The sequence below is a fragment of the Candidatus Saccharibacteria bacterium genome, assembly GCA_016700015.1.
In the GTDB taxonomy this organism is placed as follows: domain Bacteria; phylum Patescibacteriota; class Saccharimonadia; order Saccharimonadales; family Saccharimonadaceae; genus Saccharimonas.
Window position 1 is genome coordinate 173,015 of the sequence record CP064995.1, and the last position, 113,691, is coordinate 286,705.

A 113,691-nucleotide genomic window follows, 5' to 3' on the forward strand; every position below is an offset into this window, starting at 1 on the left:
CACTCTCCGTGACGACGTAAAGTGGCATGATGGTGCAGCTTTGACGGCTAAGGACATTGTATTTACAATCAACCTTATAAAAAATCCGGCAACTCGCTCGCCGCTGCGGATCAATTGGCTTGACGTGTCTGTTACCGCGCCTACGAATACCACGGTCCAGTTTACGCTTCCCGCTACCTATGCGGCTTTTCCTCATGCGTTAACATTCCCAATATTACCCGAGCACATCTTGCGGGGCGTTGCCCCGGGTGCGCTACGAGAAAGCCCCTATAGTCGTTCACCAGTGGGGAGCGGTCCATTTAGTTTTCGGCTATTACAAGCTGCCGATGCGGTCAGTAAGCACAAAGTTGTCCACCTTGTGGCGAATGATCGATATTATGCTGGCATACCGAAACTTGATCGATTTGAACTCCATGCTTACCCCACGGAAGATGCACTGCTGAGTGCGCTTAAGGCTGGAGAGCTAAGTGGCGCAAGCGGTGTTTCTGTTACGTCTCTTTCGCAGGTAGATACTGCACGCTATACAATGACTGCGCAAGCACTCTATAGCGGTGTATACATACTCTTTAATGTGAACAATCCCATACTAAAAGATAGTAAGGTACGCAAAGCTTTACAGATTGGGACTGATACCATTTCATTGCGCAAGGTTATAGGTGGAGGTGTTCTCCCGCTTGACACGCCAGTTATTGAAAGTCAACTAACCGAAGGTGATTTCCCGAAACTGTCGTCGATTGACACGACGAAGGCGAAAGCTCTACTAGATGAAGCCGGCTGGGTTGTCAGTGGAAGCAACCGCGCAAAAGACGGTAAAATACTCGAATTCACTATTACCACTACGAAAAATCCCGAATACGAAAAATCGATTGATGTATTGACAAGGCAGTGGCAGACCTTGGGGGTAAAGGTAAATAAAAAGATTGTTGACGTATCGACAGTTACTTCGACATTTGTTCAGGATGTATTAAAAGCGCGAAACTTTGACATGCTTCTTTATGAACTAGCGATTGGCGGCGACCCAGATGTCTATGCTTATTGGCATTCATCACAGGTGGGGCAGAGTGGCTATAACTTCTCTGGCTATGCGAGCAAGGCGGCAGATGCAAGTTTGGCAAGTGCCCGTTCTCGGCTCGAGCCAGAACTGCGCAGCGCCAAGTATAAACAGTTCGCCCGTCAATGGCAAGAAGATGCCCCTGCGCTAGGACTATATCAGCCTGTCTTAGAATATATTGCTAATCTGAATGTGAAAGCTGTCAACAAAGGCACCATACTCACTACAGAGTCTGACCGTTATGCCAATGTCCAGTACTGGACTGTCAATGAAAAGAATTTATACAAAACGCCATAATGAGATTTGTGTCTGGCTAGGGAATTCCTGAATTAGGTATACAATTGGCAATTTGACCAACCGAAAGTTCTTACCAGGGCCTTAATCCAACCTAAAAGGATGAGCCGAAACTCATCTTTATAGCGTGGTGCACTGGAGAAGACTTGGCGAAGCGCCGCTTGGTGAGAAAGAGCAAGCTCTTTTTCGCCAAGCCAGCGGAGGAGCGAAGCGATACATCCACAATTTTGCCGAAGGCAAAACACGCTGGAAGTTCGTGCCAAAGCCTTAATAAACCTAAAAAGATGAGCCGAAACTCATCTTTATAGCGTGGTGCACTTTTACACGCAAGTCCGAACCTATTTTGAGCAAAATGGCTGACAAATGCAAGCCCCGTCGCCTAGCACAGCAAAGCTGTGCTGCGCCCCGCTCAGAAAACCCTTTGCATATTTTTTTGAGATTTCCCCCGCCGAGATTTTTTTGGAAAAGGAAAAGGGTGTTTCTGGTCGGGTCGCGTCTGCCTTTGGCAGACAGGCGGCGTGGCTCGGTCGGCATAGCCGACACACTTCGCCAGTGAAGCGTAAAAGCAGATGAACAGTTGTATAATGGAGGTATGATAGATTTTATCGGAGTGAAAATTGCCCTAATAAACAACGGCAAACTACTAATGATACAGCGCGATGACAAACCTGGTTTACGCTATGCTGGCTTGTGGGATTTTCCCGGTGGCGCAAGAGAAGAAAACGAAACCCCAGCGGAATGTGTAATTCGCGAGGTTGATGAAGAACTGGGAATTACGCTTAAACCAGAACAAATAATCTGGGAAAGGGTTTTTCCAGCTATGCACGACGAGAGATTAAACGCATATTTTATGGTTGCAGAAATATCGGACAACGATGTTGATAACATAGTTTTCGGCGATGAGGGACAGGGCTGGAAAATGTTTGCTATTGATGAATTCCTTAACTCAAACGAAGTAGTTGAACCACTAAAAGATAGGCTCAAGCCATATCTTGACACTAAAGTTCAGGTATAAGTTCTTTTAATCTCTCTCTTAATTGGTCGGGGCTTGTAAAAGTTATACCGTGCATACCGACAGATGTGGCGGCTTGGGCGTTTTCGGGGTCATCATCAATAAATATAGTTTGATCGGCTTTCGCCCCAAGAGTTTCAAGGGCATACTCATAAATGTCTTTGTGGGGTTTGCGCAGGCCTATCTCGTGCGACAACAAGACGATACCAAAATCATCATACAAGCCTGCTTCTCGTAGTGCTTTTGCGTGTGGCTCAATGGTGTTAGACAACACTGCCGTCTTAATGCCGAGTTCGCCCAAGTCTTTGACAATAGTCCGAACCTCTGCGAACGGCACGAGCTGTTCTATAAATGCGCGCCCTAACAAGTTTTCATCTACTCCGACTTGCCTTAATCCGTGTTTCTCGCTGACTTGTTGCCAAAACTCTGTTTCGTCAATTTTACCTGAACCAAGTAAAGGAATTTGCTCTGCCCAAATTTGAGCAAGTGTTTCCTTGCTCAAACCAAGCTCATTAGCTAAATCCTCCGTAACTGCTGAGTTACTCTCGTGCAGAACGCCGCCCGCGTCGAAAATAACGGTTTCTATCTTACTCATAGATGTAATTATAACATATTATAACCCCTGTCGCATAGCGACAGAGACCCGACCAGAAACACCCTTTTCCTTTTCCAAAAAAATCTCGGCGGGGGAAATCTCAAAAAAATATGCAAAGGGTTTTCTGAGCGGGGCGCAGCACAGCTTTGCTGTGCTAGGCGACGGGGCTTGCATTTGTCAGCCATTTTGCTCAAAATAGGTTCGGACTTGCGTGTAAAAGTGCACCAAAAAGCGATTTTTCGGGAAATTGTCGCCTACCAGGGCGATTTTTTCTTTGGTCGCGCGCAGCGCGAACCAAATGTTTTCTTGGGGGGAAATGGGAAGATGCCACGCCTGCGGCGTGGTTTTTTGTTTTTTAGGTTGGCATAGCCGACACGCTCCGCGTTGTGCTACCATAGAAAGTGGAAAACAATTCAAGGCATATGCTGTTTTGTGCTTAAACGGCTACTTCGCAACTATTTGGCGTATGCTGAATTGTTTTCCAAGCGGAGTAGCCTTTTAAGTTGGGAGGGTATATGCAACTACAACAAATAGCGCAACGATTGGTGTATTTCATCTATGTGCGTAAGTCTACGGATACAGAGGACAAACAAATCTTATCTATCGCGGCGCAGATAGTGGAACTCAAGGAGTTTGCTAAGCGCATGGGCTTGTATATCGCTGATGTCATCATAGAAAAGCAAACGGCGAAAACGCCAGGTCGCCCCAAACTCAACAAAATGCTGGAGCGCATAGAAAACGGTGAGGCAAACGGTATTTTGGCATGGTTGCCCGACAGATTGTCGCGCAACTCAATAGATAGCGGACGGATTATTTACATGCTGGACGTAAACGTCCTGCAAGACCTAAAGTTTCCGCATTTTTGGTTTGAAAACACACCACAAGGCAAATATATGCTGGCTAACGAGTTCAACAGCTCTAAACAGTACGTGGACAATTTGTCAGTAAACACAAAACGAGGTTTGCGGCAAAAAGTTCGTGATGGTCATTATCCAAGTATCGTACCATTCGGCTATTACAACGATGTGCGGACAAAGACGGTGGCTAGAAACAAAAAAACCGCGCCGCTGGTGCGCCGATGTTTTGAACTGTACGCTAAAGGCGACAAGACATGCGGAGACATCGCGGATTTTTTGTTTGCTAACGGTGTGGCGACCAAAGGTCGCCGCAAAACCAAAAATGACCCGAAGTCGGCGGGCGGTAAACGCTGGCACGAAACAAAAGTCAAACATATGCTCTCGAATATCTTTTATTATGGGCATTTTCGCTACGCTGGCGAAGTATACGAGGGTAAGCATACCCTGATAGTGGACAAAGCATTGTTTGACCGCGTACAGGCTGTGCTATTGCGCCGCTCGCGGGCGCAAAAACGCGCCACCAGTCCGCAACCGCTGACAATGCTTTTTCGCTGTGCGAACTGCGATTGTTTTGTTACTGGCTCGCACAAGATAAAGCGACAGAAAAACGGCAATGTCCATGAGTACACCTATTACCGATGTACGCACAAAAGCAAAAAAGTCACGTGCCGCGAGCCGGAACTGCGCGAATACGCGCTGGCAAGCCAACTCGTACCAATTGCGCGGTCATTTGCTATGCCGAAAGATATGGGCGCGTTTATGCTCGCCAAACTGGACCAGGACGCACAAGTCGTCCAAGCCGACAGCGCTAGATTAATTGCTACGCACCGCGCCCGACTGGACGAACTGGCCGGCAAGAGTCAGCGACTTTTTGACGTCTATATGGACGGCGATATTGAGCAGGATGAATACCGCGAAAGACGCGCCGAAATTATGTCTGAGAAAAAGTCGCTAGAAAGCAAAGTGGAACAAATCGCCGCTCGCGCTGACTTTTGGATTGAACCTATGCGCGAGTGGGTCAAAACAGCAATTTCACTCTGTAAAGTTGACGAAAACACCCCACACCAAGCCTTGCGCGAGAGTTTACGCAGAATCGACGGATTGAACCTGCTCTTAAAAAACAAAAAAGTCGTTGCCAGCAACGACCAATTTCCCATTTCCCCCCAAGAAAACATTTGGTTCGCGCTGCGCGCGACCAAAGAAAAAATCGCCCTGGTAGGCGACAATTTCCCGAAAAATCGCTTTTTGGTGCACTGGAGAAGACTTGAACTTCCACGATCGCAATGATCACCAGCCCCTCAAGCTGACGCGTCTACCAATTTCGCCACCAGTGCATATGAATTATGAGAACGTACCATCGGAGTTTTATGTCGTCCTTGGACATATTGTCTTAGCGGCGGAATCGGTAGACGGGCGTCTACTACTATTTGCGTTTCACGCAGTCGCCACCAGTGTATATGAATTGTATGAACGTACCATCGGAGTTTTGTGTACTTGCAAGATTATAGTCGATAACACACTTTTTGTAAATAACAGATGAGCTAGCATGATATAATAAGGAGCACGGCGCGTTGGCGGAGCAGTTACGCGGAGGTCTGCAAAACCTTTTAGATGGGTGCAACTCCCATACGTGCCTCCAAAATAATCTCAAACTTTGGGATTATTTTGTTTTATGAATGTCAATATTTGGGTACCCAAATGCCATTGAAATGGTAAACGCAACCACATACAATAGATACATGCCAAAACGTAGGTCATGGGATGATAAAAAATAGTAAAAGCAGTGATGAAAATAAAAGTATTCGAGGGGTACTTATTGACTTGTCGTTAGTCCCGGCTGACGGTAACTATGCCCAAGTAAACAAGAGGATATCAGAACTTGGCCTGTCGACATCGCATTTTACGGGCCAGGGCTGGAGCGCTGGTTTGCGTCTTGGGGCAAGAACATTAGACCATTTGCATGAACTTCTCGTTGAGAATAGTGACTATCAAAGCTTTAAGCTCAAGAGACTATTATTTCGGGAAGAGCTAAAAAACCAAAATGCGAGATTTGTGGCTGGGAAGAGCGGTCAATTGATGGTAGAATTCCTGTAGAGCTAGACCATATAAACGGCATCCATTCTGATAATCGACTAGAGAATCTTCGGATTTTGTGCCCAAACTGTCACAGCTTGCAACCAACCCATAGGGGGCGCAATAAAAAGCGACGATATGCGCAGATGTTGGAATAGGTAGACAAGCGACACTTAAAATGTCGTGCCCAAAAGGCGTGCGGGTTCGATCCCCGCTCTGCGCACCAACTAAAAAACGAGGCCTAGCCCTCGTTTTTTAGTTGGTAGTGGCAAGCTAGGAGGTAGGTTATAATAAACGGAGATGGTAAAGAAAAAACTGACAAAGAAAGCAACTAACCGAGCGTACATAGCTGCGCATTTAGCGCGCGCGTCAAAATATGTAAAAAAACGTCGTCAAAAAGTACGCATGTTCATGAATCGTCGACCACACCGAAGTTTTCGCTTAACTCGGCGTCGCGATTATCAGCGTGTGCTCGTACTCCCCGGATACACGGCATTCACATTGTATGTCTATCGTATCCTCCACGTCTATAGGCGCACATTCATCTATCTCATCCTACTCTATGCTGCCGCACTTGTGCTGCTAGGAGGGGTGACGGGTCAAGATACATATGACACTATTGGCGGTCTGCTTAAGGAGTCTTCTGAGGATTTATTCAGCGGAGGGCTCGGTAAGGTGAAAGAGGCGGGCCTACTGCTTGTATCAAGTTTTATCGCAAACCCAGATGTCTTGTCTACTGATCAACAAATCTACCTCGGGCTTATGCTGTTGCTTGTGTGGCTCTCGACCGTATGGCTACTTCGTGAGTTCTTGATTGGGCGCCGACCAAGGCTTCGCGACGGACTCTATAATTCTGCAGCTCCCCTTGTTTCAACTGTTCTTGTTGGCGGAGTTATTGTGGTTCAGTTACTACCGATTGGTCTCATCGCATTGGCCTATGGTGCTCTCACGTCGGCAGGGGTACTAAGCGAAGGCTTTGGATCAATGCTTTTTTGGATTTTAGCGACGAGCGTCGGGGTCTTGACGCTTTACTGGGTAACTAGCTCCCTTCTTGCATTAGTTATTACAACTCTTCCCGGTATGTATCCTCTACGCGCATTGAAGATCGCTGGCGATCTTGTAGTCGGTCGCAGGTTGCGTATTCTGTATCGCATGCTCTGGGGGCTACTAGTAATAGTTGCACTTTGGTGTATTGTGCTTATTCCACTCATCCTGATTGATATGCTTTTAAAACACGCGTGGTCACAACTTGAGAGTCTACCGCTTGTGCCACTCGGTGCTGCCGTCGTGGGCGCAACCAGCACGGTATGGTACGCTAGTTACGTTTACTTACTTTATAGGGGGATTGTCGATGACGATACCAAGCCAGCCTGAAAGCCGACTGAAGGAACTAAAAAATCTGCTCAATCAATATAGCTATGAGTATAATGTGCTTGATGCTCCTAGTGTTTCGGACGCTGTCTATGACGCGCTTTTTCAAGAACTCAAACAACTCGAAAGTAAACATCCCGCGCTTATAACTATTGATAGTCCGACGCAGCGTGTTGGCGGTAAGCTGCTTGAAGGCTTTCAAAAGGTTGCTCATTCACGTCGCATGCTTAGTTTGAACGACGTATTCGACCGTGACGAAGTGGTAGCATGGGTGAATCGCATGGAGAAATTGACACCCGGTTCGGCTCATGAATTTTTTGCCGATATCAAAATGGATGGCCTTGCCTGTGCGCTAATTTACCAGGACGGCATTTTGCAACAGGCCCTGACGAGAGGCGATAGCTTTGTTGGTGAAGATGTAACGGCAAATATACGTACGATTCGTAATGTGCCATTGAGACTTCGCACTACAGCTGGGTTTGAGCTCTTTCTTAAGGGGAGAACTGAAATACGCGGTGAAGTGGTCATGTATAAAAAAGATTTTGTGCAGCTGAATCGTGAAATGGAGCTTCAAGGTAAACCGGCTTATGCAAATCCACGCAATCTAGCTGCTGGCACCATCCGTCAGCTCGACCCTTCGCTTGTTGCAAGTCGCAAGCTAGCCTTTCGTGGTTACGATGTTTATCGCGATCAGCCCGCTGAAATTCCCACCAATCGGTATGCCTATGAGGTAATGACAGCGCTCGGTATCACGCGCAACTCACAGGCAACCGTATTTACGTCGCTCGATGGTGTCATGCATTTTGTCGATGATTGGGCCGAGCGACGGAACGACCTGCCGTATAATACCGACGGACTGGTGATTAAAGTCAATGATCGAAGTCAATATGAAGCGCTCGGTATTGTTGGTAAACAGCCAAGGGCTGCGGTTGCGTATAAATATGCAGCCGAACAGGCCACAACAATAGTGAAAGATATCGTCATATCGATTGGTCGGACTGGAGCGGCGACACCAGTCGCGGTATTCGACCCTGTACAAGTGGCTGGTACCACGGTGCAGCACGCAAGTCTTCACAATGCTGACGAAATTGCCAGGCTCGATGTTAGGCGTGGCGACACGGTGGTTATATTTAAAGCCGGCGATATTATTCCGCAGGTTGAGCGAGTCATCAGTGAACTTCGCCCTGCTGACACACATAAAATTGACTATAAAGCAGAGCTAGCACGGCAATACCCTGAGCTTGTATTTGAACGCCCAAGCGGCGAAGTTGTGTACCGGGTAAAAGGATTGACTGGTCCGATTATACTAAAACGCGCACTCGAGCATTTTGCCAGCAAAAGTGCACTCGACATCGACACGCTCGGTGAGAAAAATGTCGCGGCACTTGTTGACGCCGGTTTGGTAGCGGACTTAGCGGATATATACACACTCACTAAAACACAACTGCTTTCTCTTGAGCGGTTTGCCGATATTTCCGCAACTAAGCTGATCGATGCCATCACGACCAAAACCAATCCGCCGCTCGAACGATTTATCTATGGTCTTGGTATCAGGCATGTCGGCGTGCAAACGGCGAATGATCTTGCCGGCCGTTTTCAACATCTCGACGCGCTTAGCAGTGCGACGATAGATGAACTTGAAACAGTGGCTGGAGTAGGGAAGGTGGTCGCCGAAAGCATAGCTGCCTGGTTTGCCGATGAAGACAATATGCGTATGCTTCACAAGTTTGTTGAAGTAGGAGTCGCACCTCATTACACGCAAAAATCTGGCCAACTCGTCGGCAAAAATTTTGTGATTACCGGTACTTTACAGTCAATGAGCCGTGATGAAGCAGCTGATCGAATACGTGAGCATGGCGGTACATTTCAGACTGCGGTAGCGAAAGACACAAATTACCTTGTCGCTGGTGGTAAAGTCGGTTCAAGTAAACTTGCCAAGGCCAAGCAGTACGGTGTGCAAGTCATTGATGAAGCTGGACTTTTAGGAATGCTACGGTGACAAAGCTACCGGTATTCATAACGGGAAATCAATCAAAAGCCGACTATTTGTCGCGTCAGCTTAATGTTGAACTGAAGCATCAAAGGCTTGATCTTGACGAGCTGCAGTCGACTGATCTGCACACAATTGTGGCGCATAAATTGCTGCAAGCTTACGATGTTATGAATTGTCCAGTGCTAGTAGAAGATGTAAGCTTGGTATTCAATGCACTAGGTAGTTTGCCTGGCCCCTACATAAAGTGGTTTGTCGAATACGCTGGCGACGAAGTGTGCTGTCGAATGCTCGATGGGTTTTCGGATCGATCAGCTACAATACGCTGCACATTCGGGTATTATGATGGCGAGCGTATGGAATTTTTCGATAGTGAACTGCGCGGCACGATCAGCGATGCGCCTCGAGGGAATAATGGATTTGGTTTCGATCGCTTTTTCATCAACGAAGGACGTACTATTACTCGTGCCGAAATGTCCCAAGAAGAAAACGAACACACCTATGCAACACAAATGAAGCCGTTTGCGAAAGTAAGAGAGTTCATCCAAACGCTTCACTAGACCTGGGGTGCACGCGAAGCCCACACCGCCTCAAAGCCGAGTTGTATGAGTCTTGCATGCGAGCCATGTAAATGTTTCATGTCTAGCTCATCAAAGCGTAACCACTCGGCGGAACCTGGCACCGCGTCATCTCCCGCAACTGCCGGTGAAAATTCTGGATGACGGAAGAGAAAAGCAGTAGTATGTGGCCAGGCGTTGGCTGTCTCTCGGTCGTCCCTCACAAACTCGTCGTAGAGTATTTCCCATCTATCCCTCGCTATGTTAACCGACGTCTCTTCCAGCGCTTCTCGCACAGCAGCACTATGCTTGTTTTCATAGACACCGTCAACAAGGTCGACAAACCCGCCGGGAAGCGCACGTTTTCCATTACTCTTACGTATAATAGTCAGTACTCGGTCGTCCGCCACGCGTCCATTCTTGCCGTATTCTGTCGCAATAATAACGGGATCTACTGTGTAATTGGGCCCCCACCGATAGAATTCGCCTTTACCAAATCGTGCCCCACGCTCGCCGAGCAGAGTGAGAAATTCTGGATGTAGGGGCCTGCCTTCCGTGTCAACAATCAGGCCCCCAAGCTTAAATCTCGCCGTTTCCTCGGCAGTGGGTATGGCGATTCCTGCCGTGTCGGGAAAATACAAGCCTGCAGGAGTAAGTTCTAATTGCACTGTCATAATATTTCTTATACCATAATATATAATATTTTACAATATTCCTAACAGGGGGCGGATACATCTTCAGTTTGAGCGGGTTGCTGCAATCTCTCTTGACGTAGTCTTTGGTAGCGCGCCACGTCGCTCAGGTTACCCATATGTTTTCCTTCGTCATCACTTAGCTTAACAGTGCCGTATCCATTTACGGCTACTGCTTTACTAACGATATTAAGACTCGGAGTGTATGACATATTATTGGTAGTGCCGCCGCCAATTCCGAACGCTACGCCAATCTCGCCTTCAAAATGATGCTTTAGCTCGACAGCGCGCTTGCCGGTAAGGCTATTGGTAAACATGAGCGATTTTGTCTTTGGATCAATACCTAGCCGTAGTAGCTGTCGGATCACTTTCGCCCCGATTATTTCTTCCACACCCGAATCAATACGAAAACTTTCGACTCGCTCAAACAGGTCGCGAGTCATGTCGTGCAGTGTGACGTCACTGGTGAATGTATCGATGAGTGCTACGGGCATCGAGGGAAATCGGTCGAGCCATTCCTGGATCACCCTCGTTTGACCATCAAGTGGGTTGCCGCCGCGCTGTTCTTCGAGGGCGGCGAACACCATACTGAGCTCATGGGCATTCGTACCTATGGCAGGCACGTTATATTTTGCTGCAAGCCACGGATTTGAAGTGCCGATGAACTGCTCGGGGCACTCACTAACAAAACGCTCTACCATATGGTCTTGCCAGTGACTCGATGCGCGACGCCTCGTGCCAAATTCGGCAAATTTTATATCGTGTGTTTTCATGAGACCAATAAATTCATCGCCACGCCGATTGCCTTCACGACACCATTCGGTGAGGGTAGTATAGTTTTTGTCGAGCAGTCGGGGATAGTATAGCTCAGGGATAGCTTGGAGCATCGGGATTTCCCACTGCGACACATCGTTCCAGGGCCCGGTTGTTTCTGCGGTGAGATCGTCGGTATCTGAATCAATACTGACGCGTATCTCGGGTAGGCGAAACGCGGCTAAATAGCCAAGGTATTCTGTCGAGTAGTTTTTGCCTTGTTGTTTCTCAAGCATTGCAAGTTCTTCAGGTGTATAGCGAAGTTTGCGTAATTCGTCGTAGTATTCTTGTAGTTCCCGCACCGAAACAAGATTTGCAATTCGCATGCCTTTTCGAGCCTTACGATTTGTCATACGAAATGTTACCTCGGCATCTGGCTCCTGCTCATGGATAAACTGTCCCATAGGAAATTTGTATTGGTCTTGGAGATTGAGTAAGTTTTCCATTACTAGCGCTCCAGTCGTCCACGGTCAATGACAATGCTGCCATCAACAATTTCTTGACTTGTAATCGGGTGAGCACCTGCGGCTAGCATTTCGGCAAGCGCACGCGCTCCATCTTCAGGGTGAATATTCACGGCCTTCATTGCATCGGTGACTACGTAAACATCAACTATTTCTTGTGACGTGTTGTTAAGTGCATCGACGACGGTCGCTCTATCGCAGTAGTCAGTCGCTAGTCCTTGTATGAGCACGGCAATTCGATCGCCTTTCTCGGCGGCCTGGCGTGCCAAGATACCAATGGCGCGTCCGACAGTGCGTTCGCTTCTATGGAGGTGTGATAAGGCATGAAACAATGCGCCCGTTTGGAGTTCGGCCCCCCAGCCCGAATAGCCATCATCCTCTAGGTACATGCCTTTCTGGGCGATCGTATCATCTGCAACTACATCGAGGTTGTCGTGTAGTGCTGCACCAGCTTTGTGCTGCACACAGTGAACGGGCCATTTTTCAAAGTGTTTTTTATTATCGGGCCTATGCCAATCTTGAGTAAAAATAACTTGTCCACTATTCTCACGTACGAATTTGTTGGTGCTATTCGCAGGATTTACAATATCTTCACCTCCGTTGACAGATAGGGCGCCAGAGGGCAGAGCAAAATCATTCTGTATATCAACATTTATGGCGATAACTTCGCTATATGTCCTAGGTAATTTATTCACTGCGTTCATAGTAACTCCTTTGATAATGTTGTTATCACACTATCTGTATATAGCATATAGTATAGTAAGTGTAAAAGCAACACTATTTATATAAAATTTGTAATTAATTTATAATCTATCTTTTAGTGAATTATTTGACCCTGTTTTATCATTTTCTTGGCAGCAGTAAGCGATTTTGCTAACCGTTCTGAATGTGACCCCCGAACAACAAGGCAGGGAACACGAAGCTTTGCAATATACGTCGTAAACCATCGGTGCATTTCATGCCGAATATGCTCACCGTCACGGATACCGTCTTGCACGAACGGTATTTCATCCCCAGTGATAATATAGAGGTCGGCTTTATCACGGGCGGCTATTTGCCGCATTATGCTCGTTGTTTTACCTAGGTACCGTCGCTGCCATAGTTGGGTCGCAACCGCGTTGGTGTCACACACAATCACACCCTTGCTGCGAGCGGCGATCTCTCTTTCGTAAGCTTGCTGGAGTCGTCCGATCCGATAGAAATCATCATTTTGCCAATCGGCTCCGCAAGTGAGAATTGATTCAGTGTAGTAGCGACCAATTTCGGGCACCCAGGGTACGTGTAGCGCTTCTGCAAGATCGCGCGCGAGCGTGGTAGTGCCGGTTGATTCGGCGCCGACAACAACAATACGAAGGCAAAGCCCAGCCCGGACTTCATCACTAAGATACTGCCAGGATTCTAGCAGATTGGCGCGTACCTTTGTTCCAGAAATTGGTACGGTCTCTCGAGCTTTGTCGACAACAACACTTCGAGCACCCATGTAATGCGCCCATGGCCCACCATAGTCCTCAGAGCTGTAGACGACATCTGGCTTGTAGCCTAAAAACTGCATCGTATGTGCTGCCCAAGCGACCGAATCATCATCGTTGTTGATATCGGGGATAATCATAACATGGGCAGATGGATGATGGGCCTGTAGCCATGCGCGACGCAACTCGGCTGCAATGTTATACGCCGGGTTGTCGACAACAAGTACGTCGACGTCATTACAATCCTTGAGCGCGGTATTGATTAAGAAATTATGGCCGAGGTGTGGTGGATAGAATTTGCCGATCACAAGTCCACGCATGGCTAAGTGCTCCTTTCTCTAATAAGACTAATTGCTTCGCTGAGTCTTTCGTTTCGCGCCGCTGATTCGACGACAGCGTAGGGAAGTTGGTATCGCTCACACAGATCAATCCAGTAGTCGTCGTGGCTTTCTCGTGTGTCACCGCCATAGCGCAAAGGGTCTGGTTCAAACGGTATGTTGCTTTTTGTGATGAGGTATAGGTTTGACTTGAGGCTTGCCGCATCTTGTTCCAGGAGCTTGGGGCAGTCGCGAATTACTGGTCTCACGTGTGGCAGCTGCCAATAGCCTACAGTAGCGTAAAGGTCGGTATCCTGTATAACGATGCTTTGTAGTGAACGTCGAGCTTCATGCTGAAGTGCGCGCTGCCCCCACCAGATCGCCTTCATTGACTTAGGGGTCACTTGTCCATCTGTCGTTTCTAGGTAACTTCGCGCAAACTCTGGGACCCAGTTGGCGCTTAACTGCTGTGCAAGTTCTCGTGACAGGCAGGTTTTGCCAGTTGATTCGGCGCCAATGATTGTGACAATAAATGGTATCATGCTATGCCTCCTTGAGTGCTTTGGTGGTGGGAGCATCTAGCGCGTCGCTCATCTGCTTGCTCCGATGCCATACCACATAGCCATAGACGGTGTTGGCGAGAAAAAGTACGTATTGAAGCGCCACAAGTGGCAAGCCGGTGGTGGCATAGGTATAGATAGCGAATACATTGACGACTGCCCAGACAATCCAGTTTTCGAGCTTCTTATTGTCGAGGAGGAACTGAGCGAGAATTGTCGCAGCTAGCACCATTGCGTCTGTCCACGCCATCGCACCGCCAAGTCGCTGACTGATGAGCGCGGCGCCAGTATACCCAAGAAGTGAGACTAATAAATATACTGGGATCCACCGTAATTGTACATGGCTAACACGGCGGGTATCTATGTCCTTACGCCAGCGAATCCAACCGTAAATAAGGGTTGGTGTGAGATACGCGTTGAGGATGGCGCTGGACAGCAATCCGCTCTGGAGAAAGAGAACAGCGTAGGCGGCCGTACTGACTGCTCCGATGGGATAGTTCGCTCGCCGCTCCTTCACGCATAAGTAGGTGCTTGCATACGACGTAAAGACGGCGAATACCTCAAGCCAGTTAAGATTGGTAATCCATTGTGCCGCGATTGCCACGCAATAGGAGAGCGTGGTGAGCACTACTCCGACTAATAGGCTTTCCGCAAGATCGCGCTTTGCACTAATGCGTGTGATGGTAAGTAGCTGCTTCATAATATGCCCTTTCTGTACTTATTGTACGTAATACACTAACTATTCTCAGTCTAACGTAGAGTTATTGTTTTGTCAACACTATTTACAAATATGGTGAAATACGTTATGATGTTGGCATAGATAGGAGTAATCACTGCCATGACAATGCCTAGGCGTCTTGTTCAGGTCCGGCACGGACAATCAGAGGCAAATGTAGTCCAAAAGGAGTTGCTGCCCGACCTTGATCCAGTGGTTGCCGCAGAGATTATGAATCGTCCTGACTGGGAGCAACGTCTATCACCACTTGGGATCGAGCAGGCAAAAATTGCGGGTGATTGGATTCGGCACCATATTGGTTCACTCGCAAGTTTTGACGTTATATATGTCTCGCCATTTATGCGCACGTTTGAGACGGCATGTTATGCGGCGGGAGACGAAGAGGTGCAATTTACCCCAGAAGATCGGATTATTGAGCGTGACTGGGGCCTCTATGGTAAGTTATCGAAGGCTGATCAAAAACGCTTTTACCCAGAGACCTATCGTAACAAGAAGGAGAACCCACTCTATGCTCGGCTGGATGGCGGGGAGAGTCAAATGGATTCTTACTTACAGATTCGTGATATCAATGGCACTATGCACCGAGAATACCCGAGCGGAAGAGTACTCATGTTCGGTCACGGTGACAAGCTTGCAATGTATCGCTATGTTCTCGAGCGCATGCTTCCTGAAGAGTGGGTTAAGATGGTGCAGGATTCCTTCTTTGATATTCGAAACTGTACGGTAATTGACTGGACGCGTGATAACCCGGGGGACCCTGGTGACGTACGTGAAAAGATTAACTGGATGCGCATTGTCCATCCCACGGTACCCGGACTTTCGCCATTTGGTGGTGAATGGGTTGAGCTTACTGGCAAGCGTACCTATTCGGTACGCGAAGGGCTGGCTCGCGTAGCAACATCGTCGACACTCCTGCCTGATGGCTTGCTTGATCGATTGAGACAGATTGAGGCGCGCAAGATTGCAGATGATGCGGAGAACTTTAGGAGAGAGGGTCGTATATGAATTCGTGGCGCGCAATAGGTGAGCAGCTATTGCCTGCGATTGCCTATGGTGATGCGGCGGGACTACCGGTCGAGACACGTAGCGCCAAATACATCACTGATCATTATGGTCATATTGATCGTCTTTTACCAAGCAAAGAAAACCCATTTTATCAAGGTGAATTTCAGCCAGGTACCTGGAGTGACGACACACAACTAAGTCTGGTGGTCGCGCGTAGTCTTAGCCGTGTTGGGGCGTTTGATATACGAGATATTGCCAATCTTCATGTTCAGGCCTATGGTGAGACCGAACAGGTCATCCGTAAAGGCCAGGTGGTAAAGCGTGGCTGGGGCGGCTCAACAACCCGGAGTGTTGAGCGGTATATGAGCGGTATTGCGGCAGAGCAGTGTGGCGAAGTCCAGGGCAAGGGAAACGGTGTCATTATGAAGCTAGCCCCACTCGTCTATTGGCATGAAGTACGTGGTGTTGATCGCGTAGAAGCTTACCGTGACTGTGATCAACTAACGGCATTTACCCATAATCATGTCACCGCGAAAGTTGCTTCGAGAGTTCACCACGACGTACTGAGCTACTTGATGCACATGCCGTATGAACAAGACGATTTTGTGCGCTTTGTGCTTGAAAGCGCAAAGTATCATGAATACCTACTGGGTGATCGCTCGAATGACATCTCAAGCGAGCTTGCTTACCTCAATGAGCATTTCTATTTCGATACCGATAGTATTCTTCGTAATACTGATGGAAGAGGTTTTGTTGTGTCGCAGACTCTTGCAATGGCATATGGTGCATTTTTAGCCCACGATGGCGAATTCGTGACGAGTGTCTACGAAGCGGTCAACCTGGGGGGCGACACCGACAGTACTGCTTCAATCGTGGCAGCGATGACAGTTATGAAAAACCGAGGAGTGTTTGAAAAACCGCACGATTACGAGACCACTCTCAACCATGATATGCTTTGTGAAGTATCATGTGCGCTTAGCTGTTAATCAAAACTACGAGAGAGAACTTCGAGTGATTCATTATTGAAGGCGTAGAGTTTCGCTGGTCGATGTGCGCCCTCTCGCCACATATCAGGTGTTTCATGGATCAGGCCAAGGCTTAGGAATTTTTTACGAAAATTTCGTTTATCAAGTACGCGTCCTATAACCGCTTCGTACGCAGTTTGCAGCTGACTCAGAGTAAATTTTTTGTCGAGCAAGCCTGACACGGCATTAGTATAGGTAAGTTTCGCGCTCAGTCGTGCGCGCGCGTATCGAATAATCTCTGCAGGATCATAGGCGAGGCTAGGAAGTTTGTCGACCGGGTAAAATGTCGATATTTGCTCGGCGGATTTTGGAATAATATTGCGACCACACCCCATGTAGGTTACTGATACCGCATGACCGCGCGGATCACGGGCGACCGTGTCGAAGGTGTACAGCTGTTCGATGTAGGCAAGGTCATTATCGAGGTCCACACCAGTCTTGCGTTTCACAACCACAGAGAGAGCCTCAATCGTTGTACTACCCGCAGCGTTGTAACCCCCTGGGAGTGCCCATTCTCCACGGAATGGATCATCACTTCGCTGAGTGAGCAACACTACAAGTTCATCACCAAGTAGTTGAAAAACTACCACATCAACAGTCAATGTCGGGGGAATATAGGGCGTGCTGTACTTCATACACTAAGTCTACAATAGAATATGCAGCTTGAAAAGGTGTGTTTACTAAAACGCTACTGGATTCTCTCGTTTGTGCGCGGTCGCATCGTATTTACGTTCGATCACTGTTGCTATTGTGTCTACCATCTCTTTCCCCTCAAGGTAATCGTCAATACTGCTGTAGGTTAGTCCGAGTTCAGTCTCATCGGGCTGTGAAGGAGTGCCATCGAGCAGGTCGGCGGTTGGCGCTTTTGAAGTAAACACTTCTGGTACCCCTAGATATCTTAACAATTGTCGCCCTTGGCGCTTGTTAAGCGTTGAAATTGGAGCTACGTCTGCTGCACCATCACCGAATTTTGTAAAAAAGCCTACCAAAGCTTCGGCTGCGTGATCAGTACCAAGCACCAACATATTGTGCATGCCAGCAAGGGCGTATTGGGCTACCATACGTGATCTAGCCTTGGCATTGCCTTTGTGAAAATCAGTCAGATTCTCCATAGTTGCGCTATCGTATGTTGTAGCGAATGCGTCTACCATTGGCTTTATATTAAAATCGATTACTCGATCAGGTTTAATGACGTTTATTGCCAATTCAGCGTCAAGCCGGTCACTCTGGTCGCCATATGGCAATAGCATTGCGCAAAATTGTGCTGTATAGCCTTCGGCTCTGCTGAGAACTGCGGCTCGTTGTGCGAGAAGTCCCACGAGAAGAGAGTCTTGTCCGCCAGATACACCGAGTACAAACCCTGCTTTACTATTTTCGCGTAGATAATCCGCAAGCTGACGAGTTCGCCGTTCGATTTCTTCTTTTGGTTCGATCGACGGTTTTACCCCTAAAGTTGTTATGATTTCATGCTGACGCTCACACATGACGCATCCTTTCTGTTAGTGTACTATACACACTAACTATAATAAAGTACTGCAACAGAGTCAACAGAAAAGAGTTAAATTTTTAAAACGGTATTCTATGAGTAGCTGGTATACTGTGTGTATGCGACATATAAACAAAAACACACTCTATTGCTTTTCGCCACCAGTGATGTTGGCGACATTTGCCATCGAAATTAGTCTTGCTGCCTATGTTACATGGCGCTATAAATTGACGAGTATTACAAAGCTTGCTGTTTCGATCCTGTTCTTTCTCGCTGTCTTTCAGCTTGCTGAATACAATGTGTGTGAAGGAAGTTTTGGCGTCGATAGTTTGTCGTGGTCAAGACTCGGTTATATAGCGATCACGATGCTACCGCCACTGGGCTTTCATTTGGCAACCCGGCTAGCGGGTAGGCGTGATACGGTAGCAGTAGCAATCGGCTATACAATGGCTGGAATGTTTGCTGCTTTTTTTATGTTTGCTGGTAATGGGTTGACGGCAAGTGCTTGCCTCGGCAATTACGTCATATTCAAAACCGCACCTGGCACATCGACGCTCTACGGTCTTTACTACTACGGCTGGTTAATTGTAGGCACCGTCTATTGCTGGATGATGGCCAAACGACAGGCCAAACCTAACCAAGCGGCCGCACTGCGCGCTTTGATGGTGGGCTATTTGGCTTTCATTACTCCTACTACATTTGTTAATATCGTCAATCCAGAAACAGTAGCCGGCATACCCTCTATTATGTGTGGATTTGCCGTCTTGCTTGCGATTATTTTAGCCGGTGAGGTGATTCCAAAGTACTATAAAATGCCCGGCATTCTTCAATTTTCGGGTGTAGCAAGAGGAAGAGCAAATGCGAAAACTGCCAAATAGTACTCGTAAAATACTCATTGGATTTTCCGGATGGGCCGTTCTGCTTGTGGGTGTCATTATGATTCCTTACCCTGGTCCCGGTTGGGTAGTAGTGTTTATTGGATTATCTATTCTCGCGACTGAATTTGAATGGGCAAGCGATGCTCATAACTATGTTCATACAAAATATGATGCTTGGCAGAAGTGGCTTGTTTCGCAGCCATTTTTTATTAAAGCTTTATTTTGGTGTCTGACAGCACTGACGGTTGTTGTGACCGTGTGGCTTCTCAACGGCTACGGTTTGCTTGCCAGTTGGGCCGGACTTAATCTGCCGTGGCTTAACTCACCGCTTGTAAGGTAGGTCGTAGTTTTATGGCAAAACGCAAAATGTCAACTAAGCAGGTTTTGACAGCGCTCTGGAGTGTTGCTCGTACGACCTATAAGGCGTCACCCATTGCGGTAGCACTTAAACTTGTGGGCGCAGTGATTGAGGCAATTCTGCCGATTACGATAGCTTATTTTGCTGCTGCAACAACAACAGCGCTTGTGGCGGCGTATTCAGGAGATGCTGCGGCCGGCCGAACAGCACTTACCTACGTATTTATAACAGCCATGCTTGGGCTTATATCGACAGCCTGGGGCAGTATTTCACGCTATATTGGAGAGCTGGCCAAGTATAAGATTGACGCCGAAATTACCGACAGCCTATACTGTCATTTTGTTGAGCTAGAGTACTGGTATTATGACGACAAAGAAACGGCAGATCTGTTCGATAAAGCGCAAAATTTTGCCTTTTATTTTTCGCGATTTTTCGACGATATCGCGAGTATGCTGAGTGGCATTTTGCGTGCAGTCGTAGCCATCATCGCTGTATCATCCGTTGCTTGGTGGATGTCGCCTCTCCTTGTCGCAGCTGTTATACCAAGCATGTATTTCCAGTTTAGGCTTTCGAGAATGCAGAGCGCACACTGGAAAGAAAACGTTGTCACGCGTCGGACGATGAGTCAGATTAAATGGAGTGTCTTCCAGTCGCGCAATATTGCCGAGCTACGCATCTATGGACTGGTAAAATATATGCTAAACTGGCACGCCGATTTGCGCGCTCAAGACGAAAAAACGCGTATTGATTTTGAGCGAAGCTATATTGGTAAGCGTCTTTTGGCGCAACTGCTGGAAGCTTTTGTAGAAGTAGGAGCACTGATATACGTGGTACTAGAGATTATTGCGCGTCGCCAGGCGGTAGGACAGTTTTTGTATGCTCAGCAAATGGTCTCGCAGACGCTATCAGGCACCCGCGAGGTGATTAGTCGCTTTAGCGGAATGGATGAGGATCTGGCGACGCTTTTTGACTATGAAGCATTCATGAAACTTACAAAAAACACTGGCGCTGGCACTATATTGAAGTCTGTTCCTGGCCGGATACGGCTCGAACACGTCTCATTCACGTATCCGCAGTCAAAAGCCCGCGTACTAAACGATATTAGCTTTGCTATCGAGACCAATCAGCATATAGCCATTGTCGGCGAAAATGGCGCTGGAAAAAGTACTCTCATTAAACTTATTCTTGGCATATACCGTCCGACTAGGGGCAAGATATTTCTTGACGGTAAGAATCTAGCGGGGGTACAGTTGTCTTCTTGGCATGCCATGTTGGGTGTGTTGAAGCAAGATTATCTGAGCTTTTGGTTTACGACCGCACGCAACAATGTGGCTTTTGGGGACGTTTCTCGTCCGTACGATGAAGATCGATTCCAGCAGGCACTTGTTCGCGCTGAGGCAAAGAGTTTCGTTGACAGACTTCCGCAAGGTTCTGACACCTTTGTTGATAAGTGGGCTGAAGACGATGACGGTAACCCGGGCACTGATTTATCTGGGGGACAATGGCAACGCCTTGTACTGGCCCGCAACTTTTATCGAAATAGCCCAATTATTATTCTCGATGAACCGACCAGTGCAATTGATGCGCTCGCTGAGGCGCGTATATTCGACCATTTGTTTGCCGATAAAAACCGCACGGTAATTACGATTAGCCATCGATTGACAACTGTCCAGAAAGCAGACGTGATCTATATGATGAAGGCGGGGAGAATTGTTGAATCAGGGACACATACCGAGCTTGTGAAGTTGCGTGGTGAATACTACACCATGTTCAAAGCACAACTACACGAATAAACCCCGCCACAAAGACGAGGTTTATTACAGGTACGGGGAAGTGATTACCAGCTACGCTGACGGAATGAACCGCCGTTGCCACCACCGAAGTCGCCACGTGGACGATCTTCTTTAGGGCGAGCTACGCTGACTGCAATGGTGCGGCCATCGAGCTCTTTGCCGTTTAACTGGTCAATAGCTTTTTGGTTGTCATCTTCGTTTTCGAACTCGACAAAACCAAAACCTTTGCTGCGACCGCTATCACGATCAGTGATAACACGCGCGCTAGCAACAGGACCAACGGTTGCAAAAAATGCTTGCAAGCTGTCGTCAGTGGTTGCGTAGGCAAGGCTGCCTACAAATAGATTTGCTTTTGACATACTATTCTTTCTTATTACTTTACCGTCAGATCGACCAAAGTTCCGTTTGTCCTGAAAGAATAGTAGATACTAATTTTCATTTCTCGTGTGTACTTGTTTCTGAACATGTATAGTTAAGCACATTTATCCAGATAATACTAGCAGTAGCTGTATGCAATAATGACTTGCATTTTATTAGCATATGCATAATACTATGTTCATGCTGGTACGCATACGGGGTACCCGTAGCGTAAAAACAAACAAATCTTACACCACACCAGTGCCCCGGGTGGGCGCGTAACAGCAGAAAATTACCTCTTATCACGAGAGGTAATTTTTGCTACACTATTTATATCTGGGGCACTAGCTCATCTGGTAGAGCGCTTCCATGGCATGGAAGAGGTGAGCAGTTCAAGTCTGCTGTGCTCCACCAAATTACTTTAGTTTATAGTATTTCCCGATGCGTAGTATAGTAGATGTATAGCTTATGCATAAAAAACTAGGTTTTACTGTTGTAGAGATACTGGTCGTCATCACTGTTATTGGTGTCATATCCACTGTAGTGGTTGTGGCATATCGGGGTGTGCAAGAACGGGCATATATGGCACAGGTTTATACAAATGTCAGTAATACCGCTAAGCTTATGAACACTTACCACACGTTTAATGGTACGTATCCTATTGTTGCCAATACAAATTGCTTGGGCAAAGTAGGCGAATACCCAGCGGCAAACGGATTTCAAGCAGGTTCATGTGGGATTGATACTGCGAACGGCTCTTCATGGGGCCAGGCAAATGACAGTCTTGTCACTATGCTTACCACTATAGGTACCGTGCCCTCGGGCGCAATAAGGACCTCAACTAATTATGGCATTAAATATCGAGGAGTTTATTTTCAGATTAACGACTATCCTGGCGGTTCTGCATGGCCTGATTCGGTCTTTTTCGAATTTTCTGTATCAGGTAACCTATCTTGTCTCGGTAAGCCCTATATTAGGAGGTATGATTCATCTGCGAACACCACTTACTGCTCGTACTACTTCGATGCGTCGGGGAATTAATGGCACCCCTTTAAATACACCGTCGACTGTGGTATACTGTTAATAAGGAAGGTCTGTCGTACGCAGACCATTATTTTATGAAAGACGCATTATATATTCGCAATATCGCTATCATAGCGCACGTCGACCACGGTAAAACAACACTTGTCGACGGGTTATTAAAACAGAGCAATACATTTCGGGATAATCAGGCTGAAATGAACCAAACACTCATTATGGACAGCGGCGACCAAGAGCATGAGCGCGGCATCACTATTACCGCCAAGCAGACGAGCATCTACTACGGTGACTATAAGATTAATATCATCGACACACCTGGACACGCTGATTTTAGCGGAGAAGTCGAACGAACACTCAATATGGCAGATGGCGTGCTGCTGGTTGTTGATGCCCAAGAAGGGCCAATGCCGCAAACAAAATTCGTGCTGACAAAAGCACTAGAGCTTGGTCTTGCTCCGGTGGTGGTTATCAACAAAATTGACAAACCGGCCCGACGCATCGCCGAAGTGGAAGACGAGCTGGCGGATTTGTTTCTCGAGCTTGCAACCGATGAGTCACAGCTTCACTATCCGACCTACTATGCGATTGCGCGCGAAGGCAAAGCATGGAAATCTCTTCCTGATAATCCAAGTGAGCATGCTGACCTAACGGCAATATTTAAGGCTATTTTAGAACATATTCCTGTACCAAAGGTATCAGACGGGCCCTTGCAGCTGCTTGTCACGGCTTTACAGTACGACTCATTTGTAGGTAAGTATGCCATTGGACGCATTTCGCGCGGTATCGCTACGCGTGGTCAAGGGGTGGTGGTGATGAAACGTGATGGAGAGGCTGTTGCTGGTAAAATTGAACGAGTTTTTGGTTATCGAGGTCTGACTCGTGAAGAAATCAGCGAAGCAGGAGCGGGCGATATTGTCGCACTTGTTGGCCTGGGCGATGCGCACATCGGCGATACTGTTGCTGACAAAGCCGCACCGGAGCCGCTACCTACAATTAGCATCGAAGCTCCAACAATAAGCATGTATCTTGGCCCCAATACCAGCCCTATGAAGGGTCGTGAAGGCGAGTTTAATACCAGCCGACAACTCGGCGATCGATTGCAGCGTGAACTGGAAAGCAATGTCGCGCTTCGCGTGGTAGAAAATGGTATCGGATTCACTATTAGTGGGCGTGGAGAGCTCCACCTTTCTGTTTTGATCGAATCCATGCGACGAGAGGGGTATGAATTTGAAGTTGGACGTCCTGAGGTTGTGACGATTGTAGAAAATGGGGTGACAAAAGAACCAATGGAGGAGTTGCAAATTGAAATTGGCCAGGAATTTATCGGAGTAGTTAGTCAGGAGTTAGGCTCGCGCCGTGCCGAACTTGTGCGACAAGAAACGACAGCCAGCGGCAGTGCTCGTATGACATACCACTTGCCAACTCGAGCAATGATTGGTTTACGCAATCTTCTTCTGACCGACACAAAAGGCACGGTTATTATGAACAGCTTGCCGCATGGATATGCACCTATGGGCGGCAAGCTGCCGCGTACACGAAACGGCGTGCTAATCGCGTTTGAAGCTGGTACGACAACTCCCTACGCACTCGAAGCTGCTGAAGCGCGTGGCGAGCTGTTTGTAGGGCCAGCTACAGAGGTGTATGCCGGCATGATTGTCGGACGCTATAACCGACAGGATGATCTAGAAATCAATGTCTGTAAGGCTAAGCACCTTACGAACATGCGCTCAAAATCAAGTGACGGTACCGTTCAGTTGACCCCCTATATCGACTTAAGTCTCGAACAGTGTATTGATTTCATTGAAGACGATGAGTTACTTGAAGTCACGCCGAAAAATTTGCGTTTACGCAAGAGATACCTTGATTCAAACCAAAGAAAACGAGTAAATAAATAAATCTATCGCGCAGTGTCGATAAAAGCACGATAGATTGTTTGAGAGACACCGACTTAGCGCAGTGCAATAACTGCAGCTTCGCCCAAATACTGAACTGGAATTTGCTTGCTTTTCATGGCTCTCCTTTTTATTTTTCCACCGTTTTATGTCTCTATCATACTACTCGAAGCACAAGCTGTAAATACGTAAATAAGACAAAGTTTACTACCGTTACCCTTGTTATTTGACCACACAAGCAGTATAATAATCAAAGTATGCTACACTGGCTGCTCCAACGAAAATCAACATCTGACAAAGTCACGAATACGGCAAAATCCACCACCGCAACTGCGGTGGTTGCAATCATGCCTGTATATGGGTCGCTCAATCCATTGTATGGCGAGTCTCTTGATGACAAAATCGAGTATACATGATACCTTGGCGCGATGTTAACGCAATTTATCAAATATACCCGCGAAGTTTCATGGATGGGAATGGTGATGGTGTTGGTGATTTACGCGGAGTAATTGAGCGAATTGACTATCTACAAGGTACAAAAGATTCACTTGGTGTCGATGCTATATGGTTCTCGCCCATATTTCCTTCACCGATGGCCGACATGGGCTATGACGTGAGTAATTACTGTGATATTGATGAAACATTTGGTAGTATCGAGGACTTTAAGGAGCTGATTGCCAAAGCGCACGAAAAAGGGATCAATGTGATGATTGACTTCGTGCCCAACCACTCATCCGACCGTCACGCGTGGTTTCAGGCGTCGCGAAAGTCGAAAACGAATCCCTACGCCGACTATTATGTATGGCGTGATGGTAAATCGGACGGTGGACCGCCAAACAACTGGGTGAGTATATTTGGAGGTCCAGCCTGGGAATACGATGCATCTCGCAAGCAGTACTACCTGCACACATTTTTGGCCAGTCAGCCAGACTTGAACTGGGATAATGCTGCTGTGCGCAGAGAAATGAAAAATGTTCTAAGGTTTTGGCTTGATATTGGCGTTGACGGGATTCGAGCTGACGCGGTTCGCTGGCTCAGTAAAGATCCAAAATTTCGCGATGATCCTCGCAATAAGTTGCACGTTCATTCATACGACGGTGCGTCACAGGAATACGATGCGCTCGTCCACAAATATAGTCGCTTCTGGAAAAATCTTTTTCCGTATTTACGTGAACTAACTGATGTGATTGCCGAATACGATAATCGAATAATGATATTCGAAGACTACCCAGACGCTAACTATAGCACCAAAGAGCAGTATCTCGGTTTCTATGGCATCAACCCGAAAGTTAGTATGCCATTCAATTTTGAAGGTGTCTGGACGGATTTTTATGCCGATGCTTTCCGCACGTTTATTACCGAGTTTCAAGGTATGTTAAACCAAGATGAACATACGCCGGTATATTGTTTTGGCAATCATGACCAAGCACGTATCGTTAGTCGTATGGGCGGTGAACCGCAGGCTAGGTTGATCGCACTGATGCAGATGTCACTGCCTGGACTCCCTACGATTTATTACGGCGACGAGATTGGTATGCCAAATACGCCAATTGCAGAAAATGAAATTAAAGATCTACGTGCGTTTAGCTCTGGTGATGTCACGACAACTCGCGACCCCGAACGTACACCGATGCAATGGAGTAACGAAGTGTTCGCTGGTTTTAGTACTGCGGCGCCGTGGTTACCAATAGGTCGCACGGTAGCTAGGCATAACGTTGCTACCCAGCAGCGCGAGCCTGACTCTTTTCTTGCGCTCTACCGCCGCTTACTTAAGCTGCGAAGTCGTCATGATATTTTACGAAACGGCACATATGAGGCATTTGGTGAGCTTGAGGCAGAGGTATTTATGTTTGCTCGTTGGTTGGGGGATCAGCACATTTTCGTCGCTTTAAACTTTGGCCGTACCGACAACACAGTAAATTTGCCGCATAAAGGAAGAGTGCTGTGTTGCACCAATCCGGTAGACTACCCCGATATCGACGACGAAGGCAGGCTGTGCCTCAGGCCATACGAAGGTGTGATTGTAGAGTGCTACGAACATCCGCTGACCGACACATTAGCTGAGTAGTGAACTGTAGATAGATTCGATCGAAGTATCTGTCGATTCTTTAGGGCCTCGACCAATATGGACAGGAAGCTGGGTACGGTGTCCTTCGAATTGTCCGTCGTACCATAGGCAAAGCCCGGGCATAGCCAGTAGCTGCTGGCTATATGTTTGGATCTGTTCGTTGGTGAATACCGAAGCAGCTCGTCTCTCGTCGTGATTTTCAAGAAAATGGACGAGTTTCTCGCTAATATCGACGAGCTGCTGGTTGCGCCGTGCGATTGATTCGGTGTCATTATTTACCATCGCATCATATATCGGCTTGTCATAGCAGGCATTAAAACCAAGTTGAATCAGGTTGCGCTCAGTGTCCCAATAGCTTTCGGCAATAAATATGAATGCCGGATTTGTGATTTTTACTGCTTGAATAACCTCACTCCAATATTCTTGGTCTGGAGCTTGTCCGGCCCTATCTCCCCAGGTTCGCCCGACGACATCAGTTAGTAGTAACATCGCCATATCACAGCGCACCCCATCACAGAGAGTGGCAATATGCTGTAGTGTGGCGATGCTGGCTTGGCGGTAGCCACGAGAAAATGCATTGACCTGTGCGACATCAGGCCAAGGCGACAGGTTTGGATCCGCCGCTTTTGCAATAGCCAAAGTGCCAACTTGGTAGTAGTGTTCGGGCTGATTGAGCGCGAGCCTCGACTCGCCAGTGATATAAAAATCAGGATGCTCACGGAGCCACGCGTGATCAAACGCCGTATGATTAGGAACGAAGTCGAGTATGAGTTGTATCCCATGACGGGCAAGTTGTTGTCGGAATACAGCAAGCCCAGCATTGCCGCCAAAGCGCTCGTCGACCACATATGCTTTTACTGCATATGCTGAGCCAATAATATCGCCAGGGGAGTAGTCTGGGAGCAGTTGTCGGACCTCGCTAACAAGCTTAGTGTCTTGACGGCTGATGTCGGCTGCGACCTGACTTCGCTGCCACACTCCCATAAGCCACACAGTGTCCATATGGTAGGTTTTTAGGCGGTTAATGATATCGTCAGGGACGGTGGCGAGGGTGATTGTTTGTTTGTAGCGCCTGCTTAGGTCTTGGAGCCATACTGCAGTGTGTATTTCATAAATATGCTTCATAGCTCTCCTTACTATAGTGTAGACCCTGTTATTTCGTCAGGCAAAAAGCCGTGTGATGGCACGAAGCCAGCTTGCCACTGGTAGTCCTTGCTGTAACCAAGCTCGTGCATGAGTTTGGTGGGTGCGTTACGAATATGAAGCGGAACGGGTGAATGGGGGTGGCGCTGTGCGAGGCTTTTCGCTTCGTGCATAGCTTCCGTGACTTCACGCGATTTTGCTGAGCGTGCTAGAGCGATAGCACAGTGGTATAAACTATAATTTGCTTCTGGCATGCCAATTCGCTCGACGGCTTGAAAAGTAGCTACCGCAAGTGCTAAAGCGCCGTTTCCCGCAAGACCTATGTCTTCACTGGCAAAAATCACCATGCGTCTGGCAATGAATTTTGGATCTTCACCCGCATCGATCATACGACTAAGATAATAGGTTGTTGCGCGCTCATCGCTACCTCGCATGCTTTTGATGAAAGCACTGATAACGTCGTAATGCATGTCACCGGTTTTGTCGTAGCCCGGAAGTTTCTTTTGGGCAGCAACCTTCACTATATCGGGTGTAATTTTTTCTCCATTGATACTAAGTGCTAACTCTAGGTTACCAAGTGCCACTCGAGCGTCACCACCGCTCAATTCGGTCAAATAGTCGAGAGCACTCGGTGTTATTGCTTTTGTCTTCCTGAGATATTTGAGTGCTCGCCTAAGAACTGTCTTGATTTCGTCGTGGCTAAGCGGTTGCAATACCAGAACATGACTACGACTCAAAAGTGGACTAATGATTTCAAAACTGGGGTTTTCAGTTGTTGCACCAGTAAGCGTTATGAGCCCGCTCTCAACATGTGGTAAAAAAGCATCTTGCTGTGCTTTATTGAATCGATGGATTTCATCAACAAATAACATTGTACGCACACCCAAGTTCCAGTTTTGTCGTGCGTGTTCGACCACCTTCAGGACATCTTTTTTACCTGCGGTTACAGCTGACAATTCGATAAAATCGGCGTTTGCTTCCTTAGCAATAATACGCGCAAGTGTTGTTTTGCCGGTGCCGGGTGGGCCCCATAGGATGAGGTTTACGGGTTCTTTATATTCGGCAATCTTTCGGATTACTGCATCCTTGGAAAGAAGATGTGATTGACCGATCACATCATCCAAGTTTGTTGGTCGCATTTGTTCCGCCAGCGGCACACGTGTCATGTATGTAGTATACTAGAGTCACCATGACTCGAAAAACCGTACTATTACTATTCGGCGGAGAGTCGTCTGAACACGATGTATCTATTATGGGTGCGCGTAATGTGTATGCGGCGATGGATGGTGACAAATACCAAGTGCTGCTGTGCTATATTGATCGGCAAGGAAAATGGTGGCTACTCGATAGTTGGCAAGATAGTCTATCCCAGCACGGTGGCGTGCAGCTGCTTGTTGCACCCGGAAGCGGAAGCTTAATGACCTTGCCGGGAAATACTATTATTCATCCGCATGTCATATTGCCTATTCTGCACGGTAAAAATGGTGAGGATGGCACCGTACAGGGCTTGGCAGCACTAGCGCATATACCGATTGTCGGGTGCGACACGACAGCAAGCAGCGTTTGTATGGACAAAGTATTAACCAAGCAGGTGCTCGAGGCAAGCGGGATTCGCACCGCACCATTTATCGTCTATCGGCGCGGAGATACCAAGCCTGGATACGAAGTTGTCGCGGAACGGTTGGGTACAGTATTGTTTATTAAGCCCTCACGCGCGGGTAGCTCAGTCGGCGTATCCAAAGCGCGCACTGCAACCGAATTTGCTGCAGCCCTTAAGCTTGCGCTCGAATATGATGACACGGTGCTTATTGAAAAAGCAATTGTTGGTCGTGAGCTTGAAACGGCCATCCTTGGAAACCCGCCACACCATAAAGTAAGTGGAATTGGAGAAATTATTACAGGTGCGGAATTTTATGACTACAACGATAAATATGCACCTGATAGTACGGCGCAAGTCTTAACGAACGTAGAGTTAGCAGATGGAGTTGAAGAGAAAATCCGCACCACGTCTTTGAATGTATATACAGTTCTTGGCTGTAAAGGGTTGGCACGAGTAGATTATTTACTTGAAGGCAATACGCCCTACGTCATTGAGGTGAATACGCTACCGGGGTTTACCAATATCAGTATGTATCCCAAGTTATGGCGTGCGGCAGGTATGCACTATCCGGAGCTGATCGATGCGCTTATCGCTAATGCGCTGAAATGATATAGTGTAGGTATAACAAGGAGGAAATATGGAAGTAATTGTAGGCTTAATGACATTGGTATTCCCAGGGTTTATATTTTTATTGATATTTTTGTTCAGTGGACTCAAGATTGTTAACCAGTATGAGCGTGGTGTTGTACTGACTCTTGGTAAATATACTGGTGTACGCGAGCCGGGTCTTCGCTATATCGTGCCTATTTTTCAAAAAATGATGCGTGTAGATGTACGCAGCATGCCTATTGATGTACCAAAACAAGAAGTTATTACGAAAGATAATGTGACGATTGGTGTCGATGCGGTAGTATATCTGCGTGTCGTCGATAGCGCCAAAGCCATGCTTGAAACCACCAACTATGTCTATGCGACAAGCCAGTTTGCCCAGGCGGCGCTGCGTGACGTGACGGGCGGTGCCGACCTTGATGAGCTGCTTGCCAGCCGTGAAGCAATTAGCGAAAAGATCAAGGAAATTGTCGACAGCGAAACCGACAAGTGGGGTATTGATGTCGAGAATGTCAAAGTACAGAATATTGAACTCCCACAAGAAATGAAGCGAGCTATGGCCAAGCAGGCCGAAGCCGAGCGTGAGCGACGTGCCAAGATTATTGCCGCTGAAGGTGAGCAAATGAGTGCCAAGAAGCTTGGTGAGGCCGCTGATATCATTGCTGCGCACCCGATTGCGCTACAGCTACGCAACTTGCAGGTCTTGACCGAAATCGCTGTCGAAAAAAACAGTACCATTATCTTCCCAAACCAGTTCATGGACACGGTCGACAGCGTGAAGAAATTCATGGCAAAAGAAACAAACTAGTGACAAATGTTAAATACGCACTCCAAGCGAGTGCGTATTTTTAATTTTTTGTAGACTAGGAGTTTTGGGCAATGGTCAATTCTTGCCGTAAATCGTGTTGATAGGGGGTCGTGCGCAAGCTTTCACATGGTGAGTAATGGGTGATAAAATAGCACTAACCAAAGGGGATTTATGACGAAAAAAGTTACGTTTGAGGAAGTATATTCCACTGTCATGCAGTATGTTATGGCACGTAAGTGGGATAAAACCAACGATTCACGAGGGCTTGCAGTATCACTCTCGCTAGAGGCCAACGAACTGCTAGAGTACTTTCAATGGCATGACGATTCGTTTGGCAGCAAAGAAGACATGGCAAGCGAATTAGCAGATATTATGATTTATGCCATTCAATTTGCCGACAGGTACGGCATAGACATACCCGATGCGATTGCAAAAAAGATTGAAATGCAAGATAAAAAGTATCCGAAGGAAATATTTGAAATTGAAGACGAAAAAGAACGTAATGCGCGCTGGCTAGAAGCGAAAAGGAACTACAGGAAAGACACAACTTTGTGAGCACACGCGGTCTAGTCATTGTTTCGCGCCCTATCGTGCCAAATGCACCACCATACCTTTTGCTTGGGACTAACAAATCCTTGCACAAATATATATTGAGTAAAGACATGCCGATGTCGTTGACAGTAGACTACCATACGAAGTATTGCACGGGCTGGTACGATATTAACGCTCACAAGAACCATGCCTGCGACAATGATGCTCAAGTAGACTCATCGTATGACTCATGTTTTGTCTGCCGCAAAAAGACTGATTTCAATCCGGCATTTTATAACACAACTCAAATATCTCAAAAGCAGGCCATCTATAACGACCAGCCACATTCGGTATATATTGCCTATTTTGGGAACAGTGTAGCGAAAGTGGGCATTATGTCGGACTCAAGGGGGCGCGAGCGACTATACGAACAGGGTGCAATGCTGTATGTGGTTATTGGTTCATATTCAAATGCAACAATGGCACACAACCTGGAACAAAGGCTTATTCAAAAAGGACTGAAAAATAGTGTTACCAAGAAGCAAAAAGCTGCCGCATACGAATCCGTCATACGCATCGCTGACGAAGAGCATGTCTTTCTAGAAATATTAAAAAATTTAGGGTATGAAGAGAGTAAGATCGTATCGAACCTAGACATGTTCTTTTTTGGGTTATACCCCAAAGAGCCCATTGAGCCATTTGGCAATAAACCCATGTCAGGACACGTAGCGGGAGTTGTTGGCAGATACTTGGTGCTACAAAATAATGATCGTTATTACGGTGTATGGCTTACAGACATGTTTGGGTATAGGGTTGAAGTTGGCTCAGCTATCACTATGATTGACAGAAAACCCCAACAAGCAAGCCTGTTCTAATTCAAAACCATTTATTACAGCTGAGTTTGGGATAAAATGTAAATAAATAAGAAAAAGCCGCCCACCTGGGCGACAATTTCCTGATTAGTCCAATTCTGGTGCGGGTAGAGAGAGTCGAACTCTCGTTTCTACCTTGGGAAGGTAGCATAATAGCCGTTATACGATACCCGCGCGCAGGCTATCAAAACTTGGTGGCTCCTCCCAGACTTGAACTGGGGACAGAGCCCTCAGCCATTATTTGCTCTGAAGGCCAAGGCCTGAAGAGCCTTGTGGATACCAAAAGAGAATAATCGACTATTGTTAGGTACAGTTTGGTGGCTCCTCCCAGACTTGAACTGGGGACACAAGGCTCTTCAGGCCTCTGCTCTACCAACTGAGCTAAAGAGCCACACATATGTCATGATATCACAATAATCTGTGTTTTTACAGAGTGTGATATCATATAAACAAATGTTGCGAGGGAATGTTTCACCACGACCACACCGACCAAATATTAAGCGTATCGGTAAAAAAACGATGTCGATATACCGTACATCGGCATTGCTTGAAAAGAAATCGGTGCAAAATAAGCCACGACGTACACTGCGTCTACCCAGCTGGAGACCGTCTCGCCGACAGTATATAATTGCGACAACTATCCTGGTGTTCGGGCTTATGTCATCTGGGGCATATTTGTATTGGCGGGGTGAGCAAGACAAGGCAAGCCGAGCTGCCGAGCGGGCGCAACAAGAACGCGCGCGCCAGGCGAGTATCAAGTCGAACGAATGTCGTAAACAAAAACTTGCGGCAAAGGCTGATCAACTGGGCAAGATTACCTATGATGAGCTTTATGACTATACGGTTTGTGACTACTCTGGACAATAATGAACGATATCCTAGACGCTGAGTTTGACACAATGATTACGCAGGCGATGGATGAATTGCCTCAGGAATATATAAAAAACCTGAATAATGTTGTTATTACATTTGCCGACGAACCAACCGCTCAACAGCTACAGAAGCAGGGTGTGCGCAGTGGCCAGCTGCTACTCGGACTTTACGAAGGCATTCCGCAAACCTCGCGACTTAGCTCGAGCTATAGCGGTATATTGCCAGATAAAATTACACTCTTTAAACTACCGCTCTGCATGACTTCTCGTGATGCAGGGGAACTTTTTCAACAGGTAAAGCGAACCTTGTGGCATGAGATCGCACATCACTATGGGCTAAAGTATGAACATATCGATAAGCGCGAACGACGTCATGGCTAGCAGCTCGAATACTTAGTATATTTTGTGCTTAAGAGAGACGGACGAATTGAACTTATGTCTCATGCTACTTTTAGCGCAATAATTAAAAGCGCAATCAGAGCTTGCGCGGCCAGTGACATGAGTATTGAAGTCACGCTATTTTTTGGAGTCACTGCAGCGCGTACCATGATTACGCTGAGGTTAAATATGCTGAGAACGATATCGACAATGAGCGCCGTACGAAGTGAAACAATCTGTAAGATAGATGCTGTAAGAAAGATAAGCGAAGGAACTGCCGCAACAAGTATACCGTTGTGTTTGACAACATGACGCATTAGCTCGCGCTTTGGTAGTGGCGCATCATGGACAACACGGTATGCTACTAATTCGGAGAAGACGCCAGCTACCCACAGGCTTAGCGCTGCGGTTGTAATCGCCGCTAGTGCGTAGGGTGCTGTGACGGTACTGCTATTGATGAGCAAGCCGATGCTTATGCCAAGGAGTGTGATTACTCCATATATCCGCTCTCTAAGACGGGCGATGTGTTCATATATTTGTGATTTAGCCGGAGTGTTTTTTTCTGTAGACATGTCTATACAATTTTAGCAGATGGTCGAGCTTTCAGCTCTGATTCTTTCCTAAACAGAATAATCACTTGAGAACGTTTGGCTCTGGAAAGCGAAGGCCGCCCGTTTGGGCGACGATTTTTCGGAAAGTCTATTTCTGATGCCACATTACCGACGTATTTCAATCTACCGAAACAGATAAAGTTGACGTCTATAAACTTCAAGGTCTTGCTGAATCTTTCAGTCTTCGCAGACAACCTACTAGCTAGTTAATCCCCTCAACGGTATAATTTACGCGAATTACACCTTTCTTTTCTTTGAGCTTTGGTACATACACATGACCAATTTTGCTAAGATTCTTGACGTGAGTTCCACCACAAGGTATGCCAAAATTTTCACTGTACATTACAACTCTGGCTGGTTTGTTTGTCGCGGTATATTGCTCGGTACGTGACGAACCACCGTGTGCATATCAGCAACAGGCACAAAGACCAATCTAACATCTGTCGCTCGTGGTCGACAGTACAATGAACCGTATCGCTGATAGCTAGTGAACCTTGTTCGTAAGCGCCGATATGATGAACAATCCCTTCTTCATCGAGCCCGCACTTCCTGAACGAGAAGTACTGCTTCATCTGTTGTGGCTGTACCCGTGTCCCAATCTTGACCGCCACCACGATGATAAAAGCATGTCTTGTCGAGCTCGATATCGACTCGGCCGCCTTCGATAGAGCTAATTTTTGTCACGTTAGCATTGCACGTTTCTATGTCAAAATCATTCATCTAGATTAGGCCTGTGATACAACAATAATAACAAAATACCTTCTAGCGATTTAAAAGTAGTTTTGGTGGAGCTTTATAACCAAGTTCGAACTGAGATTGAGCAGAGCGACTAAGCTTCATCTCGACACCTGTGCCACGCGATGTATTCCGACAAACTAAAAACTCTTGGATTATTTTCTGAGATTTCACCCGCCGTGTTTTTTGGAAGTTGAAGAAGGTGTTTTAGTTTTGCGGTTCTCCCGCTGATAAATCAGCGGAGGCACCGGGCGGGTCGTCTATACGTGTTTCTTCCCGAGATGAAGTACTTTTTTGAGGTACTGCTTACGTGTCACCTTATTCGCCGTCCGAACCGCACCAAATATAATACATGTGTCGTTTTTATCCCACAGTTAAAACGAAGCACCCGAGTCTTGAGTTACTCCACCAGTTTGGGTAGACGAACACTATATGCTCTGCCCAGGTGATTTCATCACGCACGGCCTGAATCTTTTTGCCAACAGGTTTGCGCTCATAGTACGCGTAGCGTAGATACTTTTCAAGAGCTAACTAACCTTATTGTTTAGTGTGTTTACAAGTTTTTCGACGTCTTTGTCGAGCTGAGCGAGGCGTCCTTTTGGCAGCACAGAAAATAAGTGCTTTGACGACTCCTCAAGCTTGGCGTACAGGCTCTCTACGAGTGTGATGCCTTCGGGTGTAAGCCTAACGGTGTTTTTTCTGGTATCAAACGTTGATTTACTAACAGATATTAGCTTTGCATCAGATAGCTTCTGTATGGTGTAACTGACCGTTGCTTCAGCCACTCGAAGCCAGCCTGCGACAAACTTTTGGGTTGTGTTTGGATTCTGATAAACACACAGCAGCGTCAGAAACTGTGAAAAGTTGATAGATGAGCTTTGTGTGATGACTCGGTCGGCGATAGCGTCGAGCGTATAGACGAGCGTATGCAAACGAAAACTGAGCGAAGAGTGTATGTCCATGCACAAAATATACTTAGAGTTCTAATAGAAGTCAATATAAAAATCAAACAACAATAGGTTCAGTATTTATTGGTATACATTTTTTTGCACAATAAGTCTCTTGAACTCACACACGATATGTGCTATCGTTTTATTATAAGCGTTAGAGGGAACAAATATTTTGAAAGCTATAGGTAAGGAAAAGCTAGTTATCACACTTGCCGTGGCATTTGCATGCGGCATTGGGATTATTGCGCCGCACTTTATTGCAGCAGATGCTATAAATAATACTGATTTTGTGACAACCTGGAAAACAGACAATGCTGGGACAACCAGTTCCACCTCTATTGGTATACCACTTGCGCCATCAACTGCCTACAATTTTCAGATTGACTGGAACAATGACGGCGTGTATGACCAAACGTATAGCGCAACTACCCCTGCAAGCCCAGCAACGTTTGTTACCCATGACTACGGTGTAGCAGGTACTTACAAAGTGCGAATAGGTGGTACATTCCCGCGCATTTATTTTGCAAATGCTGGTGATAAACTCAAACTTCTCAGCGTTGACCAGTGGGGCACCATCAGCTGGAGAAGTATGAATAGCGCGTTTTGGGGCTGCGCCAACCTGCGCATTCCAGCTGTAGATGCGCCAAATCTTTCGCTCGCGGTAGATTTTTCTCAGATATTTAATGGTGCGGCGTCACTCAATGACCCTATGAATCATTGGAATGTATCAACTATAAATAACATGACAAGTGCATTTAGTGGTGCATCATCATTTAACCAGCCCCTCAGCAACTGGAATGTCGGAAACGTTGCGAATATGGCACAGATGTTTTCAGCGGCAACGGCATTCAATCAAGACCTTACGAGTTGGAATACGGGTAATGCCACTACCATGCTTAATATGTTTGTTAATGCAACTAACTTCAACAACGGTCAAGCATCGGGTGCAAGCACAGCACCACTGACGTGGAACACCAGCAAAGTAACTAGTATGCAAGCCATGTTCCAAAACGCCAAGGCGTTTAACCAACCGATCGGCACCTGGGATGTATCGAAAGTAACAGTTATGTCGTCTATGTTCTTTGGGGCGTCGGTATTTAACCAACCGCTCGCAAGCTGGAATGTCGGCGCCGCTACTACTATGATAAACATGTTCAGGAGCGCCACAGTCTTCAATCAGCCAATAGGTTCATGGAATACCGTAAATGTGACAAATATGAGCGGTATGTTTGCTGATGCAATTGCTTTCAACAACGGACAAGCATCGGGTGCAAGCACGGCGCCACTGCTGTGGGATACTGGCAAAGTTACTGATATGTCGTCGATGTTTTATAGCGCAACTACCAATGCATTTAATCAGCCTGTCGGTTCTTGGAATACATCTAACGTTACTATGATGCAGGGTATGTTCCAAAACGCACAGCTGTTTAATCAGCCTGTCGGTTCTTGGAATACCGGCAAAGTTACTAATATGTCGTACATGTTCTTCAATGCAAGGGCTTTTGATCAACCGATAGGCACTTGGAATACCGTTCAAGTAACAACTATGAGGTACATGTTTGCCAGCGCTGTGCTGTTTAACCAAGACATAGGTGCATGGAATACAGCAAATGTCACCGACACTTCGTATATGTTTCTCAATGCCGTGAAGTTTAATCAGGCAATTGGTACGTGGAATACCGTAAAAGTAACTACTATGGCATCTATGTTTGATGGTGCAACCGTGTTTAACAACGGCCTAGCCGCTGGCATAAGTGGTCCAATGCCCTGGAATACCGGCCTGGTGACCAATATGTCCTATATGTTTAATAATGCCAAAGCCTTTAACCAAGACATAAGTACCTGGAACGTCAGCAACGTTACTACTATGCAGCGCATGCTTTCGTATCTGACGTACTTTAACCAACCTATTGGCGTTTGGAATACGGCCAAACTACTCGATATCAACAATATGCTTCATACGAGCACTTCATTTAACCAGCCACTCGGAAATTGGAATGTGACAGGCGTAGCAAATGCTACAAACTTTTTGGCGAATGTGAAACTTTCCATAGTGAACTATGACAACCTCCTCATTAACTGGAATTCTCAAGCGGTCAAGACGAGCGTTATTTTTCACGGAGGTCTGAGCCAATACTGTGCCGGCGCAGCTGCACGTACAAACCTGATAACAGTCAAAACCTGGACATTTACCGCAGATGGCGGGCAAAATTGTGCACCAACAGATATAGGGCTCACTAACGCAACTGTTGCTGAAAATACGACACTGGTTGGTACGCTCTCATCAGTTGACCCGGATGCGGGTAATACCTTTACCTATTCGCTTGTTGCAGGTACGGGCGATGAAGATAATGCCAAATTTAGTATCAATAACACCACGAAAACCTTGTCATTTGCTTCAGTGCCAAACTTTGAAAACCCGACAGACCTTGGTGACATTGCAGGCAACAATACCTACTCCATCCGTATTCGTAGCACAGATAACCTAGGTGGTACCTACGACGAAGTGTTTGTTATCACTGTTACTAATATTGATGAAGCTGCGCCTGTCATCACGATCACCGCACCAACTAAGCTCGACAATGTCACGATCACCGATACGACTATACGAGTTGTTGATGAAACAGCCGTGAATGCCGCAAGCGTCGTTATAGCCCCGACTGGCTCAACAGCTGGTACAAGTAGTTTTAGCTGTACGCAGACATCTGCTACCCAGGTAGATTGTACAGTTTCTGTTACCAGTTCAGGTGACCTCAACATACAAGCAACTGACGTAGCTGGCAATGTGGCGACCAAGAAAGAAACAAACTATGTTATCGATACTACACCGCCTGCGTTTGCTAGTAGCTCAGTCGATGTCATAACACATGGTATTAATCAGCCGATCGTGAGCTTTAGTGCAACTGATAACATATCAGTTGACCACTATGAAATCATCTATACTGCCGACAATGGCGGCGCAGGCGTCAGTGGTTCTACAACAACGATTAACCCGGCAACGAGCCCCGTGACACTCACGCTTGACCCAGATGAAGCGGTACACACGGTCACTATTCGTGTCTATGACACAGCCGGCAACTACGCTGACCGCGTGATAAAATTCCCGCCAATCGTCAACTTTACGGCTCCAACAACACTCAGCAACACGACCATCACAAATGCTACCGTAACTGTGACAAGTCCTGGCGGTAATGATCTGACAGGTATTACCTTCAACGCTGGCTCTACTGGTGCGACACTGGGCACATGTACGGGTGCTGGTGGCGACACGTCTGATCCGTATGCGAATCCTGTAACGTGCGTCATCAACAATGTTGCTTCGACCGGAAGTGTCACAGTGGATGCGACTGATAGTGTCACGGGCGCAATCGGTCAAAACAGTCAGAGCTTCATCATTGATACGACCGCACCAACGGTAGCAATATCTGCTCCTACAAAGCTTGATAATGGTTCAATCACCGACACAACTATTACCATTACAGATAACGTAGGCATAGTGGTTGCTGATGTTGCAATCGGCGTAGGCTCGACTGCTTTAATCTCTAATCTCAATTGCACACAAACATCTGCGACAAGGGTTGACTGTACGGTACACGTTAATTCGTCGGGGAGTCTTATTATTGAGGTATCTGACAAAGCCGGCAATACAGCCACTGCAACTGAGCTTGGCTATGTGATTGACACAACCTCTCCAGTAGTGACCGTTGGCACTCTTTCCGCCATCACTCTTGCAAATCAGTCTGCCTACCCGGTCTCTGGTATGTGTACCGAGGGAGACGGAAATATATCAGTAGTCGTCAACGGGGTCACCCACATGGTTGCCTGTAACAGTGGTGCCTGGTCGCTGACGCTTGACCTATCCTCACTGGGCGATGGCTCGCCAGCCCTTACCGTGACAGCTAGCCAGACAGATGCAGCTGGGAATACGGGAAGTGCGGGGGCACAAACAGCCCTTAAAGACACAGTTGCCCCTACTGTTGGCATAAACACCGTTGCTAGTAATGCTGGTTCTCCCGCTCTTTCTGGTGCGGTCTCAGACCCAGCAGCAGTCGTAAAAGTCACCGTCAATGGCGCCGAATACACAGCTACGAACAACGGAGATGGCACCTGGAGTTTGCCGGCTGGTACGATTGCTCCTGCGCTAGTAGATGGAGTTTACGACATCGTAGTGATGGCAACTGACTCTGTCGGCAATAGTAGTTCGGATGGTACAACTGACGAGCTGTCAATTGATATAACGGCACCTACCGGCACACTAACACCAATTGCGCCATCAATCACAAACAGCCCCGCCCTTTCTGGCACGGTCTCAGACCCAGCAGCAGTCGTAAAAGTTACTGTCAATGGCACCGAGTACACGGCTACAAACAACGGAGACGGTACCTGGAGCTTACCGGCTGGTACGATTGCTCCTGCACTTAGCCCTGGCACCTATGATGTCGTCGTGTCATTTACCGATGCGCTGGGCAATACATCGACTGATACAACAACGAATGAACTTGTTATACAGCGTAGTGACGCAGACCTCCCGACGGTCAATCCGTTGACCGCCGCTGGTGGACAGCCAATTATCACTGGTACGTATGACGCAGAGAACAGCCAAAGCCTGTCTGTTGCGGTAAACGGCATTACTTACGTGCTTGGCGTAGCAACACAGCTTACCGTTAGCGGTAATACTTGGAAACTTGATCTTAGCTCACTTAGCCCTGCGTTACCTGCAGGTGCTTACGATGTAAAGGTGGCAGTAACAACTCGAGGGGGCGCAGTCCTGGGTGACAGCACGGCTACAGAATTAGTGCTCAACGATGCGAGTAAACCTCTAGCTGCTACAGGCATCTCAGTTATTGTACCGACGATTCTCGGAGCAATGTTAATTACTGTTAGCGCATTGCTCATATATCGCTCAAAACAATCTAGTAAAAAATAGCGGTGGACAATTTTTCGATTGTTCCATCGAAAAAAATGGTTGAGGCATCAGTGCCACTAATTGCCTTATCCGTTGCAAGATTATAGTCGAGATGTCCGACAAACTCAGAGGTTGACAGAAGACGATTATGCGATATTTCGGAATTATCTCCTTATCTCCACTTATCTCAAGAAAATAGATCAACATGGAAAATATTTGTTGCCCAGGAAGATTTTGAATAAACTCGGACTTTTTGTATCTGTTCAGGGTTAGACCCTAAACACCCATGCGTATGTATGAGCTCAACATTATGCTGGCTGCTCAGATTTAGGTGCTGTTTTAGTTAGAGTCGCGTTGTAAATGCAGACGTGTTGTCGTTTTGAACTATGGTGTTATTTACATCAAACATCGTGTAGCCACTGGTGACGGTATCGAGCCTTGTGATTGACCGATCTTTCATATCAACGTCGATACGGAGTATACTACCCGCTGGCACGCCGCCAGGTACTTCGACATGAGAAAATACTAGTTCACCACTCGAACCTTTCTTTTGGTTAAAGCAGCTTGCGTAAGCATTGTTTTGGTTAATTTGCACCCATGTCGTTGATCCAGGTGCCTGATAGCTTAGGGTATCGGTGGTGCAGTCAAAGCTCAAACTACCATTGTTTGGCAATGAAATACCTCCATTTACCAAAGTAGTAGATGTTGGTATAGGGCTTGAGACTACCGTTGCATGAACCGCACTACCAATTCGTGTTATATATAACCCTGGTAGTAGCGTTGCCGCAGATGCTTGCTGGCCGCCAAACAATGATACAATTGTTGCAAATATACTCACCACTAACAAACTGGACACGACATATATCTTCCTCATACCTACTCCTCCATGATTTAATGGTTATACATAATTACCATAGCATGATAAGGATGTTATTACCATCAAAACGATTAACAAAATTTGGGTAATAATCCAAGAAGTTATAGTGTTAGAACAGCCTGTAGCGCTGATCAAGTATCGTACTCGGCGACAAGTAATTTTTTGTGATCGTCAAATGGTGTGATGAGCGGATTGCTGCTAAAACGTATCAATTTCCCATTGTCTGCGATGTACGCAATTGATCCCCTCATTGTAACCGGCTCTTTGGTGTCTGCTCTACGGTATGTTATGACCCAAAACTTCTTTGAATCATATATTTTCGGCTCAGCGTCTACTGTAGCCTCTATGTTGTCGCGCGTCGGCACAAGTTCTCTGGCGCGTGCAGCTGCTTGCTCAAATTCCGTGATACTGTACATATAGTCAGTATAACAGGGTGTAAAAGGCCATAACCTCCAACCACCCCCAGCGGGTGCTGAAGATGTAGCCCCACAGAGCAGTGCCGATGAAGCCGAGGTAGATATCGTGATGGAGATGACCAATTTTCTCGGTTCAAGTCTTGCGGGCTCGCATGCCTCGCTACCCGCGAAGAGGCAAATGAGTGCCGGCAGGACGATCCACAGCAGTGGGCTGTGGATCAAATTAACTACTGTCATGTACTTCTCCTTGCGGTGGTTTCAGCAGTAACTCACTAGCTTTGCAACATATAAAATTCGGTTTTTCTATAGTGCGGGCGCTTTAGCTAACCAGGAGAACAACTGGTACACCCATATGAAACGGCTGGTACGCGCTGCGCGCGGCCAAAGAAAAACGGCGCTTTCGCGCCGCAATTCTGAAAAAAGTCTGGTTTTGGTGCGGGTTAAGAGACTCTAACTCTCGACCTCGTCCTTGGCAAGGACGCGCTCTAAACAACTGAGCTAAACCCGCATACTATAGGTGTAAATGTCGGAAGGTGCACCATGCCATTGCACGAGCTATGGTAGTTTTGCAAGGACGGCCACGTTCCGCGGCCCCGAAACTTCGCGAGCGAAAACAAGTTTTCGCCGGAAGGTTTCCTTGCGACCCGCCACTGGCGGCTCTCACTCTAAACAACTGAGCTAAACCCGCATGGTTACTCGGCAAATTATAGCGGAGACACTGCAGATTGACAAGACCCCTGGCACTCGAAAGAGTTAGCCCAAGTAACACTTGCACGTATAAGTAGATGGTAGTATAATAATACTGTAGGACAGCGCCCGCTTGCCTGCGGGGTCCATGGCGGCTACGAATTACTAAATCATTAATTCGTGCGGCCTTTTTTGTTTACAGAAGGCCGATGGAGGAACAATATGCCAAAACATGAAGACCTAAAAAACCTACCAAATATTGAGCGTCGTTTGCACCCCGAGGTATGGCGTGCGCTGCAGATAGCAGCCACCGCCCACGAGGGCATCCAGCGCAAAGATGGTCGCGGTCCATACGTAGTGCATTTGTACGAAACACTTACGCTAGTAGAAATGGGTACTGATGACCTAGCAACACGTATCGCCGCACCGCTTCATGACGGACAGGAAGATGTACCCGATAAGCTAGGGCTTGATATTGTTGCGAGTGAGTTCGGGCCCGAAGTAGCAGGGCTCGTGGCGGGCGTGACAAAACGGCCAAAAAATGCGGGTGCCATCACACCCGACGAAAAGCGAGCAGAATGGTATGCTCGCAACCTGGACTACGCGCGCATATTGGAGCATGTGGCCGACGAACGATCATCGATCATCGCTGTAGCCGATAAAATTAGCAATCTGCGTGACATGATTCGCAACACCTATACCAAAGGCGAGAGTTTCTGGCGGAAGTTTAACGCTACACCCGAAGACCAGCTGTGGTGGTATAAGCTTGTGTATGGCGTGGCGCAAAAGCGCATACCAGACAACCCGCTTAACACAATTTTTGCAGCGTCTATCATAGAATTTGAATTTGCAATCGACCTATATCGCAGTAAGCGGTAGGCTGGTCGTAGCCAACCACATGCGCTATCATAGGTGTATATGCTGAAAAACTATGTGCTGAAGAAATTGCAAAAATATGTAGCTAAGTATTTTGCAAAACATCCCGAAGTCAAGCTGATTGTTGTTGCGGGGAGTGTGGGTAAAACCAGCACCAAGCGCGCCATTGCCGACCTACTATCCAAACGCTATCGTATACGCATGCATGAAGGTAATCACAATACCGACATGTCGGCACCGCTGGCGATTCTCGGCATTAACTACCCAGCTAATCCTAAAAGTCCGTTTGCGTGGGCAAAAGTATTTCGTGCTGCGCGCCGGCGGATCCATCAGCCAACTGATGTCGATGTGATTGTACAAGAACTGGGCACTGATCACCCAGGTGAGATCGCTGCGTTTGGCAGGTATCTCAAGCCCGACCTTGCCTGTATTACAGCAGTCGCGCCAGAACACATGGAGTTTTTTGGCACCATCGAGGCTGTAGCTCAAGAAGAAATGGCGGTCGCAGCATATGCCAAATACGTGCTCATTAACCGTGATGACGTTGAGGGGAGATTTGCTGATTTTGAAACAAATCCAAACTTTAGTACCTACGGCACTAGTGGTGCAGCCGAGTATCGGTTTGAGCAGCAAGAATTTAGTACCGACAGTGGCTACACGGGCAACATTCTCGCTGTTGACCATGAACCGTTTGCAGCAACTATTAAAGTAGTGGGTGAACACAGCCTGCGGTCGGTCATCGGTGCGGTAGCAGTCGGGATGATAATGGGGCTCACTCAGCAAGATATTATTGACGGACTTAGCCTTATACGGCCCGTGCCTGGACGCATGAACCTACTGCGTGGTATTGGTGGTACAACAATTATTGATGATACCTACAATTCTAGCCCGGCTGCAGCTGCTGCTGCACTACAAACGCTCTATTCGTTTACCGATGCTGGCCAGCGCATCGCGGTACTCGGCGACATGCGTGAGCTGGGCGCTACTAGTCAGTCAGCCCACGAAGCGCTAGGGAATATATGCGATCCAAGCCTGTTGTCGTGGCTTGTGCTGGTGGGGCCTGAATGCGAGAAGTACCTTGCGCCTGTGGCGAGGGCGCGTGGTTGCCAGGTGCAGGTGGCCCGACATGCCATAGAGGCCGGAGAGTTTGTTCGCTCGGTCGCCGAAGAAGGAGCTGTGATTTTGGTCAAGGGATCACAAAATACCATTTATTTGGAAGAAGCTGTGAAAGTGCTGTGCGATATGACCGAAGATGCCGAACTCGTTCGTCAGTCCGCCGAATGGCAACAAACGAAATCAACGTACTTCAATAGCTTCTCGTAGACCCAGTCGCCTACCTCTGATATACTAGTGGCAATGAAGCGCTACAATCCTACTGAAATTGAGCCGAAGTGGCAGCAGCGATGGGCCGACGACAATCGCTACGCTGCGAAAGACTTTGGTAGCCAGCCAAAATATTATGTGACCGGTATGTTCCCGTACCCAAGCGGTGTGGGTATGCACACTGGGCATTTCATGGAGCATTCGATTGTCGACGCAGTGGCGCGGTTTCGCCGCAGCCTCGGCTACAATGTGCTCTACCCTATGGGTTGGGATAGTTTTGGGCTACCTGCCGAAAACTACGCCATAAAAACTGGCAAAAAGCCGCAGGTTACGACAGCCGAAAACATAGCCAACTTCAAGAACCAGCTTCGTCGTGTCGGTGCGAGTATCGACTGGAGCAGAGAGCTCAATACCGCCGACCCCGAGTATTATAGGTGGACGCAGTGGGTGTTTACTCAGCTCTACCAGCGGGGGCTTGCCTATCAAAAAGAAGCCAATCAGTGGTGGTGCCCCAAAGACAAAACTGTGCTTGCCAATGAACAGGTGGTAAATGGTCGTTGCTGGCGCTGCGAAGAAATAGTAGTGAAAAAGCCCATGAAGCAGTGGTTTTTCAAAATTACGGACTATGCCGACGCGTTGCTCGAAGAAATCCCTGCGCTCAACTGGCCAGACAAAATCAAGCTTGCTCAGACAAACTGGATTGGTCGGAGCGAGGGCGCGGAGATTGAATTTACAGTCGATGATGAATCGGCAACCGCCGACTCACTGAAATTTACCCCAGAGTTGTCGCAAATGATTGTTGACCGTACAAAAACCTCTACAATTCGACTGGAGCCAAAAAACTTACGTGTTGGCGACAAAGCCGAGTTCTTAACACGCTACAATAGCGACCGGGTGAGTCATTTAGGTACAGCACTCATTACGCAGGTGCGTACTATGAAGCTTGGTGCTATTCCCAATGACCTAGCGGGCCACGAACAGATGGATAGCGACGAACAAAAACTGGCTCGCTACCAAGGCTACTACGATGAAAGTGTGACGCTCGACACTGCATTTACCATTTATGATTTTGAGTATATTCCCGATACAATTACTGTCTTTACCACTCGCCCCGACACCATTTTTGGTGCGACGTTTCTTGTACTTGCTCCCGAGCATCCGCTTGTGCCAGGTCTCGTAAACGACAATACGCGTGCTGCAGTCGAAAGCTACACCGCTGAAGCCATTAAGCGCAGCGAAATTGACCGAGCCGCCGAAGGCAAAGAAAAAACTGGCGTCTTTACCGGGAGTTATGCGGTCAACCCTGCCACGGGCGAAAAAATCCCCATATGGGTGGCCGACTATGTGCTGTGGGGCTATGGCACTGGCGCGATTATGGCAGTGCCGGCACACGATGAGCGCGACTTTGCATTCGCCGAGAAGTTTGATTTGTCAATTATCGAAGTTGTCACAAAGCCTGAAGACGAGGCAGAGCAGTGTTATCACGGAGAGGGTGTACTGCTCAATTCGGGGCAATTCGACGGTATGTCGAGTAGTGAGGCTCGTGAGCAAATTGTGGCATGGCTTGAACAACAGGGAACGGGTAAAGCAAAAGTCACCTACAAAATGCGCGATTGGCTGATTAGTCGCCAGCGCTACTGGGGAGCGCCGATCCCGATCATTCACTGTAAGCAGCATGGCGCAGTTGCCGTGCCCGAACACAATTTACCGGTACTGCTACCCGATATCGATGATTTTGCACCACGTGGTGATGGCAATACGGCGCTTGGTAGTGTGGAAGACTGGGTGAATACCACATGCCCCACATGCGGCAAACCTGCTAAGCGTGAAACTGATACCATGGATGGCTATGCCTGTAGTAGCTGGTATTTGCTCCGCTACACCGACGCGCACAACACTGAGCAGGCATGGGATCCAGCCAAGGCTAATTACTGGGTGCCGCTCGACATGTATGTTGGTGGTGATCATGCGGTGGCGCACCTGCTGTATGTGCGCTTTTGGACGCACGTGTTCTACGATATGAAGCTACTGAATACCAAAGAACCTGTCAAGCAGCTGGTGTACCATGGGCTTATACAGGCCGAAGATGGCCGCAAAATGAGCAAAAGCCTGGGCAATGTGGTTGACCCACTCGATGTGATCGACCAGGGCTATGGTGCCGATGCACTGCGCACCTACGAGCTATTCCTGGGGCCAATCAACGAAAACAGCAACTGGAGCTCGCGCGGTATTACCGGTAGCTACCGGTTCTTAAACCGGGTATGGACACTGGTGCAAGAATACCAGGAGGCTGAAAAAGCCAGCAAGGGTGATTCCCGCCAGCTGACAGGCCTTACGCACGCACTGATCAAAAAGGTCACTGACGATTATCATCGGCTCAGTTTCAATACTGCCATTGCTGCTATGATGGAATACGTCAATGAACTCTACAAGCTAAAAGTAGATGGCTTTAGTGGGCAGTGGCAGTTTGCACTGGAGTCGCTGATCATACTATTGCAGCCGCTTGCCCCCCATATGACTGCCGAGCTTTGGCAGCAGCTTGGTCGCGACGATGCGCTTGATTTTGCCAATTGGCCGGTGTGGGATGACAGCCAGATTGTGAGCGACACTATGACGATTATTGTGCAGGTAAATGGCAAGCTTCGTGCCAAGCTCGATGTGCCAGTAGGCGTGGCAGATGATGACATAAAAGCACTCGCCCTTGCGGACGAGAATGTGAAGCGGTTTGTGACAGACCAGCCGAAGAAGGTGATATATATCCCTGGCAGGCTTGTTAGTATCGTCGTCTAAGTAATCCGTATAATCTTCTTTTGGTGTCAAAAGAAGCAAAAACGTACTTTCTTTCGATGAAAGTACCAAAGGATCGACCAGGGGCTCTGCCCTGGACCCGAAAGTGCGGAATATTATTTATAGAAAGGGAAAACCCCGCCTAGTTGGCGGGGTTCCCGTACTTCGTGTCGACCCACTTTGCCAGGTGGAAGGCAGCGAGGTTGACGAATGCCACTCCTAGGGCGACGACTGGGCCTCGGCCCAGCCAGCCCTCGCTGAAGTACAGCCCGGCCAGCACAACGGTGGTAATGAACCAGGCTCCGGCCCACAGGATTGAGCTTATGCCCAATGCCTCCAGTGCCTCGCCCTTGCTGAGCAGGGCGACGATGATGAGGGAGACCAGCTCGCCCAGAGCCAGGCCGATGATGAAACCGCTCATACCGGCGGCACCACCTTTCTTTTCGAAGAACGGGGTGGACTAGTGTCCACAATTATCATTATAGCACTAATGCTATAAAATGTCAATATACATAAGCGTAAATACAACTATTTGTCAATCTATTGAGTTATGCGTCAACCTGCGGTATAATGCAAAGTAAGTTTTATTACATCCGAGAGAAGGAGAACATTTCATGGCACAGCCAAAGAAACAGAGCAGCCCCAGGAAGACCGGCCTCCGCCGCAGCCACCTGGTACTTAAGCTTGCTCGCCGCGTGAATGCGAAATCACCAGTCAAGGTCAAGACAACCAAGAACGAAACTGGCAAAAAGAAGTAGATCGCTACTTTTTACGAGTGGGATAATTAACAAAGAAAGAACCAACGCATAATGGCTAGTAACCGTCACCTAGGACGAATCGTCGCACTGCAAACTCTTTATGAGTATGAATTTCGTACTCAAGCGAATGACACGACTGTCGATTTGCAGGAAATACTGACGCGCAACCTCGAACGCTATGAATCGGCGATTGACGATACGGATTTCGTTAAGGATTTAGTAGAAGGCACTATAGCCGCGCAGACTGATCTAGACGGGAAGATCCAACCAATTGCACCTGAATGGCCGGTTGAGCAGATAGCACGGATTGACCGCGCAGTCTTGCGACTAGGTATGTACGAACTACTTTATAAAGGAGCTGTCGTGCCGCCAAAAGTCGCGATTAACGAAGCGGTTGAACTCGCCAAAGCATTTGGTTCTGATAACTCAAGCAAGTTTATAAACGGGGTGCTCGGCACCGCGTTTAGGACACTTGTCGAGGAGAAACCAGACAATGCCAGCGCCGAAGCTTGATAAGTTTAAAAAATATTTTCATAAACCAAAAGCCAGTATACAAGAAATCGTCCGGGAGCCTACTGCGGGTGGTGTGGTGTTTCGTCATGGCAAAGATGGCATAGAAATACTACTCATCCAAGACGCCAAAGACAGGTGGACAATTCCAAAGGGCCATATAGAAGAGGGTGAGAAGGCTGTTGACGCGGCGCGCCGTGAGATTGGCGAAGAAGCTGGACTGCACAATATTGATATGCTCGGCTGGCTGGGCAAAATCCATTTTCGCTACCGCCGGCTAGAGCGGCTAGTACTAATGACGACACAGATATACCTGGTGCGGGTACGCGGTGATGGCAATGAAATCCAAAAAGAAGAATGGATGAATGGCATCAAGTGGTTTCCGTTTAGTGAAGCGCTTGATCTGATAGAATACGAAGATATTGGTAAATTGATGCTGCTTGCCATGAAGCGTATAAGGCAGGAAAAGCTATGACCCTAGCTATTGGAAAGTGCAGCCAGTTCCGAGCGATTTATTCGCTCGCACTGCGCGATGAGAAAACTGCTTGCAGTTGTCTCATGCACCGGAGGTGGCTATGACCGGCATGCCTACAGGCCCCTATGTAGATTTTGCCAAGACTAAGCTCGGGTTTGAGTACAACGATATTCAGCTGCTTATTACCGCCCTGACACACCGCAGCTATGTGAATGAGCATAAGAAGAGTGTCAGTGAGCACAACGAACGACTGGAGTTTTTGGGTGACGCGGTGCTCGAGCTTGTTGTGACCGACTATTTATTCCAGAACTTCAGCGAGCCCGAAGGTATACTCACAAGCTGGCGCGCGGCCTTAGTACGTACCGAGAGCATAGGTGAGGCTGGCCAAAAACTTGGGTTTGAGCCACTGGTGCGTATGAGTAAGGGCGAGAAAAACGGTAGTGAGCGAGCTCGACTTCAGATACTCGCCAACGCGTTTGAGGCGACTATCGGCTCGATTTATCTTGACCAAGGCTACGATGTGGCGAGCGCATTTATTCACACGCACATTTTGAGTAAGCTTGAATCAATCCTCGATGCCGGGACATGGCGTGATCCGAAAAGCCATTTGCAAGAGGTGAGTCAGCGGATTGACGGCGCAACGCCGGTGTATAAAGTTATTTCAGAAGATGGCCCCGACCACGACAAAGTGTTCACGCTTGGCATATATGTAGGGGGTAAATTGATGGGCAAGGGTATAGGGCCAAGCAAGCAGCATGCGCAACAACAAGCGGCCCGTGCAGCCCTAAAAGCATATGAAAAGCGCACCTAACAGACCCACAGATTGACACCAGAGGCCAGGTAGTGTATAATGCGGGGAAGTATAAAAACAAGCTATAAGTGAAGTAAAAGGAAGATGTAATATTATGCTCGCAATTCGATTGCAACGTCTCGGCCACAAAGGATACCCAGTGTATCGTCTGGCGGTACAGGAGGCTCAACGCCACCCAAGCAGTGGACGTGTTGTAGCCTATGTCGGTAGTTATAACCCGCATAGCAAGGAAGTAAAAGTTCAAACCGAAACCGTACAAAAGTATCTTGATAATGGTGCGCAGCCAACGCCACGCGTAGTGAAGCTTCTTAGAGATGCTGGCGTGAAATTGCCAAGCTGGGTTAAAGAGTACGATGCTACCAAACGGAAAACAACTCGCCATAGCGATAAGTTACGCAAGAATCAGCCAAAAGAAGAAGCGCCAGTTGCCGAAGAAACACCAGCTGAAGAGTTACAGGTGGAAGAAACGGCAGAATAGCCAAGGACAATATGGAACTCGCCCACACGGGCGAGTTTTGCTACAATAGGACACAGCGATAGTAACCGTGAGACAGAAAAGGAGACCAGTGGGCATGTCAACTATTGACCAGCAATTCGTAGAATATATCGTAAAATCTCTTGTCGGTAACCCAGACGACGTAGTTGTCGACCGGATTGTCGACGAAAAAGGCGTACTACTAACACTTACCGTGAACCCCGAAGATCTAGGGCGAGTGATTGGTCGTCGGGGTGTGACTGCCCAGAGTTTGCGTACGCTACTCAGGGCACTTGGTACTAAGAACAGTGCGCGCTATAACCTAAAAATAGTCAATAACGATAACCCAGAGGAGTCGACTGTACTGTCAAGTGAAGATAAGGATGAGCCCGAAACGTCGGTAGCTGTGGACAACTTTACAGATGAAGATGTGGAAAACGACGAAGCTAAAGAGTCGGATTTTGCGAAAAAGTCCCGTGCCGAGCTTGCAGAACTCGACGATCTCGATATATAATCATAATCAGTTCAATGCGAGAACACTGAACCACAAGCTCATGCGAGCAAACCCCAAGGTTTGAGAGCCTTATATGTCTAAAAACCCCGCCTGTATACAACGGCGGGTTTTTTGGTGGCTATACTGCCGCGACTAGCGTCCCAGTAGTGAAATGGTGACAAATGTTGTAACGATGCCAGCCACAGCGATACTTGAGGTAAGTGCGATATGATGGTTGCGACGTGCCTGCATGAGCATAGAAGGTAATGAAGGGGTAACTTCTGAGTCGTCAGGCAGATTAGCGATAGGTGGCGCCAGCGCATGCTGGGCAGCAATCAGCGTATCGGGCAGATCGTCTGGAACCACATTGTCGTGAAGCGGTATAACCGAAAGGGATCGGGAACTTGCTTCCATGCGCACTGCTTCTTCGGTGACTTCAATAGTAGAGTGGCGTTTTTCAAACTCCATACTGTTTATACTATACCAGCTTAGTGTACAAATGGAAAGCCCGGTCACCATTGTGGTGCCGGGCTGTGGTCATACTTTTATTATAGCACATATAGACAAAAATTGCAATACCTGTTAAGCTAGTAACAGATGGCAAAACCACAAAAATTCCAAGTGATTACTCTCTTTCCCGAAATGTTTGAGGGAGTGTTTGGTAATAGCATGATGTGGAAAGCCCAAAAAGATTGTCTTGTTGAGCTCACCACAGTGAATTTACGTGACTATGGTCTCGGTCCGCGCCGGCAGGTAGACGATACCCCCTATGGCGGCGGTGATGGCATGTTGCTGATGATTGAACCGCTATGGAACGCGGTGATGCACGCTAAGCAGGCCGATCCGTCGGCGAAGGTACTACTTATGACACCTCGTGGGCTGCGTTGGCAGCAGGCAATGGCCAAAGAGTACAGTGAGCAATCGCACGGCTATATACTAATTTGCGGCCGCTACGAAGGCTACGATGAGCGCATTTTGGCGCTGGTTGACAAAGAAATTAGTATAGGTGACTACGTTCTCACCGGTGGCGAATTACCTGCAATGACGATCATCGACAGTATTGTACGGCTTATTCCCGGCGTACTGGGTGGAGCGGAAAGTGCTGCCATCGAAAGCTTTAGTGATGGTCAGACGCTGGAATTCCCGCAGTATACTCGCCCAGAGCAGTGGAATGGCATGCGCGTGCCAGATGTGCTGCTAAGCGGGCATCATGGCGAAATAGCCAAGTGGCGAATGGGTGAGTCGAAAAAAGTAAAAGGCTAGTCTACGCGTACAACCAAACAAATACCCCACTTAAGCAGCGGGGCATTTGAAAAGATATGTTGTGGTGGATATATCGTAGAGCGATGAAACAAGGTTTTTTGGTGTGTTTGTTTTTGTTACTTCGCTATTAGATACAGTACGCCTTTTTTCCCCTAAGCGCAAGCATTAAGGCAAAAAACACAACATTTACACACCCCTGTTGGCGTATACTATATGATATGAAGCAGTACCTGAAGCGTAGTGTACCGGCTGTATTCTTCACGAACACCGCCTATTTTCGTGCGCTAGCACTTGGGACAGTCTATTTGTTTTTGGCGATAACACAGCTGTTTACGTTTGAGAAGTTTGCTGATGTCACTGTGGGGTATGGCATGGTAGGGGGTGATATTGTGGCAGCTTTGGTCGCCGGCCTTATGCCACTTCTTGAAGTAGCGGCTCTACCATATTTACTTTCAATGCGACTATCGAGCCGTGCACGCCAGGTGTCAAAGTTTGCCGTCATTGCAGCGCCGAGTGTATGGTTTGCGATCGGCTTCTACCTTACTGTGGTCGGTAAAATCGGAATTAATAGCGGTTTGATGGGTGCAACGCTTTATACACCCGTGAGCTGGTGGATTGTCATCTTTGCGGCGCTGTTTTCGTGGGCGGCACTGCTTGTTGTTCGTGAACTGCCAAAACGACGTGGCGCCTAACTATGCGCCGGCACGAGCATTCTCAACATTTTTTGCGTAATCCCTATTTCGTCGCAAGGCTTATCGACAAGGTGGGAATAGACAGCAGTGATACTGTCTATGATATCGGAGCGGGTAGTGGTGTGATCACAACTGCACTTGCTCGAAAAGCAAAACAGGTAGTAGCGATTGAGCTTGAGCCACTAGCACTGAGAAAACTACGGGAAAATACCCAGTCATGTGCCAACGTTTCGATTGTCGAAGGTGACATACTTGCCATGCCATTGCCGAGCGGCCGCTACAAGGTATTTGCGAATATTCCTTTTCACATAAGTTCGCAGATCGTGCGTCGTTTGACTGAGAATGCTCAGCCGCCCATAGAATGTTTTTTGATAGTGCAAAAACAATTCGCGCAAAAGCTTGTGCTCGACAACAGTCATTTTACCGGTGCTTTGGCGATGATGATTGCGCCGTGGTTTACAGTTAGTGTAGTGCGGCCACTGCGCCGCAGCGACTTTTCGCCACCGCCCAATGTTGATACGGTGCTGATGAAGATCACTCGGCGACGGACAGCGCTTTTGCCAGTAGTGTATGCAGCAAATTATCGTCAATTTGTCGCTGACTGCTACCATGATCCGAAGCTTTTTGCTAAAACACCACGTGTACAACAAGCTATAGCAACCGACCGTAATCCATCGCAACTATCGATCGAAGAGTGGGTCCGGCTTTACATGGGCACACGCCACTCAAACTGAAAATGAATACTAGTGGATCCAAATTTCCGGTAGTGGCCGGCGGTGCATTGCTTCGAGTTTTGCCAGGTCTTTTGCAAGTTTTGCGCTCGCTTCGGCGGCTTGCTGGTGCATGCGGTCAAGCGCCTCTGCTTCTTCGGGCGTTTTGCGTAGAGCCGTAGCCAAGCAGTGGGCCGCGGTCAGCGGAGAAGTGAGATAGTAGAGCAGGGCCGCAGTTTCTTCTGGGTCAATCTCGCGTCCGTGTGTAAAGCTAAGTCCCATCATATCAGGTTCATGGAGCGACCGGGCAAGAGCTTGATCTTCTCGAAGCCCAAACATCCCGATCGTCCGCCACGCTGACGATAAGGAGTCTGGAATGTCTATTTGTACGCCATGAGTTGGCAAAAAACCGAGATTTCCAATGCCCTTAATACCACTCGGACGCGTCGTATCGTAGCGAAAGAACCGTACAGCATTTGCGCCGAATCGGTGGGTAACGCTCGCTTCTTCACCGCGACTATGAATTTTATACATGCCCCGCTCTCGATCGTCTACCTCCGGTTGCACTCCCGCATTGACCAAGGTAATGAATCGTTCTCGGTCTCTAAGACTATTTACTAACATGTGACAAACTCCCATTTACTATGCGTATATAGCAAATTAGTTCACAATAAAAAACACATATCAAATATTGCAGAATTGCAAGCGAGTATATCTTAGCTGGTTCGCAGGGATGTTGGCAAAAGGCAAGGATGATTGTTAGGAATAGGGATCAATGTGGTACGTATTCAGATCTTACGACAACCAAATGTTCACATAATTGTTTTTTGAGGAGAATACCCCCGTATGTTACGTCAACCCTTGATTCTGGTATGAGATGGTAGTTTTTCCCAAATTGAATAACTTTGAAATTCTGGGGTCCACTCGATTTTCCAAACTTACCAAGCCTATGCTGGACAATGTCGCCGACGTGAATTCGACGCCCTGTTTTATCTACGAAATTAGTTCTGACACCTTCTTCCATACTTCTATAGTAACAAATAAGAGCAACATTTTTATCGTGACTTCGGTATCGTTTTGCTTGCGAATATGATCGTACGTTTGAATACTGCGATGCTTTGCATGAGCAAAAGCGGTGGCTCAGATCTCCCTGGCCACGTAAAAACCGGCCACAAATACCGGACTTTACTTTGGCTGGGGATGAGGGATATCGGCTATGGCCTCCTCCGCTTGCTTGAGAAATGAGCAAGCTAATTTCTCAGCACTGCGCTCCGCCGAACCGCCCGATCCTTTTGCTCTGCAAAAGATGATCGAGGCTTCGGATACCCTATCTCGAGGAAAGTAAAATTCCGTAAACATAAATGCTTACGGAATTTTACTTGGCTGGGGATGAGGGATTCGAACCCCCGATCACGGGACCAGAACCCGTTGCCTTACCACTTGGCCAATCCCCATCAGGATTACCGTATATATTATACACTCAACCGAGGTGCGGCTCAAGCCCCAAGCAGGACGTGGATAATCCATCCAGCACTATAGCCGACAAAGATTATGCCAAGGCCGAGGAGCGCAATTTCGAGTGCGTCGCGCCACCTGGGCATATCGAGCAAATATGCGCGGTAGTAGCCAGCGATGATGAGGATCAAGACCGTGATAGTACAACTATAGAGAACGGCATGTGGGATGTTACCCATGAGAAAAATCGGGATGAGTGACACAACACTTATGACCATATACGACAAAAACTGCCAAAATGCCGGAACGAAGTAGCGCCTATAGGCGTGGCGCTTCTCGTGGCCGTCAAGTTCGTCGATATAGTGTTCACTGCTGTATTTCACCGATGCCGAGTTGTAACCATTAACAATGATGCTGACGATTGCGGTGGTGAGCAGGACATTGCGGTCCAGGCTTACGAATGACAAACCAGCAATAACACCAGCACCTATCGCAAACCCGCCTTCGATACCTTCAAATATCGACAAAAATCGCTCGGCACCGAATGGAATCCTATGTTTACGATTGGAGTGAAAAATACTGCGCATGACAATAGTATACCACTCATAAGTATGGTATTGACATGCACGCTTTACTTTGATAAAGTGAAAGTATGAAAGATGTTAATGACATTTGGAGTGAACCATTTTCCGCTGAGTTTGCAGAGAAATTGGTTGCTATCAACGAGAGTTCGCTAATGCGAGCATTTTTGCGTGATGTCATGACCGAGTCTGAGCTGAGAGAAATTGGCGCGCGACTGCGTGCGGCGCAAATGTTGAGCGAAGGCCAAACATACAAAGCTATTGTCTGTGAAACGAAGCTCTCAAGTCGCACAGTGGCACGTATTAGTGATTGGATGCAACGAGGGGCTGGCGGCTATACCGCTGTGCTAAGCGACATACACCATATACATAGCTCGCCAGCACGTGCTGAGTAGATTTGGTTTAATACCTCTTATACGCCAGCACGTCGCTGGCGTATTTGGGATATATCAAATGTAATCAATGGAGAAATAGTATGAAAACAGGAAAAATTATAGCGCCTAAAGAAGCAAGAATACGATACGACGAGATCATACCGACATACCAAGCTGCTTTTGCTGGCGAGCCATGGTATGAGGTCAGTAAGTGTACCGGCTGCATAACTGGGTTTTCGGCACAAGAACCCGGTACAAATTGCGATAGCTGCGGTGGTATGACAGAGGGGCCTGCATATAGCGACCAAGAACTGAGGGAACGGTTTGATATGCTCGCAGAGACGAGGCCGACGTATTGGTATGTAGAACAAGACGAGCAGGGACGAATGACACTCGCTGCACTTGCGTGGAAAGCAACCGTGGGTATGATCGCAAAAGAGAAGTATACGGATATTCCCGAAATGGCTGATTGGCTAAAAAAGAAGTATCAATTGAGCAAGGGTATTAGAAGCTCTACAACTAAATTGTCAGATAAGCCATCTATTGTGTGGATCGATGAAGTGTTTGCAAATCGTAGTATATCCCCGAGCAGAAATCTCGACAACTTTCGTGAAATGGTAGGGGGATTAGCAAGTCGGCTGGATGAGTATGATAATGTTGCATACCGAACCATCGCACCAGCTATGGTGAGGGTCGCACTCCGGGACTTCGATAGTGCGCGTGTCAGCGTGATGTGTGAAGATGTGCCTGATCGACGAAACTTTGTGGCGATATCCCTCGCCTATAGCGGGCCACGGACTACAGCGGATAAGGAGAAATAGGGTTATGAAAATACTTGTGCTAGGGGGATGCATGGTAATGAGACGCTAGGAATTGAGCTAGTAAAACTTATCCGGGATCGACCGGTAAAAAATGTCGACTATGCACTTCTTAATGAGAGGGCAGTTGCGGCTGATACTCGCTATATCGAGCGTGATTTGAATCGTTCATTTCCGGGAGATAAGAAAAGTGATGATTATGAAACGCGCCGTGCCGCTGAAGTTCTTGCCATGTGTAATGGGTACGATGTGGTTCTTGATTTTCACAATACGATGTGTCCGGACAACGACTGCTCATTTGTCGGTGATACATGTAATAAATTGCTGTATAATGTGGCGTCAGAGCTGGGGTACCGCGCGTGATTGTGGCTGACTACGACTGTCTCAATAAATACACCCCAAACTGTATTTCAATCGAAATTAGCTTCTCGAGCACTGATTGTGATGCGAGGGTATGGTATGACAAGATAGCTCAGCTTGCACAGCTGCGAAAGGTACCGCCCGCAAACGATATTACGACCTATCGTTTCGTATATCGCATGACGCTCGAGGACAAGCAGCGGCTCAACTTAGCGGCGCAGAAGATGCGCGCATTTGTGCCAATTCCGGTTGAGCTTGCAAATGCAATGAGCGTTCGGAGTCCAGCGTACCCTATTTTTATTGGCGATGGTTTGACGCCGTATAACTATGGCGGTCTTCTGAATAAGTTATAATGAAAGGCAATGAAAATGAATACTACAACACCCCGAATCCCGAGTGGATTCAATGAGTATCTGCCGGCGGAGCAGATAGAGTTCAATCGCTTACTTGATATCATCGGCTCCACCTATGAGAAGTATGGTTTTGCTCCGCTCGACACACCCGTGCTAGAGCTGAGTGAAGTACTGCTTGCAAAAGGTGGGGGCGAGACCGAGCAGCAAGTATATCGATTTGAGCGTGGCCGCAATGACTTGACGATGCGTTATGATCTCACTGTGCCGCTGGCTCGCTATGTAGCGCAGAATCAGGGCGTATTAGCATTTCCATTTCGGCGCTATCAGATAGGCAAAGTCTATCGTGCTGAGCGTGCGCAGGCAGGTCGCTTTAGGGAATTCTATCAGTGTGATATCGACACCATAGGCAGTGACAGTCCAGTTGTCGATGCCGAATTTCCAGCGATTATCAACGAGATTTTTGAGCGGTTTGGATTTGGTGATTTTACTATACGAATAAATAACCGAATGGTGCTCAATGGGTTTTTTGAAGGCATCGGACTAGCTGATGTTTCAAAAGAAGTCCTCCGGATTATCGACAAGATGGAGAAAATATCTGCCCAAGAGTTGCGCGATGAACTTATAAGTCTAGGTTTGAACGCTCAGCAAATCGACCAACTCCTCGCTTTTACCTCTCTTACGGGGACAAACGATGAGATCTTAGCGAGTCTTGGGGCTTTTCGTGTTCAGAATGACACCTACTCCGTAGGAGTTGCAAAGCTCCGTATGCTCATAGACACATTACGATTGATGAATGTACCTGAGAGGCGATTTGTGATTGACCTGCGGATTGCGCGCGGGCTGGATTATTATACGGGGACTGTCTATGAGACACTACTCAATAAGTACCCGGGTGTTGGTAGTGTCTGTAGTGGCGGTCGATATGACAATCTCGCAAGCAATTATATGAAGACGACTTTGCCGGGAGTAGGTATCTCGATTGGTCTCACGCGATTGTTTTACAAGCTGATGGAAGTCGGTGTCATCCAACCTACAAAACAGTCGCTAGCAGATGTTGTCGTTATGCCAATGACCCTCAACCAGCTACCTGATGCACTTGCTACCTCTGCCGCGCTCCGTGAAGCGGGCTTAGCAGTCATCGATTATACTGAGCCGAATGATCTTAGGAAGAAGTATAAATATGTCGACAAAATGGGATGTCGCTATGCGGTGCTGATTGGTGAAGATGAAATTGCAAAGGGTATTATTTCACTGAAGGATATGCAGAGCGGCGAGTCGAGCCCGCTGACACTTCCACAACTACTCAAGGTGTTGACTGCTGTTTAGTAATGTTGCAAAAACTACTTTCTTTTCACGCCTTTTCACGATGTATAGTGAAAAGCACAAGCAACATAACACTTGCTGTAAAAGAGAAAGGGGAAGAACATGAAGCTATCGACAAAAACTGTCGCCAGGCTTCTGGTGGTCACTGCAGTCGCAGCGGCCGTACCAGGCATTAGCCAAGTGACCATTCCTAAAAAACAACGTGAATCTAGGTTTGATAAATTATTAGCTACTCACGATCGCAGAGGTGAATTAAGGGCTCACATACTTGGGATGTCGGCTCATGAATTTAAGCAGCTTCGTCGTAAACTGTCTTTTGAGGCAATTATTAGGCGTGCTGGTATGCATTCTAAGCGAGATTTTCGACTGGCGCTGCTGGGCTATCTTCGCAATGAGCTCCTCCAAAGGGGATGGAGCAGGACTAGGATTGACACATATGTCCTCACTCGCGCACCTCGAATGATATCAGCCTAGCTCTTTTCTAAATTTTATAGGCATTGCTTTATATAATAGAGTATACTGTCGGTATGGAGCTTATTGTTAAACTATTGGCTGACGGCTTAATGGTACCGATTGTTCTACTTGCCGGGTATGCGTTGCTTCGGCGCATACGAAGAGGTTCGATTTATGATATATATACCCATATTTTTATGGCCGGCATTACGTCGTATATTGTAGCAAAATTCGTCGGCGCTCTGTGGCAGCCGGAGCTAAGGCGTCCATTTGAAGAGCTTGGTAGCAAAGCGGGTGCGGCCTATCTCAATAACCCTGGCTTTCCATCGGATCATACACTATTCGCCGGGTTTTTGACTCTGGCAGTTTGGTATGCCACTAAAAACCGTAAACTTACTATCGCTATGGCCGTCCTAAGCCTGCTGGTTGCAATTGGCCGCGTATTGGCGCTGGTACATACGCCACTCGATGTCACGGGTGGTTTTGTGTTTGCTGGTGTGGGGGCGCTATGGTATGTTGGGCATGCCACTCATGCTAAAGCCAGCAAAAACAAAGACTAGCAAGAAACGCAACTTGATAGTACAATAACTTACAGAAATAACGAGGAAACTTGCGAGTGAATAAACATGTTGATGCACAAGAGTCGAGGTCTTTGGGTCTCCCGGCTGTTGTTGATATGAAAGTTGCTGGGCTTATGCGCGTGTTTTTGTGCGGTGTACTTGTTGGTATTCTTGTCGCGGTCAGTGCGGTAGTGATGGATCGGTATGTGTTTAGTGCAGTGCTTTGTCGACCGCAGGCTGCAAGTGATTGTAGTCAAGCCCCTCTCTATGCCATGATTGTAGCAATGGTCATCGGGTCGATTGCGGGTGTCGCCGGCCTGGTGCGGATGCGAATTTATCGTCCACTGCTCGTCGTTTTGGCTGGAACACTTTCGCTTTGGGGCATCGTCTCACTTGTCATGGATATGCATTGGGTTTTGGTTGTGCTGGTGATGGGATTATTATTCGGACTTGTCTATGCATTGTATGCGTGGGTGTCTCGGCTGCGGTCATTTGTATTGGCGGCGGTTGTTGCGGTTGTGGCAATAGTCGTGATTAGACTCGCGCTCGTAGCGTAAGCACGATATACTAGGAATATGGAACAAACACTTATCATCGGGCTGCTAGTTGTTGTGTGTGTGGGGATGGCTGTATTGCTATTGATCATCTTACAGCGCTTCAACGAACTTCGCCGTAGCAGCGCAGTTGAACTTATGAAAGCCGATGTTACTGAGCTGACAAGGAGCATCACATCATTACAGCAGACGATGGGCGATAAACTCGACCAGAGTAGCCGTGGCATGCAGGTTTCAGTGCAAAAGCAGCTGAGCGAAAGTGCTAAGCTAGTAGCTGATGTTACTCAAAGACTTGCGAAACTAGACGAGACGAATCGTCGTGTTGTCGATGTAGCCGACGAGCTAAAGACGCTTCAGAACGTGTTGCAAAACCCCAAGCAACGGGGAGTATTTGGCGAATATTATTTAAACAGCGTGCTCGAGAATGTATTGCCACCTGGGCAATTTCAACTGCAATACAAATTTTCTGATGGCGAAATAGTTGATGCAGTGATTTTCTTGGAAAAGGGACTGGTTCTGCCTATCGATAGCAAATTTAGCCTAGAAAATTATAATCGCATGATAGAAGCAAGCGGCACTGAACGACAGGCCTACTTGCAAAAAGTGAAGCTAGACCTCAAGGGTAGGATTGATGAAACAAGCAAATACATTCGACCGGCTGAAGGTACAATGGATTTTGCGTTTATGTTTATCCCTAGCGAATCGCTCTACTACGACCTACTCATCAATAATGTCGGTACTGGGGGTAGTTCACGCGATCTTATAGAATACGCGTTTCGGGAAAAGCGGGTGATTATAACCAGCCCGACAAGCTTTATGGCGTACCTTCAAACTGTATTGCAAGGGCTAAGGAGTTTGCAGATTGAGCAGCAAGCCAAGGACATACAGGTGCGGGTGGGGAAGCTAGGGCAGCATATTGGCAAATTTGACGAATACATGCATAAACTTGGGAGCGCGCTTGGCACAACTGTCAACCACTACAATGCTGCGCATAAAGAGCTGGGTAAAGTCGATAAGGACATTGTGAAAATTGCTGGTAGTGAAACCGGTGTTGACCCCGTATTGCTTGATAAGCCAACTATCGAATAGTGATAACCCCCACTTGCACCTAACAAGCGGGGGTGAAATTCACGACAGCGCGTGAATGATTTTAAACCGAAGCGCCAAAGCGTCAGAAGCGTTCTGGCACGTTTTACCCCGCCGTGTGAAACTGAGGTAGTGTAGTGCCTCAAGTACTGCGTCAACATCGCCGCGCTGGAAGCCGCCGTAGAGCGCAAACAGCTGCGTGCGCGCGTCTGAGCAGTGAAAATCTGCGTTCGGTCGATGAGCAAGCTCTTCGACCTCCGCACCCAGGTACTCGGGAATAACAGTGCTACCCATTTACTCCTCTTTTCTCTTGGCTTAGTATCATTATAGAACATTTATTACTAAAAATCAAATACCACCGCTTTCGACAAGCGGTGGTATAGGTAAGAGCCTCGTTCAGCTAGTCGTTGCGGCGAGCGCCGGCGACGAGCAGATACAAGTTACCGCCGAGTGCAGCACCGATCAGCGTGCCAAGCACCACTTCGAGGCTAAGACGGCTGTATTGCTTTTCATCTTTATTGGCACGTGTTCCAGTGAAGCTTGCGTCGCTTGCTTCGGTTGATGCAAGTGCAACCGCTGGGTTAACGGTAGGGCCAGTAACACGGAAAGCGTGCTGGATATCACCCACAGCTGCCCATTTAGATGTATCGTAGTTGCTACGAACGCTCGCAAGCAAGCTTGTACCAACAACCACAGCGACCATGAGCGAGAGACCGACGCCGAAGGCTTTGCCGACGACACTTAACTCGCGACGGCTAACAGCAGCAGCTAGACCGAACATGAAGACGGCTGCAGCGATGAGTTCGACGCCAAATACGCCCCAGTCGAGCGAACCAATATGGTCGAAGTTAAGTTTTACATTTCCACTTGATAGCCAGTTCATTACAATCACGGCAAGCATAGCACCGAGGAATTGTGCGCCCCAGTAAAATGGTACGAGCACAGTCTTGAGTCGGCGCATAGCCCACAGACCGAATGTAACAGCTGGGTTAACATGTGAGCCAGAAACAGCGCCAACTGTCAGCACAAGTACCGTCAATGCTAGTCCGACATAAAGAGCGCCGGTTTCTTTCACCGATAGCAAGGCAACAACTGTCAGAATGAATGTGCCTACAAGTTCGGCAAAAACAATGTTAACGATGTTGTTTGGTAGTACGCTAGCGCGTGAGCGAACTGACGTAGCTACTGTTTTTACAGCAGGCTTTGGTTCAGCTTTCACTGTTCGTATGGTTGTTTTGGCTGCGGCCGGCTTACGGGCGGGCGCTTTTTTGGTAGAAGCGGCTTTTCTAGTAGCCATTGGTATATTCCCTCCTTTAATTGAAATATGAGTTCATTATACCATAGTCCCTACGCTTGCAAGGGTGTCTGCTATAATGACACTATATGGGACGATATATAGAACAAACTGAATCACGCAGTGAACTACAGCAAAAAATCGCCGCTGACTTGCGGGCAAAAGCTGTCGCCAAGGCAAAACAGGAAGGTGCTGCTGCTGATGCGGGCTACTATGCTGCGCCAGATGGTGTTGACGACTCGGCATATATAAAGGGTACAAAAACCACTACAACGCTCGCACCGGCGTGGGTGATTATCACGTTCATGGCGATCGCCGTCTTCGCTTTCTTCGTCTATCAAGTCAACAAATAGCAGGCTAAAGTGATACAATACTACTAATGATAGACATCGAAACATTATCTTCAGAGTTGCTCGCGCGGGTGGCAAATTCTGTCACGCCAGCAGAAGTTTTACGTGACAGTAAGCTCGTATCGCTCTACGGCGAAATTCCAAAACTACCCACTGATAAGCGTGCTGAATTTGGCAAGAAGATTAATGAGTTAAAGAAAGCGCTGGAGGCGGCGATTGTTGCACGGAAAGATGAACTAAGCTTCGTAGAATTACCAGCAATTGATGTCACTGCGCCCATGGACTATAACGCCACAATACCTCAGGCATTACCGAGCAACGAGGGTTCGCAGCATCCTCTCACTAAAGAGATGGAAGTAATTTCCGATATTTTCAATCGCATGGGCTTTGTGACCGAGGAATCGCGCGAGATTGACGACCAGTATCATATGTTCGAGACGCTAAACTTTCCCAAAGGTCATCCGGCGCGTGACGACTACGACACCTTCATGACGGTTGAAACCGACGCCGATGGTGACCCGCTGATTGCACCGGCCCATACGAGCACCATGCAAAACCGCGTGCTCGAAAAATATAGAGATAATCTCGAGCGTGGTGAGGCGATTGCCGCTATTGTGCCGGACCGTACCTTTCGAAACGAAGACCTCGATGCCAGGCATGAGCACACGTTTTACCAAGTTGAAGGAGTGTATGTTGACAAAGGTGTGCATGCCGGTATGTTGATTGCGACGCTGCAGAAATTTCTTGAAGCATACTATGGTAAGCAACTTGAAGTTCGGGTTAACCCTTTTTACTTTCCATTCACCGAGCCTAGCTTTGAGTTTGCACTCAGTTGTCCGTTCTGCGACGATGGCTGTAATGTGTGTAGTCATAGTAAGTGGATCGAGCTTCTGGGCTGTGGGATGATTCACCCGAATGTGCTCCGCGCAGCCGGTATCGACCCAGCCGTTTACACTGGTTTTGCTTTTGGCTGTGGTATCGATCGCCTCGTCATGATGAAACATCAGATCGAAGATGTACGACATTTTGAGAGTGGTAAGCTAAACTTTTTGAGGCAGTTTTAGTGGTGAGTCAGCGGATTAAGATTGTTACCTTTGTCCCCGTAGTAGCAGCCGACGGAGTGCGGCAAGCACTTGGTGAAGCTGGTGCTGGGCAGATCGGTAATTATCACTTCTGTAGCTATTCGATCAGTGGATTTGGCAGATTTTTGCCTGTCGATGGCGCAAACCCAACAAGCGGTACAGTTGGCGAGCTGAGCATCGAGCCCGAGGAGCGCATCGAAGTCGTCTGTGACCGAGCCGACGCCAAGCGTATCATCGCCGCCATGAAGCAGGTGCATCCGTATGAAGAAGTGGCATATGATGTCTACCGACTCCTCGATGAGGACGAATTATGAACAAGAAGCCAGTTGTCTACGCCTTCATCGACAGCCAAAACCTCAATCTCGGCGTGCAATCCCATGGGTGGAAACTTGATTTCAAAAAGTTTCGCCTTTATTTGAAAAATAAATATAGTGTCGAAGAAGCTTATTTATTCATCGGTCTTGTACCTGGTAACGAGAAGCTGTATTCAAGTTTATCGTCGGCAGGTTACAAGCTGGTATTTAAGCCAACAGTTCAATATATCGAAAATGGCAGTGTGAGCATGAAGGGCAATGTTGATGCCGAGCTAGTACTTTACGCCGCTGCAAAAGTATATGACGAATATGACAAGGCGATTGTTGTCAGTGGCGACGGTGACTTTACTTGTCTACACGACTATTTGATAGAAAAACGCAAGCTCTTGCATGTGATGGTGCCAAATCGGCGTTTCTCAAAACTGCTACGTTCACAGCTCAAATATATTGTGCAGATTGATCAGCTCAGAACCAAGTTTGCCTACAAACCACATAAAAACCAGCCCGTGCGGTCGGTCGAAACCTTAGGCAGGGCTGGCAAAACGTCGAGGAGTAGCGGTCGGTCGAAACCTTAGGCCTGCCACGACATGGTGATGATATAAATATGGTAGCAAATATAGTTAAAAAAGTCAATAATAGGAAGCAGCTATGAAAGTTAGTCTCAATACCATCAAACAATATATTGATTTTGAGCTGCCACCAGTCGACGAGTTAGTGGCGCAGATCAATAGCCAGCTCGGTGGTGTTGAGGAAGTGATTGATTTTGGTGCGAAATATAAAGACGCAAAAATTGTCAAAGTTGTTGAGTGTGAGAAGCATCCGAATGCCGACAAATTGAGTGTCTGCAAGATCGACGCTGGGACGGGTGAGCTGATCACGGTCGTCTGTGGTGCACCAAACGTTCATACTGACATGTGGGCAGTATGGTTGCCGCCGGAGTCAGTTGTGCCCAGTACCTATGACGATAATGAGCCGTTTCGGTTGACTGCACGCGAACTACGCGGTGTCACCAGCAACGGCATGCTCGCGGCGGGTGACGAATTAGACATTAACAATGATCATAATGGCATCATTGAACTCGATGTCGATGAATGGCGACCCTACGCGATAGAAATCAAGTCCGGTACGAGCTTTGCTGCTGCCTATGGCCTTGATGATATAATCATCGATATTGAAAACAAAATGTTTACCCATAGGCCTGACTGTTTTGGACAGCTTGGCGTGGCACGTGAAGTCGCTGGCATTACCGGACGGCAATTCACTAGTCCTTCGTGGTATAAGGTTTTACCTGAATTTAACAGAGGTGATGTCCAAGAGCTTCGCGTAGAAAATAATGCATCGGCTGTGGTGCCACGCTTCATGGCAGTACTCGTAAAAGATGTCGTAGTGAAGGCAAGCCCACTGTGGTTGCAGTGTGAGCTGGTGCGGCTCGGCAGTAAGCCCATTAATAATATTGTTGATGTGACGAACTATATCATGTTACTAACAGGCCAGCCGACACATGCCTATGACTACGACAAATTGCGTGGCCAGGCGCTCATTGCCCGGATGGCGAACGAGGGTGAAACGATCACGCTACTCAACAATAAAACGTATGAATTGACGCCGGACGATATTGTTATCGCGGATGCTGAGGGGCCGGTAGGTCTGGCAGGGATTATGGGTGGACGCGATAGTGAAGTCAGCGATACGACGACGAATGTTGTGCTAGAATGCGCCACGTTTGATATGTATGCCGTGCGCCGTAGTAGTATGCGACACGGTGTATTCACCGACGCATTGACACGGTTTAATAAAGGTCAATCACCACTCCAAAACCCCTATATTCTAAGCCTACTACTCTCATCTCTTTACGACGTGGCGGGTGGCAGACAGGCTAGTGATATCTATGACGTAGGAACTACGTCACAAGCATTGCCAGCTGTGAAAGCGAGCGTAGAATTCATCAATTCACGGCTTGGGTTGCAACTATCAACCGACGAAGTGATGAAGTTGTTACAGTGTGTTGAAATTGATGTTTCGCGCGCGTCGGATCAATCAACAGAGCTTTCGATTGTTCCGCCATTTTGGCGCACAGACATTGAGCAGCCCGAAGATGTTGTTGAAGAAGTAGGGCGGCTACATGGCTTCGATAAATTACCACGTGAACTACCCCGTCGACTAGCATCACCTGCGGCAAAGAATACGCGTCGTGTTCTTAAGCAAAGGGTTCGCGATAGTTTAACACGTGCTGGCGCCAACGAAGTGTTGAGCTATAGTTTCGTGCACGAAAATGTCATGAAACGAGCTGGTCAGAACACGGACTACGCTTTTCGGCTCAGTAATGCGCTCAGTCCTGATTTGCAATTTTATCGCCTCAGCGTTTTACCAAGCTTACTAGACAAGGTTCATATGAACACCAAGCTCGGCTATGATGAGTTTGTGTTGTTTGAAATTGGTAAGGGCCACAATAAGCACGCTCATGCCGCTGATGATGGCGGGCTTCCAAAAGAACCTGAGTATATTGATATGGTGTATGCATGTAAGACAGAAAAGCAAGGAGCTGCCTATTTTGTCATGCGCCAGTTTGCCGAGCGGTTGATGCGAGACCTAAAACTCGCTGCTGAGTTTCGACCATCAATCGATGCGATTGATGGTGTAGTTAGCGCACCATTTGAACCATCGCGCAGCGCAACGATTGCGTTAGCTGACGGTAATATACTGGGGATTGTCGGCGAGCTAAAACAGACGGTAAAAAAAGCCTTCAAATTACCAGCCGCTACGGCTGCAGCTAGTTTTGATCTTGCGGCTCTTCAAGCAGCGGTCGATCAAAAAACAAACGGCTATGTTCCGCTCAGTAAATATCCAACAATAACCCAAGATATTTCGCTCAAAGTCGGGTGTGAGGTAAGTTATAGCACGATCGAAGCAATTGTCAGGGAGGCGCTGGCTGCACAGCTGATTGGTGTATTGATGAGGGTTGAGCCAGTCAGCATTTATCAGTCGCCGGACGATATGGAAAATAAAACCATCACTCTTCACATCGAATGTACGAGCTACGAGAAAACTTTGACTGACGATACCATCAATGCAGCAATGGAACATGTAGCAAAACAGGCGGCCAGTCGTAGCGGCGCCATACGAATATAACCACTAGCTTTTGATTCTTCAGCTCGACCAGTATACACTACTAATCATGACACTAGAGCGATGCACGCCGTACGTGGGAATTAGCGGAATAGCTGATCCTGTTCAGCAGTCTCGTTATGAAAAAGCATGGAGCGAAGCGGGTCTTAGTGGTGTACGTAATCTACTTCTGGGTGTTAAAGCTGTGCACAATACGCAGTGGTGTGATGTGCCAAATAAATATGGCAGCAATTGGTATCCGGTAGGGGAGGATGCTTTTTACAGAGCATTGTGGCCTAGGTATTTATCAAACGATGACGAGATGGGGGTAGCCCAAATGTATCTTGACCCAGCTACTATCCATGATGACCCCTCCTACCCAGAGCGTTTTGTTGAGCGAGTGATGGTGCGTGGGCAAGACTGGCTGACTCATATTCAGTTCGATATGTTGCCGTTTCACGAACCGGACAGCGAGAATTGGGGCGAACTTATTCAGCGAATTAGAGGCAACGGTGTGGGGGTAATAATGCAATGTCATCAGCCGGCAATGCAACTGGGAATAAACGCTGCGCTCGACAAGCTTCGTCGTCTACCGCCGCTTGACTATATACTGTTTGACGCTTCTCATGGAACGGGCAAACGACTTAGTGCTGATGCGCTGCTTCCATTCCTTGAAGCAGCCTATAACGACAAAGATTTAGCGGCAAGCGGCACGAATTTCGGTATCGCCGGCGGACTAGAAAGCCAGGTCATACACGACGCTATGCCTGCTGTCATCCGTTATTTCCCTGATATTAGTTGGGATGCAGAAGGCCGTTTGCATAATCCGTGGCAAGGCGAGGCAACAACACGAGGTCTGCTGAACGATCAAGCTGTGACGGATTATTTACACGCTTCGGGTAAGGTGGTTAACCGGTAACGTCCAGTCAGAGATAGGTATGAATCAACTAGCTAAAAACAACACCTAGTAGGCTGACGCCAGTGGTTCTGTATAAGAACATATTGGAACATCGGTCGCACTGGTGTATGCTATAACTATATAACCACTAACATAAAGGAATACAGGGAATATGAAAAACAAAATTTTAATTGCCGCAATTGCCGTGGTTGTACTTGCGTCTGTAGCCTATGCTGCCTTTGCGCAGAATCTCCAGATTAATGGTACCGGTACGGCAACGGGTGACTGGAACGTGAAAATAACCGGCATTACTAGGACTTCAGGAACGGGTGTTACAGAAGCTTCAGGCCCATCATTCACAGATACATCAGCTACCTTTAGTACGAATCTGCAGTATCCTGGCGCGACGGCAACTTACTCTGTGGTAATTGAAAACCAAGGGAATATTGCTGCACAGTTGAGTACAATTACAAACCTTACTACAATCAATTCGGCAGCTCCTACCTATATTACCTACGCCGTGAATGGTGTCACGCAGGGAAGTACACTTGCTGCAGGCGCTACCGCTACAGCTACTGTCACAGTGACGTGGGATGCGGCTGCAACAGGTACAACCGGCGCAAATAAAACAGCACAAATCGACTTTAACTACATCCAGAGCACCTAGTAGACGCTACTAAGGGACGGGGTGGCCACTATTCGCACACTAGCAACATGGCGTGGTACACTATGGCGTGATATCGCGCTGATTGCTGTACTACCACTCCTATTTGTTAGCACGAGCTACGCACTATACACCCAAAAACTCACCGTGAATGGGACGGGAAGTGGGGTGACGTACACCAGCTCGCAAGGACTATTTGTTAGCTATACAAAGACGGTTGTACAAGCAGGTGCAAACTGGAACTACTCCATCGCTTTTATTGTTAAAAATAATGGCACGAGCGCTATTGGGAGCTGGCAGGTTGGATTTACGATGCCGACAGGCAGCACGTCGCTGGTTTGTGCGAGTAGTGTCACTTGCTCGGCGGCTGGTATGGCAGTTACAGCTTATAGTACGGCGACAAACAAGACGATTAACGCTGGTGCGCAAAGGACATTTACGGTTACGTTTACAGCTACGGTTGCAAATGCTGTCTTGCAGAATCTCTCGGTCGCCGGGTATTATGCCAATACGTACCAGACCATCCCTGGGCTTACGGTGTCGAATACTAGAGGTACACGCACGAAGTCGGGTCAGTGGTATTATTGGCCGTATAATTTTACTGTTACCAACAATTCAACTATTGCCATCAGTGCTTGGCGGATTACGGCGACATGGAGCAGCACGACCAATCGCGTACAATCCATGGCAACAACGGTAAACTACACGACAAGCGCAACTCAACTTACTATAACCAGTAAAACTGCAGTTGCCAAAAATAGCACGTTCAACTTTACGGGCTCGCTGGGCTCTACGAGCACCACATGGGTATTGAGCGGTATCGTGATACAGGGGATGCCGTAATGTGGTGGCGAACTCTGCGTGTTGTTCGTCCGACTGCGTGGATGATTCTCGTAGCTGTACTGACCGCAACGACACTCACGGTCTGGTTGCGAGTGGCTCAGATTGTGCCGATTGCATGGATCACCTATACTATCCAGCCTCTTCTGCTCGTCGTAATTGCTAGTTGGTCACTGCTTGCCACGCGTGGTCGTAGTAACCGAGCGCGGCATCAATCAGACAAAGCAATAATTGTCGGTAGCGCTGTGGCCATGTGGTTTGTACTTCAATTTGTTAGCGGTATAGTTTTCACCTATACAAGGAATGCGCTGGCAGCAGATGGCAAGAGCATAGCGCTTAATATTTTGGCCTATAGCATTGTTGCAATTGCAATCGAAATAACTCGCTCGCGACTCATTATGCTTGTCGGACGTCGGAATGCCGTGTGGTTTGGAATGATTGTGACAATAGTGCTTGCGCTTCCCTATATGAATTTAGGACAGGCGGTTGAATTGACGTCAGCGGAACGAGTGGTCAAGATGATATTTATCGACGTCGTACCTTCACTGATGATGAGTACCGTGTTAACATTTTTGGCAGTAGCTGCAGGGTTTGCTTCACAACTTACCTTCAGGCTCGGCATTGTTGCTGCGACTATATTGCCACCGATCTTGCCAAAATATGACTGGTATTTGATCGCCATGTCGTCGATGCTTGTCTGTGTAGCAGTATATTTAGTAATAGATCGCAGCAGCCGCCCTCATGTTAATCACCGGGCACATCGCATCTCGCAGGTAAGGATTGCCTATGAGATTATGGCGTACAGTACAATTGTTGCACTAATATTATTTATGACAGGCATTTTTGCCTATCGACCGATGGCTATCGTCTCCAATAGTATGAAACCGGTCTTCAGTAGAGGTGCGATGATAGTTGTGCAGCAAGTGCCTGCTGTGGACATAAGCACAGGCGATATAGTACAATATCAGGGACCAGGAAGAATGGTGACGCACCGTGTTATAGCGATAGACTATGATCCTTCGGGCACAGGTGAGCGAATATTTATCACCAAAGGTGATAATAGCCCGAGCCAAGACCCAGTTGTGCGTGCGGAGCAAATCATCGGCGTTGTGAAGTTTAGTATTCCTTACATCGGATATCCAACAGTATGGTTAAGAGAATTTTCGGTTTAGGTGGGTAAATGAAAAACACATTTGAGCAACAGCAATATAATCGTCGATTGCGTATCATGACCACAAGCGGGATTGTTTTGTTATGCTTTGCTTTGGGTGTTGCTGTCGGGCTTTGGTATCAAAAAAATTCCGGAGCAACTGTAAGTGCGCCTTATCACTACTCGGTATCGCAATCTATCAGCAATGCGGTGTTGTACCATCAGAATAGCTTTTATGGAACAGACGACGTAATAGATAATACTGCCTTTGTAGCTCCACTTACCAATGAGATCCGCACACAATTTCATTATCAATATAGTGGCACAAAAAGTGCGGCGCTCGAGTATCGTTTTGGTGTTGCAGCGCTCATTCGGGGGACCTATGCGCTATCGGGGAAAGAAGAAGAGTCGGCAAATGTTTGGACGAAGCAGTATGAGCTCATAGCGCCTATTACTAAGCAAATCAATGGCACAAATTTTGTGATTGATCAACCGATCACAATCCCCTATGAACAGTATCGTATATTGATCGATCAGTACCGCTCAGCGCTACAGGTACCAGTGGACGGTGAAGCAATCATTTCGATTGTCGTTAGCGTAAAAGGTGTGATTGACGGCACTCCGTTTGATGACACTAAGACGTCAACTATCGCGCTACCTTTAACGAGGCAAATATACCAGCCGGCAACCAAATATGAAAAAAATAGTAGTAAAGATATTACGACAGCGTCGAGCCGAGCGACGCAGGCTGGTGTAAGCCAACTCCTACTAGTCACTTCAGTCGTGTTTACAGCGCTTGGGGTAGCTCTGATTGTCTTCGCAATGCGACGAAGGATTTTCCGCACGTCCTACCAAAAAGAACTCGATAAAATTTATCGCTACCATGAAGGAATAATTGTACGCGCCCGCGAACACCCAGATTTGTCGGGTAAGCGAATTGTTGCGGTCAAGAGCTTTGATGATATTCTGAACCTCGAAGAAGAAGTAAAGGCGCCAATCGTCAGTAGTGAGGCTGGCGAGCATGCAACAAGGTTCATGATCATAAAGGATGACGTGGTATATATGTACCTACTTGGTAGTTTATCAACGACGGATGACGAAGTGCTAAGGGAGATTCAAGATGCTTTCGACGAGAAGACAGAAGTAGCAAAAAAGCCATTAGCAAGGACTGTTCACCGCAAAGTACAGTAATATCTTCAGAAAACGACGGCCACAGTAACTAAACGGAGAGTATATGAAAACAATACTAGTAGTAACCGGCAGTGTACGCCCGCGTAGTGCGAATGCGAATGTCGTACCCGAAGTGGTGAATGCGCTCACCAAGCAAGGTGTGGGTGTGAATATTGCCGACCTTGCTGTACTCGCGATGCCCTTTTTTGATGCACAGGTTCCACCGAGTGATCCCAGCTTTGCTCCTGAGCACGAATCTGTGAAACAGTGGACGAAAATGGTAGTCGATGCTGACGGTGTGGTACTTGTGACGCCCGAATACAATCATACAATGAGCCCCGTACAACTCAATGCGATTGACTGGATAGGAAAAGAGTGGGAACGTAAGCCAGTTGCACTTGTTGGCTATGGGTGGCGCAGTGGCGCTACGCAGGCGCACGCCACCGCCCGTGAAGCCTTGGCTGTCAATCTGAAAGCACGAGTCGGTGATAGCCAAGCTAATCTGTATTTCATGAAAGAGCTCAACGCAGATGGTACAGTTGCAGACCGAGAAGCATTTGAGCGAAAAGTAGATGCGGCGCTTAACGAATTACTTGAATTATGCGATACAAACAAGAGCGCACTGTAGCCAATGCGGGGTGCTAGGACTTGAACGCGATATCTTCAATTTTGTGAGGTTTATCACACATCTTCCAGGCAATATATCGTATACTAACTCTCATGAAGAATATAGCAAAGACAACAGTTCTATTGGCGATACTCACAGCGGTGTTTATGGGTGTTGGCTATGCGATAGGGGGACAAAATGGCATGTGGGTTGCCCTTGCATTTGCCACTGTAGCTAATTTTGCGATGTATTGGTGGAGCGGCGATATGGTACTTCGTATGCAAGGAGCCATTCTGCTTGATACAACGAGCCATGCATCCATAGCGCAGATGGTGGCGGAATTGGCACAAAAGGACAACCTTCCAATGCCTCGATTGTTTTATATCGATACGCCGATCCCAAACGCTTTTGCTACGGGTCGCAATCAATCTCATGCTGTTGTAGCCGTAACGCGGGGCATTACCGAATTGCTAAGTGATAGCGAGCTGAAAGCTGTTATAGGGCACGAACTTGGGCATGTGAAGCACGGCGACATGTTGATTAGTACAGTTGCGGCCTCACTGGGTGGTGCAATTAGCGGGCTTGCTCAAATGGCATTCTTTTTCGGCGGCAACGAAGAAAATCGCAATCCATTTGCGTCTCTTGTCGTACTGTTGCTGGCTCCATTTGTGGCGATGTTGATCCAACTAGCAATCAGCCGAGGTCGAGAGTTCGATGCTGATGAGCATGGAGCGGAGTTGCTTGGAAACGGTGAAGCACTTGCTAGCGCCCTTTTGAAACTGGAGTCGGTCAGGCCGGCTCTCGGGGATTATCAGCCGACTCCTAACGATAAAGCGATCAACCACCTCATGTTTGCAAATATGTTCAGTCTGCAAGGACTCGGGGCATTATTTAGCACGCATCCGCCAGCAGAAGCAAGAATTGCTAGGCTAAAAGAATGGGGAAACACAGCTAAGGGTTCAGGTGTCAAAAAAACTCATTAGATTGTCTTTACCAAAAACAAGAGTATAATTCATGCCATATGGAAGTTCCCGCATCACTCCAAATTCGAATAGCGAAACATATCATGCGGCTTGCTCAGTTGTCTGATGGAAACGAAGCAATACTGAAAGATCTATATGAGGTTTGTGTTGTTATCAATGACTGCGTCCAAGACGAGTATTCAATTGCGCGAGACCTTATGGAGTATATCGAGGAGTGTTGGAAAATGGCTGCAGGGCGGGGCGATGAACGGTGGCGTGATGAACTTCTCGAAACCTTGCAGGACGATATAGATCGTGAAGACTAAAGTCGTAGTATAATGCGTATATGTCCTTTGTCATTCAATACAATACGCTAAGTATCTTGGTATCGCCATCATGGGCTTTGCCTCGTGCGGTTTACATGACCACACAAATACCGTTATTGTTTATATTCGGCGTAGCTATTATTGCGGTGAGTATTACTATCATCGCAGGATGCGGAAGATAGTGCGCCCACTGCGTACCATAATTAGTTATACTAGCCATTTGCGGGCGTATATGGTTGCTGTTGCGGTTCTGGCGGTATTTACGTCGCTTATGGCGTTTGTGCCACCGTTTGTTATTAAGCTTGTGACCGACTGGGTAGTGCACATATCACAAGGAACCACGATGTTTAGCTGGCAACAATTAGGGGCATACGCGCTGGTGCTGATTGGTGTTGCGGTGCTAAGCGCAGTGATCGCAGACATCAACGGCTATTTAGGAGATCAGTTATCAATCCGTGCTCGTCATCAATTGTCGACGGCCTACTATGGACACTTACTAAAGTTGCCACAGCAGTATTATGACAATGAAATTAGCGGCAAGATTATAAATCGACTTAGTAGGGCGATAACTGACATTACCAACTTTTTGCAATTCTTCTCGAACAATCTTCTCCAGATGCTACTTACCACTATCCTGACACTATTTGTTTTATTGTGGTATAGCTGGGGGTTGGCATTGTTGTTTGCGGTGCTCATTCCGGCAAATTTGTATCTGACGGCAAAAACAAGTGGTAAATGGCAAGCACTTGAAAAACAAAAGAATCACCATTTCGATATTGCGAGCGGTCGATTTGCGGAGGTAATCGCACAAGTACGCTTAGTAAAAAGTTTTGTTACTGAAAAACGGGAGTTCCGCTTTTTTGACAATGAAGTAAAACAAATGATTGGTCTCACCGCAGACCAGTCGCGGCACTGGCACATGATGAATTTCCTGCGCGGTCTGGTATTTGGTATCATTCGCGCTCTCAGCCTTATTCTCATATTCTATCTTGCTGCTAATAAGCAATTAACAATCGGTGATATTGCAATGCTCGTGGTTCTTATTCAGCAGGCGAGCATGCCGCTCAATGGTCTTAGTTTCTTTGTCGATAGTTATCAGCGAGCAGTTGCAAATAGCAAGGACTATATTGACGCCATGAATGAGCCAATCGAGCCTGACGATAGTGCGCGGAAGAAATTGGCTATAACAACAGCCCGCGTCGATTTTCGTGATGTTAGTTTTGGGTATAATACGCAACACCATGTTCTTGATGGGGTGAGTTTTTCAATCCTGCCGGGTCAAAAGTTGGCATTAGTTGGTGAATCGGGTGGCGGCAAAACGACGATTTCAAATCTACTCATGGGACTTTATGTGCCACAACAGGGAGCGATTCTTATTGATGGACAAGCAACTGACACTATTCGACGGCGCGACCTGCGGCAATCGATAGCCACTGTATTTCAAGACGCCTCGCTTTTTAGCGGAACGATACGAGAAAACATTGCCTATGCGAAACCGGGTGCAAGTGATAAAGAAATATTTGCTGCCGCCAAAGTAGCTAACGCGCTAGGATTCATCAACAAACTCGACAAAGGACTTAACACCGAGATTGGCGAGCGTGGCATAAAGTTGAGTGGTGGCCAAAAACAGCGACTTGCTATCGCCCGCGCCGTGTTGAAAGATGCACCAATCTTAATTCTCGATGAGGCAACCAGTAGTCTGGATAGTCGGGCTGAACACGAAGTGCAAGAGGCACTTAATCGACTCATGCAGGGGCGAACAGTGCTTATTATTGCTCATCGACTTAGCACAATTGCTGGCGTTGATGTAATAGTGACACTAAAAGACGGTCGTGTCGACGAAGTCGGTACGCCCGCAAGGCTTGCTATGACAAATGGTATCTACGGTCAGCTTTTGGCGCTTCAGATGGGCACTACTGAAGCCGCAAAGAAGAAATTAGCCGAGTACGAAATCACCAGTTAGGGATGACGGTTAATCTGTTTTAGCGCGAAACGGTAAACGGCAACAATCGGTATGAGCGATATAGCAAGGATTGGCATGCCAAGCCATAGTACCAGCTCCATATTAGCTGTATCGGGCACGAACTGTCTCTCGATAATTGCCGGAACAATAATAGCCAGCGCCCAGAGCAGTGAGATCACGCCCAGAAGATAGGTGGTAAGTAATAATCCATAAAGGACTCGCAACTTGCGGGATGTATAGAAAATGACCAAATACAGTGAGCCGCGGAGCAAGATCGAAACAGTGAGCAGGGCAATTGGCCACCACAGCGCGCCGCCAATATGAACCAGCAGACCACTAAATGTGATCATGAACTGTGCATATGCAAAAACGAGAAGGGTATGTGTGACCTCAGTCGATGCTTGGACAAATATAAGATTACGCCCAGCTGGTTTCTGTGTAATGCGCAGTGTTAGCCATATTTCAAGCACACTAAAGAAGAGATAAATAATAACCGGCACGAGAATAAGGCAATAAAGCACGGCTACCACGACTGTTTCTCCTCGCTACGCCAGCGCCGTGTCGTATAGACCAGAGCATACGTAGTTGTGAGCCCGAGGAGTACAAACAGTACTATAAATAGGTACTGAGTGCGATGAATATTGGCGCCTAGCGTATACGCAGACTCTGTGCTGAGTTTGCCGACGACTGTCCAGGTTTGACGACCGAATTCTGTGATAAGCCAACCGAGTTCAAGCATGACGAATCCGATACTACTGAAAGGGACTAGTACAATGCGTAGCCATCGCGGCTGTTTGTGAATTCGCCATCCATACCATACGACGAGCAATATAATAGCGCATGAGAGCCCGACAAGGATCATTTTGATGTCGAACATCGTATGCACAACTAAGAAAGGCCATTGGTCACGAGGAATTTCATTAAGACCTTGCACTTTTGTATCAGTGGACCATCCTACCAGCCAACTAAGGACACCTGGCAATACAATACCACCCGTTGCTTTGCCACTATCATCAATCATGCCGCCAATTCGCAGAGGAGCATTTGTCTGAGTGTTGTCTAGAATTTCAATTGCAGCTAATTTGTGCGGCTGAGTCGATGCGAGTAATACCGCGGATTGATGTCCCAGCACGGCGAGCGCGATAAGTAGTAGCCCGGCAATAACACCAAGCTGCAGCATAACAGACTGCAAGAATTTTTGCGCTACTAGCGTTTGTTTTTTTAGACTCCGCCACGCGATATAGCCAAGCACCAAAACAGTCGTGGAGAATAGGTAGCTGGCAACAGAGTGCATTACTTCATTGGCGGTTGTAGCGGTAAATATCGCTTCGGGGTTATTCATGTAGGCGTTCACCGACGTAATAAAGAATGCGGAACCAATCGTGCCGATGCTAATTGGTAGTCCGATCCAAAAATGCTTTATGCTGCCGATTGTATTTAACGTGCCTAAGTACCAGCTTAGGAACACCGCTTCAATGAGGAACATATAGCCCTCAAGCTGAAAAAGAACACCCACGCTAGGGCGCACGTGATCAAGAAAAGGTGCCCACAGTGTCGACAACTGAAGCGCAACTGCAGTTCCGGTGAAAACGCCGGCAACTACAAATACGGCAGCCCAAAGCGCCAGTAGGCGTGTTAGCCGTCGGTACTCATGGCTTTTGTGTCTCCAAGCCTGCCATTCAAAATAGCTCATTAGTACCGGCAAGCCGATAGAAATGGTGACAATAATGATATGTACAGCAAGAGTATGTCCGATGAGCTCGCGTCCAGCTGAGAGGGCATCCATGGGATATATTCGCTTTCTTCTTTATGCTTATGGCTATGTTTGCTATTATACATGCTGTGATAAAAATAATAACTATACGAGAAAGCTAATGGCGGTCCAGGTTACGATTGTCGGTGGGGGTTTTGGTGGAGTAAAAGCCGCGCTGGAGATCGCAAAGGACTCGAAAAGTCATGTTACACTTATTACTGATAGAGCCGACTTTCAGTACTACCCTACGCTCTATAGCAGTGCCACTGGCCATAGTCATGCCGAAAGTTGGGCGCCGCTTGGTGAGATTTTTGCCGATCATCCCAATGTTCACGTCTATGTCGATGAGATACAATCGATTGATCCAACAACCAAGTCGGTGATTGGCGTGTCGGGAACTCGCTATGACTACAAAACGCTCATCATTGCCATAGGGGTTGTCACTACCTACTTCAATATCCCCGGGCTCGAAACCTACGCCTATGGGATAAAAAATGCCGATGAAATTCACCGTCTAAAACAGCGGCTATTTATTGATATCGCCGAGAAGGGTGAGCTTGACAAGAACTATGTCATCATTGGAGCCGGACCAACCGGTGTCGAGCTAGCGGGTGCGATCGGTGAATATATCCGCCGACTATGTGATAACTACAGGGTGCGAAACGATAAGGCTAAAGTACGGCTTATCGAAGCTGCACCACGTGTATTGCCGCGGTCACACAAGAAAGTTAGCCAGAATGTGGCTCGCAGGCTCAGGGGACTTGGCGTCCGTATCGAAACCAACAAGCGTGTCGAGAAAGCTAATGCCCACGAATTGATTGTAAGCGGAAGTCCTATCGAGAGCCACACCGTTATTTGGACATCTGGTGTCTGCAATCATCCACTATTTGCGCGTCATCCTGACATTTTTACACTAGCCAAAAATGGTCGGGTGCAAGTTGACGACAAATTACAAGCTTACGAAGCCATCTATGTTATTGGGGACAATGCCGCCACGCCATATACGGGACTTGCGCAAACTGCTATTCATGATGCGAGATTTGTAGCCCGTCATCTCATGCATCGTACCGCGAAGCGTAGCTACCGGGCCGTACAGCCAGTACAGGCCATCCCAGTTGGTGCGGGATGGGCGGTAATCGAGTGGCGCTGGATACGAATTTATGGGTGGCTTGGGGCATGGATACGTCGTGTCGCTGACCTAGTGGGCTATAGCGAGCTTTTGCCGCTCGGCACATCTCTAGGATCGTGGCGTGCCGCGAAAGTATATGAAAACGATTATTTTACTCCAACTTCACGCACGATTCCTCGTCGTAAAAAACAGTAACCTGAGCGACCAATTGCAGGCGTCAAACCCGTGTAATGTTTGCTATAATAGTGTTAAAAGCTAACGACAGAGGAATATATGGCGACAACGAAAACCCAGCGCTGGGGTATACTGGCAATCCTGATAGTGACTGTTATTGGTACGGTTGGTTCATTTGCGGTTATGATACTTGCCTCGGAAAATCAGGCGAACGATTCGGCAAAACAGCAACAAGCCTATGATGAGTATCAAAAACGCTCGCAGGAGTATCAACAGAAAGTGACAGCTCAGGCCGACGAACTTTCCGTACAGTACCATGAGACGTTTGCGCCATACGCTGATAATGTGATTGAGTTTGATAGTGCGAGTGTTACTAGCCTCACTACAAATGATATCGTCATCGGTGAAGGAGAAGAAATTAGCGGCTCAACACCGTTTGCTGCTTATTATGTTGGCTGGAATCCAAAAGGAAAAGTATTTGACAGTAGTATTGATACTGATAAGAGTAAACTGAAAGCTCCGCTGTTTGCTAATGTAAGTCTCGACAAGGGGCTCGACAATGCAACGCTAATCACCGGTTGGAAAGAGGGTATGAAGGGGATGCGTGTTGGTGGTATTCGTGAGATCACCATTCCATCCGACAAAGCCTATGGAGAGCAGGGGCAGGGTGACGATATTCCGCCAAACACACCACTTAAATTTATTGTCATGGCAATTTCTGCGCCCGCTGTGATAGAACAGCCGAGTATTCCGGCAGAGCTCTACCAAGGAATGACTAGATAGGGGGATATATGGATGAACACGCAATAAGAGATGTTATCATGGTGGGCGCCGGCCCCAGTGCACTAGCGGCGGCTATTTATACAACGCGTGAGAATATCGATACCGTTCTGTATGAAAAGGGCGTTGTCGGTGGATTAGCGGCTATCACTGATAAAGTTGACAACTATCCTGGCTTCGCCGATGGCGTTGAGGGTATGGTGCTCGCCGAACAGTTGCAAAAACAAGCAGAGCGGTTTGGTGCCCATATTGAATATGGTGATGTAACCGCGGTGCGCGACGAGGGTGATTATCGAGTGGTGACTGTGGATGGAAATGAGGTAAAGGCTCGTGCTGTACTTGTAGCAACAGGAAGCGATTACAATAAACTTGGTATTCCAGGTGAGGCGGAATACTATGGTCGCGGTGTCCACTACTGTGCCACTTGTGATGGCGCATTTTACCGCGACAAGCGGATTGTCGTAGTGGGTGGTGGCAATAGTGGTGTACAAGAAGCCATATTTCTGACACGGTTCGCAAATCACATCGACCTTTTGGTACGTAGTACGCTGAAAGCAAGTGATATTCTCCAGCGCGATTTGCAACAGTACATAGACGAAGGGCAGGTTACGGTTCATCTTCAGACGGTTCCGACTGAAATTGTGGCCGGTGATGATGGCAAGGTGCACAAGGTAAAAACTCTACAGAACAACGAACCAGTCGATATCGCCACAGACGGCGTATTCGTCTTTATTGGGCTTAAACCAAATACGCAATTTTTGGCCGGTAGTGGTGTCGAGCTCGACGAACATAATCTCGTAAAAACAGATGTTCACCTGGCGACGAATGTGCCCGGTGTCTATGCAAGTGGCGATGTCCGTAGTGGCGCAACCATGCAAGTGGCCAGTGCTGTGGGTGAAGGCGCAACCGCTGCACTTTCGATACGCGAATTTATCGATAGCTCGAAACAGTAAAGTAAATTAGCTTTCTTGTTTTATGGCGTCGCGAAACTTGTCGGGATAATTAGTGACGATGCCATTAACACCCTGTTTTTTCAAATGAGGAAGAGCAGAGGGCCGATCGACGGTATAAGCATAGATGAATAGTTTTGCACGCTTTGCAATCTCAATAGCAAAGGGGTTAAGGTAGAGTCGATGAAATCCGACTGCCGTTAGTCGCAGAAAGCGCTGGTAGGCTACAAAAAGAAAGGGGTTTTCATGATGCAACATCGCCAGATTCGCATGATCCGCCAGGCGGCGCACGCGCAGCAGTTCACTTCCGCGAAATGATGATATTAACACATTGTCCCAATCAGCAACTTTTTGAATGTAGGATTTTTTTAGCAGTTGTATGAGCAGTTCGCCGCTGCCCCTACTTTTTAGTTCGATATTCAGCAAAATGCGACCGAAATAGCGATCAAGAATAACATCTAATCGTGTAATTGGGGGATATTTTTCAGACAATGATTGAAGTTCCTGGTAGGTCGAGCGACTAATCAGCGATGCTTTGTGATGGGTGCGAATAGTGTGAAAGTCATGGACAACGACAAGAATATTGTCGCGGGTCAAACGGACATCAAATTCTAGTATATCTGCCCCCGCGTCAATACCAGCTTGAAACGCTTCAAGTGTATTTTCGGGAGCTAGCCCTGCTGCGCCCCTGTGCCCGATGATGAGCACACTGTTTGGTGGAGCTTCCATGATAAGCATAGTATAACAGCTGGCCTAGGACTATTGCTATTTAATGAACGCTAACGAATGCCTTTTATTGAATATGCGAACTGAGAAACGACTCAAGCTGTTTGATAATGGCTTTGTCACTTGTCTCGAGTGCAATTTCGCGGGTGCCCAAAAGCCCACCTACAAACATGAAGTTATGCGACCCAGTTAGGGCGACTTTGCGTTTGTCGGGCATTGTGAACAATATATATTTTGCATGCAGGTATTGCTCTTTCGTATACTGTGTTTCTTGACGTGTGGTTGTCATGCCAAAGCTGATAAGCAGACGATTGAACCAGCTAGCGCTGCGCCAATGATTGAAATATAACGTGGCATGCTTGCGTCGAAGGATACGCTGGAGCTTGCCTGTCGGACAATACTGAGATACAAGTGTAATGTCCGTCGCTTGTTGGGCCAAGCGACAGGCACGCTGGTATATTACTGAGTTTGCAACAATGCCGCCATCGATGAGTACTGTCGAAGTATCTGAAATGGCGATAGAATGGTTTTTGGTAGCATGCCCGGCGCGATCGGCTTTAAGCAGGCGAAGGTGCTGTAAGAATAATTGATCGGCAAAGTCACGGTTTTTGAACTGGAGCATAAAGTCGTTATTCATGAAGCTCTCTTCGTCGATATTTATTCCACCGAAACTGAGTACGGTATCATCGGCGATAAGCCACTTGGAGTGAGTGCGGCCGGCAAATCCAACATTGCTTTTGCTACCAAGCCAGTGGAAGTCGGCACCATGCTGTTTAAGCTCGTGTTCGATCTTGATGGCGCTAAGCGCGCGCAGGGGATGACGTTTGGGGGAGCGTAAAATAAATTCCTTCGGCTCTGTATAGGTGTATGCATCGGCACAGACAGTAACAATGACTTTTCGATCGGCTGCTCGGCAAAGTGCATCAATAATACGCCGACTGCTATTGCTGTCAGCTCGAAACGTTGTCGCAACAAGGGCTACGCGCGAGGTAGCACTGTCAATAGCTTTCACCGCGGCATCGGCAAAGTCACGAGCAATAATAAGTTTTGGTCGATGGAGTAGGGACATGGGCTTACATTAGTATATCGTACCGCTACAAAAGCTGATACACTTATTGGTAAGTAAGCGAAAGGAAACTATGCCTGATTTTAATATTGTATTAACGCCTGGCGCCACTGACAATGGTATGGTAAACACTGTTGTCGAAATACCTGAGGGCTCTCGGCTTAAGATTGAATGGGATCGTGACAGAGCGGCTTTTATGCTCGATCGTGTCGAGCCGCGCATTTTTGCAAAACCGTGTAACTATGGCTTCATTCCAGGAACACTTGACGAAGACGGCGATGAACTTGATACTTTGATTATCTGTCCTGAGCCATTACCGACTGGGGTATGGCTTGAGGCAAAGATACTAGGTGTTATGAAGTTTGAGGATGATGGTGAGGTTGATGACAAGATTGTGTGCGTACCTGCCGATAACCGAGATGATGGTGATGCTATACAATCGCTTGCTGATATCGGTCATCTTGTGAAGCAGTTTGAAAATCACTTTACACACTACAAAGATTTGAAAAAGCCTGGTAGTACAAAAGTACTAGGTTGGGGTGACGTTTCTGAAGCACAAGCTATTATCAAAGAATGTATAACGCGCTATAATAATCGCTAAGGGAGAGATTTAGTATATGGACGATAACTATACAATGTATGACACTGCTTACAGCACAACATCAACTACAGCTGCCGATCCGGCTGCGGCGGCAGCAATTATGGGGTTTATGGCGGTCTACACACTTGTTGTATTTGCAATCGCGGCAATAGGTATTGTGTCAATGTGGAAATTGTTTGAAAAGGCAAAGAAACCAGGATGGGCGGCACTAGTGCCTGTTTATAACATTGTTGTCTTGCTGGAAATTATTGGTCGTCCACTTTGGTGGGTTGCAATGATGTTGGTACCTATTGCGAATCTTGTGTTCGGAGTTATGATGTATATTGACCTTGCTAAATCATTTGGTAAGGATGCTGGCTATGGAGTGCTACTTATCCTCTTCTCGCCGGTTATGTTTCCGATATTTGCGTTTAGTAAGTCAACGCAGTATGTTGGTCCGGTTGGCCCAGAACGCCACAACACCACACCCCCAGCTACGCCACCAGCTCCTGTTACGCAATAATTACAGCTACCCATTGACGAAACCGGCCTATTACCGGTTTCGTTTTCGTTTATCAATCCGTTCTTTCGCTTTGCGCTGGATAATGGCGGCTGCATTGCTGAGCTGGCCCAAAAAACCACTTCTCCGTAGTTGCGCACGTAGCTTAAGGCGAGCGTGAGTAGTTACAACATACTGCACCCAATCAGGCTTTGGCCTGGCGCTACGGCTTGTAAGTATCTCCACGACATCACCATGAGAAAGTTGATGGCTAAATGGCTCCATTTTGCCATTAACCATAAATCCGCTGGCGCGTGCCGCCAGGTCACTATGCACTCGATAGGCGTAGTCTAGCGGGTAGGCGCCATGGGGTAGGTCATAAATATCGCCCTTGGGTGAGTATACAAATATCCGATCACCAAATAGGTCAACCCGCAGGTTCGCTTCGTCGAACTCCTTGCCCTCACTAACAAGTGCGGCTGCATTTTGTAGATCGCGAATCCAGTGGAGGTCGGCGGGTAGCTCAGCAATCGTCCCTTTTTTGTAGGCCTCGGTTAGTTTTTGCTCATTGTAGTGAAAACTCGCAGCCAATCCACGCTCCGCATAGTCGTGCATTTCATGAGTACGCACCTGAAACTCAACAGGCTGTCCTGATTTCGTGATAACAGTCGTGTGGAGTGACTGATAACCATTCGGTTTTGGAGTAGCGATATAGTCTTTGATACGCTCAAACATGGGAGTATAAAGACTGTGTAGTTCTCCAAGCACTAGATAGCAGGTGGCGACATCGTCAACGATAATACGCAGCGCCATGAGGTCGTAGATATCGTCAATATTGGGTATGCGTTTCATTTTTTTGTATAAGCTATAGACGCTTTTGACTCGCCCATCAATCTCATGAGCTATCTTTTCTGTTGTCAGGTGAGCGTCAACTTCGCGTTTCACGCTTTGTAGTTTATGTTCACTCTTCTTGAGTCGGCTATCCATCAACCGCTTCGTGTGTTCAAACTCGGTTGGTAGTAGGTAGCGAAAGCTGAGTTCTTCGAGCTGTACGCGCACTCGCCCCATGTTGAGACGGTCGGCTAGGGGCGCAAACACCTCAATTGTTTCGCGGGCGATTTTTGTTTGTTTGGCTGGACTTTTGTACTGGAGGGTTTGCATGTTGTGCAGGCGGTCTGCTAGCTTGATAATGATGACGCGGACATCTTGACCAACAGCAATCAGCAGTTTGGTGAGATTATCTTTGGTACCAGGCAAGTAACTTTCCAGGTCGCGCATACCAGACCGTGCGCGGCTTACTTTTGTAACGCCGTCGACGAGAAAGGCAACATCATGTCCAAAAAGATGTTCGATATGTTCGAGCGTGGCGACAGTATCTTCAACCGTATCATGGAGTATGCCGGCTACAATTGTATCGATATCCATCCCCCATTCAATGAGGGTCGCGGCGACAGCGAGTGGATGAGTGATATAGGCTTCGCCACTCTTACGGAGCTGCCCGCTATGTACCTCGGTGGCATAGTTGATCGCACGTTCGAGGACGACAAGCTGCTTGTCATCATAGTGACCTTTAGCTACGCGGAGCAGTTCCCTCATGTCCATAATCACAGTATAGCAAAGCATATACTATCAATAAAAACATCATGCTGTAAATGTCAATATATATCTGAAGCCGAAGATACGCTATACTGACAGGCATACAGGTAATGGTTAATACTGGAGTGGGCAATGACAAAAGTACGAATAGCAATCAATGGATTTGGACGGATCGGACGCAACGCATTTAAAATCGCATTTGGGCGCGATGACATAGAAGTTGTAGCCATAAATGACTTGACAGACACAAAAACTCTAGCACATCTTCTGAAGCACGACAGTAGCTATGGCACCTACGATAAAGCAGTCGGATTTGACGAGACGGGAATCATTGTGGACGGCCAGCATATTGCCGTGCTCGCCGAGAAGGAGCCCGTTGCACTGCCATGGCGTGATTATTCAATTGATGTTGTTATCGAAAGTACAGGGTTTTTTGTCGACCCAGCTAAAGCAAACGCTCATATCGACGCGGGTGCGCGCAAAGTAGTCATTAGTGCTCCAGCCAAGGGTGAAGGCGCTGACACAATTGTCCTTGGTGTAAACGAAGACATGATTGCAACCAGCACGCCAGTTATCAGTAACGCTAGTTGTACAACAAACTGCATTACACCAGTCATGGCCGTGCTCGAAAGCACATTTGGTATTGAGAAAGCCATGATGACGACAGTTCATAGCTATACGGCGAGCCAGCGGCTCCAGGATGCTCCCGCTAAGGATCTACGCGAAGCTCGAGCTGCTGCCGAAAATATAGTACCTACTACCACGGGCGCCAGTATTGCCGCCGCCAAGGCGCTGCCTGTGCTCGAAGGTAAGTTTGGTGGGCTTAGTGTTCGAGTTCCTACGCCTGTCGTTAGTATGAGCGACTTCGTGGTACTTTTGAAACGCGACACTACTACGGAAGAGGTGAACCAAGCATTCAAGGATGCTGCCGCCAAACCATTTTATCAAGGCATCCTTGACGTGACAGAGGAAGAGCTCGTTAGCACTGACTTTAAGGGCAACAGTCACTCATCAATTGTCGATTTACCACTCACCAATGTTGTGGGTGGAAATTTAGTGAAAGTGGTCGCTTGGTATGACAACGAGTGGGGCTATAGCAACCGACTCGTGGAGTTAGTGGCAGACGCGGGTAGGGCACTTGCGGCGCGGTCGGAGAATGATCAAACACAGTAGTCGGATACGCTACCTGCGCGCATTCACGCTTGTCGAGCTCATCATTATCGTATTTGTAATCGCGCTTTTGGCGACACTTGCTCTTGTTACGTATGGGGGTGTTCAAAAACGCTCAACCGACGCGGTAACACAGCGTACGGTAGCCGATGCACTAAAAAGTTTGCAGCTATATCATGTTGAAAAGCGGAGCTACCCTTCGAATCTGGCCGACACCGACTACCTGCCGCCTTTGACAATTGCAACCAAACTTTTCACCAATGCGCCGCAAATGCCTACCTATCAAAACCTCACAAGCGAGCAAAATGCTCAGCTATTTCTTAATTCCTGTAATGGCTATATGCCCATTATCAGTGGCGGGCAAACGTATAATACATCGTGTGTGTATAACGGCAACAACATCCATATAAAAGGCCAGGTCTCATCGAATATCGTGATCCATGGACCAACTATAGCGCAGGCTAGCTTTGTACTCCCGTGCGGTTCAGACTGCTCGATAGCTCAAGCCAATATCATCAACACTTTTATCGCTCAAGGCGGCTCATTCCCGATCAGCGTTCCCAAGTCTGGCAGCACACTGCCGAGTCCGGTAATGGTCAACACAGGAGTAGCCTCTCGGTTCTGCGTCGAAGGGCGGGCGGGACAATACACCGACGTGGTTTATCACTCCAATTCTGAAACCCAGCTCATCGAAGCAGGTTCTTGTGGCGCAGACCCTACTCTCCATTACCCCTGATCCATGATAGTCATTTGAAAAGATTTACCATAGCGCTTATACTAACTTCTATGAAGATTTTTATCGGTTCTGACCATGGCGGCTTTTATCTTAAGGAAAAAGTTGAAGCATATCTTACGAAGCGGGGTTTTAAGTGGGAGGATGTGGGTGACAAGATCCTCGATCCACAGGATGATTTCCCGCAGTTTGCACAAATGGCTGTGACAAAGGTGCTGGGAGAGGACGATGTGGACGATCCTAGAGCGATTTTGATATGTACTGGCGGGCAGGGTATGGCGATGGCTGCCAATCGCTTTCGTGGCATCCGGGCAGCGGTCATATGGGATAGTTTCGAAGCACGTGAATGCCGCAACGACAACAACAGTAACGTGCTGTGCTTGCCAGCAAGAGTAGTCGATGCCGAGGGCGATGATCTGGAGCTCTGGAAAGACATCATTGATACCTGGCTGGCGACACCGTTTGCAGGTGCAGCGCGTTATGTACGCCGAAATACGGCACTGGATGAGTTCTAATGCCATCATATCAACAACCGTACGAACCAAGTGCGTCAGTCGGTATCACTGGTGCGACCAGGATATGGGCTTTGCTTGTTGCTTGTGGTATGTTTTTTGCCAACGGATTCATCGCTTTTGCCGGACTCATTGGATTTGTCATGAACGATACTGGTAGTCCAGGGATGGCGATAGCAGCGATAGGTGTATTGGTAGTATCTCTGCTTGCGGGCATAGCTAATATCGCTCTCTTTATTCTCCAGGGAATCAAGGTTTCTATGCAGTCGCATACAATGCACCGAAGGTGGGTGGTGGGCCTGACAATCTTTGGCGGTGTTGTTATCTCGGTGCCATTTGGTTTTTACGTACTCAGTGTAGCAGAATCGGTTTTCTAAGTATGAATATGGATCAGATGTATTCATTTTTTATTCTCAGTCAAGCATAAGACAGTAAGATAGGAGGCGATATGCCAGTAATTGTACCAGCAATTCTCTGTGAGACAGAAGACGACTACAAGGCAACTGTTGAGCGGCTGCACTCTTTTGCGCAACGTGTCCACATAGACCTGACAGATGGTGAATTTGCCCCAACTTTTACAGTGGGAGTTAATCAAATATGGTGGCCACAGGAATGGACGGTTGACGTGCATGCTATGGTGGCTAGGCCAAGCCAGTATGTCGACGCGCTCATACAGCTAAAGCCGGCAACAGTAATATTTCATGCTGAAGCCAGTGAAGACCTGACTCCGATACTAGCAAAACTAAAGCAAGTGGGTATAAAAGCAGGCGTGGCGTTACTGAAGCCGACGGTACCGAGTATCGTGCAACCATATATCGAGGCTGCTGACCATGTGTTGGTATTTAGTGGCGATCTTGGGCACTATGGCGGTACCGCAAGCCTCATGCAACTTGAAAAAGTGCGACTGATTCGCAATATCCACCCTGAAGTTGAAGTCGGTTGGGACGGGGGTGCTAATGCTGAAAATGCCTTTAGCCTTGCCCAGGGTGGTGTCGATGTGATCAACTGTGGTGGAGCCATCAACAAGGCTCAAGATCCAGCAGTAGCATACAAGCAGCTTGTTGACGAAATCAACAAACACGCGGTGATTTAGTAATGGTCCTGCATGCAGATATAAAACGCTTATGCTACACTGGTAATATATGAATGGGCAGCTGACAACAATACAGATCGAACAAAAAGCCAATAGTATCAGAAAAGACATTGTGAAAATGCTCGAACACGCCGGTAGTGGGCACAGTGCAGGACCTTTAGGGTTGGCTGATCTTGTGGCGACGCTTTATTTTCATGTCATGAACTGCGATCCCAAGAACCCGGAGGATCCAGAGCGCGACATATTTTTCCTGTCCAATGGCCATTGTGTGCCAGTGCAGTATGCCACAATGGCAGAGGCGGGGTATTTTGACAAAGATGAACTGATGACGCTGCGCAAACTTGGTTCCAGGCTCCAGGGCCACCCAGAGCGCACAAAGCTACCCGGCCTAGAAAATACTAGCGGTCCACTAGGGTGTGGTATAGGGCAGGGTGCAGGGTATGCCTATGCATTGCAGTATCTCGATCATCAACCCCATCGCTGGGTATATGTGGTGACGGGTGACGGTGAGCTTGACGAGGGGAACAACTGGGAATCGATTATGTTTGCCGGTAAATACAAGTTGAGCCAGCTAATTGTATTTGTCGATCGCAATAACATACAGATTGATGGGCCAACCGAAAGCGTTATGCCGCTCGAAAATCTTCGAGCAAAATGGGAAGCATTTGGATGGCATGTTCAAGAGATCGATGGCCACAATATAGAGAGCATTATTGACGCGGTCGGTATGGCAAAAGCCATCGAAAATAGACCGAGCTGTATCATTACCCACACGATACCGGGCAAAAATGTTGATTTCATGGAGTACAATTACAAGTGGCACGGCATCCCGCCCAATAAGGATCAAGCCAAAGAAGCACTTCATGAACTACGTACGCTCGGCGGAAGAATCACGAGTGAACACCAGTAATTATCGTCTAAGGAGATATAATGAACAACGAAGACCCAGCAAATCAAGCATCAAATCAAGTCACACCTACGACCACTTCGGTTCAGGACGTGATGCAAGGGGCACAATACGTCGCGGCAGCCCCCTCTAGTATGAATGCGCCCACTGCCAATCCCGGTAAAACGCTGGGCATAGTTAGTATTGTAATGGGGGTATTGGGCATCTGGCTCGGTGGTCTACCTGTTGCAATTGTGTCGCTCATGAAGTCTCGCCGGGCAAAACAATCTGCAACATGGGGTATAGTCGGTGTAGTTGTGAATACACTTTCACTCATCCTCTCGATAATAGTTGCTGTCATGTTCTTTGCGGTCTTTGCAAATATGGATGATAATAAGGCAAAATCGGGTCAATCATCGACACAGACGAACGCAAAATCAACAGATACACCAAACGCTGAATTAGTGGATATCCCGCTGAGCCAGCAGTACAAAGTGACAGGCCAGTTAGGTAAGGCATACTGGGCGGCAGATATTCCCAAGGGTGATTGGGAAGCAGATATTCTTGACCAGGGCGGTAAAAATCATTTCATTCGCAAAGATAAAACAGCCGAGTTCACAACTTTCCAAGGCTATGACCCTTCGCTCAGTGGCGACAGCGATCTTAAGGCGACACGGGCAGGTATTGCTTCGCTTACACAGGGAGGAAAGTCGCTTGAGCTCGGCGATGAGAGTACCACTGCATTTATTGAAATGGGTCGCGGCAAGACAGTCGAGTTTGTAGTACAAGATTACACGTATAGCACGAATGATGGTCAAGTGATGAAAGCTCGTATGACGGGACGTGCATTTGACGGTGGTCAATACCTATATGCGTGGTATGTCTCGACGCCTGCAATGTTTAGCGAAAGTGACTGGCAGATGTTTGTGAATGGTTTATCTGTGAATGACGGAGCGATATAAAAGTGACCCAGCAAAGGTACGGGCGTGAGTAGCTACAAACTAAACAGTAATATATATTTGGACACGCCGGATGCCGAGCCGACTCGTGCAGGGTTTGGTCGTGGCCTCAAAGCGGCAGGCGAGGCCAACCCCAACGTGGTGGGGCTGTGTGCCGACCTTGTAGAAAGTGTGCAGATGCATCTATTCGCTGAAGCATTCCCAGATCGCTATATCGAAGTTGGGATTGCCGAGCAAAATTTACCGATCATCGCGAGCGGCTTGGCGCGAGCGGGTAAAATTCCATTTGCGGCGAGCTACGCAGCGTTTAGCCCAGGCCGTAACTGGGAGCAGATTAAAACCACAACAGCGCTCAACGAGCAACCAGTTAAAATGGTTGGTGCTCATGCGGGCCTAACGGTTGGCCCTGATGGCGCTACTCACCAAATGCTGGAAGATATTGCCCTTATGCGGGTCATGCCGGGCATGGTAGTGGTGTCTCCGGGTGACAGCATCGAGGCCGAAAAAGCCACGCTGGCGATTGCCGAGCACCCGAGTGCTTGCTACCTGCGCATTGCCCGCGAGAAAACACCGATCTTTAGTACGACAGAGTCACCATTTGAAATCGGCAAAGCCTATGTGCTGCGTGAAGGCAACGATGTTACGCTGCTGTCGACCGGCATCGAAACGCCGTATGCACTGCGGGCAGCCGATAAACTTGTTGCCAGTGGTGTGTCAGTTGAAGTAGTGCATGTACCGACTATCAAGCCGCTTGACGAGGCAACAATTCTTGCTTCAGTCAAAAAAACCGGCCGGGCAGTATCGTGCGAGGATGCGCAGGCTGCCGGTGGGTTTGGCGGCGCTATCGCTGAGCTTTTATCTGAAAAATTACCCACTCCACTATTGAGGCTGGGTATGCAAGATCGCTACGGCGAGTCAGGCGCGCCACTTGAAGTGCTGGCGCACTTTGGCCTAACTGATGATGGGATTGCTGCCAGCGTGAAGCAGTTTGTTGCCGTCACGCCAAAGTACCACCAGGGATTTTGATTTGAGATCTATTGATTAATTTTTACAACTATGATATAATATTACTGTTCATACTGCGCTAAACCAACTCTTAGGAAGTAGGGTCAAGATGGACTTCGATCTTAGCGTGTACATTCCAGCGGGCGCCGTCCAGGGAGCCCTGGGCTCAGCTGTCATCGCCTTTACGGCGGTGGTTGGTATCGCCCTTATCGCCGCGCTTGTCGGGGGTATGATGAGCCTCGGCGGCAACAGCGGTGACTTTGGGAAAGCCTTGAATAAGGGGCTGATGTACATCGTGTTGCCGGCGACCGTGATCGGTGGTTTCATCGGTTGGCTGGGTGCACCATGGTATGTCGGCGTGCTCGCCAATATGTGCTTCTATTGGTTGCTTTTCAAGTTTGGCAACCGAAAGTAGCGCCAGCGCTAGCGCACAACTTCGCCGCAGAAAACTCAGTTTTCTGCGGCTGCTTTTTTGGAAATGATAGTTCTAACTAAATGAAATGAAACAGCCCACCGAAGCGGCCTTGGGTTGTAAGAGCTTGAACTCTCACAACGAGCCGTTTCGATGGGCATAGGTATCATCTGCGCTTGTTCGGGCGATGCGTCCAGGTGAGAGCGAACACGGTGACGATGATCCACAGTATGTGGCTGGCGTCGCCCGTCTTGAAGAACTGGACAACAAACCAGGCTGCCAGGATGAGCAGCGCGACGTCGAGGGCTGCCGAGATGGACCTGCGCACAGGATGCCTTCTTTCTGAGGTGCACTTTCGCACCTTCTTTTGTGGGTGTGATCGAAAGACATTTTAATTATAGCATACTTATATATAAATGTCAATAGTTACCACTATTATGACCGATGATATACTAGATAGTAGATAACCATAACAACTTTTAGGGGGTACATGGGGCTAACTATTACTGAGATTCGTGACCGTACACTTCGTGCCAGGCATTTGATGCAGCGGAGTCGGCAGCAGGGCTTTGCGGTGGGTGCATTTAACATCGACAACCAAGAAACGCTGATTGCCGTCTGTCGAGCAGCGCAAAAGCTTAATGCACCAGTGATGGTCGAAGTGAGCGATGGCGAAGTAAAAGCACTTGGTCTCGAAAACATTCGCGATATGGTCGACAATTACCGTGACGAATACGGGGTGGAGATATATATTAACCTTGACCATAGCCCAACGGTTGAGGCGTGCAAGCAAGCGATCGATGTTGGGTTTGAATTTATTCATATTGACATCAGCCAGGCAAATCACGATGCTACTGAAGAAGAAATAATCGCTAAAACCAAAGAGGTGGTGGAGTACGCCCGTTTTACAGGTGCGCTCGTTGAGAGTGAGCCACACTATTTTGGCGGCAGTAGCAACGTACATCACGAAGACATCAACTACGATGAGATTAAAAAAACGTTTAGTACACCTGAAAGTGCCAAAGCATTTTGCGACGCGACGGGTGTCGATACGTTTGCCGCAGCGATCGGCAACTTGCACGGTAAGTATGACGTACCGAAAGAACTTGATATTGAGCTACTGCAGCGTATCCGCGAAAGCATCGGTTGCCAGATTAGCCTGCACGGTGGCAGCGGCACGCCACTCCACTACTTCGAGGAAGCGGCTAAAGTGGGCGTGAGTAAAATCAACATCAATAGCGATATGCGCTATGCATTCCGTACGGTGCTCGAGCAGTCGCTTCAGCAGCACCCCGATGAATTTGCAGTGGTGAAACTAATGGACGACGTAAAAGACGCTGTGCAAGCGGTGGTCGAAGAAAAGATCACAGCATTTGGCAGTGCCGGCAAGGCAGTTCGCTAGCATGGTGAAGATTTTGAGTATTGGCAAGGGCACGCAAGACGTGTTCCTCAAAAGTGACGAATTTGACCCGCACAAAGAAGGCAGGCATATGTATACTCACTTGCCACTCGGTCTTAAAATGGAGGTCGAAGACGTGCATTTTTGTACAGGTGGCAATGCGACCAATGTTGCAGTGACTTTTGCGCGGCAGGGGCTGGAGAGTGGGTACCTGTGGGGGCTGGGTGACGACCCGGCGAGCGCGTCGATACTACGCGAGCTGGACGAAGAGGGAGTCAATACCTCGCATGTGGTACAAAAGCCTGAATATCAGTCGGGCTATTCGGTGATTATGATTGCGACAAATGGCGAACGAACTATACTCAACCATCGTGGCAAAGCATTCGGTCGCACCGGACGACACAACTTTGACCTAGCTGTAATCGGCTCGTATGACTGGATATATCCAACAAGTCTTGGTGACGGTGGTTTGCCACTGCTTCACGAAATTGTCTCGACAGCCGCTCGGCACAAGGTAAAGGTGATGCTCAACCCAGCTGGGCCGGAATTGGCTGATCCTGCAAGATTAAAAACAATCCTTGAAGATGTCGAGGTACTTTGCTGCAACAAAGAAGAAATGAGTTTGCTCGTTGCAGGCGCTACTTGTGAAGAACTGGCACTTCACGCGTTAAGCTACGTGCCAGTAGCCATCGTGAGTGATGGCCCTAATGGCGTGGTTGCGACCGATGGCAAAACCATCGTACGTGCTGGTATGTATGAAGACGTGCCGGTAGTGGATCGCACCGGTGCGGGTGACGCGTTTGCCAGTGGATTTTTGAGTCAGTGGAGCCAAGGTAAAAGTCTCAAGCAGTCGATTATATTTGCCAGCGCCAATAGCACGAGTGTTGTCACAAAGATTGGCGCGAAGGCTGGTATACTACCCAAAAGTGTACGGCTACATGAGATGCCAATTCATGAACGTCCCGTTAATTTACGCGAGGCGCCCCATGTCTAAATATCTCCAACAGCTACTTGGTGCCGATGAGCCGATGTTCAGTACGACGCTCAGGCAGCTAGAAAAAATGACTGGGCATAAGGCGACAGACGTGGCTTATATCGCTGATATGACAGCACGAGCCCACCAGGTGATGCGCCGTATGGGACTCGATGTTGCCGACACCACCGAACACGAACTCTACCGTGCGCTCGCTGCCCATGCCCATAACCAGACCCTGTTCATAGCAACCGATGACGTGGGGATCATCATCCACGGTCAGGCTGTATCGTTTAATTACGAAGACGTGCAGGAAAACATTCATCGCCCATTTGCTGAACGCATGACTGAGCACATGAAGTGCCAAATCAAATACGGCCTGACTTCGCGCTATGTGGCCGCCGATGGTGATGATGAAGTAGCAATTGAAGAACTTATTGCTCAAGCAGGGCTTAGTGTGTGTGACATGAGCGACTATCACGAACATAAGCAGACAAATGTAAAGCAAAAGACTCGGCCGCCGCGGCTGCTATTTATTGGTGACATTTTTACCGACGCGTTTATCAAACTCAGCCCGAAAGTCGCTCGCGTCGATAAAGACGACCAGGGTCGATCATGGATTAGTATTCCATTCGGTGGCCGTCCGCCCTATGAGGAAGTGGAGATCGTCCAATCGGTTGGCCCAGCTCCCAATGCAGCCGTTTCTTGTGCGCGACTTGGACTTGATGTGAGTTTGATGAGTTGGCTTGGTGACGACAAGCCTGGCGGTGATTCGCTCGCATACCTTTCCAAACAACAGGTTAACACGCAGCTCGTATCACAGAAAAAGCAGGCAAAATCAAACTACTACTATGTACTGCGGCTTGGCGCAGAGCGTACGATTTTGACGAAAGATGAAGACTATAGCTATGTATGGCAAGAGCCGCATATGGTGCCAGATTGGATCTACCTGGCCAGTATTAGTGGTGAATCGTGGGGGTTGCATGAAGCCCTCGACAACTACCTAGGGCAGCACCCAGACATAAAATTTGTCATTCAGCCGGGTACGTTTCATTTTGAATGGGGCGTCAAGAAGATGGCGCAGCTTTACCGACATGCCTATATGGTGATCCTTAACCGCGAGGAGGCCGTTATGCTCACAGGCAAAAGTCATGAGTCGATACCAGAACTAGCAGCTGCGTTGCATGAACTTGGTCCGCTCTATGTGGTGATTACTGATGGCCCTTCTGGTTCGTACGCGTCTTTTGATGGAAAGCTCCTAAAAATGCCTAACTATCCAGACCCGGCGCCGCCGTATGATCGCACTGGTGCTGGCGATGCTTTTGCGAGTACGGTGGTCGCAGCGATGGCACTAGGAGAAGGTTTTGAAACGGCCCTTACGTGGGCGCCTATCAACAGTATGAGTGTTGTCCAAAAACTCGGGGCTCAAGCGGGATTACTTTCCAAAGCGACAATCGAGGAGTATATCAAAAAAGCACCGAAATGGTATAAGTTAGAGGAGATTAAATAATGAGATATCAGATTTGCGTATCTGGTGCGGCTGCTGGTGAAACTGTTGATGATTCGCACAGCCAAGCATTTGCACTTGGTGTCGAAATTGCTAGGGCTGGCAAAACTCTGCTAACCGGTGCAACCGTGGGTTTGCCTCACTATGCGGCTATGGGTTTTAAGAGTATTAAAAATCCAAGAGGTAGTTCTATTGGCTTTAGCCCGGCGAGTTCGTTTCGCGAGCACGTAAGCACTTATCGTCTCCCTACGATTGAATTTGACTACATTAACTTTACCGGCATGGAATATGTGGGGCGTGACGTGCACTTGGTACGTAGTAGTGATGCAGTCATTACAGTTGGGGGTCGGATGGGTAGTTTGCACGAAATGGCGACCGCACTTGAGAGTCGTAAGGTATGTGGCGTATTGCTTGGAAGCGGTGGTTTGGCTGATTATGCTGCGACGTTACTGAAGCATGTTGAAGCTCCCGGAGGCAAAGATGTCATATTTGATACAGATCCAAAAAAGCTAGTTGCTAAGGTTGTTGAGGCACTTGATAAGAAATATGCAGATTTCCATGATTCATCAGCCGAAGTTGCATCGCGTGATCAGCTGGTCAATAAAAAGACGGTACGAAGAGGGTAGCGTATAATAAAAAGGTGAATCAATTTCGCCTTTATTCCAAGTACCAGCCTACTGGCGATCAGCCCACAGCGATTGCTCAGCTTGTTGAAGGTCTCGCGAATGGCGAACATGAGCAGACGCTACTTGGTGTGACGGGCAGCGGAAAAACATTCACAATGGCAAATATTATTGCAAATCGCAATGTTCCGACGCTGATACTTGCCCATAACAAAACACTCGCTGCACAATTGTTCGGTGAATTTAAATCATTTTTTCCAGACAACGAAGTCCACTATTTTGTCAGCTATTTTGATTACTACCAGCCCGAAGCCTACATTGCCAGCAGTGATACCTACATTGAAAAAGACTCGGCGATCAACGAAGAAATTGACCGATTGCGTCATGCTGCGACCAGTGCCTTGCTAACGCGAAGAGACGTTATTATTGTGGCCAGCGTCAGCTGCATCTATGGTATTGGTTCACCCGATGATTATGCCGACATGTCGATAACAGTTCGTCGCGGTGAACGCCGTGTTCGGGACAAATTTATTCGCCAGCTTACAGACATTCAATATCATCGTAATGACATCGATTTCGCTCGTGGTACGTTTAGGGTACGCGGCGATGTTGTTGACGTATTTCCGGCTGGTCGTGACACGGCGTATCGACTTGAGTTTTACGGCGATGATATTGATCGTATTACAACTATCGACCCGCTAACTGGCGAAATTCTTGACGAGCCTGAAGAGTGTAAAATCTTTCCGAGTAGTCACTATGTGACGCCGCGCGACAAAGTAGCACGAGCAATTGAAGGAATTCGTAAAGAATTCGAAGAACGAATGGCGTGGTTTGAGCAGCACGACAAGCTGCTGGAGGCGCAGCGGCTTGCACAGCGCACGAAATTTGACCTTGAGATGCTCGAAGAGACAGGTTTTGTGAAAGGAATTGAGAACTACAGTCGCTACCTGACTAACCGTGAACCTGGTGAACAGCCAGCAACACTCCTTGATTATTTCCCGGATGATTTTTTGTTATTTGTTGATGAAAGCCACGTCACACTGCCGCAAGTTCGTGGCATGTACAATGGTGATCGCGCGCGCAAGGAAGTACTGGTTGACTACGGGTTTCGGCTGCCAAGTGCACTTGATAATCGTCCGCTAAGGTTTGATGAGTTTGAAAAACACGTGAATCAAGTGGTTTATGTGTCGGCCACACCGAGTGATTACGAGCTGCAGCATAGCCCGCCTCCTGCACAGCAAATTATCCGTCCAACTGGTTTGCTTGACCCGGCGATTACTGTCAAGCCGATTCATGGTCAAATCGATGATCTGATTGCGGAGATTAGAGATCGAACAGCCAAACACCAGCGTGTACTCGTGACCACACTCACCAAGCGCATGGCGGAAGACCTTAGCGCCCACCTTATCGATCTGGGCATGAAAACAGCCTATATTCATAGCGACATCGATACGCTCGAACGTGGTGACATCCTACGCGATCTACGTATGGGTACCTACGACGTACTCGTCGGTATTAATCTATTACGCGAAGGGCTCGACCTTCCGGAAGTCAGCCTAGTGGCGATTTTAGACGCTGATAAAGAAGGATTTTTGCGGAGCGAAGGCGCGCTCATACAGACGATCGGCCGTGCGGCCAGGCATGTTGAGGGTGGTGTAATTATGTATGCTGACCAGGTAACGGGCAGTATGCAGCGTGCAATTGACGAAACCAACCGTCGTCGAAGTATACAGCAAGCCTACAATGAATCGCACGGTATTACGCCGCGCGGCGTCGACAAAGCAATCGATGAAGGCTTGCGATCAATTATCCCTCAAAAAGAAGACGTGAAAGAAAAATTAAATCTCAACAAGATACCGAAGGATGAGTATGCGGCGCTCGTGAAAGACCTAAAGGGGCAAATGGACTTGGCAAGTGCCAATCTCGAATTCGAGCGTGCTGCCGAACTTCGCGATTTGATCGCTGAAATAAAGGTAAAAATGAAATGAACCATCTTTCCGTGGTGACGTGGAATGCAGAAGGAATGTTTGTAGATGGCACAAAAACGAAACGAGCAAACCCTCATGATGCGCTACGTGTCATTCGGGAGCTCGATGCTGATATCATTGTTATCCCCGAATTTGGCAATCTCGCGGGATTACGTGATGAAATTCGTACGACCATCCAATCACTAGGCTATCAGATCGCTTCTTCGATGTATCATGATGCCAGAGTGCCGGACCTCGGTTTTGTTATCTTGAGCAGGCTACCGATTATTGCCGAACACACCCACTCACTTGCGGTGACGGGGCGAACATTCCTTGAACTTGTGTGCAAAGACCCGCAGAACAACCATCTAAGGATAATCGGCGTGCACCTCGATGATCGCGGCGAGGCAATCCGCATGAAGCAGGTAGGTGGTGTTGTGAGCGTTATCAACCAAGATAACACCATCCCGACGCTCCTCGTCGGCGATATGAATGCGATGCATGAAACATCGCAGTTTGCCGCATTTGTGCGATCGAAGCTGGCTCGGAGTATTGTCAGGCGAGTTAAGCACGAGCAAATTGCTCGGGTTGCATCGGCCGTTCAGGATATGGCGATGGGAACAACGATTGCCTATTTATTGAAAGAAACAACACTGCATGATCTCGACACAAAGAACAGGCGGACGATCAGCGGTAAACAGCGTGGTCTTGAGTGGATTCCAGCAGTGCGTCTTGCTAAAATTGACTGGATATTTGGATCAAAACAGTTTCGTACGCTCAGCTACCGCATCATGCGTGATGTTGGGTCAGACCACCGGCCAGTACTTGCAAAAATACAATATTGACACAGTATTGCATAAAATAAAATTCTCTTGTATCATATGCAATAATCCCACATTGTCTATGTGGATAGCACCTACTATGCGAGAGGATGGTGATGGCATGTGTCAGCCGAAGAGCTCGCGCAGCTGGAAGCAGATGTAAAGGCTGCCGAGTGGCGCATGCTTGATGCGCGCTGGCGTGTTAGGAGAGCCCGAGATGGTATCAGTGAATTACGTGTGCGGCTGAGGGAGCTGAATACAGAAGAGCAAGAGCTCCAGGCTTTGCACAATCAGCTGGATAACCACAGGTTGTCGGCGCATCGATCACGTCGCTGGAGCAAAGCTGCTCAGAAAAAGCGACGTCGTGATGCGATTGGCGACAAAAAGGCCATCGTTCGCAACGAGCGTCGTACTATAGAAGCACATATTGAGCGCATCAATGCGCAGGCCGAGGGTCTGAAGCAAGAACTTCACCTGGCTCATTTGGAGCGCACCCATGCCCAGAGACGGCACTTGTGGCTCAGGGCACTTGCAGGTGTCGAAGATGCCGACGGAAGAGCCGCTAAGCTTTTATATATGCGAACTGCCAAGCTAGGAGCACTCGCGCCCGAAGCGGTGTGGGTGTATACAGTTGGCGGCCCGCAGAATGTCACCGAAGTTCACTTGTTCTACGGTGGCGGTATATCACCGCTTGGCCCCACCCCGTCACCAGACGGAGCCGGCCACGGACATCATATTCTCCGACGAAATAAGGACGGTAAACTCTCCCTCGACTACAAACGGTTACCAAGCCGATAGGTAGGCTGGCCCCATGCCCTCGTGTTAATAACACGGAGGGGGTGGGGCTTTATTCTTGAGAAAATATATAGACACAGTAGCCAGGAATGGGCAGTGTCACATTACCTACGTCGTCGGTCACAACTGTTTCAATGTGCTCGCCTTCGAAATCGGCACTATAGCCCGTCCATGAACTATTGAAGCGCACATTCCACACGCCATTTTTGGGTAAATGCAGCGTGTAAGAATCAAAACCATCACGATTAAAATTCGCAATCACTATCGTGTCGTCACCACTCCCTCCGGTGCTCCATCGGTGATAGCCAATAATATTGTTGTGTTCGTCGCGGTGGAATAGTGATACAGACCCGCCCAGGAGCCCAGAGCTCGTGCCCGTAAGGTCCCGTCGCAAGTGTATGAGGTCTCGATGGGCAGCAACGATGCCGCTGAATTTTTCGGTCTTTTGCCAGTCAAGCATTTGCCAATCATTGAATGCGCCTTCCTGCATAAATTCTTGGCCTTGTAGCAGCATAGGAATGCCAGGTGAGGTAAGGGTGATGGCGCTGGCGAGCAATAGGCGCTTCCGCGCGAGCACACTGCCTGGGTGCTTGGGAGTGATTGCTGCCGTGATCCTGGTTGAACCATTGGCGGCTGTATCGTGCGAGTCACTAAAAATAATCTTTTCGAAAGCATTGCCGTTGTAGTAGTGGTAAAGTTCATGCGTAAAGTCGACAGGCTCGCCAGTACCAAGGCCGATGAGTTGCCGTATGGCATGGGGAAACACAATGCCCCATTGGGCGTCAAAGCCGCAGCCGTCGTACTCGCGCGGCTTGGTGAGGTATTCATTGGTTGAGACATCTTCGGCAATCATAATAGCACCAGGACGAACTTTATGGGCGATGGAAGTGATTTCTTGCATTAGGCTCCAGGCGTCGCCGATATCATGCGGTGGGTCATCGTTGTAGCCTTTGGTATTGCGCATATACGCCGTGCTATCGAGCCGTAGTCCATCAACACGGAACTCACTGAACCACATAACAACATTGTCGAGCAGGAACTGCCGAACTTCTGCACGGCCGTAGTCCGGCCTGGCGCCCCATGGCGTATCGCCGCGCTCATCATTATAAAAATATATACCGCCGCGGTCATTTTCGTACCAGCCATCATAGCGCCATAGGTCGCTACTCATAAAATGGTTATAGACAACATCGATAATCACACCGATACCGCGCTGGTGACAAGCTTTCACAAATTCCATTAGCCCGTGCCGGCCGCCATATGCTGTCTCAATCGAAAAGATATCGCTGGTATTGTATCCCCAGCCATTACTAAATGTCATGCTCGTGACGGGCATAAGTTCCACCATATTAATGCCGAGATCGCGTAAATAATCGAGCTTTTCAATAGCATCATAGAACGTACCCTGGGTTGCTTCATCTTTACGATTAAATGTTCCTATGTGAAGTTCATAAAGAACCTGTTGCTCTTTTGGCACGGGCATAAACACATCATCACCCCACTCAAAGTCGGTTGCGGCAATTACCGACACGCCATTTTCTGACGACGTGAGCATGCGTCCGCGCGGGTCATTGCGCTGCAGTAGTTCGTGCCCGGTGTCAATCAGGAATTTGTAATTCTGGCCAGCCTCTGCGGTTTTAACGAATACCGACCAATAGCCGTCATTTTCGTTCAACATATCATGCACGTTACTGCCGTCGTACACGCCCAAAAACGGCACCATCAGCTTGACATTTGTCGCAAACGGCGCCCAAACGCGAAATTCAGCTCCATCGGCGTGAAGCGTCACTCCCAGCTTTTTCTTAACCTGATGGCTCATCTGGCTTCTATTATGAAGCATGAGCAGTATTACGCAAGTCCCGCTTGATAAGGTTGTATGGAGCACTGTATTTCTGTACTGAAATAAGCTATAATATTTAGTTAATGAGCACGATTACTAGCGACGATGTGCGCCACTTGGCGCAGCTCTCAAACTTGCAGCTTAGTGACGAAGAAGTTGCGGACTTGCAGGTCGATCTTGGCAATATTTTGAACTACATTAACCAACTGAGTCAGCTCGACACAACAGGGGTTGAACCGACCTACCAGGTGACTGGGCTTGAAAATGTATGGCGTGAAGACAAAGTCGCCCAAGGTAACGTGCCACGCGAGCAGTTACTTGCACTCGCTCCTGACCAGCAAGATGGCAGTGTGAAAGTTCCGCAGGTGCTTTCATGAGCATCGCCGCTATCGTACAGCGTGTTAAAGCCGGCCAATCATCGGCTCGGGCTGAAGTTGAAGCGGCGTTGGCACGCGCGAAAGAAAATAGTGATTACCATGCGCTACTCGCGCTTACCGAAAAACGCGCCCTTGAACGAGCCGATGAAATTGATGCAGCACTACAGGCTGGCAAACATGCGGGCAAACTCGCTGGCGTACCATTTGTCGTCAAAGACAACTACTTAGCCTTCGGCGCGCCAACAACTGCAGCCAGCAAAATCCTCGAAAACTTTATGAGTCCCGTGCAGGCAACTGTTGTTGAAAAGCTAGAGGCTGAAGGGGCGATTTGTATTGGCAAATCTAATCTTGATGCTTTCGCTCACGGCGGCAGCACTGAAAATTCCGCGTATGGTGTCACAAAAAATGCAGTCGACATGAGTAAAGTGGCTGGTGGTAGTAGCGGCGGTTCGGCAGTTGTAACAGCGCTCAATATTGTACCGTTTGCACTTGGCAGCGATACGGGGGGCAGTATTCGACAGCCAGCTAGTTTTAATGGAATATATGGCATGAAGCCAACCTATGGTATGAGCAGCCGCTACGGTGTGGTGGCGATGGCGAGCAGTACGGACGTTATGGGATGCTTTACGACATGTGCCGAAGATGCTGCATTGGTGCTGAGTATCATGGCGGGACGTGACGACAAAGATATGACGACGCTGCCTGACTATTTTTTACCAATAACTAATGTACCATCCCGACTAAAAATTGGCGTTGTGAAAGAAACCATGGGCGACGATGTCGACGAAGAAGTCCGACAAGTTACCACAGACTATATTAGTCGTCTCAAAGCAGCTGGTCACGAAGTCGAAGAAGTCAGTATGCCGCTCGCTCCTATGGCGCTCGCTATGTATTACATCATCGTGCCGGCTGAAGTGTGCAGTAACTTGGCGCGCTACGACGGCGTGCGCTACGGTCGACGTGCAGAAGGCGTAAAAACACTTGCCGAATTGTATGGGCGCTCACGCGACGAAGGCTTTGTTACCGAGAACAAGCGCCGCATTATGATCGGAAGTTACGTGCTCAGTAGCGGCTACTTCGATGCCTATTACTTGCAGGCGCAAAAAGCCCGCACACTGCTCATCGAGTCGTTCAATGAACTATTTAAAACATATGATTTTCTTATTACGCCTACAGCGCCTACACCAGCTTTTGGTATTGGCGAAAATACCAGTGACCCGATAAAAATGTACCTTTCCGACGTGATGACAGTACCAGCCAGCCTAGCTGGCATCCCGGCTCTGAGCGTTCCGGCTGGAGTTAGTAAAGACGGGCTTCCGATCGGCGTACAACTAATCGCACCCATGAAAGCCGACGCCGCACTTCTGGCACTAGCCGCTAGCATGGAGGAAATTCATGGATAATACCGCACTATTATTGCTCCTTGCTGCCGTACTGCTGGTTGCTGTTATTGGGGTTGTAGTACTAGTGTTTTCGGCAAAAAATGGGCCGAAACTTCAGGTGGCGAAATATCAGACGAAATGGCTCGCAATTGAAAATAGTATTGACCGCGAAACGCCAGCGACACATCAATTGGCAATACTCCAAGCCGATAAGCTACTCGACCAAGCACTTCGTGAGCGCCGTTTCAAGGGCACGACGATGGGCGAGCGCATGAAGTCGGCTAATAGTGTATGGAAGAATGCAAACCATGTGTGGAACGCCCACAAAATCCGCAATCAACTAGCTCATGAACCAGATGCTCACGTGACCTACGACATAACACTCCGTGCGCTCAGTGCCTATAAACAAGCGCTGAAGGATATGGGGGCAATATGACCGACGACGTACTAGCAACGTACGAAATGACCATTGGCATAGAATGCCATGTTCAGCTTGCGACCGCATCGAAACTATTTAGTCCTGCCGATAATGACGCACGTGATAAAGAACCAAATACCTGTGTCCACCCAATTGATTATGGGCTTCCCGGTATGTTGCCTATCCTCAACCGAGGAGCTATCGATCTTGCCATCAAAGCTGGCAAAGCCATGAATGCCGAAATTGCGCGGGTAAGTCGTTTTGACCGCAAGCACTATTTTTACCCCGATCTACCAAACGGCTATCAGATTACCCAAATGTATCAACCGACTATTTTGGCAGGGTTTGTTGATGCTCCGCTCGAAGATTGCGGTAGCGTCCATGTGCGGATTCACCATGCACACATCGAAGCCGATGCTGGTAAGCTGAGTCACTATAATGGCTATAGCTTAGTTGACCTTAATCGAGCCGGTACGCCACTGATTGAGATTGTGAGCGAGCCCGACATGCACACAGCCGCCGAAGCCAAAGCCTATGCGACGGAGCTGTACCGCCTCATGACATATGCGGGTGTGACACACGGTGATTTATACCATGGCAATATGCGTTTTGACGTCAATATTAGCGTGGCACCAAAAGGTAGTCGTGAGCTTGGCAAGCGTGCCGAAGTAAAAAATCTCAACAGTTTCCGTAGCGTCGAGCGCGCTGCAGAATACGAATTTCGCCGCCAGGTTGAGCTACTCGAAAAGGGTGAGCGTGTCGTACAAGAAACGCGTGGCTGGAATGATGCCAGGCAGATCACGACAAGTCAGCGCAGCAAGGAAGATGCCCAGGATTATCGCTATATGCCCGACGCTGATATCCCTCCGATTGTACTGACAGATGAGGAAATAGCACGTATTCAGGCTTATATTCCCACGTTGCCCCCCGTGTACCGTGACAAATGGGCTAGCCTTGAAGTCGATAAATCAGTCGTTACTTCGCTGCTAGCCAATCAAAACTACGCTCGCATTGTCACAGAAATACAAGAAAAAGCCGGCGACGCTGTCGCCAGACGCGTGGCGCACTGGTTCGCTAGTGCGCTCGGACAAATTGACGCAGAAGACGCGACACCTGTCGACGTAAGTTCTCCCTATGTGTCCGTCGACGATCTGATCGAGCTTGCAACAATGACAGACGACGATCAATTGAGCAGCACAGCTGCACGTGAAGTATTTACAGAACTGTTGACAGGTGCCGAAAACCCACGAGCGATTGCTGAAGCCAAAAACCTGCTACAGGTGAGCGACGAAAATGCTGTCGCGGCGATTGTCGATGAGGTGCTGCAAGACCCATCTTCGACCGCAAGTATCGCCGATATTAAAGCTGGTAAAGACAAAGCTATCGGCTATCTCGTAGGACAAGTGATGAAGAAATCACAGGGTAAGGCCAATCCGGCCCTGGCGCAAAAGCTAATTCGGGACAAAATATAGGAGTAGTCATGCAACGACCAACTAAAGCAATCATCGCAGCAGCAGGTTTCGGCACGAGATTCTTGCCACAGACTAAGGCTATGCCTAAAGAAATGATGCCGATTATTGATAAGCCGATTATTCAATATGTCGTAGAGGAGCTGGTCGAAGCGGGTATTAAAGATATTATTATCGTTGGAAGTAGTAATAAGCGTGCAATTGAAGATCACTTCGACCTGCCAAATGAGGACCTGCTCACCAACCTTCGGGCTGGCGGAGAGAAAAAGGAACCACTCATTACCATGGTAAATGAGCTGGCTGGGCTTGCTAACTTCATTTACATACGCCAAAAGGGTCCATACGGCAACGCGACGCCTATGCACTGCGCTGCGCACCTCATAGGTGCAGATGAGTCGTTCATTTATGCATTTGCCGACGATTTCATCAAAGCAACACCAACACGATTTAGCCAGATGATCGACGCACATATGGAGCTAGGCACTCCAATATTGACTTGCAAGGCAGTGCTTTCTGATGACGAATACGATCGATACGGTATAGTTGCGGGAGAGACAATCAATGATGGAGTGATCAGAATGTCGACTATCGTTGAGCGCCCAGGAAAAGAGAATGCTCCCTCTGCCCTCGCATCAGTCAGCAGCTACTTGTTTACTGGCAAGATATTTGACTATATCGAGCGAGCGAACGCTGCGCATGACGGTAACGATGAGCTTAAGCTGCAACCAATCGTCCAGCAAATGATTGATGACGGCTATACTCACCACGCGATAGAAATAAAAAATGGGCACTACTATGATACTGGTGACAAGCTGGAGTATATAAAAACAGTTTTAGACTTTGGGCTTGAGCATCCAGAGCTCGGACCATCGCTCCGTACATATATCAATAGCAAAACTATGCATCAAAGTGAATAATTTCACATGACTTGCCGTGTAAAGATGTATACTAGTAATGAGCCGCGAGTAACGGCGGCAAACATAAACGGAGTGTAATAGCTATGGAATGGGCAATGGTCCTCGTCATTATTCTGTCGGTATTTTTGGCATTGTTTTTAGCTTTGGCGATCGTGCTGGTGGTGTTGTTAATTAAAATCACTCGGCAGATCAAATCTGTCACTTCCGCCGCTGAGCGGACTGCACTCAAGTTTGAGAGTGCGGCTAGTAACGCTGCGGCATTTTCGTCGCCACTGGCGATCGCGAAACTGTTCAAGTCATTTGTAAGCAATCGTAAAAAATAAGAGAAGGAGACACTATATGACAAAAGGTAAATTTGCACTTGGCGCGCTACTCGGTGCCGCTGCCGGTGTGGTTGCAGGTTTTTTGACTGCTCCAAAATCGGGCAAAGAAACACGCGCTGACCTAAAAGCGAAAGCTGATGAGCTGAAGGCTGAAGGTGAAAAGAAGGCTACCGAAGCGAAAAAGCAAGGTGAAAAGCTCTATTCTGAGGGTAAGAAAACAGTCGATGACTACCGTGGTCGTGCCGAGCGAGCCGTGAATGCCGCTAAAGACGAATTCTCTAGTAGCGATACTAAGAAAAAGTAGCGATTATCGTATTTACTTGAACCCCGCTTCAAGGCGGGGTTTTTGATTTTAGCGTAAACGTCGTATACTGACTGTATGATCAAATTTTGGCAAAAACTAAAAAAACAGGTTCGTGACGGTAATGAAAAAGGTGCCCGCGAAGCAGTACTTGAAGATTTGTTCAACGACTTCAACCGCAATCGCTTTACGATCTATAAGTTCAATTTCATGCGCGGGATATTTTTCGGCTTTGGGTCGGTGCTTGGCGGGACAGTAGTGATTGCGGCATTTGTGGCATTACTCAACATTACCGGACATCTCGTGCCTAGCATTGCAGATTTTTTGAGACAAATTATTGATGTCATGGACCGTGCTAAACGATAAAAGTAGCCGATAGCTCGCTCATGATCTAATGAGCAAGCTATCGGCTGCGATGTTCTACCGGATCATCGTTTGCTGGCCGGTCCTGGTGTCACGAACGTCACTTCGCTGCGTTCGACGAAGAAGCCACTGCTGTGCAGGTATTTCGTGTATACAATGATATCGCCAGGGCTAGCAGACTGGCACGCCGCTTGCGTAGGCTTGCAGGTGACTATCATACCATCACTGAGCTTTAGTGTCGTTAGTGAAACGGTATCCGACTTGGTTGTTTCTGTTGCAGACACGATAGCGAGCTGGTTTGCATCAACGCGGTTACCATTCAACGACGATGCAGTTATAGTTGCGCCGATCGCACACATGACCATTGATATCAGAGCTAATATTGGGCCTAGCAACTTACGCACGCCCAGGATGTGTTTGAATGTATACGACATTACGAAGATGCCCGTGGCGAGCGCGGACATACCGATGAGAAAGTACGGGAGCATTGACAACCTCCAGGTGTAGATCTACGTGGGCTATCCACTATTTGTTTTTATCATAAATATGAATTTTAGTCAACTACACGGCGTAGATTTTACTACACATGTTGCATGAGGGGCGGGGTATAATTGAGTAGAGAATATGGAGAGTAAAACAGGGAAAGCAAACGGCAGCAGTTCTTCGCTCATACCGAGTGATTTTGTTCATTTACACAACCATACACACCATTCACTGCTCGATGGCCTCACAAAGATTCCAGCACTCGTAGAGAAAGTCAAAGAATACGGCATGACCGCAACTGCTGTCACCGACCACGGTACTATGAGCGGCATTTTGGAATTTTATAAGGCGGCAGTTGATGGCGAAATCAAGCCAATCCTCGGCATTGAGGCCTATATTGCGGCACGTGGACGCACCGACCGTGATCCGGCAAAAGATAAGGCACGGTATCACCTAACACTACTTGCTCAGAACGACGAAGGCTATCGCAACTTGATGCAGCTAACGACACTCGCGAATCTCGAGGGTATGTACTACAAGCCCCGCATGGATCATGAAATTCTTGAGCGGTATTCGGAAGGCGTCGTGGTGCTCAGTGGATGCGCTAGTGGAGAGATCGGCGAGAATTTAAAAACCGATAATTATGAAGAGGCAAAGCGTATAGCCCAGTGGTATAAGAGTGTATTTAACGATCGCTATTACCTGGAGCTCCAAGACCATGGGCACCCCGATGCTCCGTACACGTGGCCGGTGCAAACAAAAATAAATGAAGGCTTGATGCGTCTTAGCGAAGAGCTCGACATCCCCATGGTTGTTACGTGTGATGGCCATTATTTAACGCACGACGATCAAGAAGCGCACGAGATTTTACTGTGCGTCGGCACTGGTTCATACCTGAGTGATGACAAGCGCATGAGTTTGAAAGAGTTTGAACTACACGTCACCGATCCGCGTGATATTATTGCGCGCTGGGGGACGAGTCACCCCGATGCAATCATGAATACCAAGAAAATTGCCGATAGCTGCAAGGTTAATATTGAGCTAGGTAAAATCCTCATTCCAAAGTTTCCGGTGCCCGAAGGTGAAACCGAGGAATCGTATCTTGACAGGCTGGTGTATACGGGGCTTGCGGTACGTTACTACGACAAGTCTCCCGAAGAAGCAGCTGCCATGTCGATAGCAGCTGTTAAAAAACTGCTATCAGCAGAAATAAATGAGCGGGTTGAAATGGAGTTTGAAGTCGTCAACCGCATGGGCTACAATGGCTATTTCCTCATCGTGCAGGACTTTATAAACTGGGGCAAAAGTCAAGGAATCATTTTTGGTCCTGGGCGCGGCTCGGCAGCAGGTAGTATTATCGCTTACGCCGTCAACATCACCGACCTTGACCCACTGAAATACGACCTACTTTTCGAACGCTTCCTCAATCCAGACCGAATTAGTATGCCCGACATCGATATTGATATCCAAGATACGCGTCGTGATGAAGTGATTCAGTATTGTGCCGACAAGTATGGTGACGCGCGAGTGGCCAATATCGTGACATTTGGTAAAATGGCGGCCCGCGCGGCAGTGCGCGACGTGGCCCGCGTGCTCGAAGTGCCTTACGCTGAGGCTGACCGGTTGAGCAAAATGATTCCGCCACCAGTGCAGGGCCGGCATATTCCACTAAGCAAGAGCGTCCAGGATGACAAGGATTTGAAGCATGAGTACGAAACCAACCCTACGGCTAAGGAGGTGTTTGACTACGCGATTCGACTCGAGGGAACAATCCGCAGCCACGGAGTACATGCAGCTGGAGTGGTGATCGCTCCCGATGACATAGTGAAGTATGTGCCGCTCGAAATGGCCCAAAAAGGTGTGGTCGCGACGCAGTATCCCATGGGTCCTGTCGAAGAGCTAGGCCTACTAAAAATGGACTTTCTGGGCCTTAGTAACCTGACGATCATCAAAAATACGCTGCGCATCATCAAAAAGGTCTATGGTGAGACGATTGAACTAAGTAAAATTCCGCTCGACGACACTGCGACGTACGAGTTGTTTCAGCGTGGCGATACGACTGGCGTGTTCCAGCTTGAATCAGCTGGTATGAAGCGCTATCTGCGTGAGCTAAAGCCGAGTGTGTTCGACGATATTATCGCTATGGTGGCACTCTATCGTCCCGGCCCAATGCAGTTTATCGATAGCTTTATTAAGCGCAAGCATGGTGAAGAAAAGATCAGCTACCTCGACCCAGGGCTTGAGAGCTCACTCAAAAACACCTACGGTATTTTGGTATACCAGGAACAATTCATGCAGATTAGCAAAGAATGGTGCGGGTTTACGGGCGGTCAGGCTGATACGCTGCGTAAAGCTGTCGGCAAAAAGAAAATGGATCTCATGCTCAAAATTCGCCCCGACTTTGTGCAAGGCGCCATAGCCCATGGCAACGCTAGCAAAGAAGTCGCTGAAACATTTTGGGACCAGCTGGTGGAGTTTGCGAACTACTGTTTCAACAAAGCCCATGCGGCTTGCTATGGCCTGATAGCCTACTGGACGGCGTATTTAAAGGCGCACTACCCCGACGCGTTTATGGCGGCGCTAATGACGAGTGACCAAGACGATATTGATCGGCTAGCCATCGAGATTATCGAATGTAAACACATGGGGCTGAAGGTGCTCAACCCCGACGTCAATCAGTCATATGTAGAGTTTGCGGTCGTACCTGGCCAGCAGCAAATTCGATTCGGAATGGCAGCGGTCAAGGGAGTGGGTGTGGCGGCAGTCGAAGAAATCATTCGCGCTCGTGAGGAAGCACCATTTGCCAGTGTCGAAGATTTTGCGAAGCGAGTGAGCACGAGCAAGGTCAATAAAAAAGCTTGGGAAGCGCTCATTAAATCTGGTGCGTTTGACACGCTTGGTGATCGCAGCGACCTACTATTCAACCTGGAAGACATACTGGCATTTGCCAGCAAAATGCAAAAGGAAGCCCTGAGCGGCCAGATGGATATGTTTGGCAGTTTGGGCGGCGGTCAATCGCTCATGCCTTCAATCGAGCTGAAAAAGGCACCAGTGAAATATACCGACAAAGAGCAGCTTATGTGGGAACGAGAGTTGCTCGGGCTGTATATCAGCGCGCACCCACTCGATAACTATGATGCATTTTTTGAGGAGCAAACTATCCCACTTCATAGCGTTAGTCCTGATATTGACGGCCAAGTTGTGACAATAGGTGGGCTGGTGACGAGCATCCGTAGTATTGTCACAAAAAGTGGCAGTAAGATGGCATTCTTACAGCTGGAAGACAAGACGAGCGAAGCCGAGGTGATTGTATTTCCGAAATTATATGAGCAGCTGGGTGATAATCTGCGGCAGGATGTAGTGCTAAAAGTAAGTGGCAAGGTAAGTGCCCGCGACCGTGACGGCAATGTTGGGAGTGAGGCGAAAATGATTGCCGATGAGATTAGTATCGTGACCGACAAAGAACTCAACGATTACGAAAGCCATGGCCGCAAAATGGTAGCCCCAGTCGGTAAGATAAAGGTCGTAGGCTATCGGCGTAAGGCGGCGAAGCCTGGGCAGTTGCATGCGAAAATGCCAGAGCCAGTCGAGCCGCAAAAGTTAGAGCTAAGAACAGTTTACGTGCATATTCCTGACCCAAATAATCATGATGCACTGCTCGCTCTTAAGCGAGCGTGCAGCGCTAATCCTGGCCAGTCTGACATTATTATGGTGCTGGGCCCCGACAAAGCTTCCGCTATCCGGCTGCCATTCCGGGTTGACCTCGAGGGAACGCTGCTGCAGACGCTCACTACACTTCTGGGTGAGGGAAGTGTAGTGATTAAGTGATCACGAACATAGTGTATACTTGACACTAAGCTAGCTGTCGCGTATACTTGCGGGACAAGGAGGTTATATGGAACGACCAAAAGTAGCAAAGCATGAGACGCAGCGAGTAACCCCAGAGATTACCTCACTATATAGTGGTTGCATTTCTCTGGCTGACACACTGCTTGAGCTAAAAGACCCGAAGGCAGCGAGGACATTCCAAGAAGTGCTGGTGCCTCGTAGGCCGCAAGAAGTTCTTGAACGGCTACAGGCGATTAGGGCAGGCGAGTTACTCGCCGGACTTGATGATGAAATTGATATCACACCAATGATCGACGACGATCTTGATATGTTTGGTGTGTCAAAGCGCGATGCTATCCTTCAGCGTGTTGGTATTGTTGCATGGAATTGGGACAGCGGTATGTTGGATGATGCTGATAAGATACGAAAGATTGATATAGAATTTCACTATGTCCATCCGGTAGCCGAAGACGGTGTGACCGAGACGATCAGCCTGCATGTGTGGTGTGGTGAAGTCACACTGATGCGTGGCAGTTTTGTTAGGAAGTACGGCGAAGATGAGTTCGAAGACAACGAGGAACACGTCCTAGTCGGCCAAACCGACCAGGATATTATTGATTTTGTTGAGCTTGCTATGTGGGCGGTTGGCGATAACCCAACGGCTGCCTAAGTTGAAAGGCGGTGGGTAAATAATAAACATAGTGTATAATTGACACTAATAAATATACAGGGTATACTGACCACCAAAGGAGTATATATGGAAAGACCACATGCCAAAGTTGAGAAAATAGATGATGAGCTGGATCACGAGCTCACTCAGGTGCATGCAGACTTCATTGCTCTTGCTGATGAGCTACTAGCGCATAAGAAGGTGGATGACCCATTTAGCTGTATAGGCATCGTAGTGCAGCATAGTCCCAAACGTGTACTTGAGCGCCTGATCGCCACAAGGATAGGTAGCCTGGTACGTGCAGATGATACACAATTGGCAATTCCCGAGGCTGGAGAGCATTATCCACAGCTCGATCTGCGCAAGCAAAACGGGAAGCTTGTAGCTGTGTCGGTTCTGGTGTGGGGGTGGGATCATGAGAAGACCCGATTTGTTGATGATAGTCCTGCCTACCCGAACGGATATAGGGACTACCCTGGTGAGATTGATAAAACGAGGCAGCTCGATATCAACTTTTCATACGATATCGGAGGTGTCGATGTGACAGAAAGTGTGAGTCTCTATGGCTCTACCTGCTCACCCAGCAATGTGGAGGCGATGAGCCACATATGGGCATCGGTATATGCAGAGACTGGCTATGAAGGGCAT

The 113,691-nt window shown here is 48.0% G+C and carries 124 protein-coding genes, 8 tRNA genes and 1 pseudogene (2 of these 133 only partly in view); 96 read left to right on the forward strand and 37 right to left on the reverse strand.

Features of this window, described 5'->3' with window-relative positions:
- The 3 genes from IPM09_00920 to IPM09_00930 form a co-directional block, all read left to right on the forward strand.
- Positions 1-1,348, forward strand: partial view of a peptide ABC transporter substrate-binding protein gene (locus IPM09_00920; protein ID QQS22097.1) — the 3' portion only. Its footprint begins 377 nt before the window's first position; 1,348 of the gene's 1,725 nt are visible here — the last part of the coding sequence; the start codon falls outside the window, past its left edge; its stop codon occupies positions 1,346-1,348.
- Between the two features lie 124 nt (positions 1,349-1,472).
- Positions 1,473-1,616: a hypothetical protein gene (locus IPM09_00925; GenBank protein ID QQS22098.1), complete on the forward strand. Its 144-nt coding sequence runs from the start codon at positions 1,473-1,475 to the stop codon at positions 1,614-1,616.
- A 321-nt stretch (positions 1,617-1,937) separates the two neighbouring features.
- A complete protein-coding gene (locus IPM09_00930; protein ID QQS22099.1) occupies positions 1,938-2,360 on the forward strand; it encodes an NUDIX hydrolase in 423 nt (140 codons plus the stop codon).
- Here the strand turns inward: IPM09_00930 and IPM09_00935 are convergent.
- Positions 2,344-2,952: an HAD family phosphatase gene (locus tag IPM09_00935; protein QQS22100.1), complete on the reverse strand. Its 609-nt coding sequence runs from the start codon at positions 2,950-2,952 to the stop codon at positions 2,344-2,346. The two genes, IPM09_00930 and IPM09_00935, sit on opposite strands and share 17 nt — an antisense overlap.
- Before the next feature lie 515 nt (positions 2,953-3,467).
- Here IPM09_00935 and IPM09_00940 point away from each other — a divergent pair.
- Positions 3,468-5,096 (forward strand): recombinase family protein, encoded by a 1,629-nt coding sequence (locus IPM09_00940; protein ID QQS22101.1) that lies wholly within the window; start codon positions 3,468-3,470, stop codon positions 5,094-5,096.
- Here IPM09_00940 and IPM09_00945 read toward each other — a convergent pair.
- A tRNA-Leu gene (locus IPM09_00945) sits at positions 5,056-5,143 on the reverse strand. The genes IPM09_00940 and IPM09_00945 overlap by 41 nt on opposite strands.
- A 231-nt stretch (positions 5,144-5,374) precedes the next feature.
- On the opposite strand from IPM09_00945, the gene IPM09_00950 reads away from it, so the two are divergent.
- The 7 genes from IPM09_00950 (at position 5,375) to IPM09_00980 (ending at position 9,803) form a co-directional block, all read left to right on the forward strand.
- Positions 5,375-5,448, forward strand: a tRNA-Cys gene (locus IPM09_00950).
- 122 nt (positions 5,449-5,570) lie between these two features.
- Positions 5,571-5,903: a hypothetical protein gene (locus IPM09_00955; protein ID QQS22102.1), complete on the forward strand. Its 333-nt coding sequence runs from the start codon at positions 5,571-5,573 to the stop codon at positions 5,901-5,903.
- Positions 5,822-6,040: an HNH endonuclease gene (locus IPM09_00960; GenBank protein ID QQS22454.1), complete on the forward strand. Its 219-nt coding sequence runs from the start codon at positions 5,822-5,824 to the stop codon at positions 6,038-6,040. The genes IPM09_00955 and IPM09_00960 overlap by 82 nt, the downstream gene beginning before the upstream one ends.
- Positions 6,023-6,108, forward strand: a tRNA-Leu gene (locus tag IPM09_00965). Before IPM09_00960 ends, IPM09_00965 begins: the two co-directional genes overlap by 18 nt.
- Before the next feature lie 74 nt (positions 6,109-6,182).
- The gene (locus IPM09_00970; protein QQS22103.1) at positions 6,183-7,256 is read left to right on the forward strand and encodes a hypothetical protein; all 1,074 of its coding nucleotides are present in this window, start codon (positions 6,183-6,185) and stop codon (positions 7,254-7,256) included.
- The gene (gene ligA / locus IPM09_00975) at positions 7,234-9,252 is read left to right on the forward strand and encodes an NAD-dependent DNA ligase LigA (GenBank protein ID QQS22104.1); all 2,019 of its coding nucleotides are present in this window, start codon (positions 7,234-7,236) and stop codon (positions 9,250-9,252) included. The genes IPM09_00970 and ligA overlap by 23 nt, the downstream gene beginning before the upstream one ends.
- Complete coding sequence (locus IPM09_00980) at positions 9,249-9,803, forward strand: non-canonical purine NTP pyrophosphatase (protein ID QQS22105.1); 555 nt, start codon at positions 9,249-9,251, stop codon at positions 9,801-9,803. Before ligA ends, IPM09_00980 begins: the two co-directional genes overlap by 4 nt.
- Here the strand turns inward: IPM09_00980 and IPM09_00985 are convergent.
- The 6 genes from IPM09_00985 to IPM09_01010 all read right to left on the reverse strand — a co-directional run bounded on the left by IPM09_00985 (position 9,800) and on the right by IPM09_01010 (position 14,815).
- Entirely contained in the window at positions 9,800-10,474 is a 675-nt protein-coding gene (locus IPM09_00985) for an NUDIX domain-containing protein (GenBank protein ID QQS22106.1), read from the reverse strand. The genes IPM09_00980 and IPM09_00985 overlap by 4 nt on opposite strands.
- A 41-nt stretch (positions 10,475-10,515) precedes the next feature.
- Positions 10,516-11,751: a hypothetical protein gene (locus IPM09_00990; GenBank protein ID QQS22107.1), complete on the reverse strand. Its 1,236-nt coding sequence runs from the start codon at positions 11,749-11,751 to the stop codon at positions 10,516-10,518.
- A gap of 2 nt (positions 11,752-11,753) precedes the next feature.
- Positions 11,754-12,473 carry an isochorismatase family protein gene (locus tag IPM09_00995; protein ID QQS22108.1) on the reverse strand — a complete coding sequence of 240 codons (720 nt, stop codon included), beginning with the start codon at positions 12,471-12,473 and terminating at the stop codon, positions 11,754-11,756.
- Between the two features lie 113 nt (positions 12,474-12,586).
- A complete protein-coding gene (locus IPM09_01000) occupies positions 12,587-13,558 on the reverse strand; it encodes an AAA family ATPase (GenBank protein ID QQS22109.1) in 972 nt (323 codons plus the stop codon).
- A gap of 2 nt (positions 13,559-13,560) precedes the next feature.
- Positions 13,561-14,097, reverse strand: a complete 537-nt coding sequence (locus IPM09_01005) for an ATP-binding protein (protein QQS22110.1) — start codon at positions 14,095-14,097, stop codon at positions 13,561-13,563.
- 1 nt (position 14,098) lies between these two features.
- Complete coding sequence (locus tag IPM09_01010) at positions 14,099-14,815, reverse strand: nicotinamide mononucleotide transporter (GenBank protein ID QQS22111.1); 717 nt, start codon at positions 14,813-14,815, stop codon at positions 14,099-14,101.
- A gap of 138 nt (positions 14,816-14,953) precedes the next feature.
- On the opposite strand from IPM09_01010, the gene IPM09_01015 reads away from it, so the two are divergent.
- Positions 14,954-15,856 carry a histidine phosphatase family protein gene (locus IPM09_01015; GenBank protein ID QQS22112.1) on the forward strand — a complete coding sequence of 301 codons (903 nt, stop codon included), beginning with the start codon at positions 14,954-14,956 and terminating at the stop codon, positions 15,854-15,856.
- Complete coding sequence (locus IPM09_01020; GenBank protein ID QQS22113.1) at positions 15,853-16,842, forward strand: ADP-ribosylglycohydrolase family protein; 990 nt, start codon at positions 15,853-15,855, stop codon at positions 16,840-16,842. Before IPM09_01015 ends, IPM09_01020 begins: the two co-directional genes overlap by 4 nt.
- Here IPM09_01020 and IPM09_01025 read toward each other — a convergent pair.
- Together IPM09_01025 and nadE are read right to left on the reverse strand one after the other, a co-directional pair.
- The gene (locus tag IPM09_01025) at positions 16,839-17,516 is read right to left on the reverse strand and encodes an NUDIX hydrolase (protein QQS22114.1); all 678 of its coding nucleotides are present in this window, start codon (positions 17,514-17,516) and stop codon (positions 16,839-16,841) included. The genes IPM09_01020 and IPM09_01025 overlap by 4 nt on opposite strands.
- 45 nt (positions 17,517-17,561) lie before the next feature.
- A complete protein-coding gene (nadE, locus tag IPM09_01030) occupies positions 17,562-18,365 on the reverse strand; it encodes an ammonia-dependent NAD(+) synthetase (protein QQS22115.1) in 804 nt (267 codons plus the stop codon).
- Positions 18,366-18,486: 121 nt separating this feature from the next.
- On the opposite strand from nadE, the gene IPM09_01035 reads away from it, so the two are divergent.
- Genes IPM09_01035 through IPM09_01045 form a run of 3 tightly spaced genes read left to right on the forward strand, consistent with a single transcriptional unit; the run spans position 18,487 to position 21,396 of the window.
- Positions 18,487-19,245: a hypothetical protein gene (locus IPM09_01035; protein ID QQS22116.1), complete on the forward strand. Its 759-nt coding sequence runs from the start codon at positions 18,487-18,489 to the stop codon at positions 19,243-19,245.
- Positions 19,226-19,585 (forward strand): TIGR02611 family protein, encoded by a 360-nt coding sequence (locus IPM09_01040; GenBank protein QQS22117.1) that lies wholly within the window; start codon positions 19,226-19,228, stop codon positions 19,583-19,585. The genes IPM09_01035 and IPM09_01040 overlap by 20 nt, the downstream gene beginning before the upstream one ends.
- A gap of 11 nt (positions 19,586-19,596) precedes the next feature.
- Positions 19,597-21,396, forward strand: a complete 1,800-nt coding sequence (locus IPM09_01045; GenBank protein QQS22118.1) for an ABC transporter ATP-binding protein — start codon at positions 19,597-19,599, stop codon at positions 21,394-21,396.
- 44 nt (positions 21,397-21,440) lie between these two features.
- Here IPM09_01045 and IPM09_01050 read toward each other — a convergent pair whose 3' ends face one another.
- Positions 21,441-21,755: an RNA-binding protein gene (locus IPM09_01050; protein QQS22119.1), complete on the reverse strand. Its 315-nt coding sequence runs from the start codon at positions 21,753-21,755 to the stop codon at positions 21,441-21,443.
- Positions 21,756-22,091: 336 nt separating this feature from the next.
- On the opposite strand from IPM09_01050, the gene IPM09_01055 reads away from it, so the two are divergent.
- The 5 genes from IPM09_01055 (at position 22,092) to IPM09_01075 (ending at position 26,754) form a co-directional block, all read left to right on the forward strand.
- Positions 22,092-22,167, forward strand: a tRNA-Ala gene (locus tag IPM09_01055).
- Positions 22,168-22,221: 54 nt separating this feature from the next.
- Positions 22,222-22,794, forward strand: a complete 573-nt coding sequence (locus IPM09_01060; GenBank protein QQS22120.1) for a prepilin-type N-terminal cleavage/methylation domain-containing protein — start codon at positions 22,222-22,224, stop codon at positions 22,792-22,794.
- Between the two features lie 77 nt (positions 22,795-22,871).
- Positions 22,872-24,689 (forward strand): translational GTPase TypA, encoded by a 1,818-nt coding sequence (gene typA / locus IPM09_01065; protein ID QQS22121.1) that lies wholly within the window; start codon positions 22,872-22,874, stop codon positions 24,687-24,689.
- A 254-nt stretch (positions 24,690-24,943) separates the two neighbouring features.
- Entirely contained in the window at positions 24,944-25,102 is a 159-nt protein-coding gene (locus IPM09_01070) for a hypothetical protein (GenBank protein QQS22122.1), read from the forward strand.
- A gap of 50 nt (positions 25,103-25,152) precedes the next feature.
- Positions 25,153-26,754 (forward strand): DUF3459 domain-containing protein, encoded by a 1,602-nt coding sequence (locus IPM09_01075; protein ID QQS22123.1) that lies wholly within the window; start codon positions 25,153-25,155, stop codon positions 26,752-26,754.
- Here IPM09_01075 and IPM09_01080 read toward each other — a convergent pair.
- Both IPM09_01080 and IPM09_01085 read right to left on the reverse strand, forming a co-directional pair.
- Complete coding sequence (locus IPM09_01080; protein ID QQS22124.1) at positions 26,743-27,879, reverse strand: alpha-amylase; 1,137 nt, start codon at positions 27,877-27,879, stop codon at positions 26,743-26,745. The two genes, IPM09_01075 and IPM09_01080, sit on opposite strands and share 12 nt — an antisense overlap.
- Before the next feature lie 11 nt (positions 27,880-27,890).
- Positions 27,891-29,063: a replication-associated recombination protein A gene (locus tag IPM09_01085; protein ID QQS22125.1), complete on the reverse strand. Its 1,173-nt coding sequence runs from the start codon at positions 29,061-29,063 to the stop codon at positions 27,891-27,893.
- A 23-nt stretch (positions 29,064-29,086) separates the two neighbouring features.
- On the opposite strand from IPM09_01085, the gene IPM09_01090 reads away from it, so the two are divergent.
- From IPM09_01090 to IPM09_01105, 4 genes are all read left to right on the forward strand, one after another.
- Positions 29,087-30,106 (forward strand): D-alanine--D-alanine ligase, encoded by a 1,020-nt coding sequence (locus IPM09_01090; GenBank protein QQS22126.1) that lies wholly within the window; start codon positions 29,087-29,089, stop codon positions 30,104-30,106.
- Between the two features lie 28 nt (positions 30,107-30,134).
- Complete coding sequence (locus IPM09_01095; GenBank protein QQS22127.1) at positions 30,135-30,914, forward strand: slipin family protein; 780 nt, start codon at positions 30,135-30,137, stop codon at positions 30,912-30,914.
- A 171-nt stretch (positions 30,915-31,085) separates the two neighbouring features.
- Entirely contained in the window at positions 31,086-31,469 is a 384-nt protein-coding gene (locus IPM09_01100) for a nucleotide pyrophosphohydrolase (GenBank protein QQS22128.1), read from the forward strand.
- Entirely contained in the window at positions 31,466-32,320 is an 855-nt protein-coding gene (locus IPM09_01105) for a DUF2797 domain-containing protein (protein ID QQS22129.1), read from the forward strand. Before IPM09_01100 ends, IPM09_01105 begins: the two co-directional genes overlap by 4 nt.
- 96 nt (positions 32,321-32,416) lie before the next feature.
- On the opposite strand, the gene IPM09_01110 is transcribed toward IPM09_01105, so the two are convergent.
- Both IPM09_01110 and IPM09_01115 read right to left on the reverse strand, forming a co-directional pair.
- Positions 32,417-32,491: transfer RNA gene (locus tag IPM09_01110), tRNA-Gly, on the reverse strand.
- Between the two features lie 141 nt (positions 32,492-32,632).
- Positions 32,633-32,708: transfer RNA gene (locus tag IPM09_01115), tRNA-Phe, on the reverse strand.
- A 62-nt stretch (positions 32,709-32,770) separates the two neighbouring features.
- On the opposite strand from IPM09_01115, the gene IPM09_01120 reads away from it, so the two are divergent.
- Positions 32,771-33,184, forward strand: a complete 414-nt coding sequence (locus IPM09_01120) for a hypothetical protein (protein ID QQS22130.1) — start codon at positions 32,771-32,773, stop codon at positions 33,182-33,184.
- The gene (locus tag IPM09_01125) at positions 33,184-33,570 is read left to right on the forward strand and encodes a metallopeptidase family protein (protein QQS22131.1); all 387 of its coding nucleotides are present in this window, start codon (positions 33,184-33,186) and stop codon (positions 33,568-33,570) included. Before IPM09_01120 ends, IPM09_01125 begins: the two co-directional genes overlap by 1 nt.
- A 59-nt stretch (positions 33,571-33,629) precedes the next feature.
- On the opposite strand, the gene IPM09_01130 is transcribed toward IPM09_01125, so the two are convergent.
- The 4 genes from IPM09_01130 to IPM09_01145 all read right to left on the reverse strand — a co-directional run bounded on the left by IPM09_01130 (position 33,630) and on the right by IPM09_01145 (position 35,875).
- Positions 33,630-34,139, reverse strand: coding sequence for a hypothetical protein (locus IPM09_01130; protein QQS22132.1), 510 nt, complete (start codon positions 34,137-34,139; stop codon positions 33,630-33,632).
- Positions 34,140-34,380: 241 nt separating this feature from the next.
- Complete coding sequence (locus IPM09_01135; GenBank protein QQS22133.1) at positions 34,381-34,521, reverse strand: hypothetical protein; 141 nt, start codon at positions 34,519-34,521, stop codon at positions 34,381-34,383.
- Positions 34,522-34,709: 188 nt separating this feature from the next.
- Complete coding sequence (locus IPM09_01140; GenBank protein QQS22134.1) at positions 34,710-34,862, reverse strand: hypothetical protein; 153 nt, start codon at positions 34,860-34,862, stop codon at positions 34,710-34,712.
- 578 nt (positions 34,863-35,440) lie between these two features.
- A complete protein-coding gene (locus IPM09_01145) occupies positions 35,441-35,875 on the reverse strand; it encodes a winged helix-turn-helix transcriptional regulator (protein ID QQS22135.1) in 435 nt (144 codons plus the stop codon).
- A 160-nt stretch (positions 35,876-36,035) separates the two neighbouring features.
- On the opposite strand from IPM09_01145, the gene IPM09_01150 reads away from it, so the two are divergent.
- Entirely contained in the window at positions 36,036-40,790 is a 4,755-nt protein-coding gene (locus IPM09_01150; protein ID QQS22136.1) for a BspA family leucine-rich repeat surface protein, read from the forward strand.
- 322 nt (positions 40,791-41,112) lie between these two features.
- Here IPM09_01150 and IPM09_01155 read toward each other — a convergent pair whose 3' ends face one another.
- The 3 genes from IPM09_01155 to IPM09_01165 form a co-directional block, all read right to left on the reverse strand.
- Complete coding sequence (locus IPM09_01155) at positions 41,113-41,643, reverse strand: hypothetical protein (protein ID QQS22137.1); 531 nt, start codon at positions 41,641-41,643, stop codon at positions 41,113-41,115.
- Between the two features lie 134 nt (positions 41,644-41,777).
- A complete protein-coding gene (locus IPM09_01160) occupies positions 41,778-42,062 on the reverse strand; it encodes a hypothetical protein (GenBank protein QQS22138.1) in 285 nt (94 codons plus the stop codon).
- Positions 42,063-42,493: 431 nt separating this feature from the next.
- Positions 42,494-42,570, reverse strand: a tRNA-Gly gene (locus IPM09_01165).
- Between the two features lie 401 nt (positions 42,571-42,971).
- Between IPM09_01165 and IPM09_01170 the strand changes: the two genes are divergently transcribed.
- The 4 genes and pseudogenes from IPM09_01170 (at position 42,972) to IPM09_01185 (ending at position 47,738) form a co-directional block, all read left to right on the forward strand.
- Positions 42,972-43,628 (forward strand): bifunctional (p)ppGpp synthetase/guanosine-3',5'-bis(diphosphate) 3'-pyrophosphohydrolase, encoded by a 657-nt coding sequence (locus tag IPM09_01170; GenBank protein QQS22139.1) that lies wholly within the window; start codon positions 42,972-42,974, stop codon positions 43,626-43,628.
- A gap of 39 nt (positions 43,629-43,667) precedes the next feature.
- Positions 43,668-44,948 (forward strand): UDP-N-acetylmuramoyl-tripeptide--D-alanyl-D-alanine ligase, encoded by a 1,281-nt coding sequence (locus IPM09_01175; GenBank protein QQS22140.1) that lies wholly within the window; start codon positions 43,668-43,670, stop codon positions 44,946-44,948.
- A 33-nt stretch (positions 44,949-44,981) separates the two neighbouring features.
- Positions 44,982-45,689: pseudogene (locus tag IPM09_01180) on the forward strand (class I tRNA ligase family protein).
- Positions 45,690-45,740: 51 nt separating this feature from the next.
- A complete protein-coding gene (locus IPM09_01185) occupies positions 45,741-47,738 on the forward strand; it encodes a leucine--tRNA ligase (protein ID QQS22455.1) in 1,998 nt (665 codons plus the stop codon).
- A 139-nt stretch (positions 47,739-47,877) separates the two neighbouring features.
- Here IPM09_01185 and IPM09_01190 read toward each other — a convergent pair whose 3' ends face one another.
- Positions 47,878-48,156 carry a hypothetical protein gene (locus IPM09_01190; protein QQS22141.1) on the reverse strand — a complete coding sequence of 93 codons (279 nt, stop codon included), beginning with the start codon at positions 48,154-48,156 and terminating at the stop codon, positions 47,878-47,880.
- Between the two features lie 193 nt (positions 48,157-48,349).
- On the opposite strand from IPM09_01190, the gene IPM09_01195 reads away from it, so the two are divergent.
- The 6 genes from IPM09_01195 (at position 48,350) to IPM09_01220 (ending at position 51,278) form a co-directional block, all read left to right on the forward strand.
- A complete protein-coding gene (locus tag IPM09_01195; GenBank protein QQS22142.1) occupies positions 48,350-48,493 on the forward strand; it encodes a hypothetical protein in 144 nt (47 codons plus the stop codon).
- Positions 48,494-48,544: 51 nt separating this feature from the next.
- The gene (gene nusB, locus IPM09_01200; GenBank protein QQS22143.1) at positions 48,545-49,006 is read left to right on the forward strand and encodes a transcription antitermination factor NusB; all 462 of its coding nucleotides are present in this window, start codon (positions 48,545-48,547) and stop codon (positions 49,004-49,006) included.
- A complete protein-coding gene (locus IPM09_01205; protein QQS22144.1) occupies positions 48,987-49,478 on the forward strand; it encodes an NUDIX domain-containing protein in 492 nt (163 codons plus the stop codon). The genes nusB and IPM09_01205 overlap by 20 nt, the downstream gene beginning before the upstream one ends.
- A 100-nt stretch (positions 49,479-49,578) precedes the next feature.
- Positions 49,579-50,289, forward strand: coding sequence for a ribonuclease III (gene rnc / locus IPM09_01210; GenBank protein QQS22145.1), 711 nt, complete (start codon positions 49,579-49,581; stop codon positions 50,287-50,289).
- Positions 50,290-50,383: 94 nt separating this feature from the next.
- Entirely contained in the window at positions 50,384-50,767 is a 384-nt protein-coding gene (gene rpsP / locus IPM09_01215) for a 30S ribosomal protein S16 (GenBank protein QQS22146.1), read from the forward strand.
- Between the two features lie 94 nt (positions 50,768-50,861).
- Positions 50,862-51,278, forward strand: a complete 417-nt coding sequence (locus IPM09_01220; GenBank protein ID QQS22147.1) for a KH domain-containing protein — start codon at positions 50,862-50,864, stop codon at positions 51,276-51,278.
- A 132-nt stretch (positions 51,279-51,410) separates the two neighbouring features.
- On the opposite strand, the gene IPM09_01225 is transcribed toward IPM09_01220, so the two are convergent.
- Complete coding sequence (locus IPM09_01225) at positions 51,411-51,725, reverse strand: hypothetical protein (protein QQS22148.1); 315 nt, start codon at positions 51,723-51,725, stop codon at positions 51,411-51,413.
- 129 nt (positions 51,726-51,854) lie between these two features.
- Between IPM09_01225 and trmD the strand changes: the two genes are divergently transcribed.
- The 3 genes from trmD (at position 51,855) to IPM09_01240 (ending at position 53,946) form a co-directional block, all read left to right on the forward strand.
- Entirely contained in the window at positions 51,855-52,520 is a 666-nt protein-coding gene (gene trmD / locus IPM09_01230; GenBank protein ID QQS22149.1) for a tRNA (guanosine(37)-N1)-methyltransferase TrmD, read from the forward strand.
- Between the two features lie 218 nt (positions 52,521-52,738).
- A complete protein-coding gene (locus IPM09_01235; protein QQS22150.1) occupies positions 52,739-53,212 on the forward strand; it encodes a hypothetical protein in 474 nt (157 codons plus the stop codon).
- 2 nt (positions 53,213-53,214) lie between these two features.
- Complete coding sequence (locus tag IPM09_01240) at positions 53,215-53,946, forward strand: methyltransferase domain-containing protein (protein ID QQS22151.1); 732 nt, start codon at positions 53,215-53,217, stop codon at positions 53,944-53,946.
- A 9-nt stretch (positions 53,947-53,955) separates the two neighbouring features.
- On the opposite strand, the gene IPM09_01245 is transcribed toward IPM09_01240, so the two are convergent.
- From IPM09_01245 to IPM09_01255, 3 genes are all read right to left on the reverse strand, one after another.
- On the reverse strand, positions 53,956-54,546 hold the full coding sequence (locus IPM09_01245) for a hypothetical protein (GenBank protein QQS22152.1): 591 nt from the start codon (positions 54,544-54,546) through the stop codon (positions 53,956-53,958).
- A gap of 756 nt (positions 54,547-55,302) precedes the next feature.
- Positions 55,303-55,376 (reverse strand) — tRNA-Gln (locus IPM09_01250).
- A 42-nt stretch (positions 55,377-55,418) separates the two neighbouring features.
- Positions 55,419-55,964: a VIT1/CCC1 transporter family protein gene (locus IPM09_01255; protein QQS22153.1), complete on the reverse strand. Its 546-nt coding sequence runs from the start codon at positions 55,962-55,964 to the stop codon at positions 55,419-55,421.
- Between the two features lie 65 nt (positions 55,965-56,029).
- On the opposite strand from IPM09_01255, the gene IPM09_01260 reads away from it, so the two are divergent.
- The 9 genes from IPM09_01260 to IPM09_01300 all read left to right on the forward strand — a co-directional run bounded on the left by IPM09_01260 (position 56,030) and on the right by IPM09_01300 (position 61,842).
- Positions 56,030-56,353, forward strand: coding sequence for a hypothetical protein (locus IPM09_01260; GenBank protein QQS22154.1), 324 nt, complete (start codon positions 56,030-56,032; stop codon positions 56,351-56,353).
- A gap of 80 nt (positions 56,354-56,433) precedes the next feature.
- Positions 56,434-57,153, forward strand: a complete 720-nt coding sequence (locus IPM09_01265; GenBank protein ID QQS22155.1) for a hypothetical protein — start codon at positions 56,434-56,436, stop codon at positions 57,151-57,153.
- A 27-nt stretch (positions 57,154-57,180) separates the two neighbouring features.
- Entirely contained in the window at positions 57,181-57,513 is a 333-nt protein-coding gene (locus IPM09_01270) for a succinylglutamate desuccinylase/aspartoacylase family protein (protein QQS22156.1), read from the forward strand.
- Between the two features lie 2 nt (positions 57,514-57,515).
- Positions 57,516-57,863: a hypothetical protein gene (locus IPM09_01275; GenBank protein QQS22157.1), complete on the forward strand. Its 348-nt coding sequence runs from the start codon at positions 57,516-57,518 to the stop codon at positions 57,861-57,863.
- 9 nt (positions 57,864-57,872) lie between these two features.
- Positions 57,873-59,189, forward strand: a complete 1,317-nt coding sequence (gene hisS / locus IPM09_01280) for a histidine--tRNA ligase (GenBank protein QQS22158.1) — start codon at positions 57,873-57,875, stop codon at positions 59,187-59,189.
- Between the two features lie 99 nt (positions 59,190-59,288).
- Positions 59,289-59,660 (forward strand): hypothetical protein, encoded by a 372-nt coding sequence (locus tag IPM09_01285; GenBank protein ID QQS22159.1) that lies wholly within the window; start codon positions 59,289-59,291, stop codon positions 59,658-59,660.
- 53 nt (positions 59,661-59,713) lie between these two features.
- A complete protein-coding gene (locus IPM09_01290) occupies positions 59,714-60,199 on the forward strand; it encodes a phosphatase PAP2 family protein (protein QQS22160.1) in 486 nt (161 codons plus the stop codon).
- A gap of 56 nt (positions 60,200-60,255) precedes the next feature.
- Positions 60,256-60,756, forward strand: a complete 501-nt coding sequence (locus IPM09_01295) for a hypothetical protein (GenBank protein QQS22161.1) — start codon at positions 60,256-60,258, stop codon at positions 60,754-60,756.
- An 18-nt stretch (positions 60,757-60,774) separates the two neighbouring features.
- A complete protein-coding gene (locus IPM09_01300) occupies positions 60,775-61,842 on the forward strand; it encodes a DNA recombination protein RmuC (GenBank protein QQS22162.1) in 1,068 nt (355 codons plus the stop codon).
- Positions 61,843-61,881: 39 nt separating this feature from the next.
- On the opposite strand, the gene IPM09_01305 is transcribed toward IPM09_01300, so the two are convergent.
- Both IPM09_01305 and IPM09_01310 read right to left on the reverse strand, forming a co-directional pair.
- A complete protein-coding gene (locus IPM09_01305) occupies positions 61,882-62,133 on the reverse strand; it encodes a hypothetical protein (protein ID QQS22163.1) in 252 nt (83 codons plus the stop codon).
- A gap of 106 nt (positions 62,134-62,239) precedes the next feature.
- On the reverse strand, positions 62,240-63,136 hold the full coding sequence (locus IPM09_01310; GenBank protein QQS22164.1) for an aquaporin: 897 nt from the start codon (positions 63,134-63,136) through the stop codon (positions 62,240-62,242).
- Positions 63,137-63,222: 86 nt separating this feature from the next.
- On the opposite strand from IPM09_01310, the gene IPM09_01315 reads away from it, so the two are divergent.
- From IPM09_01315 to IPM09_01380, 14 genes are all read left to right on the forward strand, one after another.
- Entirely contained in the window at positions 63,223-63,486 is a 264-nt protein-coding gene (locus tag IPM09_01315; protein QQS22165.1) for a hypothetical protein, read from the forward strand.
- 26 nt (positions 63,487-63,512) lie between these two features.
- A complete protein-coding gene (gene pheS / locus IPM09_01320; GenBank protein ID QQS22166.1) occupies positions 63,513-64,547 on the forward strand; it encodes a phenylalanine--tRNA ligase subunit alpha in 1,035 nt (344 codons plus the stop codon).
- Positions 64,548-64,549: 2 nt separating this feature from the next.
- Positions 64,550-64,879, forward strand: coding sequence for a hypothetical protein (locus IPM09_01325; GenBank protein ID QQS22167.1), 330 nt, complete (start codon positions 64,550-64,552; stop codon positions 64,877-64,879).
- Positions 64,876-65,454 carry an NYN domain-containing protein gene (locus tag IPM09_01330; protein QQS22168.1) on the forward strand — a complete coding sequence of 193 codons (579 nt, stop codon included), beginning with the start codon at positions 64,876-64,878 and terminating at the stop codon, positions 65,452-65,454. The genes IPM09_01325 and IPM09_01330 overlap by 4 nt, the downstream gene beginning before the upstream one ends.
- Positions 65,455-65,527: 73 nt before the next feature.
- The gene (gene pheT, locus IPM09_01335; protein QQS22169.1) at positions 65,528-68,008 is read left to right on the forward strand and encodes a phenylalanine--tRNA ligase subunit beta; all 2,481 of its coding nucleotides are present in this window, start codon (positions 65,528-65,530) and stop codon (positions 68,006-68,008) included.
- Between the two features lie 46 nt (positions 68,009-68,054).
- Positions 68,055-68,903: a hypothetical protein gene (locus tag IPM09_01340; GenBank protein QQS22170.1), complete on the forward strand. Its 849-nt coding sequence runs from the start codon at positions 68,055-68,057 to the stop codon at positions 68,901-68,903.
- Between the two features lie 151 nt (positions 68,904-69,054).
- The gene (locus tag IPM09_01345; GenBank protein QQS22171.1) at positions 69,055-69,549 is read left to right on the forward strand and encodes a hypothetical protein; all 495 of its coding nucleotides are present in this window, start codon (positions 69,055-69,057) and stop codon (positions 69,547-69,549) included.
- A gap of 21 nt (positions 69,550-69,570) precedes the next feature.
- On the forward strand, positions 69,571-70,389 hold the full coding sequence (locus IPM09_01350; protein QQS22172.1) for a cellulose binding domain-containing protein: 819 nt from the start codon (positions 69,571-69,573) through the stop codon (positions 70,387-70,389).
- Positions 70,389-71,558 carry a signal peptidase I gene (locus IPM09_01355; protein ID QQS22173.1) on the forward strand — a complete coding sequence of 390 codons (1,170 nt, stop codon included), beginning with the start codon at positions 70,389-70,391 and terminating at the stop codon, positions 71,556-71,558. The genes IPM09_01350 and IPM09_01355 overlap by 1 nt, the downstream gene beginning before the upstream one ends.
- An 8-nt stretch (positions 71,559-71,566) precedes the next feature.
- A complete protein-coding gene (locus IPM09_01360; protein QQS22174.1) occupies positions 71,567-72,727 on the forward strand; it encodes a DUF5305 domain-containing protein in 1,161 nt (386 codons plus the stop codon).
- A 43-nt stretch (positions 72,728-72,770) separates the two neighbouring features.
- The gene (locus tag IPM09_01365) at positions 72,771-73,334 is read left to right on the forward strand and encodes an NAD(P)H-dependent oxidoreductase (GenBank protein ID QQS22175.1); all 564 of its coding nucleotides are present in this window, start codon (positions 72,771-72,773) and stop codon (positions 73,332-73,334) included.
- Positions 73,335-73,426: 92 nt separating this feature from the next.
- Positions 73,427-74,296 carry a M48 family metalloprotease gene (locus IPM09_01370; GenBank protein QQS22176.1) on the forward strand — a complete coding sequence of 290 codons (870 nt, stop codon included), beginning with the start codon at positions 73,427-73,429 and terminating at the stop codon, positions 74,294-74,296.
- A 38-nt stretch (positions 74,297-74,334) separates the two neighbouring features.
- The gene (locus tag IPM09_01375; protein QQS22177.1) at positions 74,335-74,601 is read left to right on the forward strand and encodes a hypothetical protein; all 267 of its coding nucleotides are present in this window, start codon (positions 74,335-74,337) and stop codon (positions 74,599-74,601) included.
- 181 nt (positions 74,602-74,782) lie between these two features.
- On the forward strand, positions 74,783-76,564 hold the full coding sequence (locus tag IPM09_01380; protein QQS22456.1) for an ABC transporter ATP-binding protein: 1,782 nt from the start codon (positions 74,783-74,785) through the stop codon (positions 76,562-76,564).
- Here IPM09_01380 and IPM09_01385 read toward each other — a convergent pair.
- Positions 76,561-77,094, reverse strand: coding sequence for a hypothetical protein (locus IPM09_01385; GenBank protein QQS22178.1), 534 nt, complete (start codon positions 77,092-77,094; stop codon positions 76,561-76,563). The two genes, IPM09_01380 and IPM09_01385, sit on opposite strands and share 4 nt — an antisense overlap.
- Positions 77,088-78,350, reverse strand: a complete 1,263-nt coding sequence (locus tag IPM09_01390; protein QQS22179.1) for a cytochrome ubiquinol oxidase subunit I — start codon at positions 78,348-78,350, stop codon at positions 77,088-77,090. Before IPM09_01390 ends, IPM09_01385 begins: the two co-directional genes overlap by 7 nt.
- Before the next feature lie 88 nt (positions 78,351-78,438).
- Between IPM09_01390 and IPM09_01395 the strand changes: the two genes are divergently transcribed.
- From IPM09_01395 to IPM09_01405, 3 genes are all read left to right on the forward strand, one after another.
- A complete protein-coding gene (locus tag IPM09_01395) occupies positions 78,439-79,641 on the forward strand; it encodes an FAD-dependent oxidoreductase (protein ID QQS22180.1) in 1,203 nt (400 codons plus the stop codon).
- Positions 79,642-79,719: 78 nt separating this feature from the next.
- Positions 79,720-80,403 carry an FKBP-type peptidyl-prolyl cis-trans isomerase gene (locus tag IPM09_01400; GenBank protein QQS22181.1) on the forward strand — a complete coding sequence of 228 codons (684 nt, stop codon included), beginning with the start codon at positions 79,720-79,722 and terminating at the stop codon, positions 80,401-80,403.
- A gap of 8 nt (positions 80,404-80,411) precedes the next feature.
- Positions 80,412-81,353 carry an FAD-dependent oxidoreductase gene (locus tag IPM09_01405; GenBank protein ID QQS22182.1) on the forward strand — a complete coding sequence of 314 codons (942 nt, stop codon included), beginning with the start codon at positions 80,412-80,414 and terminating at the stop codon, positions 81,351-81,353.
- 6 nt (positions 81,354-81,359) lie between these two features.
- Here IPM09_01405 and IPM09_01410 read toward each other — a convergent pair whose 3' ends face one another.
- On the reverse strand, positions 81,360-82,079 hold the full coding sequence (locus IPM09_01410; protein QQS22183.1) for a glycerophosphodiester phosphodiesterase: 720 nt from the start codon (positions 82,077-82,079) through the stop codon (positions 81,360-81,362).
- 64 nt (positions 82,080-82,143) lie between these two features.
- Positions 82,144-83,145 carry a hypothetical protein gene (locus IPM09_01415; protein QQS22184.1) on the reverse strand — a complete coding sequence of 334 codons (1,002 nt, stop codon included), beginning with the start codon at positions 83,143-83,145 and terminating at the stop codon, positions 82,144-82,146.
- Between the two features lie 70 nt (positions 83,146-83,215).
- Here IPM09_01415 and IPM09_01420 point away from each other — a divergent pair, with 70 nt between their 5' ends.
- Together IPM09_01420 and IPM09_01425 are read left to right on the forward strand one after the other, a co-directional pair.
- Positions 83,216-83,743 (forward strand): inorganic diphosphatase, encoded by a 528-nt coding sequence (locus IPM09_01420; protein QQS22185.1) that lies wholly within the window; start codon positions 83,216-83,218, stop codon positions 83,741-83,743.
- A 16-nt stretch (positions 83,744-83,759) separates the two neighbouring features.
- Positions 83,760-84,245 carry a signal peptidase I gene (locus IPM09_01425; GenBank protein ID QQS22186.1) on the forward strand — a complete coding sequence of 162 codons (486 nt, stop codon included), beginning with the start codon at positions 83,760-83,762 and terminating at the stop codon, positions 84,243-84,245.
- A gap of 30 nt (positions 84,246-84,275) precedes the next feature.
- Here the strand turns inward: IPM09_01425 and IPM09_01430 are convergent, their stop codons facing one another.
- Positions 84,276-85,823: a bifunctional (p)ppGpp synthetase/guanosine-3',5'-bis(diphosphate) 3'-pyrophosphohydrolase gene (locus IPM09_01430; protein ID QQS22187.1), complete on the reverse strand. Its 1,548-nt coding sequence runs from the start codon at positions 85,821-85,823 to the stop codon at positions 84,276-84,278.
- Between the two features lie 126 nt (positions 85,824-85,949).
- Between IPM09_01430 and gap the strand changes: the two genes are divergently transcribed.
- The 9 genes from gap to IPM09_01475 all read left to right on the forward strand — a co-directional run bounded on the left by gap (position 85,950) and on the right by IPM09_01475 (position 92,590).
- Positions 85,950-86,990 carry a type I glyceraldehyde-3-phosphate dehydrogenase gene (gene gap / locus IPM09_01435; protein QQS22188.1) on the forward strand — a complete coding sequence of 347 codons (1,041 nt, stop codon included), beginning with the start codon at positions 85,950-85,952 and terminating at the stop codon, positions 86,988-86,990.
- Entirely contained in the window at positions 86,974-87,723 is a 750-nt protein-coding gene (locus IPM09_01440; protein ID QQS22189.1) for a hypothetical protein, read from the forward strand. The genes gap and IPM09_01440 overlap by 17 nt, the downstream gene beginning before the upstream one ends.
- 50 nt (positions 87,724-87,773) lie before the next feature.
- Entirely contained in the window at positions 87,774-88,235 is a 462-nt protein-coding gene (locus IPM09_01445) for an RpiB/LacA/LacB family sugar-phosphate isomerase (protein ID QQS22190.1), read from the forward strand.
- Positions 88,235-88,609 carry a hypothetical protein gene (locus tag IPM09_01450; protein ID QQS22191.1) on the forward strand — a complete coding sequence of 125 codons (375 nt, stop codon included), beginning with the start codon at positions 88,235-88,237 and terminating at the stop codon, positions 88,607-88,609. Before IPM09_01445 ends, IPM09_01450 begins: the two co-directional genes overlap by 1 nt.
- 71 nt (positions 88,610-88,680) lie before the next feature.
- Positions 88,681-89,325, forward strand: a complete 645-nt coding sequence (locus IPM09_01455; protein QQS22192.1) for a hypothetical protein — start codon at positions 88,681-88,683, stop codon at positions 89,323-89,325.
- 49 nt (positions 89,326-89,374) lie between these two features.
- Complete coding sequence (locus IPM09_01460; GenBank protein ID QQS22193.1) at positions 89,375-90,235, forward strand: transketolase; 861 nt, start codon at positions 89,375-89,377, stop codon at positions 90,233-90,235.
- A gap of 20 nt (positions 90,236-90,255) precedes the next feature.
- Positions 90,256-91,173: a hypothetical protein gene (locus IPM09_01465; GenBank protein QQS22194.1), complete on the forward strand. Its 918-nt coding sequence runs from the start codon at positions 90,256-90,258 to the stop codon at positions 91,171-91,173.
- 24 nt (positions 91,174-91,197) lie between these two features.
- On the forward strand, positions 91,198-92,196 hold the full coding sequence (locus tag IPM09_01470; GenBank protein ID QQS22195.1) for a transketolase family protein: 999 nt from the start codon (positions 91,198-91,200) through the stop codon (positions 92,194-92,196).
- Positions 92,197-92,302: 106 nt separating this feature from the next.
- A complete protein-coding gene (locus IPM09_01475) occupies positions 92,303-92,590 on the forward strand; it encodes a hypothetical protein (GenBank protein QQS22196.1) in 288 nt (95 codons plus the stop codon).
- A gap of 163 nt (positions 92,591-92,753) precedes the next feature.
- On the opposite strand, the gene IPM09_01480 is transcribed toward IPM09_01475, so the two are convergent.
- Positions 92,754-92,915: a hypothetical protein gene (locus IPM09_01480; protein ID QQS22197.1), complete on the reverse strand. Its 162-nt coding sequence runs from the start codon at positions 92,913-92,915 to the stop codon at positions 92,754-92,756.
- A 162-nt stretch (positions 92,916-93,077) separates the two neighbouring features.
- Here IPM09_01480 and IPM09_01485 point away from each other — a divergent pair, with 162 nt between their 5' ends.
- The 7 genes from IPM09_01485 to IPM09_01515 all read left to right on the forward strand — a co-directional run bounded on the left by IPM09_01485 (position 93,078) and on the right by IPM09_01515 (position 100,675).
- A complete protein-coding gene (locus IPM09_01485; protein QQS22198.1) occupies positions 93,078-93,989 on the forward strand; it encodes a class II fructose-bisphosphate aldolase in 912 nt (303 codons plus the stop codon).
- A 1-nt stretch (position 93,990) separates the two neighbouring features.
- Positions 93,991-94,980: a carbohydrate kinase family protein gene (locus IPM09_01490; protein ID QQS22199.1), complete on the forward strand. Its 990-nt coding sequence runs from the start codon at positions 93,991-93,993 to the stop codon at positions 94,978-94,980.
- Positions 94,973-96,469, forward strand: coding sequence for a carbohydrate kinase family protein (locus IPM09_01495; protein QQS22200.1), 1,497 nt, complete (start codon positions 94,973-94,975; stop codon positions 96,467-96,469). The genes IPM09_01490 and IPM09_01495 overlap by 8 nt, the downstream gene beginning before the upstream one ends.
- On the forward strand, positions 96,469-97,092 hold the full coding sequence (locus IPM09_01500) for a hypothetical protein (protein QQS22201.1): 624 nt from the start codon (positions 96,469-96,471) through the stop codon (positions 97,090-97,092). The genes IPM09_01495 and IPM09_01500 overlap by 1 nt, the downstream gene beginning before the upstream one ends.
- Before the next feature lie 14 nt (positions 97,093-97,106).
- Entirely contained in the window at positions 97,107-99,077 is a 1,971-nt protein-coding gene (gene uvrB, locus IPM09_01505; protein ID QQS22202.1) for an excinuclease ABC subunit UvrB, read from the forward strand.
- A complete protein-coding gene (locus IPM09_01510; GenBank protein QQS22203.1) occupies positions 99,074-99,901 on the forward strand; it encodes a hypothetical protein in 828 nt (275 codons plus the stop codon). Before uvrB ends, IPM09_01510 begins: the two co-directional genes overlap by 4 nt.
- Before the next feature lie 99 nt (positions 99,902-100,000).
- Positions 100,001-100,675: a hypothetical protein gene (locus IPM09_01515; protein ID QQS22204.1), complete on the forward strand. Its 675-nt coding sequence runs from the start codon at positions 100,001-100,003 to the stop codon at positions 100,673-100,675.
- A 49-nt stretch (positions 100,676-100,724) separates the two neighbouring features.
- Here IPM09_01515 and IPM09_01520 read toward each other — a convergent pair whose 3' ends face one another.
- Positions 100,725-102,491, reverse strand: coding sequence for an alpha amylase C-terminal domain-containing protein (locus IPM09_01520; GenBank protein QQS22205.1), 1,767 nt, complete (start codon positions 102,489-102,491; stop codon positions 100,725-100,727).
- Between the two features lie 104 nt (positions 102,492-102,595).
- Between IPM09_01520 and gatC the strand changes: the two genes are divergently transcribed.
- From gatC to IPM09_01560, 8 genes are all read left to right on the forward strand, one after another.
- Positions 102,596-102,889, forward strand: coding sequence for an Asp-tRNA(Asn)/Glu-tRNA(Gln) amidotransferase subunit GatC (gene gatC, locus IPM09_01525; protein ID QQS22206.1), 294 nt, complete (start codon positions 102,596-102,598; stop codon positions 102,887-102,889).
- Positions 102,886-104,292 carry an Asp-tRNA(Asn)/Glu-tRNA(Gln) amidotransferase subunit GatA gene (gatA, locus tag IPM09_01530; protein QQS22207.1) on the forward strand — a complete coding sequence of 469 codons (1,407 nt, stop codon included), beginning with the start codon at positions 102,886-102,888 and terminating at the stop codon, positions 104,290-104,292. Before gatC ends, gatA begins: the two co-directional genes overlap by 4 nt.
- A complete protein-coding gene (locus IPM09_01535; GenBank protein QQS22208.1) occupies positions 104,285-104,707 on the forward strand; it encodes a hypothetical protein in 423 nt (140 codons plus the stop codon). The genes gatA and IPM09_01535 overlap by 8 nt, the downstream gene beginning before the upstream one ends.
- The gene (gatB, locus tag IPM09_01540; protein QQS22209.1) at positions 104,704-106,161 is read left to right on the forward strand and encodes an Asp-tRNA(Asn)/Glu-tRNA(Gln) amidotransferase subunit GatB; all 1,458 of its coding nucleotides are present in this window, start codon (positions 104,704-104,706) and stop codon (positions 106,159-106,161) included. Before IPM09_01535 ends, gatB begins: the two co-directional genes overlap by 4 nt.
- Before the next feature lie 8 nt (positions 106,162-106,169).
- Complete coding sequence (locus IPM09_01545) at positions 106,170-107,075, forward strand: NTP transferase domain-containing protein (protein ID QQS22210.1); 906 nt, start codon at positions 106,170-106,172, stop codon at positions 107,073-107,075.
- 83 nt (positions 107,076-107,158) lie between these two features.
- Positions 107,159-107,398, forward strand: a complete 240-nt coding sequence (locus IPM09_01550; GenBank protein QQS22211.1) for a hypothetical protein — start codon at positions 107,159-107,161, stop codon at positions 107,396-107,398.
- 16 nt (positions 107,399-107,414) lie between these two features.
- Entirely contained in the window at positions 107,415-107,702 is a 288-nt protein-coding gene (locus tag IPM09_01555; protein QQS22212.1) for a YtxH domain-containing protein, read from the forward strand.
- A 75-nt stretch (positions 107,703-107,777) separates the two neighbouring features.
- Positions 107,778-108,065, forward strand: a complete 288-nt coding sequence (locus tag IPM09_01560) for a hypothetical protein (GenBank protein ID QQS22213.1) — start codon at positions 107,778-107,780, stop codon at positions 108,063-108,065.
- A 62-nt stretch (positions 108,066-108,127) separates the two neighbouring features.
- On the opposite strand, the gene IPM09_01565 is transcribed toward IPM09_01560, so the two are convergent.
- Positions 108,128-108,421: a hypothetical protein gene (locus IPM09_01565; protein QQS22214.1), complete on the reverse strand. Its 294-nt coding sequence runs from the start codon at positions 108,419-108,421 to the stop codon at positions 108,128-108,130.
- Positions 108,422-108,686: 265 nt separating this feature from the next.
- Here IPM09_01565 and IPM09_01570 point away from each other — a divergent pair, with 265 nt between their 5' ends.
- The 3 genes from IPM09_01570 to IPM09_01580 all read left to right on the forward strand — a co-directional run.
- A complete protein-coding gene (locus IPM09_01570; GenBank protein ID QQS22215.1) occupies positions 108,687-112,373 on the forward strand; it encodes a DNA polymerase III subunit alpha in 3,687 nt (1,228 codons plus the stop codon).
- A 67-nt stretch (positions 112,374-112,440) separates the two neighbouring features.
- Positions 112,441-113,043, forward strand: a complete 603-nt coding sequence (locus IPM09_01575; protein QQS22216.1) for a hypothetical protein — start codon at positions 112,441-112,443, stop codon at positions 113,041-113,043.
- Between the two features lie 87 nt (positions 113,044-113,130).
- Positions 113,131-113,691 carry the 5' portion of a hypothetical protein gene (locus IPM09_01580; GenBank protein QQS22217.1) on the forward strand. Its footprint extends 360 nt past the window's final position, so 561 of the gene's 921 nt are visible here — the first part of the coding sequence; it begins with the start codon at positions 113,131-113,133; the stop codon falls past the right edge of the window.

Coding starts and splice junctions, on each gene's coding strand:
- IPM09_01070 (QQS22122.1), top strand. CDS start 24,944: ATGCTACACTGGCTGCTCCAACGAAAATCAACATCTGACAAAGTCACG.
- IPM09_01235 (QQS22150.1), top strand. CDS start 52,739: ATGAAGCAGTACCTGAAGCGTAGTGTACCGGCTGTATTCTTCACGAAC.
- IPM09_01190 (QQS22141.1), bottom strand. CDS start 48,156: ATGAGCGGTTTCATCATCGGCCTGGCTCTGGGCGAGCTGGTCTCCCTC.
- pheT (QQS22169.1), top strand. CDS start 65,528: ATGAAAGTTAGTCTCAATACCATCAAACAATATATTGATTTTGAGCTG.
- IPM09_00970 (QQS22103.1), top strand. CDS start 6,183: ATGGTAAAGAAAAAACTGACAAAGAAAGCAACTAACCGAGCGTACATA.
- IPM09_01095 (QQS22127.1), top strand. CDS start 30,135: ATGGAAGTAATTGTAGGCTTAATGACATTGGTATTCCCAGGGTTTATA.
- IPM09_01205 (QQS22144.1), top strand. CDS start 48,987: ATGCCAGCGCCGAAGCTTGATAAGTTTAAAAAATATTTTCATAAACCA.
- IPM09_01080 (QQS22124.1), bottom strand. CDS start 27,879: ATGAAGCATATTTATGAAATACACACTGCAGTATGGCTCCAAGACCTA.
- IPM09_01170 (QQS22139.1), top strand. CDS start 42,972: ATGCCAAAACATGAAGACCTAAAAAACCTACCAAATATTGAGCGTCGT.
- IPM09_01510 (QQS22203.1), top strand. CDS start 99,074: ATGAACCATCTTTCCGTGGTGACGTGGAATGCAGAAGGAATGTTTGTA.
- ligA (QQS22104.1), top strand. CDS start 7,234: ATGACGATACCAAGCCAGCCTGAAAGCCGACTGAAGGAACTAAAAAAT.
- IPM09_01255 (QQS22153.1), bottom strand. CDS start 55,964: ATGCGCAGTATTTTTCACTCCAATCGTAAACATAGGATTCCATTCGGT.
- IPM09_01090 (QQS22126.1), top strand. CDS start 29,087: ATGACTCGAAAAACCGTACTATTACTATTCGGCGGAGAGTCGTCTGAA.
- IPM09_01010 (QQS22111.1), bottom strand. CDS start 14,815: ATGAAGCAGCTACTTACCATCACACGCATTAGTGCAAAGCGCGATCTT.
- IPM09_01135 (QQS22133.1), bottom strand. CDS start 34,521: ATGTACAGTGAAAATTTTGGCATACCTTGTGGTGGAACTCACGTCAAG.
- IPM09_01360 (QQS22174.1), top strand. CDS start 71,567: ATGAAAAACACATTTGAGCAACAGCAATATAATCGTCGATTGCGTATC.
- typA (QQS22121.1), top strand. CDS start 22,872: ATGAAAGACGCATTATATATTCGCAATATCGCTATCATAGCGCACGTC.
- pheS (QQS22166.1), top strand. CDS start 63,513: ATGATAGACATCGAAACATTATCTTCAGAGTTGCTCGCGCGGGTGGCA.
- nusB (QQS22143.1), top strand. CDS start 48,545: ATGGCTAGTAACCGTCACCTAGGACGAATCGTCGCACTGCAAACTCTT.
- IPM09_01240 (QQS22151.1), top strand. CDS start 53,215: ATGCGCCGGCACGAGCATTCTCAACATTTTTTGCGTAATCCCTATTTC.
- IPM09_01465 (QQS22194.1), top strand. CDS start 90,256: ATGAACAACGAAGACCCAGCAAATCAAGCATCAAATCAAGTCACACCT.
- IPM09_01040 (QQS22117.1), top strand. CDS start 19,226: ATGCGAAAACTGCCAAATAGTACTCGTAAAATACTCATTGGATTTTCC.
- IPM09_01345 (QQS22171.1), top strand. CDS start 69,055: ATGAAAAACAAAATTTTAATTGCCGCAATTGCCGTGGTTGTACTTGCG.
- nadE (QQS22115.1), bottom strand. CDS start 18,365: ATGTGTGAGCGTCAGCATGAAATCATAACAACTTTAGGGGTAAAACCG.
- IPM09_01425 (QQS22186.1), top strand. CDS start 83,760: ATGGACGATAACTATACAATGTATGACACTGCTTACAGCACAACATCA.
- IPM09_00935 (QQS22100.1), bottom strand. CDS start 2,952: ATGAGTAAGATAGAAACCGTTATTTTCGACGCGGGCGGCGTTCTGCAC.
- IPM09_01220 (QQS22147.1), top strand. CDS start 50,862: ATGTCAACTATTGACCAGCAATTCGTAGAATATATCGTAAAATCTCTT.
- IPM09_01405 (QQS22182.1), top strand. CDS start 80,412: ATGGATGAACACGCAATAAGAGATGTTATCATGGTGGGCGCCGGCCCC.
- IPM09_01130 (QQS22132.1), bottom strand. CDS start 34,139: ATGTCTACAGAAAAAAACACTCCGGCTAAATCACAAATATATGAACAC.
- IPM09_01490 (QQS22199.1), top strand. CDS start 93,991: ATGGTGAAGATTTTGAGTATTGGCAAGGGCACGCAAGACGTGTTCCTC.
- IPM09_01225 (QQS22148.1), bottom strand. CDS start 51,725: ATGGAGTTTGAAAAACGCCACTCTACTATTGAAGTCACCGAAGAAGCA.
- IPM09_01445 (QQS22190.1), top strand. CDS start 87,774: ATGAAGATTTTTATCGGTTCTGACCATGGCGGCTTTTATCTTAAGGAA.
- gatA (QQS22207.1), top strand. CDS start 102,886: ATGAGCATCGCCGCTATCGTACAGCGTGTTAAAGCCGGCCAATCATCG.
- IPM09_01145 (QQS22135.1), bottom strand. CDS start 35,875: ATGGACATACACTCTTCGCTCAGTTTTCGTTTGCATACGCTCGTCTAT.
- IPM09_01545 (QQS22210.1), top strand. CDS start 106,170: ATGCAACGACCAACTAAAGCAATCATCGCAGCAGCAGGTTTCGGCACG.
- IPM09_01100 (QQS22128.1), top strand. CDS start 31,086: ATGACGAAAAAAGTTACGTTTGAGGAAGTATATTCCACTGTCATGCAG.
- gap (QQS22188.1), top strand. CDS start 85,950: ATGACAAAAGTACGAATAGCAATCAATGGATTTGGACGGATCGGACGC.
- IPM09_01555 (QQS22212.1), top strand. CDS start 107,415: ATGACAAAAGGTAAATTTGCACTTGGCGCGCTACTCGGTGCCGCTGCC.
- IPM09_01535 (QQS22208.1), top strand. CDS start 104,285: ATGGATAATACCGCACTATTATTGCTCCTTGCTGCCGTACTGCTGGTT.
- IPM09_01315 (QQS22165.1), top strand. CDS start 63,223: ATGGGACGATATATAGAACAAACTGAATCACGCAGTGAACTACAGCAA.
- IPM09_01300 (QQS22162.1), top strand. CDS start 60,775: ATGGAACAAACACTTATCATCGGGCTGCTAGTTGTTGTGTGTGTGGGG.
- IPM09_01050 (QQS22119.1), bottom strand. CDS start 21,755: ATGTCAAAAGCAAATCTATTTGTAGGCAGCCTTGCCTACGCAACCACT.
- IPM09_00985 (QQS22106.1), bottom strand. CDS start 10,474: ATGACAGTGCAATTAGAACTTACTCCTGCAGGCTTGTATTTTCCCGAC.
- IPM09_01330 (QQS22168.1), top strand. CDS start 64,876: ATGAACAAGAAGCCAGTTGTCTACGCCTTCATCGACAGCCAAAACCTC.
- IPM09_01420 (QQS22185.1), top strand. CDS start 83,216: ATGCCTGATTTTAATATTGTATTAACGCCTGGCGCCACTGACAATGGT.
- IPM09_01395 (QQS22180.1), top strand. CDS start 78,439: ATGGCGGTCCAGGTTACGATTGTCGGTGGGGGTTTTGGTGGAGTAAAA.
- IPM09_01460 (QQS22193.1), top strand. CDS start 89,375: ATGAATGGGCAGCTGACAACAATACAGATCGAACAAAAAGCCAATAGT.
- trmD (QQS22149.1), top strand. CDS start 51,855: ATGGCAAAACCACAAAAATTCCAAGTGATTACTCTCTTTCCCGAAATG.
- IPM09_01565 (QQS22214.1), bottom strand. CDS start 108,421: ATGTGTGCGATCGGCGCAACTATAACTGCATCGTCGTTGAATGGTAAC.
- IPM09_01410 (QQS22183.1), bottom strand. CDS start 82,079: ATGGAAGCTCCACCAAACAGTGTGCTCATCATCGGGCACAGGGGCGCA.
- IPM09_01175 (QQS22140.1), top strand. CDS start 43,668: ATGCTGAAAAACTATGTGCTGAAGAAATTGCAAAAATATGTAGCTAAG.
- IPM09_01125 (QQS22131.1), top strand. CDS start 33,184: ATGAACGATATCCTAGACGCTGAGTTTGACACAATGATTACGCAGGCG.
- IPM09_01000 (QQS22109.1), bottom strand. CDS start 13,558: ATGCGTGGACTTGTGATCGGCAAATTCTATCCACCACACCTCGGCCAT.
- IPM09_01550 (QQS22211.1), top strand. CDS start 107,159: ATGGAATGGGCAATGGTCCTCGTCATTATTCTGTCGGTATTTTTGGCA.
- IPM09_01270 (QQS22156.1), top strand. CDS start 57,181: ATGCATGGTAATGAGACGCTAGGAATTGAGCTAGTAAAACTTATCCGG.
- IPM09_01305 (QQS22163.1), bottom strand. CDS start 62,133: ATGGGTAGCACTGTTATTCCCGAGTACCTGGGTGCGGAGGTCGAAGAG.
- IPM09_00995 (QQS22108.1), bottom strand. CDS start 12,473: ATGAACGCAGTGAATAAATTACCTAGGACATATAGCGAAGTTATCGCC.
- IPM09_01120 (QQS22130.1), top strand. CDS start 32,771: ATGTTGCGAGGGAATGTTTCACCACGACCACACCGACCAAATATTAAG.
- rnc (QQS22145.1), top strand. CDS start 49,579: ATGACCGGCATGCCTACAGGCCCCTATGTAGATTTTGCCAAGACTAAG.
- IPM09_01195 (QQS22142.1), top strand. CDS start 48,350: ATGGCACAGCCAAAGAAACAGAGCAGCCCCAGGAAGACCGGCCTCCGC.
- IPM09_01005 (QQS22110.1), bottom strand. CDS start 14,097: ATGATACCATTTATTGTCACAATCATTGGCGCCGAATCAACTGGCAAA.
- IPM09_01020 (QQS22113.1), top strand. CDS start 15,853: ATGAATTCGTGGCGCGCAATAGGTGAGCAGCTATTGCCTGCGATTGCC.
- IPM09_01075 (QQS22123.1), top strand. CDS start 25,153: ATGGATGGGAATGGTGATGGTGTTGGTGATTTACGCGGAGTAATTGAG.
- IPM09_00990 (QQS22107.1), bottom strand. CDS start 11,751: ATGGAAAACTTACTCAATCTCCAAGACCAATACAAATTTCCTATGGGA.
- IPM09_01370 (QQS22176.1), top strand. CDS start 73,427: ATGAAGAATATAGCAAAGACAACAGTTCTATTGGCGATACTCACAGCG.
- IPM09_01045 (QQS22118.1), top strand. CDS start 19,597: ATGGCAAAACGCAAAATGTCAACTAAGCAGGTTTTGACAGCGCTCTGG.
- IPM09_01185 (QQS22455.1), top strand. CDS start 45,741: ATGATTGTTGACCGTACAAAAACCTCTACAATTCGACTGGAGCCAAAA.
- IPM09_01430 (QQS22187.1), bottom strand. CDS start 85,823: ATGGACATGAGGGAACTGCTCCGCGTAGCTAAAGGTCACTATGATGAC.
- IPM09_00955 (QQS22102.1), top strand. CDS start 5,571: ATGATAAAAAATAGTAAAAGCAGTGATGAAAATAAAAGTATTCGAGGG.
- IPM09_01025 (QQS22114.1), bottom strand. CDS start 17,516: ATGAAGTACAGCACGCCCTATATTCCCCCGACATTGACTGTTGATGTG.
- IPM09_01520 (QQS22205.1), bottom strand. CDS start 102,491: ATGAGCCATCAGGTTAAGAAAAAGCTGGGAGTGACGCTTCACGCCGAT.
- IPM09_01160 (QQS22138.1), bottom strand. CDS start 42,062: ATGTACAGTATCACGGAATTTGAGCAAGCAGCTGCACGCGCCAGAGAA.
- IPM09_01485 (QQS22198.1), top strand. CDS start 93,078: ATGGGGCTAACTATTACTGAGATTCGTGACCGTACACTTCGTGCCAGG.
- IPM09_00930 (QQS22099.1), top strand. CDS start 1,938: ATGATAGATTTTATCGGAGTGAAAATTGCCCTAATAAACAACGGCAAA.
- IPM09_01265 (QQS22155.1), top strand. CDS start 56,434: ATGAAAACAGGAAAAATTATAGCGCCTAAAGAAGCAAGAATACGATAC.
- IPM09_01400 (QQS22181.1), top strand. CDS start 79,720: ATGGCGACAACGAAAACCCAGCGCTGGGGTATACTGGCAATCCTGATA.
- IPM09_01365 (QQS22175.1), top strand. CDS start 72,771: ATGAAAACAATACTAGTAGTAACCGGCAGTGTACGCCCGCGTAGTGCG.
- IPM09_00940 (QQS22101.1), top strand. CDS start 3,468: ATGCAACTACAACAAATAGCGCAACGATTGGTGTATTTCATCTATGTG.
- IPM09_01245 (QQS22152.1), bottom strand. CDS start 54,546: ATGTTAGTAAATAGTCTTAGAGACCGAGAACGATTCATTACCTTGGTC.
- IPM09_01015 (QQS22112.1), top strand. CDS start 14,954: ATGACAATGCCTAGGCGTCTTGTTCAGGTCCGGCACGGACAATCAGAG.
- IPM09_01450 (QQS22191.1), top strand. CDS start 88,235: ATGCCATCATATCAACAACCGTACGAACCAAGTGCGTCAGTCGGTATC.
- gatB (QQS22209.1), top strand. CDS start 104,704: ATGACCGACGACGTACTAGCAACGTACGAAATGACCATTGGCATAGAA.
- IPM09_01060 (QQS22120.1), top strand. CDS start 22,222: ATGCATAAAAAACTAGGTTTTACTGTTGTAGAGATACTGGTCGTCATC.
- hisS (QQS22158.1), top strand. CDS start 57,873: ATGAAAATGAATACTACAACACCCCGAATCCCGAGTGGATTCAATGAG.
- IPM09_01260 (QQS22154.1), top strand. CDS start 56,030: ATGAAAGATGTTAATGACATTTGGAGTGAACCATTTTCCGCTGAGTTT.
- IPM09_01290 (QQS22160.1), top strand. CDS start 59,714: ATGGAGCTTATTGTTAAACTATTGGCTGACGGCTTAATGGTACCGATT.
- IPM09_01390 (QQS22179.1), bottom strand. CDS start 78,350: ATGGATGCCCTCTCAGCTGGACGCGAGCTCATCGGACATACTCTTGCT.
- IPM09_01035 (QQS22116.1), top strand. CDS start 18,487: ATGCGACATATAAACAAAAACACACTCTATTGCTTTTCGCCACCAGTG.
- gatC (QQS22206.1), top strand. CDS start 102,596: ATGAGCACGATTACTAGCGACGATGTGCGCCACTTGGCGCAGCTCTCA.
- IPM09_01440 (QQS22189.1), top strand. CDS start 86,974: ATGATCAAACACAGTAGTCGGATACGCTACCTGCGCGCATTCACGCTT.
- IPM09_01340 (QQS22170.1), top strand. CDS start 68,055: ATGACACTAGAGCGATGCACGCCGTACGTGGGAATTAGCGGAATAGCT.
- IPM09_01155 (QQS22137.1), bottom strand. CDS start 41,643: ATGAGGAAGATATATGTCGTGTCCAGTTTGTTAGTGGTGAGTATATTT.
- IPM09_01085 (QQS22125.1), bottom strand. CDS start 29,063: ATGACACGTGTGCCGCTGGCGGAACAAATGCGACCAACAAACTTGGAT.
- IPM09_01500 (QQS22201.1), top strand. CDS start 96,469: ATGAGATATCAGATTTGCGTATCTGGTGCGGCTGCTGGTGAAACTGTT.
- IPM09_01455 (QQS22192.1), top strand. CDS start 88,681: ATGCCAGTAATTGTACCAGCAATTCTCTGTGAGACAGAAGACGACTAC.
- IPM09_01575 (QQS22216.1), top strand. CDS start 112,441: ATGGAACGACCAAAAGTAGCAAAGCATGAGACGCAGCGAGTAACCCCA.
- IPM09_01495 (QQS22200.1), top strand. CDS start 94,973: ATGTCTAAATATCTCCAACAGCTACTTGGTGCCGATGAGCCGATGTTC.
- IPM09_01310 (QQS22164.1), bottom strand. CDS start 63,136: ATGGCTACTAGAAAAGCCGCTTCTACCAAAAAAGCGCCCGCCCGTAAG.
- rpsP (QQS22146.1), top strand. CDS start 50,384: ATGCTCGCAATTCGATTGCAACGTCTCGGCCACAAAGGATACCCAGTG.
- IPM09_01560 (QQS22213.1), top strand. CDS start 107,778: ATGATCAAATTTTGGCAAAAACTAAAAAAACAGGTTCGTGACGGTAAT.
- IPM09_01285 (QQS22159.1), top strand. CDS start 59,289: ATGAAGCTATCGACAAAAACTGTCGCCAGGCTTCTGGTGGTCACTGCA.
- IPM09_01375 (QQS22177.1), top strand. CDS start 74,335: ATGGAAGTTCCCGCATCACTCCAAATTCGAATAGCGAAACATATCATG.
- IPM09_01415 (QQS22184.1), bottom strand. CDS start 83,145: ATGTCCCTACTCCATCGACCAAAACTTATTATTGCTCGTGACTTTGCC.
- IPM09_01570 (QQS22215.1), top strand. CDS start 108,687: ATGGAGAGTAAAACAGGGAAAGCAAACGGCAGCAGTTCTTCGCTCATA.
- IPM09_01355 (QQS22173.1), top strand. CDS start 70,389: ATGTGGTGGCGAACTCTGCGTGTTGTTCGTCCGACTGCGTGGATGATT.